Annotated in this window: 102 protein-coding genes, 1 tRNA gene, 8 pseudogenes and 1 riboswitch (1 of these 112 running past the window's edge); of the genes and pseudogenes, 56 read left to right on the top strand and 55 right to left on the bottom strand. The window is 63.4% G+C overall.

Going from position 1 to position 113,474, the window contains the following annotated elements:
• The 5 genes and pseudogenes from RCH10_RS16070 to RCH10_RS16050 form a co-directional block, all read right to left on the bottom strand.
• Nucleotides 1-66 carry the 5' end (the start) of an ABC transporter permease gene (locus RCH10_RS16070; RefSeq protein ID WP_409053153.1) on the bottom strand. It extends 849 nt beyond the left edge of the window, so the window shows 66 of its 915 coding nt (coding positions 1-66); the start codon lies at nt 64-66; the stop codon falls past the left edge of the window.
• Nucleotides 59-1,003, bottom strand: coding sequence for an ABC transporter permease (locus RCH10_RS16065; protein WP_409053152.1), 945 nt, complete (start codon nt 1,001-1,003; stop codon nt 59-61). Before RCH10_RS16065 ends, RCH10_RS16070 begins: the two co-directional genes overlap by 8 nt.
• A gap of 2 nt (nt 1,004-1,005) precedes the next feature.
• Complete coding sequence (locus RCH10_RS16060) at nt 1,006-2,562, bottom strand: ABC transporter substrate-binding protein (RefSeq protein ID WP_323502350.1); 1,557 nt, start codon at nt 2,560-2,562, stop codon at nt 1,006-1,008.
• An 86-nt stretch (nt 2,563-2,648) separates the two neighbouring features.
• Nucleotides 2,649-4,385: a N,N-dimethylformamidase beta subunit family domain-containing protein gene (locus tag RCH10_RS16055; protein ID WP_409053151.1), complete on the bottom strand. Its 1,737-nt coding sequence runs from the start codon at nt 4,383-4,385 to the stop codon at nt 2,649-2,651.
• An 80-nt stretch (nt 4,386-4,465) separates the two neighbouring features.
• A pseudogene (locus RCH10_RS16050) lies at nt 4,466-6,679 on the bottom strand (penicillin acylase family protein); the annotation flags it as partial.
• 117 nt (nt 6,680-6,796) lie between these two features.
• Here RCH10_RS16050 and RCH10_RS16045 point away from each other — a divergent pair.
• Nucleotides 6,797-7,588 carry a GntR family transcriptional regulator gene (locus RCH10_RS16045; RefSeq protein ID WP_409053150.1) on the top strand — a complete coding sequence of 264 codons (792 nt, stop codon included), beginning with the start codon at nt 6,797-6,799 and terminating at the stop codon, nt 7,586-7,588.
• Between the two features lie 18 nt (nt 7,589-7,606).
• Here RCH10_RS16045 and RCH10_RS16040 read toward each other — a convergent pair whose 3' ends face one another.
• Both RCH10_RS16040 and otnK read right to left on the bottom strand, forming a co-directional pair.
• Nucleotides 7,607-8,248, bottom strand: a complete 642-nt coding sequence (locus tag RCH10_RS16040; RefSeq protein WP_409053149.1) for a class II aldolase/adducin family protein — start codon at nt 8,246-8,248, stop codon at nt 7,607-7,609.
• Entirely contained in the window at nt 8,245-9,573 is a 1,329-nt protein-coding gene (otnK, locus tag RCH10_RS16035) for a 3-oxo-tetronate kinase (protein ID WP_409053148.1), read from the bottom strand. The genes RCH10_RS16040 and otnK overlap by 4 nt, the downstream gene beginning before the upstream one ends.
• A gap of 1,617 nt (nt 9,574-11,190) precedes the next feature.
• On the opposite strand from otnK, the gene RCH10_RS16030 reads away from it, so the two are divergent.
• Nucleotides 11,191-11,667: a hypothetical protein gene (locus RCH10_RS16030; protein WP_409053147.1), complete on the top strand. Its 477-nt coding sequence runs from the start codon at nt 11,191-11,193 to the stop codon at nt 11,665-11,667.
• Nucleotides 11,668-11,914: 247 nt separating this feature from the next.
• Nucleotides 11,915-12,583: pseudogene (locus tag RCH10_RS16025) on the top strand (IS3 family transposase); the annotation flags it as partial.
• Between the two features lie 59 nt (nt 12,584-12,642).
• On the opposite strand, the gene RCH10_RS16020 reads toward RCH10_RS16025, so the two are convergent.
• The 4 genes from RCH10_RS16020 to RCH10_RS16005 are packed head-to-tail and all read right to left on the bottom strand — an operon-like array spanning nt 12,643 to nt 15,547.
• A complete protein-coding gene (locus RCH10_RS16020; protein ID WP_409053146.1) occupies nt 12,643-13,884 on the bottom strand; it encodes a hypothetical protein in 1,242 nt (413 codons plus the stop codon).
• Nucleotides 13,885-13,913: 29 nt separating this feature from the next.
• Nucleotides 13,914-14,660 (bottom strand): hypothetical protein, encoded by a 747-nt coding sequence (locus RCH10_RS16015; protein ID WP_409053145.1) that lies wholly within the window; start codon nt 14,658-14,660, stop codon nt 13,914-13,916.
• Between the two features lie 29 nt (nt 14,661-14,689).
• Entirely contained in the window at nt 14,690-15,265 is a 576-nt protein-coding gene (locus tag RCH10_RS16010; protein WP_323501980.1) for a hypothetical protein, read from the bottom strand.
• Between the two features lie 6 nt (nt 15,266-15,271).
• Nucleotides 15,272-15,547: a DnaJ domain-containing protein gene (locus RCH10_RS16005; protein ID WP_409053144.1), complete on the bottom strand. Its 276-nt coding sequence runs from the start codon at nt 15,545-15,547 to the stop codon at nt 15,272-15,274.
• A 267-nt stretch (nt 15,548-15,814) separates the two neighbouring features.
• Between RCH10_RS16005 and RCH10_RS16000 the strand changes: the two genes are divergently transcribed.
• The 3 genes and pseudogenes from RCH10_RS16000 to RCH10_RS15990 all read left to right on the top strand — a co-directional run bounded on the left by RCH10_RS16000 (nt 15,815) and on the right by RCH10_RS15990 (nt 17,159).
• On the top strand, nt 15,815-16,003 hold the full coding sequence (locus RCH10_RS16000; protein WP_409053143.1) for a hypothetical protein: 189 nt from the start codon (nt 15,815-15,817) through the stop codon (nt 16,001-16,003).
• 12 nt (nt 16,004-16,015) lie between these two features.
• Nucleotides 16,016-16,243 (top strand): annotated as a pseudogene (locus RCH10_RS15995) (IS3 family transposase); the annotation flags it as partial.
• 43 nt (nt 16,244-16,286) lie between these two features.
• Entirely contained in the window at nt 16,287-17,159 is an 873-nt protein-coding gene (locus RCH10_RS15990; protein WP_409053142.1) for a hypothetical protein, read from the top strand.
• Between the two features lie 79 nt (nt 17,160-17,238).
• Here RCH10_RS15990 and RCH10_RS15985 read toward each other — a convergent pair.
• The 5 genes and pseudogenes from RCH10_RS15985 to RCH10_RS15965 all read right to left on the bottom strand — a co-directional run bounded on the left by RCH10_RS15985 (nt 17,239) and on the right by RCH10_RS15965 (nt 20,979).
• Nucleotides 17,239-17,314 (bottom strand) — tRNA-Asn (locus tag RCH10_RS15985).
• A gap of 64 nt (nt 17,315-17,378) precedes the next feature.
• Nucleotides 17,379-19,556 carry a TonB-dependent siderophore receptor gene (locus RCH10_RS15980; RefSeq protein ID WP_409053141.1) on the bottom strand — a complete coding sequence of 726 codons (2,178 nt, stop codon included), beginning with the start codon at nt 19,554-19,556 and terminating at the stop codon, nt 17,379-17,381.
• Between the two features lie 63 nt (nt 19,557-19,619).
• Nucleotides 19,620-19,729, bottom strand: a riboswitch (TPP riboswitch).
• Between the two features lie 74 nt (nt 19,730-19,803).
• Entirely contained in the window at nt 19,804-20,166 is a 363-nt protein-coding gene (locus RCH10_RS15975) for a DUF1428 domain-containing protein (protein WP_409053140.1), read from the bottom strand.
• 192 nt (nt 20,167-20,358) lie between these two features.
• Nucleotides 20,359-20,541, bottom strand: a pseudogene (locus tag RCH10_RS15970) (hypothetical protein); the annotation flags it as partial.
• A 3-nt stretch (nt 20,542-20,544) separates the two neighbouring features.
• Nucleotides 20,545-20,979: a VOC family protein gene (locus RCH10_RS15965; protein WP_409053139.1), complete on the bottom strand. Its 435-nt coding sequence runs from the start codon at nt 20,977-20,979 to the stop codon at nt 20,545-20,547.
• A 154-nt stretch (nt 20,980-21,133) separates the two neighbouring features.
• Here RCH10_RS15965 and RCH10_RS15960 point away from each other — a divergent pair, with 154 nt between their 5' ends.
• A complete protein-coding gene (locus RCH10_RS15960; RefSeq protein ID WP_409053138.1) occupies nt 21,134-21,805 on the top strand; it encodes a TetR/AcrR family transcriptional regulator in 672 nt (223 codons plus the stop codon).
• Nucleotides 21,806-21,890: 85 nt separating this feature from the next.
• Here RCH10_RS15960 and RCH10_RS15955 read toward each other — a convergent pair whose 3' ends face one another.
• The 12 genes from RCH10_RS15955 to RCH10_RS15900 form a co-directional block, all read right to left on the bottom strand.
• On the bottom strand, nt 21,891-22,961 hold the full coding sequence (locus RCH10_RS15955) for an NAD(P)/FAD-dependent oxidoreductase (protein WP_409053213.1): 1,071 nt from the start codon (nt 22,959-22,961) through the stop codon (nt 21,891-21,893).
• Nucleotides 22,919-23,248, bottom strand: coding sequence for a ferredoxin FdxA (fdxA, locus tag RCH10_RS15950; protein ID WP_323495865.1), 330 nt, complete (start codon nt 23,246-23,248; stop codon nt 22,919-22,921). Before fdxA ends, RCH10_RS15955 begins: the two co-directional genes overlap by 43 nt.
• 40 nt (nt 23,249-23,288) lie before the next feature.
• Nucleotides 23,289-24,635, bottom strand: coding sequence for a sulfate adenylyltransferase subunit 1 (locus tag RCH10_RS15945; protein ID WP_409053137.1), 1,347 nt, complete (start codon nt 24,633-24,635; stop codon nt 23,289-23,291).
• Complete coding sequence (gene cysD, locus RCH10_RS15940; RefSeq protein WP_187051774.1) at nt 24,635-25,588, bottom strand: sulfate adenylyltransferase subunit CysD; 954 nt, start codon at nt 25,586-25,588, stop codon at nt 24,635-24,637. The genes RCH10_RS15945 and cysD overlap by 1 nt, the downstream gene beginning before the upstream one ends.
• A 27-nt stretch (nt 25,589-25,615) precedes the next feature.
• A complete protein-coding gene (locus RCH10_RS15935; RefSeq protein ID WP_409053136.1) occupies nt 25,616-26,242 on the bottom strand; it encodes a phosphoadenosine phosphosulfate reductase family protein in 627 nt (208 codons plus the stop codon).
• Complete coding sequence (locus tag RCH10_RS15930; protein WP_323495869.1) at nt 26,239-26,646, bottom strand: DUF934 domain-containing protein; 408 nt, start codon at nt 26,644-26,646, stop codon at nt 26,239-26,241. The genes RCH10_RS15935 and RCH10_RS15930 overlap by 4 nt, the downstream gene beginning before the upstream one ends.
• Nucleotides 26,643-28,421 carry a nitrite/sulfite reductase gene (locus RCH10_RS15925; protein ID WP_409053135.1) on the bottom strand — a complete coding sequence of 593 codons (1,779 nt, stop codon included), beginning with the start codon at nt 28,419-28,421 and terminating at the stop codon, nt 26,643-26,645. Before RCH10_RS15925 ends, RCH10_RS15930 begins: the two co-directional genes overlap by 4 nt.
• A gap of 427 nt (nt 28,422-28,848) precedes the next feature.
• Nucleotides 28,849-29,112, bottom strand: coding sequence for a hypothetical protein (locus RCH10_RS15920; RefSeq protein WP_187051778.1), 264 nt, complete (start codon nt 29,110-29,112; stop codon nt 28,849-28,851).
• A 181-nt stretch (nt 29,113-29,293) separates the two neighbouring features.
• Nucleotides 29,294-30,841 carry an alpha/beta hydrolase family protein gene (locus RCH10_RS15915; protein ID WP_409053134.1) on the bottom strand — a complete coding sequence of 516 codons (1,548 nt, stop codon included), beginning with the start codon at nt 30,839-30,841 and terminating at the stop codon, nt 29,294-29,296.
• A gap of 175 nt (nt 30,842-31,016) precedes the next feature.
• Nucleotides 31,017-31,940: a transglutaminase family protein gene (locus RCH10_RS15910; RefSeq protein ID WP_187051780.1), complete on the bottom strand. Its 924-nt coding sequence runs from the start codon at nt 31,938-31,940 to the stop codon at nt 31,017-31,019.
• A gap of 22 nt (nt 31,941-31,962) precedes the next feature.
• Nucleotides 31,963-33,819, bottom strand: a complete 1,857-nt coding sequence (gene mnmC / locus RCH10_RS15905; RefSeq protein WP_409053133.1) for an FAD-dependent 5-carboxymethylaminomethyl-2-thiouridine(34) oxidoreductase MnmC — start codon at nt 33,817-33,819, stop codon at nt 31,963-31,965.
• A 25-nt stretch (nt 33,820-33,844) separates the two neighbouring features.
• Complete coding sequence (locus tag RCH10_RS15900) at nt 33,845-34,117, bottom strand: oxidative damage protection protein (RefSeq protein ID WP_187051782.1); 273 nt, start codon at nt 34,115-34,117, stop codon at nt 33,845-33,847.
• Nucleotides 34,118-34,261: 144 nt separating this feature from the next.
• On the opposite strand from RCH10_RS15900, the gene RCH10_RS15895 reads away from it, so the two are divergent.
• The 7 genes from RCH10_RS15895 to RCH10_RS15865 all read left to right on the top strand — a co-directional run bounded on the left by RCH10_RS15895 (nt 34,262) and on the right by RCH10_RS15865 (nt 40,538).
• Complete coding sequence (locus tag RCH10_RS15895) at nt 34,262-35,308, top strand: sulfate ABC transporter substrate-binding protein (protein ID WP_409053132.1); 1,047 nt, start codon at nt 34,262-34,264, stop codon at nt 35,306-35,308.
• 118 nt (nt 35,309-35,426) lie between these two features.
• Nucleotides 35,427-36,386 (top strand): sulfonate ABC transporter substrate-binding protein, encoded by a 960-nt coding sequence (locus RCH10_RS15890; protein ID WP_409053131.1) that lies wholly within the window; start codon nt 35,427-35,429, stop codon nt 36,384-36,386.
• Nucleotides 36,387-36,405: 19 nt separating this feature from the next.
• Nucleotides 36,406-37,587, top strand: a complete 1,182-nt coding sequence (gene ssuD / locus RCH10_RS15885) for an FMNH2-dependent alkanesulfonate monooxygenase (RefSeq protein WP_323501121.1) — start codon at nt 36,406-36,408, stop codon at nt 37,585-37,587.
• Nucleotides 37,588-37,589: 2 nt separating this feature from the next.
• Entirely contained in the window at nt 37,590-38,474 is an 885-nt protein-coding gene (gene ssuC, locus RCH10_RS15880; protein WP_409053130.1) for an aliphatic sulfonate ABC transporter permease SsuC, read from the top strand.
• Nucleotides 38,475-38,488: 14 nt separating this feature from the next.
• Nucleotides 38,489-39,466, top strand: coding sequence for an aliphatic sulfonate ABC transporter substrate-binding protein (locus tag RCH10_RS15875; protein ID WP_409053129.1), 978 nt, complete (start codon nt 38,489-38,491; stop codon nt 39,464-39,466).
• Nucleotide 39,467: 1 nt separating this feature from the next.
• The gene (locus RCH10_RS15870; protein ID WP_409053128.1) at nt 39,468-40,289 is read left to right on the top strand and encodes an ATP-binding cassette domain-containing protein; all 822 of its coding nucleotides are present in this window, start codon (nt 39,468-39,470) and stop codon (nt 40,287-40,289) included.
• Nucleotides 40,290-40,322: 33 nt separating this feature from the next.
• Complete coding sequence (locus RCH10_RS15865) at nt 40,323-40,538, top strand: molybdopterin-binding protein (RefSeq protein ID WP_187051788.1); 216 nt, start codon at nt 40,323-40,325, stop codon at nt 40,536-40,538.
• A gap of 27 nt (nt 40,539-40,565) precedes the next feature.
• Here the strand turns inward: RCH10_RS15865 and RCH10_RS15860 are convergent, their stop codons facing one another.
• The 9 genes from RCH10_RS15860 to cyoA form a co-directional block, all read right to left on the bottom strand.
• Nucleotides 40,566-41,573, bottom strand: coding sequence for a Bug family tripartite tricarboxylate transporter substrate binding protein (locus tag RCH10_RS15860; RefSeq protein WP_409053127.1), 1,008 nt, complete (start codon nt 41,571-41,573; stop codon nt 40,566-40,568).
• Nucleotides 41,574-41,719: 146 nt separating this feature from the next.
• Nucleotides 41,720-42,988: a rhodanese-like domain-containing protein gene (locus tag RCH10_RS15855; RefSeq protein WP_409053126.1), complete on the bottom strand. Its 1,269-nt coding sequence runs from the start codon at nt 42,986-42,988 to the stop codon at nt 41,720-41,722.
• 40 nt (nt 42,989-43,028) lie between these two features.
• Nucleotides 43,029-43,598: a response regulator transcription factor gene (locus RCH10_RS15850; protein WP_409053125.1), complete on the bottom strand. Its 570-nt coding sequence runs from the start codon at nt 43,596-43,598 to the stop codon at nt 43,029-43,031.
• Entirely contained in the window at nt 43,588-44,928 is a 1,341-nt protein-coding gene (locus RCH10_RS15845) for an ATP-binding protein (RefSeq protein WP_409053124.1), read from the bottom strand. Before RCH10_RS15845 ends, RCH10_RS15850 begins: the two co-directional genes overlap by 11 nt.
• A 4-nt stretch (nt 44,929-44,932) precedes the next feature.
• Complete coding sequence (locus RCH10_RS15840; protein ID WP_409053212.1) at nt 44,933-45,649, bottom strand: SURF1 family protein; 717 nt, start codon at nt 45,647-45,649, stop codon at nt 44,933-44,935.
• Nucleotides 45,646-46,047: a cytochrome o ubiquinol oxidase subunit IV gene (gene cyoD, locus RCH10_RS15835; RefSeq protein WP_187051797.1), complete on the bottom strand. Its 402-nt coding sequence runs from the start codon at nt 46,045-46,047 to the stop codon at nt 45,646-45,648. The genes RCH10_RS15840 and cyoD overlap by 4 nt, the downstream gene beginning before the upstream one ends.
• The gene (gene cyoC, locus RCH10_RS15830) at nt 46,044-46,661 is read right to left on the bottom strand and encodes a cytochrome o ubiquinol oxidase subunit III (protein WP_409053211.1); all 618 of its coding nucleotides are present in this window, start codon (nt 46,659-46,661) and stop codon (nt 46,044-46,046) included. The genes cyoD and cyoC overlap by 4 nt, the downstream gene beginning before the upstream one ends.
• Before the next feature lie 28 nt (nt 46,662-46,689).
• Entirely contained in the window at nt 46,690-48,693 is a 2,004-nt protein-coding gene (gene cyoB, locus RCH10_RS15825; protein ID WP_323501093.1) for a cytochrome o ubiquinol oxidase subunit I, read from the bottom strand.
• Nucleotides 48,694-48,793: 100 nt separating this feature from the next.
• Nucleotides 48,794-49,873, bottom strand: coding sequence for a ubiquinol oxidase subunit II (gene cyoA / locus RCH10_RS15820; RefSeq protein WP_409053123.1), 1,080 nt, complete (start codon nt 49,871-49,873; stop codon nt 48,794-48,796).
• 208 nt (nt 49,874-50,081) lie between these two features.
• Between cyoA and RCH10_RS15815 the strand changes: the two genes are divergently transcribed.
• The 3 genes from RCH10_RS15815 to RCH10_RS15805 all read left to right on the top strand — a co-directional run bounded on the left by RCH10_RS15815 (nt 50,082) and on the right by RCH10_RS15805 (nt 53,054).
• A complete protein-coding gene (locus tag RCH10_RS15815) occupies nt 50,082-51,374 on the top strand; it encodes an MFS transporter (RefSeq protein ID WP_409053210.1) in 1,293 nt (430 codons plus the stop codon).
• A gap of 129 nt (nt 51,375-51,503) precedes the next feature.
• A complete protein-coding gene (epsC, locus tag RCH10_RS15810; protein ID WP_409053122.1) occupies nt 51,504-52,442 on the top strand; it encodes a serine O-acetyltransferase EpsC in 939 nt (312 codons plus the stop codon).
• A 54-nt stretch (nt 52,443-52,496) separates the two neighbouring features.
• Complete coding sequence (locus RCH10_RS15805; protein WP_409053121.1) at nt 52,497-53,054, top strand: DsbA family protein; 558 nt, start codon at nt 52,497-52,499, stop codon at nt 53,052-53,054.
• A gap of 79 nt (nt 53,055-53,133) precedes the next feature.
• Here the strand turns inward: RCH10_RS15805 and RCH10_RS15800 are convergent, their stop codons facing one another.
• A complete protein-coding gene (locus tag RCH10_RS15800; protein ID WP_409053120.1) occupies nt 53,134-54,117 on the bottom strand; it encodes a ketopantoate reductase family protein in 984 nt (327 codons plus the stop codon).
• A gap of 115 nt (nt 54,118-54,232) precedes the next feature.
• On the opposite strand from RCH10_RS15800, the gene RCH10_RS15795 reads away from it, so the two are divergent.
• The gene (locus RCH10_RS15795; RefSeq protein WP_409053119.1) at nt 54,233-54,787 is read left to right on the top strand and encodes an NADPH-dependent FMN reductase; all 555 of its coding nucleotides are present in this window, start codon (nt 54,233-54,235) and stop codon (nt 54,785-54,787) included.
• A gap of 42 nt (nt 54,788-54,829) precedes the next feature.
• Here the strand turns inward: RCH10_RS15795 and RCH10_RS15790 are convergent, their stop codons facing one another.
• Nucleotides 54,830-55,459 carry an FMN-dependent NADH-azoreductase gene (locus RCH10_RS15790; RefSeq protein ID WP_409053118.1) on the bottom strand — a complete coding sequence of 210 codons (630 nt, stop codon included), beginning with the start codon at nt 55,457-55,459 and terminating at the stop codon, nt 54,830-54,832.
• 148 nt (nt 55,460-55,607) lie between these two features.
• Here RCH10_RS15790 and RCH10_RS15785 point away from each other — a divergent pair, with 148 nt between their 5' ends.
• The 8 genes from RCH10_RS15785 to RCH10_RS15750 all read left to right on the top strand — a co-directional run bounded on the left by RCH10_RS15785 (nt 55,608) and on the right by RCH10_RS15750 (nt 62,308).
• Nucleotides 55,608-56,546: a LysR family transcriptional regulator gene (locus RCH10_RS15785; protein WP_409053117.1), complete on the top strand. Its 939-nt coding sequence runs from the start codon at nt 55,608-55,610 to the stop codon at nt 56,544-56,546.
• A gap of 123 nt (nt 56,547-56,669) precedes the next feature.
• Entirely contained in the window at nt 56,670-57,311 is a 642-nt protein-coding gene (locus RCH10_RS15780) for a peroxiredoxin (RefSeq protein WP_409053116.1), read from the top strand.
• A 20-nt stretch (nt 57,312-57,331) separates the two neighbouring features.
• Complete coding sequence (locus RCH10_RS15775) at nt 57,332-57,877, top strand: RBBP9/YdeN family alpha/beta hydrolase (RefSeq protein ID WP_409053115.1); 546 nt, start codon at nt 57,332-57,334, stop codon at nt 57,875-57,877.
• Nucleotides 57,874-58,887: a sulfate ABC transporter substrate-binding protein gene (locus tag RCH10_RS15770; RefSeq protein ID WP_409053114.1), complete on the top strand. Its 1,014-nt coding sequence runs from the start codon at nt 57,874-57,876 to the stop codon at nt 58,885-58,887. Before RCH10_RS15775 ends, RCH10_RS15770 begins: the two co-directional genes overlap by 4 nt.
• Nucleotides 58,888-58,904: 17 nt before the next feature.
• Nucleotides 58,905-59,774: a sulfate ABC transporter permease subunit CysT gene (cysT, locus tag RCH10_RS15765; RefSeq protein ID WP_409053209.1), complete on the top strand. Its 870-nt coding sequence runs from the start codon at nt 58,905-58,907 to the stop codon at nt 59,772-59,774.
• Nucleotides 59,771-60,664: a sulfate ABC transporter permease subunit CysW gene (cysW, locus tag RCH10_RS15760; protein WP_187051809.1), complete on the top strand. Its 894-nt coding sequence runs from the start codon at nt 59,771-59,773 to the stop codon at nt 60,662-60,664. The genes cysT and cysW overlap by 4 nt, the downstream gene beginning before the upstream one ends.
• Before the next feature lie 16 nt (nt 60,665-60,680).
• Entirely contained in the window at nt 60,681-61,778 is a 1,098-nt protein-coding gene (locus RCH10_RS15755; RefSeq protein ID WP_409053113.1) for a sulfate/molybdate ABC transporter ATP-binding protein, read from the top strand.
• Nucleotides 61,775-62,308 (top strand): disulfide bond formation protein B, encoded by a 534-nt coding sequence (locus RCH10_RS15750; RefSeq protein WP_323501081.1) that lies wholly within the window; start codon nt 61,775-61,777, stop codon nt 62,306-62,308. Before RCH10_RS15755 ends, RCH10_RS15750 begins: the two co-directional genes overlap by 4 nt.
• Here the strand turns inward: RCH10_RS15750 and RCH10_RS15745 are convergent.
• Together RCH10_RS15745 and RCH10_RS15740 are read right to left on the bottom strand one after the other, a co-directional pair.
• Complete coding sequence (locus RCH10_RS15745; protein ID WP_409053112.1) at nt 62,278-62,970, bottom strand: mobilization protein; 693 nt, start codon at nt 62,968-62,970, stop codon at nt 62,278-62,280. The two genes, RCH10_RS15750 and RCH10_RS15745, sit on opposite strands and share 31 nt — an antisense overlap.
• Nucleotides 62,971-63,041: 71 nt before the next feature.
• Nucleotides 63,042-63,800, bottom strand: coding sequence for a hypothetical protein (locus tag RCH10_RS15740; protein WP_409053111.1), 759 nt, complete (start codon nt 63,798-63,800; stop codon nt 63,042-63,044).
• A gap of 94 nt (nt 63,801-63,894) precedes the next feature.
• On the opposite strand from RCH10_RS15740, the gene smc reads away from it, so the two are divergent.
• The 6 genes from smc to def all read left to right on the top strand — a co-directional run bounded on the left by smc (nt 63,895) and on the right by def (nt 72,154).
• The gene (gene smc, locus RCH10_RS15735) at nt 63,895-67,410 is read left to right on the top strand and encodes a chromosome segregation protein SMC (protein WP_409053110.1); all 3,516 of its coding nucleotides are present in this window, start codon (nt 63,895-63,897) and stop codon (nt 67,408-67,410) included.
• 13 nt (nt 67,411-67,423) lie between these two features.
• The gene (locus tag RCH10_RS15730; RefSeq protein WP_323495900.1) at nt 67,424-68,521 is read left to right on the top strand and encodes a cell division protein ZipA C-terminal FtsZ-binding domain-containing protein; all 1,098 of its coding nucleotides are present in this window, start codon (nt 67,424-67,426) and stop codon (nt 68,519-68,521) included.
• Nucleotides 68,522-68,559: 38 nt separating this feature from the next.
• A complete protein-coding gene (gene ligA / locus RCH10_RS15725) occupies nt 68,560-70,668 on the top strand; it encodes an NAD-dependent DNA ligase LigA (RefSeq protein ID WP_409053109.1) in 2,109 nt (702 codons plus the stop codon).
• Nucleotides 70,669-70,833: 165 nt separating this feature from the next.
• Nucleotides 70,834-71,097: a hypothetical protein gene (locus tag RCH10_RS15720; protein WP_323501076.1), complete on the top strand. Its 264-nt coding sequence runs from the start codon at nt 70,834-70,836 to the stop codon at nt 71,095-71,097.
• 99 nt (nt 71,098-71,196) lie between these two features.
• Entirely contained in the window at nt 71,197-71,595 is a 399-nt protein-coding gene (locus RCH10_RS15715) for a hypothetical protein (protein WP_409053108.1), read from the top strand.
• Between the two features lie 19 nt (nt 71,596-71,614).
• Nucleotides 71,615-72,154, top strand: coding sequence for a peptide deformylase (gene def / locus RCH10_RS15710; protein ID WP_409053107.1), 540 nt, complete (start codon nt 71,615-71,617; stop codon nt 72,152-72,154).
• 18 nt (nt 72,155-72,172) lie between these two features.
• On the opposite strand, the gene RCH10_RS15705 is transcribed toward def, so the two are convergent.
• Nucleotides 72,173-72,577, bottom strand: coding sequence for a DoxX family protein (locus RCH10_RS15705; protein WP_409053106.1), 405 nt, complete (start codon nt 72,575-72,577; stop codon nt 72,173-72,175).
• 114 nt (nt 72,578-72,691) lie between these two features.
• On the opposite strand from RCH10_RS15705, the gene RCH10_RS15700 reads away from it, so the two are divergent.
• Genes RCH10_RS15700 through RCH10_RS15690 form a run of 3 tightly spaced genes read left to right on the top strand, consistent with a single transcriptional unit; the run spans nt 72,692 to nt 75,770 of the window.
• Entirely contained in the window at nt 72,692-73,735 is a 1,044-nt protein-coding gene (locus RCH10_RS15700) for an amino acid ABC transporter substrate-binding protein (protein ID WP_323501073.1), read from the top strand.
• A complete protein-coding gene (locus RCH10_RS15695; protein ID WP_187051831.1) occupies nt 73,732-74,724 on the top strand; it encodes an amino acid ABC transporter permease in 993 nt (330 codons plus the stop codon). Before RCH10_RS15700 ends, RCH10_RS15695 begins: the two co-directional genes overlap by 4 nt.
• Entirely contained in the window at nt 74,721-75,770 is a 1,050-nt protein-coding gene (locus RCH10_RS15690) for an amino acid ABC transporter permease (RefSeq protein ID WP_409053105.1), read from the top strand. The genes RCH10_RS15695 and RCH10_RS15690 overlap by 4 nt, the downstream gene beginning before the upstream one ends.
• A 42-nt stretch (nt 75,771-75,812) precedes the next feature.
• Here the strand turns inward: RCH10_RS15690 and pgm are convergent, their stop codons facing one another.
• Genes pgm through map form a run of 4 tightly spaced genes read right to left on the bottom strand, consistent with a single transcriptional unit; the run spans nt 75,813 to nt 81,662 of the window.
• Nucleotides 75,813-77,474 (bottom strand): phosphoglucomutase (alpha-D-glucose-1,6-bisphosphate-dependent), encoded by a 1,662-nt coding sequence (gene pgm, locus RCH10_RS15685; RefSeq protein WP_323501071.1) that lies wholly within the window; start codon nt 77,472-77,474, stop codon nt 75,813-75,815.
• 13 nt (nt 77,475-77,487) lie between these two features.
• Nucleotides 77,488-78,174 carry an HAD family hydrolase gene (locus RCH10_RS15680; protein WP_323501070.1) on the bottom strand — a complete coding sequence of 229 codons (687 nt, stop codon included), beginning with the start codon at nt 78,172-78,174 and terminating at the stop codon, nt 77,488-77,490.
• A gap of 30 nt (nt 78,175-78,204) precedes the next feature.
• Complete coding sequence (locus tag RCH10_RS15675; protein ID WP_409053104.1) at nt 78,205-80,808, bottom strand: [protein-PII] uridylyltransferase; 2,604 nt, start codon at nt 80,806-80,808, stop codon at nt 78,205-78,207.
• A gap of 29 nt (nt 80,809-80,837) precedes the next feature.
• Complete coding sequence (gene map / locus RCH10_RS15670; protein WP_409053103.1) at nt 80,838-81,662, bottom strand: type I methionyl aminopeptidase; 825 nt, start codon at nt 81,660-81,662, stop codon at nt 80,838-80,840.
• Between the two features lie 178 nt (nt 81,663-81,840).
• Between map and purL the strand changes: the two genes are divergently transcribed.
• Nucleotides 81,841-85,857: a phosphoribosylformylglycinamidine synthase gene (gene purL / locus RCH10_RS15665; protein ID WP_409053102.1), complete on the top strand. Its 4,017-nt coding sequence runs from the start codon at nt 81,841-81,843 to the stop codon at nt 85,855-85,857.
• A 75-nt stretch (nt 85,858-85,932) separates the two neighbouring features.
• Here the strand turns inward: purL and RCH10_RS15660 are convergent, their stop codons facing one another.
• From RCH10_RS15660 to RCH10_RS15640, 5 genes are read right to left on the bottom strand one after another with little or no spacing between them, the layout of a single operon-like run.
• Entirely contained in the window at nt 85,933-86,718 is a 786-nt protein-coding gene (locus tag RCH10_RS15660) for a peptidylprolyl isomerase (RefSeq protein WP_323495912.1), read from the bottom strand.
• A gap of 25 nt (nt 86,719-86,743) precedes the next feature.
• Nucleotides 86,744-87,013: a BolA family transcriptional regulator gene (locus RCH10_RS15655; RefSeq protein ID WP_187055026.1), complete on the bottom strand. Its 270-nt coding sequence runs from the start codon at nt 87,011-87,013 to the stop codon at nt 86,744-86,746.
• A 14-nt stretch (nt 87,014-87,027) separates the two neighbouring features.
• Nucleotides 87,028-87,567: a septation protein A gene (locus RCH10_RS15650; RefSeq protein WP_409053101.1), complete on the bottom strand. Its 540-nt coding sequence runs from the start codon at nt 87,565-87,567 to the stop codon at nt 87,028-87,030.
• On the bottom strand, nt 87,564-87,980 hold the full coding sequence (msrB, locus tag RCH10_RS15645; protein WP_409053100.1) for a peptide-methionine (R)-S-oxide reductase MsrB: 417 nt from the start codon (nt 87,978-87,980) through the stop codon (nt 87,564-87,566). The genes RCH10_RS15650 and msrB overlap by 4 nt, the downstream gene beginning before the upstream one ends.
• Nucleotides 87,977-89,545 (bottom strand): protein adenylyltransferase SelO, encoded by a 1,569-nt coding sequence (locus RCH10_RS15640; protein WP_409053099.1) that lies wholly within the window; start codon nt 89,543-89,545, stop codon nt 87,977-87,979. The genes msrB and RCH10_RS15640 overlap by 4 nt, the downstream gene beginning before the upstream one ends.
• Before the next feature lie 164 nt (nt 89,546-89,709).
• Between RCH10_RS15640 and RCH10_RS15635 the strand changes: the two genes are divergently transcribed.
• The 20 genes and pseudogenes from RCH10_RS15635 to RCH10_RS15540 all read left to right on the top strand — a co-directional run bounded on the left by RCH10_RS15635 (nt 89,710) and on the right by RCH10_RS15540 (nt 110,479).
• A complete protein-coding gene (locus RCH10_RS15635; protein WP_187051841.1) occupies nt 89,710-91,353 on the top strand; it encodes a 3-(methylthio)propionyl-CoA ligase in 1,644 nt (547 codons plus the stop codon).
• 88 nt (nt 91,354-91,441) lie between these two features.
• A pseudogene (locus RCH10_RS15630) lies at nt 91,442-91,618 on the top strand (branched-chain amino acid ABC transporter substrate-binding protein); the annotation flags it as partial.
• Nucleotides 91,581-91,742: pseudogene (locus tag RCH10_RS15625) on the top strand (branched-chain amino acid ABC transporter substrate-binding protein); the annotation flags it as partial. The pseudogenes RCH10_RS15630 and RCH10_RS15625, both read left to right, overlap by 38 nt.
• A gap of 214 nt (nt 91,743-91,956) precedes the next feature.
• The gene (locus RCH10_RS15620; RefSeq protein ID WP_409053098.1) at nt 91,957-93,186 is read left to right on the top strand and encodes a branched-chain amino acid ABC transporter substrate-binding protein; all 1,230 of its coding nucleotides are present in this window, start codon (nt 91,957-91,959) and stop codon (nt 93,184-93,186) included.
• 93 nt (nt 93,187-93,279) lie between these two features.
• Complete coding sequence (locus tag RCH10_RS15615; RefSeq protein WP_409053097.1) at nt 93,280-94,233, top strand: branched-chain amino acid ABC transporter permease; 954 nt, start codon at nt 93,280-93,282, stop codon at nt 94,231-94,233.
• 3 nt (nt 94,234-94,236) lie between these two features.
• A complete protein-coding gene (locus RCH10_RS15610; protein WP_409053096.1) occupies nt 94,237-95,577 on the top strand; it encodes a branched-chain amino acid ABC transporter permease in 1,341 nt (446 codons plus the stop codon).
• Nucleotides 95,574-96,341 carry an ABC transporter ATP-binding protein gene (locus tag RCH10_RS15605; RefSeq protein ID WP_409053095.1) on the top strand — a complete coding sequence of 256 codons (768 nt, stop codon included), beginning with the start codon at nt 95,574-95,576 and terminating at the stop codon, nt 96,339-96,341. Before RCH10_RS15610 ends, RCH10_RS15605 begins: the two co-directional genes overlap by 4 nt.
• Nucleotides 96,342-96,343: 2 nt before the next feature.
• Nucleotides 96,344-97,039 carry an ABC transporter ATP-binding protein gene (locus RCH10_RS15600; RefSeq protein ID WP_187051846.1) on the top strand — a complete coding sequence of 232 codons (696 nt, stop codon included), beginning with the start codon at nt 96,344-96,346 and terminating at the stop codon, nt 97,037-97,039.
• 127 nt (nt 97,040-97,166) lie between these two features.
• The gene (locus RCH10_RS15595; RefSeq protein ID WP_409053094.1) at nt 97,167-99,272 is read left to right on the top strand and encodes a 3-hydroxyacyl-CoA dehydrogenase NAD-binding domain-containing protein; all 2,106 of its coding nucleotides are present in this window, start codon (nt 97,167-97,169) and stop codon (nt 99,270-99,272) included.
• 49 nt (nt 99,273-99,321) lie between these two features.
• Nucleotides 99,322-100,808: pseudogene (locus RCH10_RS15590) on the top strand (M20 family peptidase).
• A gap of 67 nt (nt 100,809-100,875) precedes the next feature.
• Nucleotides 100,876-102,051, top strand: a complete 1,176-nt coding sequence (locus RCH10_RS15585) for an acetyl-CoA C-acyltransferase (RefSeq protein ID WP_409053093.1) — start codon at nt 100,876-100,878, stop codon at nt 102,049-102,051.
• A gap of 142 nt (nt 102,052-102,193) precedes the next feature.
• On the top strand, nt 102,194-104,059 hold the full coding sequence (locus RCH10_RS15580; protein ID WP_409053092.1) for an acyl-CoA dehydrogenase: 1,866 nt from the start codon (nt 102,194-102,196) through the stop codon (nt 104,057-104,059).
• Nucleotides 104,059-104,250: a hypothetical protein gene (locus tag RCH10_RS15575; RefSeq protein ID WP_409053091.1), complete on the top strand. Its 192-nt coding sequence runs from the start codon at nt 104,059-104,061 to the stop codon at nt 104,248-104,250. The genes RCH10_RS15580 and RCH10_RS15575 overlap by 1 nt, the downstream gene beginning before the upstream one ends.
• 7 nt (nt 104,251-104,257) lie before the next feature.
• Entirely contained in the window at nt 104,258-104,548 is a 291-nt protein-coding gene (locus tag RCH10_RS15570) for a Dabb family protein (protein ID WP_409053090.1), read from the top strand.
• Between the two features lie 40 nt (nt 104,549-104,588).
• Nucleotides 104,589-105,386 (top strand): SDR family oxidoreductase, encoded by a 798-nt coding sequence (locus tag RCH10_RS15565; protein ID WP_409053089.1) that lies wholly within the window; start codon nt 104,589-104,591, stop codon nt 105,384-105,386.
• 13 nt (nt 105,387-105,399) lie between these two features.
• A complete protein-coding gene (locus tag RCH10_RS15560; RefSeq protein ID WP_187051853.1) occupies nt 105,400-105,834 on the top strand; it encodes a PaaI family thioesterase in 435 nt (144 codons plus the stop codon).
• Nucleotides 105,835-105,870: 36 nt separating this feature from the next.
• Nucleotides 105,871-106,887, top strand: a complete 1,017-nt coding sequence (locus tag RCH10_RS15555; RefSeq protein WP_409053088.1) for an NADP-dependent oxidoreductase — start codon at nt 105,871-105,873, stop codon at nt 106,885-106,887.
• A gap of 69 nt (nt 106,888-106,956) precedes the next feature.
• Nucleotides 106,957-108,597 (top strand): isovaleryl-CoA dehydrogenase, encoded by a 1,641-nt coding sequence (locus RCH10_RS15550; RefSeq protein ID WP_409053087.1) that lies wholly within the window; start codon nt 106,957-106,959, stop codon nt 108,595-108,597.
• Nucleotides 108,598-108,635: 38 nt separating this feature from the next.
• Nucleotides 108,636-109,577 carry a glutathione S-transferase family protein gene (locus RCH10_RS15545; protein ID WP_409053086.1) on the top strand — a complete coding sequence of 314 codons (942 nt, stop codon included), beginning with the start codon at nt 108,636-108,638 and terminating at the stop codon, nt 109,575-109,577.
• Nucleotides 109,574-110,479: an SDR family oxidoreductase gene (locus tag RCH10_RS15540; RefSeq protein ID WP_409053085.1), complete on the top strand. Its 906-nt coding sequence runs from the start codon at nt 109,574-109,576 to the stop codon at nt 110,477-110,479. The genes RCH10_RS15545 and RCH10_RS15540 overlap by 4 nt, the downstream gene beginning before the upstream one ends.
• Here RCH10_RS15540 and RCH10_RS15535 read toward each other — a convergent pair.
• The 4 genes and pseudogenes from RCH10_RS15535 to RCH10_RS15520 all read right to left on the bottom strand — a co-directional run.
• Nucleotides 110,403-112,304: a BTAD domain-containing putative transcriptional regulator gene (locus RCH10_RS15535; RefSeq protein WP_409053084.1), complete on the bottom strand. Its 1,902-nt coding sequence runs from the start codon at nt 112,302-112,304 to the stop codon at nt 110,403-110,405. The genes RCH10_RS15540 and RCH10_RS15535 overlap by 77 nt on opposite strands.
• 22 nt (nt 112,305-112,326) lie before the next feature.
• Complete coding sequence (locus tag RCH10_RS15530) at nt 112,327-112,602, bottom strand: DUF4242 domain-containing protein (RefSeq protein ID WP_323502379.1); 276 nt, start codon at nt 112,600-112,602, stop codon at nt 112,327-112,329.
• A 96-nt stretch (nt 112,603-112,698) separates the two neighbouring features.
• Nucleotides 112,699-112,950, bottom strand: a complete 252-nt coding sequence (locus RCH10_RS15525) for a hypothetical protein (RefSeq protein ID WP_409053083.1) — start codon at nt 112,948-112,950, stop codon at nt 112,699-112,701.
• 89 nt (nt 112,951-113,039) lie between these two features.
• Nucleotides 113,040-113,474 (bottom strand): annotated as a pseudogene (locus tag RCH10_RS15520) (hypothetical protein); the annotation flags it as partial.

Genomic DNA, 113,474 nt, shown 5'->3' with positions numbered 1-113,474 from the left:
CAACTGCGCGGCGCTTGCCGGCTGTGCGTTGCCATTTGATTTCGACAGCACCGCCGCCTCAGTCATAGCGCACCCGCGGGTCGACCAGCGTGTAGGCCAGGTCGACACAGACATTGACGAGCACGAAGGCGAAGCCCAGCAACAGCATCGTTCCCTGGATCAGTGGGTAGTCGCGCGCCATGATCCCTTGCACCACCAGCCGCCCGATACCGGGCAGCGCGAACACCTGCTCGATGACGACCGAGCCGCCGATGAGCAGCGACAGGATGATGCCGCTCACCGTGACCACCGACATCAGGGAGTTGCGAAAGGCATGTTTGCCGATAGTCACCCACTCGTTCAGACCCTTGGCGCGCGCGGTGCGGATGTAGTCCTGGTCGAGCACGTCGAGCATGCTGGAGCGCGTCATGCGCGCGAGGTAGCCGATCTGGAATAGCGCGAGGATGGCGGCCGGTTGCACCATCGATCGCAGCCACGGGCCGAAGCCTTGCGACAGCGGCGCATAGCCGGAAGAGGGCAGCCAGCGCAACTCCACCGAAAAGACGATGACCGAGATGATCGCGATCCAGAAGCTGGGGATCGACACGCCGATGAGCGCGACGCCCATCACGGCCGAATCGATCCAGGTGTTGCGGTAGTAGGCCGCGATGATGCCGAGCGCGATGCCGACCGGCACCGTGATGGCAAAGGCCAGCAGCGCGAGCGACAGCGTCACAGGTAGCCGGGCGATCACCGCGCTGAACACGCCCTGGTTCAGCATCAGCGACTGCCCGAAATCGCCGCGTGCCAGATTGCCCAGCCAGGCGATGAGCTGCTCCCAGATCGGACGATCGAGTCCGAGCTGATGACGCAGCTTGTCGATGGCTTCGGGCGATGCGTCCGGGCCGGCCATGACCACCGCTGGGTCGCCCGGCAGCATGTGCATCAAGACGAACGCGAGTATCGCGACCAGGACGATGACCGGAATCGCCTGCAGCAGCCGGAAGATGACGTTGCGCGCCACCGTTACTTCAGGCTGACGTTCCAGAAGCGCGGCAGATAGAAGCTCGCGAAGTTATCGACCTTCTTCTTGTTGAAGGCGTTGATCGTGCCCATGTCGACGATCTTGATCATGTAGGCCTGTTCGAGCACCTGCTTCTCGATGACGTCCCATGCTTCCTTGCGTTTGCCGGCGTCCAGCGAGGTGTAGAACTTTTCGTAAGCGGCGTCGAGGACAGCGTCGTTCTTCACCTGCGGGAAGGTGTAGAACATCGTGCGCCACTGCTGCGGACCGAGCAATGGGTTCGAGCAGAAGCTGGTGGTCGACACGTTCCATGTCCCGGTGCCGCGCTGCATGTTGCTGGCGTTGGTGGTCCAGTCGACCACGTCGACATTGACGTTCATGCCGGCCGCCTTCATCAACTCCGACAACACGAGGATCGAGGTGCGGAAGTTGGGGTAGTTCGACGTCGTTTGCAGCGTGATCGGCTCGTTCTTGTAGCCGGCTTCGGCCAGCAGCTTCTTGGCTTTGTCCGGGCTTTTCTGGTCGTAGTAGACCTTCATCTTGTCGCCCTGGTAGTACGGGCTGAACGGGTACACCAGCGAGTGGTTCATCTTGGCGATCTGGCCGGTAGCGGTCGAGATTTCTTCGACATCGACCACTGCGTTGATGGCCTGGCGGATCTTCGGATTGGCCGTCGGCCCTTGCGAGCTGTTGACGATGAAGACCTGCATGCAATACGGGAACACCGTCTGCGTCTGGATGTCCGGGTCGCTGGCAAATCGCTTGGCGAGTTCGGGCGGGATGCTGGCTGCGACATCGACGTCGCCGGCCTGCAAGGCAGCGACACGGGCGTTGGCTTCTGGGATGAATCGGTAGCGCACCGAGTCCACGTAAGCGATGCGCCTGCCGGCATAGCCGTCGATGCCCTTGTAGCTTTCGTTGGCGGTGTAGCCATCGAAGCGTTCGAGTACCAGGTGGCTGTCCTTGGTCCACTCGCCCAACTTGAACGGGCCGCTGCCGATCACGTCGGCACCCCGCGCCGGCTTGTCTTTTTGCGAGGCCGGCAAGATGACGAACGGATACACCGGGCTCTTCAGGATGTCGACGAAGACCGAGTTGGTCTTGTTGAGTTTGACGATGAACGTTTCGGGGTCGGGCGCTGTCGCGCTGGCCACGTCGCTGAAGATCACTGCGTTGGGGCTGATCTTGCGATAGCGCTCGAAAGAGGCGAGCACATCGGCAGAGGTCAGGACGCTGCCGTCATGAAACTTCACGCCCTTGCGGATCTTGAAGGTGAAGGTCTTGGCGTCGTCTGCAATGGTGTAGCTCGACGCGATCATCGGTCGCGTCTCGTAGTTTTCACCGACGGTGATGAGCGAGTCGTACAGGTGGTGAATCACCTCCAGCTCGACCGCGCTGCTCGACACATAAGGGTCGAGCGTGCCCGGCCCCGACACATAGGCATAGCGCAATTGGCCACCCTTTTTCTGTGCGTGGACCGGCATGTTCGCCGCAGCTGCAAAGAGTGCGGCAATGGCCGCGACAGTCACCAACTTCTTGAAGATCGTGCGAACGGACATGCCTGCTCCTTAGGTGAAGAGAGAGAGTCAATTTATATGATATATCGGCCAAGCGCCATCACCTGCAAGCGACGTGCCAACGCAGTTCAGGTTTTGTCGGTGAAGCGCTTCAGCACGTTGCGGGTGATCTTGCTCGTGAAGAACTCGTTGCGCTTCAGTCCCATGATCCATTCGCAAGTGCCTGCGGTGACGACCTCGCCTTTGCCCCGCGGCATGTGCACCAGCATGCCCGAACCGTATCGGGCCTTGGCCAACGATTCTTCTGATTGATCGCCATAGAGCGACATCGACGCGCCCCGCATGTCGCTTTCGCCGAGGTAATAGCGGTAGCCTTCTTCGGCGAACATCGATTCGACCTTCAGGGCCGGTGACATCGCCAGGATGGAGACACTCGCCGGCGCACCGTCTTCGCCGGTCGGGTAGGGCAGGCCGTAGCGAAAGGTGTAGTCGAGCCCATCGACCTCGTACGAAAAGATGTTGGCAGACGCACCGAAGATGTCGCCGTAACCCAATTGCGTGCCTTCGAAAACCCAGTGGTCTTCCCGGTACACGGTAAAGCCCTTGGAGCCGCGCGGTGCGAAGCCGCCCCACGATGCGTAGATGCCTTGCAGGCCGTTGACGCCAACCGTCGTCGCGCCCGGCCAGTTCACCACCTTGCTCTCCCATGCGCAGGTCAAAAGGTGTTGCTTGTCGGTGCCGTACACAGGGTCTTCGGCGTAGCGGGCCTTGTAGCAAACCTGGCGCGTGCCGTTGTCTTCGAGCCGAACCTGCCACATGAAATTGCCGCCGAAGCGCGCGAGCGAGCCGCCTTCGTCGACGAAGCGGTCGATGCGCGTACGCATGTCATGCGTCCAGTATTCGTCGTGACCGACGATGACCACCGCCTTGTAGCGGTCCAGGATCTCGGGCCGGTAGTGCAGGTCGGTCTGCGTGATCATGTCGAAGGCGATGCCTTCGCGCTCGGCCCAGGTCACGAAGTGGCGGTCGTACTGCGCCCATCCGGACGCTGCAAAGAAGTACCCGTAGCCGTAGCTCCAGGCCCAGTCTTTCGGGTGATAGCGCGGGGCAGTCAGCGGGTCGGGAACCGGCTCGGCGCAGATGCGCGGTGCGCCTTCCGGCAACCACACCATGCCGCGCGTCCAGGGCCGCAGCAGGCTCAATTCCGGTGACGACGAATTCTGGTCGGCGCCGTCGACGCCGATGTAGCTGCTGGCGCCGCCCCAGTCGTTGTAGGCCATCCATGTCGAGGTCGGCAAGATCATCAGCAACTTGGCGGTCTGCGTTTTTTCGGTCGGGCGCACGACAAAGAAATGATGCTGCACGTAGCGTCCGCCGTCGGGCCGGATACAGGTCGAGATGATCTTGTAGAAGCCGGAGCGGGCGTCCGCTGGAATGGTCCAGCGCAGGCTTTCGGGCCACTGGCACCCGGCCTTGTAGGCGTCTTTAGGGGCGGCATGGAATACGCCGGGCAAGTCGTCCTGCTTGAAGACGGTTTGCGGTTCCAGTCCATCGAGCACCACTTCGAGCATCCAGACCGGTGCATAGGTGCTGCTGTGGAACGTGACCGTGTCGCCCGGATCGTACGAAATCGCATCGGTGTACGTGTGCACCTCGGGCCACGACGGATCTTCGCGCGGGCCGTCGTACCAGCGCCGATCGGACCACCCGCTGTCCGCGTACATCGGACCGATGCTCGGCTGCCCCATGTTGATGGCACGGATGCTGCGACGGTCTCCGTTTGCGCGCTGACCGAAGGAGTTGACTCGCTTCGGTGGAGTGGAAGAGTCAGGCGTTGGGGCTGCCGGGTCGGGTGCGTCGCTCAAGGTCATGCTCCTGAAGAGATAGCCCGCAGGTTATATGATATATCCGGTGGAGCGCAAGAGGTTTGAGCCTGAGCTTTGCTTCAGTCTGCCGGAACCATCGCGGTGCGGGTCGAGGCTGCTGCGATCACATCCCAGTCGTAGTGCATCGGCACCATCTTGCATTGCGACCACGCCGCGTGCTGGTCGGTGTAGTGCGGGCTTTCGGGTTGACCTGAGACGCCGCCAAACACGATCCACTTCGAGTTTTCCCAAGCGCCGACGTCGAACACATAGCGTGCGACCGCCCCGTAGAGCGCGTTCAACCCTCCGGTCGACAGGCTGCCGTTGGCCATCACCGTGTCGTTGTCGCCGCCGACTTGCGCGCCGGGCGGATTCAGCTGCGCAGCGGCCTCCGGGAACTGCGCGGCGAGCGGATGAGACAGCGCTGCCGTGTGGTGTTCGCCCCAGGGGCGACCATCGAAAATCCGTGCTGCGCGAGCCAGCGCTTCTGCGAAAGCGTCTGACCACTGCGTGCCACCGAGCAGCGAACGGTCGTCGGTGCGGAGAAGGTTCGGCAGCGTCCACCATAGCTGATTGACCGGCACAACGCCGGGCGGCACTTGGGTGAACGGATCGCTCTTGGTCGCATTCAATCCCGAGCGCTCGAGCAGCACGCCCGCCAGTTGCCAACGCATCGCCGCATACGCCGCGGCCGCGACCGAGTCGGCCGTCATGCGTGCGTCCCAGTCGACGATCAAAGCCTGCATCCGGCCGGCCTCTGCGGGTTGTGGCGGCAAGTCGCGCAGTCGTTGCTGGAACAGCGGCGCGGTCAGGCTGAGCACATCGCCATGCATCGCGGCCATGTCGTCGACCGTTGCTGAAGGCAAAGCGGCGAGTCGTGTCTCTAGCCGACGGGCGCGATAAGAGGGGTGGCAGTCGGTGCAGAAGTAGTGGCGGTCTCCCGGTTGCTCCGCAACGAAGCGGTTGTTTGCGGTGGCGAGGTAGCCGCGCGGCGGGTCGAACGTTTTGGGCATGTCGTCCCAGGGGATCTCGCCTTTCCAATCGTAGTCGCCGGTCCAGCCCGGCACGGGCAGCCAGCCGTTGAGGCGCGGGCGGTGCGGCACCACGGCGCGCACCAGGTGACCGATGCGGCCATCGACATCGGCTGCGACCAGGTTGTGATCGATCAGGCCCCAGCCGCGGGTCGCTTCGAACAGCGCATCGACCGTCTCGGCCTTGAGCATGCGCGGCAGGCAGTCGAAGGATCGGTCGGAGAGGGCGAATTGAACCGACCGCAGTGCGATGGCGCTGCCATTCGCCGGCGAGCCGGCAACGATCGGCCCATGTCGGGTCTCGACGATATCGATGGTCACGGGCTCGGCGCCACGTACCGTGATGACCTCATTGCGCACGGTGCTGTCGAGCCACTCGTCCTTGTACCAATAGCGCGCACCGCCGTCCTTGAACTGCTCGACGAAGAGATCGTGTATGTCGGCGAAGGCGTGGGTCACGCACCAGGCCACGCGGCCGTTGTGAGCAAAGTGCGGGTAGCCCGGCACGCCCGGCACGGTGAGGCCGATGACATCGAACTCACCGCAAGCCAGATGCGTTTGCACGTACATGCCAGGCATCTCGAATTGACGGTGTGGGTCGCCTGCCAGTAGCGGCCGGCCGGAGGCGGTGCGCGATGGCCCGACCACCCAGTTGTTGCTGCCGCCGCCAGTCGCATCCGATGCACCGAGCTGCGCGAGCGCCTCGATAGCGGGTGCGAGGTCTTGCAGGCTGGCGATCCAGCGCGCGGCTTCGGCGCCGGGCGGGATGCAGAGAAGGTCGCCATGGCCATTCTCATCGCCATCGTCGTAGCGCAGCTTGGCGATGTCGTCGGGGCCGATAGCGCCGAGTGCCGCCGCGCGCCACAGCTTGAACCACACCGAGCCCATCAGGAAACCGCGGTAGCGCATCACCGCGATGCTTTGCCACGGTTCCCACTGTTCAGGCGCGGCCCCGAGCAGGCTGTATTCCATCGGCAGCGGATGACCTTCGGCGAGGTATGCGTTCACGCCTTCGGCGTAGGCGTCGAGCATGGCGCGTGCATCGGAGCCGAGTGCGGCGTAGTCGGCTTGCGAGGCTCGGCTGCCGCCGAGTCGTCGCGCCAATGCATCGGCCGCCACGGCAGAAGGGCCGGCCCATTCGGCCCAGCGACCGGCCATCTTCAGACGCGTCGCATCCATTTGCCAAAGGCGGTCTTGCGCGTGCACGTAGCCTTGCACGAAGAACGCATCCCGGCTGCTGCCGGCGCGAATGTGCGGGATAAACCACGCGTCTCGTCAGACCTCGGCCGGTGCTGTCAAACCTTGAATTCGAAGCGTGCTGGGTGCGGCTTGTTGCATGATATATCCCTGTCAAATACTCAAAATAACGGAACGCCTGCCATGGGAAGAGCTTCTGCCGGACTCGCGTCGCCTCAGCCTCACGTCCGCTCGATCGGACGTGAAAGCCTCACGACCCAGGTCTACGACGAACTCCGCGCCGGCCTGATGGAAGGCCGGTTCTGGCCCGGCTATCGCTTCAAGATTCGTGACCTCGCGGTCGCGATGAACGTTTCCGAAACGCCCTGCCGCGAGGCCCTGATGCAGCTGGTGCGAGAGCGCGTGCTCGACATGGACGCGGGCCGATCGATCTGCGCCGCGCCGCTCACGTTGGCGCAATACCTGGAGCTGCGCGCCATCCGCCTCAAGCTCGAAGGCATGGCCGGCGAAGCCGCGGCGCGCAACGTCACGCCCGCGCAACTGCGCGAAATCCAGGACCTGCACAAGGCGTTGATCAAGGCACAGGACGACCACGACTGGCCCGCTGCCGTGCGCGTGAACTGGCAGTTTCATCACGCGGTCTATGCGGCCGCGGCAATGCCTGAACTGCTTGCGCTGATCGAAGGCATCTGGCTGCGCAACGGCCCGATGCTCAACCTGCAGTACCCCGATGCGGCACCCACTTACGACGGCGAGCATCAGCATCTGGCCATCATCGACGGGCTCAAGAAGCGCGACCCGGCCAAGGTGCGCGCGGCCATCAAAGCCGACACGATCGAAGGCGGGAGAAAGTTCGTCGCGCTGCTCGAACGCATCGATCGCGGTGAAGCGCCGTATCCGCAGAACCAGGCCGAGCAGGCATTGCCGACACGGGCGAGCGGGGTGGCACGCAAGGTGGCTGCAGCCAAACGCTGAACGCATTTCAGGCACTTGTCAGCCGGCCATCCGCGAGCGCCCGTAGACCTTGTAGCGCTCGTGCACCTCCTGCATTTCCGCGTCGCTCAACAGCGTGGGCGCGCCGAGTTGCAGCGTCATCCAGTAGTGGCGCGCGAGCGTCTCCAGCTTGATGGCGGTGATGACAGCGGCACGGAGGTTTGCTGCGCGACTGAGCATGCCGTGGTTCGATAACAAGCAGGCGGTGCGACGTTCCAGCGCCAGGACTGCATTGCTTGCGAGCGCGGCCGACCCGAAGGTAGCGTAGGGCGCGCATCGAATGCTGTTGCCGCCGTAACCCGCGACCATGTAATGAAAGGCGGGGATGTCCATGCGCTGGCAGGCGAGTGCGACGCAGGCGTCCGAATGGGTGTGGACGACGGCGTGCGTCTCGGGAAAGTGTCGGTATATCTCAGCATGCATTTGCCATTCGCTCGACGGCACGCCAGCGCTTCGCTCGCGGCCATCGAGCCCGAGTTCGACAAGACTCGCAGCATCGATGCGCGCGGCATCGATGCCTGTTGGTGATATCAACAAGCCTTCGCTGCCGCAGCGCACGCTGACGTTGCCGCTGCTGCCACGGTTGAGGCCTTCTCGGTCGAGTCGAAGATAGGCTTCGACGATTTGCTCGCGTTCGGTCATGCGGGTTGCTCCTCAGCAGTGGCAGCGGACACGACCGAGCCGCCGCTTGCCATGCGGTCGAGCGCCACCTCGAATGCGTCGAGGCCGGCCAGCTTGCCGGACTTCAGGCACACCACGAGCGGGTCAGACGATGAGTTGGTCGAAGTTGAAGTGACATCCAGTGCCAGCGGCAACGATGGCCCGGCGAACGGACCGACCTGCAGCCGATCGATACCGAGATGCGCCAGCACAGCGCCCGAAGTTTCGCCACCCGCAATTAAAAAACGCCGTGCGCCGCGTGCACGCAATCCACTGGCGATGCGACCCAGCAAGTCTTCCGCGGATGCGGCAAGCCGTGCGACGCCAAACTCAGCCTGCAACAGTGCGACATTGGCCGGCGTGTCCGACGTCGACACAGCGATAGGCTCGACCGACAAGCGCGCGTCTGCCCACGCCAGTGCGGCGCCGACCACGTCATCGCCGCGGACGTGCGCCTTCAAGTCGAGTGCAAGAACAGGATGGGAGCGCGCGAAGACGTCGAGCTGGCGCCGCGTTTGTTCGGCGCAACTACCGACCAGCACGACGCCATGGCCGCGCACTGGCGGGAAGTCATCGGGCGCGCGCCGACTGTCGAGCCAGCCGAGCTGGCGCCACAGGGCAGGGTAGTGCGCCGCGAGCGACGAGCCGCCCGTCATCAACGGCCAGTGCACGGTGGCTTCAGCCAAATGCGCAAGGTCTTGATGGTCGGCCGCATCGGCGATGGCGCAGTCGATGCCTTCGCTGCGGAGCATGGCGACGCGCTGCGCGATGGCGGTTGCGCCGGCACGCACGTCGAGATGGCTGATCAACCCGACGCGTTGGGTCGTCTGCCGTTGCAGTACCCGCACCAGGTCGGGATCGGTCATCGGCGTCACCGGGTCGTCCTTCTTAGGCGACTCGCTCACCAGGCGATCACCGACGAAAAGATGGCCCTGGAAAACAGCGCGCTGGTATTCAGGAAAGGTCGGGCAGCACGCAGTGAACTCGCTGCCCGTTTGCGCCATGAGCACCTCGATACACGGCCCGATGTTGCCCGTGTCAGTGGAGTCGAAGGTGGCGCAGTACTTGAAGAAGAGCTGGCGTGCGCCAGCGGCGCGCAAGACCGAGGCGCCGGCTTCGAACAGCGCGCGCGCTTCGGGTGCGGGAGCGATGCGGGTCTTCTGTGCGATGACGACTGCGTCTGCGTTGCCGATGGCTTTGGCGGCGCTGGCCGAGGTTGCAAGCAACGTCGATACACCTTCGGCGACAAGCATCGCAGCAAGTTCGAGGCCGCCGGTGAGGTCGTCTGCCAGTCCACCAAGAATCATTCGGAGCGCTCCTGTTTGGGAACTGCGGATACGGGGTGCTAAGACGGCAAAACGTCGAAGAATGCGTCAATAATATATATCATATATGCCAAATTTTGCCCCACGGCGATCTGCTGCGCCGGCACTGCCGTGTCGAGCGCACGGAAGGCGCACACGTGATCCCCGACGCTGTTCTTGAGCAATCGCGTCTACGGAATGACCTGCGATTGACTGCAGGGTCGATCGATCGTTTAGACAGGCATCTAGATTACGACGTTAGCGCTAATGCCTTACACGCAAACTCGGCACCATCAGCAAGATGTGAAACCTTCACATGACCTCCAGCTGAGCGAACCACCATGCGCCGCGAACCGTTTGTCGAAAACCACGCCGGAGGAGGCGGGCCCCCCGACGCGCCCGCAGATGGAAGCCGGCACTCTTCGGTACAAGCGCAATGGGATTTGGTAGAGCAAGCCTTTCATCGTGATTTCGGTGGTCGTGCTGCCGCAGGCGAGCAGTGGGAAATGATCGATCGCGCATTTCGTCGGGATTTCGGTGAAGTCGCTGCCAGGAAGATCTTGAACGGCGAGGCGCCCCGGCCGGCCCGCACTCCAGCCGGCTCGGAGTGGTGTGCGAACACAGTTGAGTCAAAGGCATCCAACTGCAGCACGAGCGGAGAGATCGCGTCACTGCAGCCAAAGCCTTTGTCCGCTGACGCGCGACGCACGGAGGACGGGTCAGAAGCACCTTTTGCGAGGCGAGTCGCGCTAGGCGGCTTGCTGCCGGGTCGGCAACCCATCTTTCTTGAGCCGTTCGAGCCGCCCAGTGGAGAACTCGATCCAAGTAAAGGACGAATTTGGTTTTCCGCTCCAGCCTTGTTAGCGGCGGGCTTCTTTGCGAGTGCAGTCGTAGCCGCATTTTTTGCGTTTTGGGGCGCGAATCCACGTTCGGACCGAGATCTGTCCCGGGCTATCACAAGCGTCGACGCTACGGCCGTGACCCCAGCCGATCAGAGCTTGCCTGCACCAGCTGGGCTACTGCTGGCACCCTCCCTCGATCCTGTTGGTGAGCCACGCAAGGCTTCACCGGAACAGAGTGAAATTACGCAGAACACAGCGTCACCTCTGGACCTGAAAGCGATTCCTCCAACATCTGATCGCTTGCCCGAGCGTGCCAACGCGCCGCCCTCTGTAAACAGCAAGGGTTCGACCGCTTATGCGCAAGGGGAGGCCCACAGTTCGACAACGTGGGCCGGACAGAGCACGAGCCGGGTGACCGGAAGGAATGATTCCCCTGCCGGCTTCTCCTCGGATGCAACGTCTCGGCGACCGGAACCTCTGCGGAGTAACGACGACCGCATTCCCTCACCTCGGCCGCCCGTCGTCATGCCCAATGTCTCTCCGGCAGTGTTGGCAGTCCGCACGCCCCAGCGCCCCGAGCCTTTTCGGGAACCCTGTGACTTTGTGAGGCGCGTGCTTGGAGACTCGCGCTGCATGGATCACGTTGGCCTACCAGCATCAGGCGGACCTTCCCCCAGCGGCTCTGCAGCTGTTACTGCATCCGGCGGAGGCTCTTCAGGATCGACCGTAGTTTCTGCAGCATCCGCCAGTGGAAGCGGTTCTGCGAGCAGTGCGTCGAGTGCTGGCGCAGCAGGAGCAGGAGCAGGGGGATCTGGCGGGGCTGGACCTGGCGCAGGCGCCGGCGGCAGCGGTGCTGGTGGTGGAGCTGGTGCAGGGGGCGGCGGGTCAGGCGGTGGAGCTGGCGCAGGGGGCGGCGGATCAGGCGGTAGCGGGTCTGGCGGCGGAGCTGGTGGTGGGTCTGGCGCAGGCGGGGGCGGATCTGGCGGCGGTGGCGGGGCAGGGGGTGGCGGATCGGGTGGTGGTGCTGGCGGAGCTGGCGCCGGGGGCGGCGGGTCAGGCGGCGGCGGATCTGGTGGCGGGTCAGGAGGTGGAGCTGGCGCAGGCGGCGGTGGGTCAGGCGGTGGAGCTGGCGCAGGTGGCGGCGGATCTGGCGGTGGAGGAGGTGGCGGTGGCGGGGCAGGAGCCGGGGGTGGTGGCGGTGGCGGCTCCGGTGGAGGTGGTGCTGGCGGGCGCTGAAGTGCCTCTTGGGTCATAGCGGAGGTGCCTCAGATGGGATCCCTCAGCTCTCGACATACCCCGCGGTCGCCGTTCTCCGTTTTGTACGTGCGCGCACTGGCGCGCGTACGCGGCGGAAGACCAAGTTTCCAAGTTGTGGTTTCCGCGTTGGTTTCCATGACCGTTCCCTGCAGGTCGGTTCATGCGGGGGAAGCATCTCAAACGCTAGGCGACCGCCGCCGCAAATGAGTGCATTCGATTGAAGAGAAAAAAGCCTCGGCCTTCTTTGCCCGCGAACTGCGATGAGCTTCCAACTCATCGAGCAGCTGCAACACAAGGACAACGCCGTGCCGGTGGAGCAACTCCGCCGGGTGCTGGAGGTCAGCCGCCCAGGCTACTACGCGGCACGCAAACGCAGGCAGATCCCGCCTCTAGTGTGCCAAGCCAGCGTGCATTTGAAAGCTGCATTCGCCGCCAGTGGTGGTGCTTATGGGTACCGTCGGATGCGGGCGTCACTGAGCAGCCAGTGCACGCACATTTGTGAGAAGGTGGTGCAGCGCTTGATGAATCATGAGCGCCTGGTCGCTGCGACGCCCAAGCGGCGTCGGTATGGTTCCTATGTGGGCGAGATCAGTCCAGCGCCAGACAACCTCGTCAACCGCAACTTCACCGCGGGTGCTCCCAACGAGAAATGGCTCACCGACATCTCGGAGTTCCACATTCCGGCAGGCAAGGTGTACCTGTCGCCCGTGATCGACTGCTTCGATGGCAAGGTGGTCAGTTGGACGATCGGGATGCGCCCGGACGCGCAGCTCGTGAACACGATGCTGGATGCCCCTATCGAGACGATCGACATCGGCAGCAACCGGCCTGTCGTGCATTCGGATCGCGGTGCCCACTATCGATGGCCGGGATGGCTGGCACGTATCGCGGATGCCGAGCTGACGCGTTCGATGTGATTACCGACGAAGCTTGGGACTCATGGCATATCCAGGGGAGCGCCCTCGCTCTATGCCTACTCGGTAATATTGCACTCTTGGCGCAGCAGCGCCAACGCATCCTCGGTGGCTTGCACCCCGTCGCTGCGCAGCACAGGCTCGGCTTCGTCGATGAAGGCGTTCCACAGGTGCAGGTAGTCGCGCCGCAGCGACACCGGGGCGTGCTGCAGCACGAACTGCCGGGGCAGATCGGCATCCAGGCCTGAGGTCCGGATCTTCTTGACCAAGGTTGCTGCGGTCTTTCCGGTCAGCAGCGTGGCGTGTTTGCCGTGCGTGGCGATGCGCAGGAACAGTGTCAGCAGCGAACTGTCGTCGCTGTGGCCCGCGGTGGCCTTCTTCCACAAGAGGCTGTCGCTGCGCTCGAAATGGTCCAGGTCAGCCATGGCGTCCTCAGACCAGAAATAGCGGCCCACGAGGGCCGGCGTTTGGTCGAAGAGCTTGCGCACGCTGAGCGTGGCATCCAGGATCCGGGGCATGTCCTGCACGACAGAAGCCCGCACGGACTGCACCACCGCCAGGTACTTCGCCGGCAGGTCTTTGGGCAAGCCCATGGGGACCGGCGCCGCCGGGTCATCGGCCCGCGACGCGTATTTCGTACGCAGGCCCAGCACCATCTTCTCGAACGCGGTCCAATCCGGCATGGCGCTGCGCCGGCATGCGCGCACCAGCAGCGCTGTGCGCATTACGGCCTCCGCGTCCTTGCCGGCATCCTCCAGGTCATCGGCATCCAGGCCCAGCTGGGCCGCCATCCAGACGGCTGCTTCCACCAAGGTCGTAGCGAGGCTGCGCGCGGCGCGCTCGGCCTGGTACTCGGGCAGGCTGCGCAGGGACCATTTGGCAAGCAAGGGGATGTGCTTGTCCTTGAAGACTCCGTGCTCCTGCATGCCGAAATGGCTGCTCTGGGGCATGGCGATCAGCGCCTTGAGCATGTCTGAGCCGCCCTTGGAGCGCGACAGCAAACTGTGGTCGCGCAGGGACTCGGCGGCCTGATTCAGGTCGCCGCCGGTCGAATGTTCCAGGTACAAGCTCACCAGGTTGATCAGCCGGTCCCTGGCTCTTTCCAGGTCGGGCCGCAGGTACTCGGTGCCGAAATAGCGTGCGATCTGCACCATGCCCTTGGGCGCTTCCTGGCACATGGCGGCCAGCTTGGCGGGTGCGATGATGCCGTGGCGCACGCCGTGCTGCAGGGCCTTCTCGAAGAAGGGCCGCTCGTCGAACAGAGCGACTGGCTGGGGGGCGATATGCGAGGGCGTGGACATCGTGGATTCAGGCGCTGTGGATGGGGCCGTCAGATCGCCGACTCTTCCTCGTCGTCGCGCGCCGCCGGTGTGCCGTGGCCGCGGTCGGTGTCGCGGGTCTCCACGCGCGTGTCTTCTTCATCAGTCTCTTCCTCGTTCCCCACGCCGAGGTTATGGGCGCGCGCCTGTGCACGCAAGACGAGCAAGGTCTCGGTGAACAGGTCGGGGCACTCGTAGCGCATGCGCCAGGCCAGCTCCATCCAGTCCTGGTCGGCGACCTCGTCCAGATGGACCCTGGGGTTGAGGTAGGCCGACGCCAGCAGCTCGGACTCCGACATCATCTCGCCGTCTTCTTCATCGGTGTCAAAGTTCCCGCTGCGGGCGAAGGATTCGATGCGCGCCCACTTCTCGGCGAAGTAGTTGGCCATGGCTTCGCTGCCGCCCTCCAGATCGCCCACGGCGGTCAAGAACGCCACTGGGTCCGCGTCCTCCCGGAAGACGATGGCGTTCACCATGCCGCGCAGGTGCGTGTGGGTGAGATCCTTGTAGCGCTTCTCGATGACGATGGCGTGCGCGAACTGCGCGGGGGTGACCAGCAGGCTCACAACCGACTCGCGGGACGGGTCGTACTCGCGCATCACTGCCAGGATGTCCTTGGGCTCCAACTGGTCCAGCACCACCATCAGCGCGCTGTCGCCCTCGGTGTCGGCCAGTTCGGTGAGGGCGGACTCGGCGCCGGCAATGTCGCCTGCGGCAATCAGGCTCTGGGTCTTCGTGATCAGGGTGAGGTGGTTCATTGCGGTGGGTGCTTTGCGCGCGGGGCAATTCAGTCTTTGCGGTCGAAGCCGTGCTCGGCCATCCAGTCAGCGCGGGCGTCCTCGCGGGTCTGGCCATCGGCGTCGTCCAGGTCGTCGGCCGACAGCGGATGGCGATCGTCCGTGTCGTGCTCGGCATCGGGGTTGTCCGCGTCTTCTTCGCTGTCGTCCTGGTCGCCTGTAAGGACTGGCGCATGCCGAGTGCTGCCCGCCATGTATTCCAAAGCGGCAGCCACGCTCAGGAAGTTGTCACCGGCGGCCTGCTCACGCAGCAATTGCACGGTGGCCTTGGCCCAGGGGGCGATGTCGATGCTTTCCCGCAGGCTCTCCCACGCGGTAAGGTCTCCGGACTCGCAGGTCAGCAACTGGTCCATAGCCGGCGTGGACGTGAAGTGGAAGGCCTTGTGCAGCAAGACCGCCACCATCTCGGGAGCGACTTCCAGCATGTTGACCAGGAACGCCATCTCGCTGCGCCGCTCGGCCAGCCGCCGGTCCAGCACGAACTGCCCATCGGAGTCGTGGCGCATGTCGTCGAGTTCTGCCAGGTAGGAGGAATGCAGATTGCGGAAGAAGGGGGATACGTGCATCGAGGCCTAGATGAGCCGGTGGAAATAGTCTGACCAGATCCCGCGCGCCGTTTCGATCGGATCGTCGAGAAGATTACGCTTGCGGTTGTTGTCGTAGGTCTCACGCTTGGCCTGGTCGCCGAGGATGTCATAGGCCTCCTGTACAACGCGGAAACGCGTGGCGGCATCCGGGGCAGAGCTGCGGTCCGGGTGGTGCCGGGCGGCTTGGCGGCGGTAGGCCTTCTTGATGTCCGCCAGGCTCGCGCTACTACTGACACCCAGGGCGAGATAGTGGTCTTGCATGCGGTGCCTTCGTGCGTTACGGGTGTCACGGCGAACCGCAAAAGGCGACGATTCTGCATGATCTTTGGTCAGAAGCCCGGTGCTGGGTGACACGGCATTGGCTTCGCCTTGATGCCAGGCCTTCTTTCAAGGTCCGATTGATGCCTTAGTCTCGCGGATGCGCTGCCGACGCTCGCTGGTCGTCGGCCTGATAAACCGCGGAGGTATTGCAGGCTGGGTTCGGAGCCCGGTGCAGCCCGTGAACTTAAAAAATCAGCCTCGAGGGCGATGAACGCCCTCTGGACCATCGCCATGGTTCGAATGAGAAGTGATGCCCGCACCCGCGACTACGTCGTCAGGCGCACCGAAGAGGGCTTGTTGAAAAAGGAAATCCATCGCTGCCTCAAGCGCTACATCGTTCGCGAGCTTTACCCGCTGATCCTTGCCGACTTGGCGGACTCCGTGCGCCCCGCTTGACATAGGAGCGTCAACGCCTTGGCCGAGACCATCAACGGACTCTACAAAGCCGAATTGATTCATCGCCGAGCATCGTGGAAGACCAAGGAGGCCGTGGAATTCGCGACGCTCGAATGGGTGTCCTGGTTCAACAATCAGCGGCTGCTCGAACCCATCGGGTACATCCCGCCTGCAGAAGCTGAGGCAAACTACTACCGGCAACTCGCCAGTCAAGCCACCACGGTGGCGGGCCTGACTTAAACCAATCAGCCTCCACGAATCCCGGGGCGATTCAAGGCGCCAAATGAATCTTCTTACTCAGGTCATTGACGCAATAAGCCGGATTCCCATTGCGGTGTGGGCGGCGCTAGGAACAGCGCTTGTCTCGTATGTCACGATGAAGGTCAGCAACGGCCACAGCGCGCGGCAACTCGCCTTGCAACTCAAGCATGACTCCGAAGAGAAGGCGACAGAAAGAAGGGCCGCACTCAGACGTGACGTTTATCTACCAGCTGCAGAGGCGACTGTGCACCTCAACGGCCGGATGGGCGTGCTGCCGCAGTTGGACTTTACAAGGCTCGATGCGCAACTTGAACTGGCCAATTTTTCGGCCGCAATGATCAAGCTGCAGTTGGTCGGTGAACCAGCTACCGCCGAGTTTGCAAGCGGAGTTCTGTCCGAGTACGGCGCGGCCTTCATGCGCTGCGTCCCGAAGGCTGGAAAAATCCAGTTGGAGCGAGCGCATGCGGCCACTCAAGATTCCCTACACAAAGATGCGCACTTGCAGGTAAAGCGAGTGCTCGCCGAGATGACGGCGTACAACGAATCAGGCGAGGTCGATCCGGACAAATTTCAACGATTACAGCGATCGTTCGATTTCTTCTCCAAGCAGGCGCAGAGCCATGCTGAAGCGCGGCAGGGTCATCAGAACACAGGGATCGCACTGCAGATGGCGTACCTACAGCATGTGGTCGCCACTATGAAGAGCTTGAACGACAAATTTCTCCCGCTCTTGGTTGCGGTACGGCACGAGCTGGGGTTCGGCGGAGAGCTAGCGCAGTTTCAGCAGATGCTTGAGCGACAAACCGCGCGGATGGAAGAGGCAGTGGCAAGACTACCCGGCGAAATGAAAGTGCTCAAAGCTGCAGGGCCTGCTGTTGAACGCGCTGCTGAGTAGGTGCTGAGTACCGTACAGCCAAAAAAATAGCCCACCCTATGAGGGGTGGGCTAAGTAGCTGCTAGGTATAGCAAATTCTTGGCTCCTCGACCTGGGCTCGAACCAGGGACCTACGGATTAACAGTCCGGCGCTCTACCAACTGAGCTATCGAGGAATACAGCCTCAGATTATAGCGTGGCTTTTTCGGGCTTCCTGGCTGGGGCTCACGCTTCGTCGCATTACAGCGACGCGGTGAACGCGAGCCTCAGCGTACGGGGTGCGCCGGGGAACAGGTAGACGTGGCCGAACTGGTAGGGGGACTCTTTCCAGTAGCTGCGGTCGGCCAGGTTTTCGACGCCTACGGTCCAGCTCGTGTTCACGTTGTTGAGCTTGGTGTCGTAGCGCAGCGCGGCGTCGAAGCGGGTCCACGACGGCAGCTGGATCGATCCGTCGGGCAGCACGTTGCGTCGGCCTTCGTGCGACATCAGCAGTTGCGTGCTCAGGCCAGGCACGGCGGCGAACTGGTAACCGACCAGCGCGCGCACTACCTGGTTGGGCACGTTGGTCGGATGCTGTCCGTTGGCGGCAGGGTCTAACGTGCTGTCGCGACGCTTGGCGTCGATCAGGGTCACGCCCCCGCCAAAGCGCCACGGTCCTGTTGTCCATTGCGCATTGGCTTCGAGTCCGCGGTGCACGGCGCGGCCGTCGTATTGACCGTTGCACAACGCGCCGCTGGCGTCGCAGCTGTCGAGGTTGGTCATCGGCCGCGAGATGTCGAAGTACGCCACTTGCCAATTGAGGGCACCGTCCGCCACGTTGCCGCCGCCCTTCAGGCCGATCTCCCACTGCTTGGAGGTGAGGGCGGGCAAGGCTTCGCCGGCATTGCTGTACTGCGACGCCCTGTTCGGCACGATCTCCGATTCGACGCCTTTGCCCCAGCTCACATAGCCGAGCAAGCCGGGCTGAAACGCGTAGCTGGCCGCGACCCACGGGGTGGTGATGTTCTGGCTGTACTGCGTCGGGTCGGAGCCGTCGGTGCGCACGCTGCCGCGACTGAGGTGCGTGTAGCGCACGCCGAGCCATGTCGTGAACTTGTCGTTCCAATGGATGGCGTCTTGCACCGTGTACTCGGTCGAGCGCTCGTCGCGATTGGTGTTGGGGATGTCCATCGTCGGGTCGGCCGGCACCACCGCCGTACCGAAGATGTTGCCGGTGCCGACGTAGTTGTAGGCCTGGTCTTCAAACCGGTTGCGCACGCGGCTCTGCAAGATGCCGAAGCCGAGCTCGTGCTTCACGCTGCCGGTCATCACGTTGCCCTTCAGGTTGACTTGGCCGGCGGTCATTCGACGTCGTTCGTTTTCGCTCCTGAAGTCGTAGAAGTCGAAGGTACCGTCGGAGCAGTAGCGGTCGTAGTTGCCTTCGGCGCTGCAGCCGAAAGCGTAGGCCAGGCGGTCGTCGGTCTTGAGGCGCTGCTGGCCGATCTGCGCACTCCAGCGCCAGTCGGCGTTGATGGCCTGCGTGAAGCGAAGGCTGCCGGTCAGCGCATTGAATACCGAGGGTTGGGACCACGGCTGGTTGTTGAGGTTGAGGCGCGGATTCGGCACCGAAGGCAACACGTTGCCGAGCAGGCTGTAGCCGTTCTGGCTCGGCTGCGCCTTGTGGCTGTATTCGATCTCCGCTTCGAACAACGAGTCCGGCGTGATGCGCCAATCCGCCGCGAGCGAAAAGAGGTTGCGGTTGCCGTCCAGGTTGTGCGTGAGCGGCTTCAGGTTTTCGTTGACGGCATTGAGCCGGTAGCCGAACTGCTTGTCGTCGCCAAAGCGGCCGCCGAGGTCGACCGCGCCCAGCACGCTGCCGCGGCTCGTCGTTTCGATGCGCACTTCGCGCAGGTCTTGCGATGTCGGCCGCTTGACGACGTAGTTGACCAGCCCGCCGGGGGCGCTGGTGCCGGCCTGGATGCCGCTGGTGCCGTGCAGGATCTCGACGCGCTCCTTGTTGTCGAGCGGAATCGACGTTTCGGCGCTGATGGGCAAGCCCTCGCGCCGGTAGTTGAAGCGGTTGTCCAGCACAAAGCCGCGCACCGTCAGATAGTCCCAGTAGCCGGCCGCGTTGTAGGCATCTGTCACCGACGAATCGAACTTGGTGAGGTCGGCCAGTCGGCGTGCGCCACTGTCCTGGATCTGCTTGCTGCCGATAACAGTTGCGGTGATGGGCAACTCGCGCAAAGGCACGTCGCCGAATCCGCTGATGTCCGCTTGCACCGGTGCGGTCTGGTCGTTCACGGTGATGGCGGGCAGCGTGGTTTGCGCCTGGCCGCTCGCGGCCGCCATCAGGAACAAAGTGGCCAACGCCTGGGGAACAGGCGCGGTGCGCCATCGGGGGCCAGACTTCTTCTGGGCGGAACTGCGGGGTGCCATGACGTTCTTCCGACGTGATGGCAGGTCGGCTTGCGGAGCTTTCTGCAGACTGAGAGAAGTGCTGCGGCTCTGAACATGCTTCCCTGCGCGAGGATTACCTCAATCAGGTTCAAAGGGACTTTCTCAGTCTCGGCGCAGAAAAGAACTGCGCGTCAACACCCCTAGCGGCCTTGCGCCGGAACGCGAGGTGACCGAATTCTAGCGACAGAAAAGCAAGGGCGAGTCGTGTTGCGACCCGCAACCCCGATCAGAGTTCGACGAGTGTCTTGAAGCCGCCCCAGATCATGCGTTTGCCGTCGAACGGCATCGCCTTCGGGTCCATCATGTCAGCCAGTCTCGGGTCTTTCATGACCTTGGCGTTGACGACGTCGCGCTGCTTGCGCGAGCTGAAAACGATCCACGAGAAGACGACCGTTTCATCGTCTTTCAGCTTCACGCTCTGCGGGAACGACGTGAGCTTGCCGGGCTTCACATCGTCGGCGGCGCACTCGATGTACTCGAGCGCGCCATGCTCTTTCCATATCTTGCCGGCCTTGCGCGCGAGGCGCCGGTAGGCATCCAGTTTGACGGTCGGAACCGGAACGACGAATCCATCGACATAGCGAGCCATGGCAGAACTTTCTGAACGAGGGTTGAGAGGGGAACTTGAAGAGGTAGTGGAGGGGCGCCGTCATGAGGACGGGGTGGTCGACGAGGACGGCGATGCCGCCGCCGACGGCGAGGCCGTGCGCAGCCACGCCGCGCCGATCACACCGGCCGCCGCCGCGAACAACGCGCCGACCGTAAATGCCTGTCGATAGCCCGCATTGACGACCCACACCAACGACGTCTCGGAGAACTTGAGATCGGCGCGGATCGAAGGCAGCGCGACATTAACGATGGTCGTGTCGAGCACGATCATCAGCACGCCGAGGCACAGAACCATCAGCGTGAGCCAGCGCTTGCGCGAGTCGAGCGAACTGCCAAAGCGGGGAATGCCGCTCATGTTTCAGGTCGGCGATGTCGGATTGGACAAGCCGGCGTTGACCATCCACGGCGTTCCGAAGCGATCGACCGTCATGCCGAATGCTTCGGCCCAGAAGGTCTTGCCAAAGGGCATGCGCACCTGTCCGCCCTCTGCCAGCGCATCGAACACGCGCTTTCCTTCGGCGACATCCGGGTAGGTGAGGGTGACGGTAAAGCCCTTCATGCCGTCGTATGGCATGCCGGAACCGTTGTCCGATGCCATCAGCACCTGGCCGTCGACCACGAGTCGCGCATGCATGATTCGCTCGGCAGTACCGGGCGGGAATTTGGTGGCGTCGAAGTCGGGCATTTCGGCGTGCGTCACCATCATTTCGAGCTTGCCGCGAAGCGCCTTCTCGTAGAAGCGCATGGCTTCGGCGCAGTTACTTTCGAAGAAGATGTAGGGCTGGATATTCATGGCGATGCTCCTTGGGTTAAGGAAAAAAGATCCGGGGAAATGTTGACGTTGCAGGTGACGGCGAAGCGTGTTGTGTTTCTTCGAATCTGATTTTGTGTACGCCGTACACAATAGAATAACAAAGAGAATGGACGCTGTCCACATGGAGAAAGCAATGCGTCCCCGCGAACACCTGGTGCCGCCCGACCCGATCGTCGTTTCCGCGCCGGCGCGCAGCACCTATCGGCATGGCGATCTGTACCGTGCCTTGCTCGACGCCGGCATCGAGCTCGCTCGTGCTGGCGGCCCCGACGCTGTGGTCTTGCGTGAAGCGACCCGGCGCGCTGGCGTGGTCCCCAACGCCGCATATCGGCACTTTGCGAGTCGTCAGGAGTTGCTGCAGGCCGTCCGCGCTGCGGCAGTCTCCGCAGTAGCGGTTGCCATGGAGGCTGAACTCGACAAGGTGCCGCGAAGGCTGAAGGGCGCCGCCGCGGCACGCGCCGCCTTGCGGGCAGTGGGCACCGGATACATGCGGTTTGCGCTGGCGGAAACAGGCCTGTTCCGGATGGCTTTCGTTGCGCCGGACAAGATCGACATCACGCATGAAAAGGAAAAGGCCGGCAACACCGGGCTCGATCCTTTTCAGCTGCTTGCCGCAGCGCTTGACCAGATGGTCGAAGCCGGCGTGTTAGCTCCCGAGCGCCGGCCGGGTGCTGAGTTTCTGGCTTGGGGTGCCGTTCACGGGTTGGCGATGCTCACCATCGACGGCCCGCTGCGAGGGATACCGGCGGTGCAGGCAGAAGCCATGGGCCAGCGGCTGCTCGACATGGTGGAAAAGGGAATCTAGCGGTAGTGGCTGACCCTAAGGCCCGCCTTCGCAGTACCCATTTCTCGTAGGGCCCTTTTCGTGGAGACGCACTCCATGCACCGGTTCAGCGCGGGTGATCGACACCCAGCAGGGTGTGCAAACGCGTGCTGGTCGTCGTGTACTGCAGCGGGATCGACTTGCCCGGAAACACGATTTCGGCTGCGCCCCAGGCCGCCAGTGTCGCCTCGTGAAACCCGCAGACGATGAGCTTCTTCTTGCCTGGATAGGTGTTGATGTCGCCGACAGCGAACACGCCGCGTTCGCGGGTTTCGAACTTTGCCGTATCGACCGGCACTTGCTTGCGTTCGAGCGCCAGTCCCCAATCGGCAATGGGCCCGAGGCGCGGCGAAATGCCGAGGCAGGCGATGAGCGCATCGAGTGGCAGATCGACTGTTTGCGCGTCGGGTGTCGTGATCTGCAGACGGCGCTCGTCGAACGCAGTCGGTTGACCGACGCTGAAGCCGAGCTTGCCATCGGCTACCAGCATGCGAAAGCGGGCGACGGTGGCTTCTTCGGCCTGAAACCCGTCGCGGCGATGCAGCAGCATCACGCGCTGTGCGATGTCGATCAGCCGAATGGCGGTGTCGAGCGCAACGTCGTCACCACCGTTCACCACCACCGTCTTGCCGGCAAAGCCAGTCAGTGATTCGGGGTGATAGAAAAGCCGTGTGCCTTCGAATTGCGCGATGCCGTCGATGGCGATGCGCTTCGGCACAAAGGCGCCGACACCGCCTGCAACGAACACGGTTTTCGCCAGAAATGCGGTGCCGTTGGAGGTGCTCAAAAGGAAGCGGTTGTCCGCCTGACGTTCTAGCGTCGCTACCTGCTCGCCGAAGTGAAACTCCGGCTTGAACGGTGCGACCTGCTGCAACATCGACTGCGCAAGTTGACGACCGCTGGTAACTGGCGTGCCCGGAATGTCGTAGAGCGGCTTGTCTGCATACAGGGCCACGCATTGCCCACCCGCAGCAGGCAGCGCATCGACGATGTGGCAGGAGATTTCGAGCAGGCCAAGTTGGAAGGCCTGAAACAGCCCGACCGGGCCGGCGCCGATGATGAGGGCGTCGGTCTCGATCGGCGTGCCGAGAGTGGTCAGCGCACCAGCTCCCCGATCTTGTCGGTCTTGTCTTTCCAGTCGTCGGCGTCGGCCGGCGGCGGCTTGCGCTTGGTGATGCTCTTCCAGCCGTCGGCCAGTGCCAGCTCGGCATTGAGCTTGATGAAAGCCAGCTGGTCTGCCGGCAGGTCTTCTTCAGCGTAGATCGCGTTGACGGGGCACTCGGGAATGCACACCGCGCAATCGATGCACTCGTCCGGATCGATCACCAGCATATTGGGACCCTCACGGAAGCAGTCGACGGGACACACGTCCACGCAGTCGGTGTATTTGCAGCGGATGCACGATTCGGAGACGACGTGTGTCATGTTCTTTTGAGAGGCAAAGCGATCGGGGAAACCCTGAATTTTAACTGGCGGGTTGCACCAGCACTGCAGCCGAGGTCTTGTTGGTGGCGGTGTCGACCAGCACCAGCGAGCCGAGGGCGCGCGATTGCGAAAACGGCAGCACAGCGAGCGGCTGTTGCAACGCCAGCACGATGTCGCCGATGGCGTTGGCTTCCAACTGCGCAGTCGGCTCGGATTCGAGCGTCGTGATGTTCACTCGGTCGATGATGCGAGCGACCTTGGCCTTGACCCAGCGATGCCCTTGCAGCGCCCAGTAGATGCGGCCGGCCACAAGCGGTTCATCGTCGAGCCAGGCGACGGTGGCGGTGATTTCCCGCACCGGCTCGAAGGCGTCGGGCGCCAGCAGCCAGTCGCCGCGCGACACATCGAGTTCGCGATCCAACACGATGCCGGCGCTGTGGCCCGCATGCACGGTCTTCGGCTGACGCGTATGGCTCAGCACCTGCGCAACGGTCGCGGTCTGGTTGCTCGGCAGCAAGGTCACGCGCTGGCCGGGCTCGACGTGGCCGCTGGCGACCCGGCCCCAGAAGATGCGGCGGCCTTGCGAGGTGTCGGCCGATGACGAGAACTTTTCGACCCACTGCACCGGAAAGGCAAACGGCACGGCTTCGTCTTGCGCGGTCACCGGCAGTTGCTCCAGCAGTTCGAGCAGGGTCGGACCGCTGTAGCCGCACCAGTCGGCGCGCTCGGTGCAATGCGTCGCGACGTTCCAGCCCTTCAGCGCGGAGATCGGCACGATGGCCGCGACCGCCACACCGGCCGCTTCGGCAAAGCCGTTGATCGCCGACGAGATACGCTCAAAGGCGAGATCGGCATCGTCCATCGCGTCAAGCTTGTTGACCGCGAAGACGATCGACTGCACGCGCAGCAGGTTGCACAGCAGCGTATGCCGGCGGGTTTGCGGCAGCAGGTCCTGCTGGACCACTTCACCGTCGAGCACTTCGCCGGCCCATCCCAGCTTGGTCGCATCGACCAGCACCACGGCGGCGTCGGCGGCCGAAGCGGCGGTAACCATGTTGCGGGTGTATTGCTCGTGTCCGGGCGCGTCGCCGATGATGAACTTTCGCTTGGCAGTCGAGAAATATCGGTAGGCCACGTCGATCGTGATGCCTTGCTCGCGCTCGGCCGACAAGCCATCGGTCAGCAACGCAAGGTCGGTTTCACCACCGCGCTGCACGCCTGCCAGCTGGTCTTGCAGCACGGTCTTGCTGTCGACCAGCAACCGGCCGATGAGCGTGCTCTTGCCGTCGTCGACGCTGCCGCAGGTAATGAAGCGCAAAGCCGTACCGGTGTCGCCCGCGTGGTTCAGGACTTCGGTCAAGTCAGGTGCGAGGGTCGTTGCGTTCATCAAAAGTACCCATCTTTCTTGCGCTTTTCCATGGAAGCCTCGGACGTCATGTCGTCCATTCGCGTGGCGCCGCGCTCGCTGACATTCACCGTCAGCGTTTCGATGACGACATCACCCGCATCGGCTGCCAGGCTGGCGACCGGGCAGGTGGTCGTGATGTCGCCCACGGTGCGAAAGCGCACGTCGCGGACTTCGACTTGCTCGCCGGCGCGCGGCGGCGTGAGTTCGGTCACCGGCACCAGCAGGCCGCGGCGCTCGACCACTTCACGCTTGTGCGTGTAGTAGATCGAAGGCAACTCGACGTTCTCGCGCTCGATGTATTGCCAGACGTCGAGCTCGGTCCAGTTGGAAATCGGAAAGACTCGAAAGTGTTCGCCGGGTGCGTGCCGCGTGTTGAAAAGCGTCCACAACTCCGGGCGTTGATCCTTCGGCTGCCACTGCCCGAACGAGTCCCGGTGCGAAAAGATGCGCTCCTTGGCGCGCGCCTTTTCTTCGTCGCGCCGGGCACCGCCGATGAGCGCGTCGAAGCGGAACTCTTCGATGGCTTCGAGCAGCGTGACCGACTGGTGCGCGTTGCGCGACTCGCCCGCATGCGCCAGACGCACGGTGCCGCGCGCCATCGAATCTTCGACGCTGCGCACGATCAACTCCGCTCCTAGCTCATTCGCACGGTGATCACGAAAGGCCGTCACTTCAGGGAAGTTGTGGCCGGTGTCGATCATCAGCAGCGGATAAGGAATGCGCCCCGAGCCGAACGCCTTTTCGGCGCACTTCAACAGCACCAGCGAATCCTTGCCGCCTGAAAACAGGAGGGTGGGACGCTCGAAGGCGCCGGCGACTTCACGCAGGATAAAGATCGTCTCTTCTTCGAGCGCATCGAGTTGGGTGTTGGAAAGGCGCGCGGGAGAGTGCATGTCGGGGAGCAGCAGATCGGCTTCGGTACGGGCGTTCATCGGGAGGGGCTGTTCAAGGTTGCGACGTCAATGCGCGAGGTGCAGACCACACTCGCGGTTGTCTTCGCCCTTGGTCGGGTCCACGTAGTCGAAGTTGTTGGGCAGGCCATGCGCCTCGCAGTATTCGTACAGGTCTTTCGACGACCAGTGAAGCAGCGGCGCGAGCTTGATCAAGCCATCCGGATTGAGACTGACCGGGTCCATTTGTGCACGCACGGCGGTGTCGGTGGCACGCAGTGCGGTGAACCAGACCTTCGGTGCGGTCTCGCGCAGCGCACGCGCGAAGGGCTCCAGCTTCACCTCTTGCGTGAACGCGGCATGGCGCGGGTCGTCCAGCGCGGGCATCGGGCCGTCCACTGCTTCGCGATGCGCACGCGAACGGCGCGGCAGGTAGATGTGCAGATTGAGCCCCAGCTGCTTTGTCACTTCATCGGCAAATCGGTAGGTGGCCTCGGTGTTGTAGCCGTTGTCCATCCAGATCACCGGCACGTCGGGCTTCGCGCGCGTGACCATGTGCAGGATCACAGCTTCGAAGGGGCGGAAATTGGTGGTGACGATCGCGGGCTGGCCCAGGCCGATCGCCCAGTCCACGAGGCCCTGGGCATTGCGGCCGAGTTCGGCGTTGACGTGCTGGAGGTCGAGGTCGGTGTTCATGTCGCGAAATGCGGCGCGGTGTGTATTGCGTCGCCCTGATAGAAGCCTGAGAAACGTTCGAACTGGCGTTGCGCCGCCGAGGCGTCCACGCCTTCTTTCAATACCGCGCTGCTGAAGCCGGTGCGCTCCATTTGCACCAGCTGGTCGATCAGCACGTCGCCGGTGGCGCGGATGTCGCCCTTGAAGCCGAGACGGCGGCGCAGCAAAAAGGCCTGGCTATACGCACGTCCGTCGGTGAACTTGGGGAAGTTGAGATCGATGCGCTCGACGTCGGCCAGGCACACCTCGATCGCGAGCGGATCGGCATCGTTGGCGAGTTGCATGACCTTGGGGTCGCCGTCGTCGACATGGTCTTCGTTGGCGACGAGCTGCAATGTGTACTTCGTTTGGCTGGAGGCGGTCATGCCGTGGCCTCCACCCTGAAGCGCGCACCGTTGGCCGACGCCTTGAACGGGTCGTGCCCGACTCGGCGCAGCGTGTCGATGAAAGTCTCGCCCGCATTGCGCGTGTCGCGGTAGGTGCCGAGCACCGCTTCGATCACCTCCGGCACCTCGGCTGCGGAGAAGGAAGGGCCAACCGCCTTGCCGGCCTGCGGCGTGCCGCTCAGCGCGGAGCCGTCGGAGCCGCCGAGCGAGACCTGGTACCACTCCTTGCCATCCTTGTCGACGCCCAGGATGCCGATGTGGCCGCTGTGGTGGTGGCCGCAGGAGTTGATGCAGCCGCTGATGTGCAGATCGATTTCGCCGAGGTCGTCGAGCTCGTCGAGGTCTTGATAACGCTCGGTGATGGCTTCGGCGATCGGGATCGAGCGCGCATTGGCCAGCGCGCAAAAGTCGCCGCCGGGGCAGGCGATCATGTCGGTGAGCAGGCGCACGTTGGCGCTGGCAAAGCCGGCTTCGCGTGCGTTCAGCCACAGCGCGTGCAGGTCTTCTGCATGTACCCAAGGCAGCACGACGTTCTGGTCGTGCGTGACGCGTGCTTCGCCGGCCGAGAAGCGGTCCGACAGCTGCGCGATGGTGTCGAGCTGGTCGGCATCCGCATCGCCCGGCGCCTGGTGCAGGCGCTTGAAAGACAGCGTGACTGCGCGCAGGGCAGGGTTCTTGTGCGGCGCCACGTTACGTGCCAGCCAGCGTGCGAACTGCACGTCGTCGGCCGCGTGCTTTTGCAGGTCGATGGCGGTCTGCTCGGCGCTCTGCAGCACTCGCGTGGCCAACGTCGGCGGGACGAAGGTGGCGGACACGCGGTCGTATTCGGCCTGCGTGATGGTGTGCGGCGCACCGTCATGCTCGACGATTTGCTTGTACTCGGCCTCGACATCGTCGATGTAGCGCTGGCCTTCGGCCTTCACCAGGATCTTGATGCGTGCCTTGTAGATGTTGTCGCGCCGGCCGTAGCGGTTGTAGACCCGAACCACCGCTTCGAGGTAATTCATGATCTGGTCCCACGGCAGGAACTGGCGCAGTACGGTGCCGATGATCGGGGTGCGGCCCATGCCGCCGCCGACCTGAACGCGAAAGCCCAGTTCGTCGGCATCATTCTTCACCAGATGCAGGCCCACGTCGTGCCAGCCGGTGGCGGCGCGGTCTTCGGTGGCACCGGTGATGGCGATCTTGAACTTGCGCGGCAAAAAGGCGAACTCGGGGTGCAGCGTGCTCCACTGCCGCATGATTTCAGCGAAAGGGCGCGGATCGGCGATTTCGTCGATGGCGATGCCGGCGCGCTCGTCGCTGGTGATGTTGCGAATGCAGTTTCCGCTGGTCTGGATGCCGTGCATGTCGACCGACGCCAGGAGGTCCATCACATCGGCGCTCTTGGCCAGAGGAATCCAGTTGTACTGAACGTTCTGGCGCGTCGAAAAGTGCGCATAGTGCGTCGGCAGTTTCAACGTGCCGAGCTTGCCTTGCGTCTTGAGTGCCGTCTTGTAGACCTCGGCCTCCGGCTCGTCGTATTCGCGCGCGATGCGCGCCAGTACGCGAATTTGCCTGCTCGACAGTTCGCCGTAAGGCACGGCTACGCGGAGCATCGGCGCATAGCGTTGCACATACCAGCCGTTTTGCAGGCGCAGCGGCTTGAACTCGTCTTCGGAGAGTTTGCCGCCTTGCCAGCGTTCCAGCTGGTCGCGGAATTGCGCTGCACGCAGGTGCACGAACTGACGGTCGAATTCTGTGTATTGGTACATCGTGATAAACGTTCTGGGGGCGATCGTGGTGCCACGGTCCGCTGTAACCAGGGAGCCCGGACTTTAAAAGCACGCCTTATCTAAGCAAACTATTTTTTGGTTCGCGCCTTATGCGGATAAGCATATTCTTCAACGCCCATGCGGGTTGCCGGGCGATTCGGGGCGCGCTCCGGATAAGAGCGACGTGCTGCGGAGAGACTCGGGTGAGGAATCGCGGCGCGCATTGGCACCGGATATTAGCGAGGGCGCGGCGAGGGTGCGGCGAGGCGGCGTCGAGCGGATGTCGACGGCGATCGCTGACTGTCGTCAGCGTCTGTCGCTGGACATGGATCGGCGATCGATCGGACAGCGCGCAAAAGGGCCTGTCCGGTCGACTGCCCGATCGAGTCCGATCAAGGCAAGGTGCGGTCTGCGGCGCACCGGCAATTCACTGAAGCGAGGTCGGCGCGAAGTCGATGCGGGGCTGTTCGAAGTCGAGCACGGGTGGCAGCGGGCGGCGGTCGAGCACGCGGGAACTCAAGCGGCGCTGCAACGCGGTGGTGCCCGCCATCAGTGCCAGGCCGTGGCTCGGCAGCGGGCCTTCGGCGGCAGCGACCGCACGACAGGCTGCACCGTCCTGGCGCTGCAGGATCCAGTAGTAGTGGCCAGGAATGGGTTCGTCGACGATCAGGGCTACTCGGTCGGTGTTCACGTCTTGGTCCTTTCGGGGGCGTTCAGGAAGAACATCGGTTTTAGTTCTGCCGTCCGAAGGGGACAAGCGCATTAGTTCACATTTAGTAACTATTGCAATATTTGGAGAGGATTGCATGTGTGGCGCTCAATGAAAAAGAGGCCGAAAGGCCTCTTTTTTTCGCTATCGCTTCAAGCGACGTTCATGGGGGGCAAGTGCCGCCGGGCGAAGCCGCAATCGCACCCCGCAGTTGCCCCACGCTCGGGTTGGTGTCGTCGTTCGCGTTCAGCGTATTGCGTGTGTAGGTGCAGCCATACGCCGGTGCGGCGACAGTTGCCGCGGTCACCACATCGTCGCCGCCTGGCTTCACGCCGTCACGTTCCCACTTGATCATTGCGTCGAAGGTTTCGGCCATTTCCGCAGTGGTGAAGTCGCAATGCGAAGCGCCGCGAACCGCGCGCTGTACCAGCCATGTGCTGTTGCCGTTGGCCGCCACGCGCTGCTGGTAGATCTGCTCCATGCTGAAAGGCACGTAGAAATCGCCGAGCGTGTGGAGCGTGACCACTGGAATCTTGAACTGCCCGTTGGTCTTCGGAATCCAGCGCAGGCCGTCGGTGCGAAGCCGGTTGGCGTCGACCGCCGCGGTCAGCTTGAGTGCCGAAGCGTTGAGCGTTGTCGAGCCTGCCGCGTCGCCATCGATCGTGTAGGTCAAACGGTTGGTGTCGATCACGCTCTTGTTCAGGATGCCGTTGATGGTGCCGTCGCCGCCAAAGACGCCGATGACGATCGGGAAGGTACCGCCGTAGGCGAAGCCCACCGCAGCGATCGGACGCTCGCCACCGGTCAGGTTTTTCACCACGCTCTGGTACTTGACGCCGACACCCGCGGTTGCGGTCACCGGAGCGGCTGGGAAGCTGGCAGTGAACAGCGTTCCAACCACCTGCGGAGAAATGTCGGTCCAGTTGAGGAACGGATATTTCGGCAGGCTCGCTTCGACCTGCGCAGTTACCTGCGCGCCGGCAAAGTAGTCGAACAACTCGGTGTCGCCCAGCACGCCGCACATCGGCGCGGCGCCGTTGTACTTGACCTTGTTGTTTTCGGTTGCATAGGCCTCGTCTTCAATGGCTGCCGCAGTGATATGGCCGCCCATCGACACGCCCGTGATGTAGATCTTGCTCGGCGCGGCCAGCGTGCGATTGTTGGCCGCAGCGATCTTGTTGAACCCGAGCGCCAAGGCGTTGGTGTCTTCGATGCCGGCGCGCACGTCGTAGAAGTTCTTGCTGTAGCTCGACGCGGCCCAGGCGTATCCGTTCTGGATCAGGTAGCGCCGGATGCCCGGATTGTCGACAGTCAGTTGATTGCCTTGACCGCGGTAGCCATGCGCATACATGACCAGCTTGCCATTCCAGTTGGCCGGCACTTCGACGCGATAGAGCGCACCGCCGAGCACGCCTTGCCAGCGGCTGGTCGTCGTGTTGACGACCGTATCGGACGGGTCCACCACGAGCGCAGCAAAGGTCGTTGCGGCTGCATCGGCGGGCGAGGGCGCAAACGAAGTGCGGCTATCTTGCAGGCGCTTCTCCTCGGGGGCCGGTGCAGGGGCAGGTGCGGGCGCAGGGGCCGGTGCGGGTGCAGGCGTTGGCGCTGCTGCAATGGGAAGGGGACCGTTGTAACCACCACCGCCGCCGCCGCCGCAAGCGGCAAGGGACAGCGTTGCAATGACGAGAAGCGGGATGCGCTTTTTGCTCATGAATGTCTCCGTACTTTGTGTTGTTGTGCCGTTCGGCGGGGTGAGCGTATGGCGCACCAAAATCAACGGAGCAGGGACTTTCCCTGAGGTGGTATCGCGCGCGCGACAACGCGGCGGAGTCGGCCTTTCGTCCTACGAAACTTTTATCGAACCCTTACGTGGTGTGCCTGAAAAATCAGTGCCGGCGGCGCGTCACGACGACCGTCGCGGTCATGCCTTCGTACGAGTCGGGTGCGCCGAACCAACTGCCGGCAATGGGCGCAGCTTGGGACGGATCGCGCGCCACTCCAACTCGGATCAACTGCGCGCTGCCCATCAGATTGTTGGTCGGGTCGTAGGCGACCCAGCCCGCGCCCGGAAGGTACGCGTGAAGCCATGCGTGTGTAGAGCCGGCTCCGGTGGTGGCGCTGACGCTGCCGGCCGCCGGACCTGCTGCCGCCGCCTCGATGGCGCGCGAATCGAGCGCTGCGTCGTACAGATAGCCCGACACGAAACGCGTCGCCACGCCCAGCCGCCGTGCCGCCTCCATCATCAACAGCGCGTAGTCGCGGCAACTGCCGCTGCCGAGCTGGAGTGTTTCGAGCGGCGTCTGCGTGCCTTCTTCATCGCGCGCTGCATAGGTCAGGCTCTTGCCGATGTGCGCGTTCATGCGCGCCAGCACATCGCGCGTGCTGTTGGGTGCGTCGGTCTGCAAAAACTGGTGCGCCCAGCGAATCAGCTCGCCTTGCGGGTCGTCATGGTGCGGACGCAGGTAATGCTCGAGGTCGAGCCGGTCTTGGACCGAATAGGCAAAGGGCAGGAACTCCGCCGCCGGGTGCAGCACCAGCTGGTCGAGCAGCGACGGCACCTGTTCGATGGTGAACGAGCAGACGATCTTTAGTTCGGTCGCCTCTCCCAGCGGCTGCACCAGCGCAACCGAGTTGGAATGCGGGTCTTGAATCAGCCGGATGTTGGCGCCGAGGCTGACCTTGAGGTCGGTCGCCAACACACGCAGATCGTGGCTGTCGCGGGGGCGGAACATGATCCGGTGCAAGCCGAAGGTGACCGGCTTGTTGTAACGGTAAGTGGTGGTGTGGGTGATGTCGTAGCGAAGGGCCATCCCGCATTCTCACGCCACACCTTCAGTCTTTGACCGGCTTGGCGAGGCGCCGTGTGTCGAGCGCCCTTGCCAGCGTCGCCGGCAAAGGAAGTGGCTCGCCGTGCCAGTGGGCTGCGAGGAGTTCGGCGCAGAGGGCGGAGAAGGTGAGGCCGCGCGAGCCCATCGCGGTGCTGACCCAGACGCCGGGCCAGCCTGCTTCATCGAGCGGGCCGACCAGCGGGCGGCGGTCGGACGAGGCGCAACGGATGCCGACCCATGCGTTGGCTGCGGCGACGTCGAGTAATGCTGCGGCGCCTGGGTGAAGGCGCGTCAGCCGATCGCGGTTGCGTCCGGTGTCCGATGCGTGCGGTTCCAGATCGACACTGTCGCGATCGAAGGTGGCGCCGGCAAGCCAGAGCGAACCGGTTGCTTCGGCATCGGTTGCCGGCACGCGCGCGATCAGATGACCGTCGCCGTTGATTGGCATGTCCGGCAGATCGGCATCGTGTGGCGCGTGGCCCCATGCAACTTGGCCACGCACCGGTTGCAAAGGCAATGCAGGCGCGAGGGTGCGGCTGTCGATGCCGGCCGCGATGACTACGCGATCGGCCTCGACCAATACGTCGCCGCGCGCATCCACGAGGCGCCAGGACGCGGCGTGGCGCACGAGTCGCTCCACGCGCGTTTCATACCTCATGGTGATTGGAGGCTGGTTCAGCCACGCTTCGACCAGGCTCCTCGGGCGCACCCACGCAGCGCGCGCATGCCAGAGTGCCGGCGCATCCGCAGGGATGCCACTCAGCTGCAGGCGTTCGACATCGGCTGGCCATGACTCGTTCGGCCCTGCCGCTTGCCACGCGGCAGGCACCCTCACATCGCCATCCGAGCGTCTCTCGATCACGCCCGTGCCCCGCCAATCGACACCCGCTTCGAGCAAACGTTGCAACTCGATCCAGGTGGCGCGAATGCCCGCTCGGGTGAGGCGGGAAAGCAGCGCATCGTCTGCCGACACGTGGGGTGCGAGCAGCCCGACCGGCAAGCCGGACGCGCCGGCCGCAGAACCACCGCCCGCATCCAGCACGGTGACGCGCCAGCCACGCCGCGCAAGGCTGGCTGCCACAGCGGCACCCGCCAAGCCTGCGCCGATGACCGCGCAATGCCCCGGCAGCTCGACCCGTACCGGCAAGGGATCGCGTCGCCGCACGGTCCACGCTGGCGCGAACGTGCCCGCAAGGCAGTCCCGCTTCGGCGGCAGACCGATGCGTTTGCCGACCGTGAATCCGCACTGCGCCAGCGCATCGCGCACCGCCCGTGCGATCGTCCAGGTCGCGATGCCGGTGTCTTGCCGCGCGAACCGCGCCACCTGCTTGAGCGTGTCGGCCGACCACATCTCGGGATTGCGCTGCGGACTGAAGCCGTCGAGAAAGATGCTGTCGGCCTCGAAGCGCTGCGCCCGCAGCATCGGCTGGGCGTCGCCGACGCAGAGCGTGAGCGTGACCTTGCCGTCGTCGAACGTGAGCCGATGAAAGCCGGGCAGCAGGCCGTGCCACTGCGCTGCGAGCGCTTCGGCCATGCCGGCCAGTTCCGGGTATGCCGCTGCGGCGCGAACCAGATCGGCCGGCGCCACCGGGTGCGCCTCGATCGAGACGAAGTGCAGCAGATTCGGGCGATGCTCGTCTGCGCGCCACGCGTGCCACGTTGTCAGAAAGTTGAGACCCAGGCCAAAGCCGGTTTCGAGAATCAGCCATTGCGGCCGATTTGCCCAGGCTTGTGGCAAGCCGCAGCCGCCTAGAAACACATAGCGCGACTGCGCAAGCGCGCCGGTTTCGGTGTGATAGATGTCGTCGAAGCGCTCGCTGCGCGGAACGCCGTCGGCACGCCAGTCGACCGGTTCGGTCATGCGACGGGCGCGCCGGAGATTGCGGTCAGGCGGTGGGAGGGGTATAGCCCTGAACCACGTCGGCCCCATCGCCAAAGAAGTGCTTTTCCATCTGGCGCTTCAAGTATTCACGGGCACGTTGGTCGGCCAAATTGAGCCGGTTTTCGTTCACCAGCATGGTCTGCTGCTTGAGCCACGCCGCCCATGCCTCTTTGCTGACGCTCGCCCAGAGGCGCTTGCCGAGATCGCCCGGGTAAGGCGGAAAGTCGAGGCCTTCGGCTTCCTTGCCGAGCTTGACGCATTGGACCATTCTTGCCATTTGAGGTGCCTTCGGGGTGGTTGGGTCGCGCGGAGCGCCCTTAGTTGATTTCGTTATTTAGAACTGAGAACTCAGTCGTTCCAGTTTCTATATGCCGGTTCCAGAATCCGCAGCTTCACCGATATGCCTGTGAGCAGCACAACCATGAAATTTCGCCGCGACTTTATCAAGCTTTCCCTCGGCGCTGGCCTGGCCAGCGCGTTCACCCTCGCTGGCTTGACGGCATCGCCCGCCTTCGCGCAGGGCGCGGCACCGGTCACGCTGCTCAACGTGTCTTACGACCCGACCCGCGAGTTGTACGTCGACTACAACAAGGCTTTCGCTGCGTACTGGAAAACCAAGACCGGCCAGGACGTGACCATCAAGCAGTCGCACGGCGGCTCGGGCAAGCAGGCCAGATCGATCATCGACGGCATCGACGCCGACGTGGCTACGCTGGCGCTTGGCGGTGATATCGATGCACTCGTCACGCACGGCGGACTGGTCAAGGCCGACTGGCAAAAACGCCTGCCGCACAACTCGGCACCGTACACATCGACCATCGTGTTCCTCGTCAAGAAGGGCAACCCGAAAGGCCTGAAGGACTGGGACGACCTCACCAAGGCAGGCGTGCAGGTGATCACGCCCAACCCCAAGACATCGGGCGGCGCGCGCTGGAACTACCTCGCGGCATGGGAGTTCGCCAAGCGCAAATACGGCAGCGAGGCCAAGGCGCAAGAGTACGTCGCCAACCTCTACAAAAACGTCCCGGTGCTCGACACCGGCGCACGCGGTTCGACCATCACGTTCGTGCAGCGCGGCGTGGGCGACGTGCTGCTCGCCTGGGAAAACGAAGCCTTCCTCGCGTTGAAGGAATTCGGCCCCGAGAAGTTCGAGATCGTGGTGCCTTCGATCTCCATCCTGGCCGAGCCCAGCGTGACCGTGGTCGACAAGGTCGTCGACAAGAAGGGCACGCGCGCCGTCGCCGAGGAATACCTCAAGTACCTGTACTCCGACGAAGGCCAGGACGTGGCCGGCCGCAACTTCTATCGCCCGACATCGGAGAAGGCCAAGGCCAAGTACGACAAGCAGTTTCCCAAGCTGACTTTGGTGACCATCGACGATGCTTTCGGTGGTTGGGCCAAAGCTGACAAGGCGCACTTTGCCGACGGTGCGTCGTTCGATCAGATCTACACGGCTAAGCAAAAGTAGCCGAGCAGAAGCAAGCAGGCGCGGCAATCCCAGCCGCCTCTGCACCGATCCGTACAGATGTCTCGCAACGCCGCCCAAGCGCGGTGCGGGACTGCCTTTGCCTGAAAGAAACCGACCCATGACAACCACCGTTTCCATTCCGCGTCGCCGCCTGGTGCAGGGCGTGGCAGCCGCCATCGCGTTGCCGTCGTTCGCCGCACTCGCGCAAGCGCCGTCGCGCCAATTTCGCATCGGCAACCAGAAGGGCACGCTCAACATCCTGAAAGGCCGCGGCACGCTCGAAAAGCGGCTTGCGCCCTTGGGTGTTTCGGTCAAGTGGACCGAGTTCAATGCCGGCCCGGTGCAGCTCGAAGCGCTCAACATCGGCTCGATCGACTTCGGCGATGTCGGTGAGGCGCCGCCCATCTTCGCGCAGGCGGCAGGCGTACCGCTGGCCTACGTCGCTGCCACCGTGCCGCGGCCCGGTGCAGAGGCCGTGCTGGTGCCGAAGGGCTCGACCATCCGCACGGCCGCCGATCTCAAGGGCAAGAAGGTCGCGCTCAACAAGGGCTCGAACGTGCACTACTTCATCGTCAAGCTGGCCGAGAAGGCGGGCCTGAGTTACGCCGACCTCAACCTCGTCTTTCTGCCGCCGCCCGATGCGCGTGCCGCCTTCGAAAAAGGCTCTATCGATGCGTGGGTGATCTGGGACCCGTTCCTGGCCGCCGCACAACAGTCGCTCGACGCGCACATCCTGGCCGACGCGAGCGGCGTGGTGGGCAATCGCGGCTATTACTTTTCGTCGCTCGACTACGTCGCCAAGAACGCCGACGTGCTCGCCATTGCGACCGAAGAGCTCAACAAGATCGACGTGTGGGGCGCCGCGAACAAAGGCGAACTTGCCGCTGAACTGTCTGCGCTATGGGGCTTGCCGAAGCCGGTCGTCGATGTGTCGGTGGGCCGCGCGGCCTACGGCATCGGCCCGATCACCAAAGCCATCCTCGGCGAGCAGCAAAAGATCGCCGACACCTTTTTCGAGCTGAAGCTGATCCCCAAGAAGATCAACGTGCTCGAAGCCGCGTCGGCCAACCTCGCGTGAAGATGGAATCGATATGACGATGCAAATTTTCTGGTTCTTGCCGACCCATGGCGACAGCCGCTACCTCGGTACGGCCGAAGGCGCGCGGGCCGTCGACCTGGACTACCTGCAGCAAGTGGCCGGCGCGGCCGACAGCCTTGGCTACGAAGGCGTGTTGATCCCGACTGGCCGCTCGTGCGAAGACCCGTGGGTCATCGCTGCCAGCCTGATCGGCTCGACCAAACGCTTGAAGTTTCTCGTTGCCGTGCGCCCCGGTTTGCATCAGCCCAGCCTGGCCGCGCGCATGGCCGCGACCTTCGACCGGCTCTCCGGCGGGCGGGTGCTGGTCAACCTCGTGACGGGTGGCGACCAGTCCGAGCTCGAAGGCGACGGCGTGTACCTCGACCATGCCGCACGCTACGAACAGTCGGCCGAGTTCATTCGCATCTGGCGCGAGATCATCACCCGCAGCCACGACGGGCAGAGCTTCGACTACGAAGGCAAGCACTTGAGCGTGAAGGGCGCCAAGCTGCTGTTCCCGCCCACGCAGAAGCCGTATCCGCCAGTGTGGTTCGGTGGCTCGTCGGCGGCGGCGCACGAGCTCGCGGCCGAGCAGGTCGATACGTACCTCACATGGGGCGAGCCGCCTGCAGAGGTCGCAAAGAAGATCGCAGACGTTAGGGCCCGTGCGGCGCGCAAGGGTCGCACCGTCAAGTTCGGCATCCGGCTGCATGTAATCGTCCGCGAGACCGACGACGAAGCCTGGCGCGCGGCCGAGTCGCTCATCAGCCGCGTCGACGACGCGACCGTGATCAAGGCGCAAGCGGTGTTCGCCAAGATGGATTCCGAAGGCCAGCGCCGCATGGCCGCGTTGCATGCCGGCGGCGCGAAACGCACGCGTGCCGACCTGGAGATTTCGCCGAACCTGTGGGCCGGCGTCGGACTGGTGCGTGGTGGTGCGGGTACCGCCCTGGTGGGCGATGCGAAGACCGTGGCCGCGCGCATCGAGGAGTACGCGGCGCTCGGGCTCGACAACTTCATCCTGTCGGGCTATCCGCATCTGGAAGAGGCGTATCGCTTCGCGGAACTGGTGTTTCCTTTGTTGTCGCGTCGCGCTCAGACGCAGCTCGGGTCACGCCTTGCCGGTGGCTCGCTGACCGGACCGTTCGGCGAGGTGGTCGCCAATCTCGATGCGCCATCGCGTCTGCAATCGCAAAGCTAAAAATGTCGCACCCCCCAAGTCTTCGTGCACTGCGTGTCGCTTCGCCAACCCCCTTGCAGGGCGCAACACCAGCAGCCCGGGGAAGCCGGTTACGCGGTGTTCCCCGCATCTCCGAATTCGCCGGCGCCGTGGCACAACGACTGATTCCCTGGCTGGTGCCGGTCACTCTCATCGTGGTCTGGCAGATCGCCTCGTCGCTCGGCTGGTTGTCGACGCGCGTGCTGCCCGCGCCACTCGCCGTGCTGCAGGCTGCGTGGACGCTGGCCGCATCGGGCGAGTTGTGGACGCACGTCAAGGTGAGTGCCGGCCGCGCACTCGGTGGGCTCGCCATCGGCGGCAGCCTGGGCCTCGGGCTGGGCCTGCTCACCGGTTCGGTCAAGTTCTTCGAGACACTGCTCGACTCGACCATCCAGATGGTGCGCAACATCCCTGCGCTGGCATTGATCCCGCTCGTCATCCTGTGGTTCGGCATCGACGAGACGGCCAAGCTGTTCTTGATCTCGGTGTCGGTGTTCTTTCCGATCTACCTCAACACTTTTCACGGCATCCGCAACGTCGATCCGCAGTTGATCGAGATGGGCCGCACCTATGGCCTGACCCGCTGGCAGCTGTACCGCGAGGTGATCCTGCCGGGCGCGCTGTCGTCGATCCTGGTCGGCCTGCGCTTCTCGCTCGGCTTGATGTGGGTGATCCTGATCGTGGCCGAAACGATCTCGGCGCAGTCCGGCATCGGCTACCTCACGATGAATGCCCGCGAGTTCTTGCAGACCGACATCGTGCTGGTCGGCATCCTTCTTTATGCGCTGCTGGGCAAGGCTGCCGATTTGTTCGCGCGCGGGCTGGAAAGTTGGTGGCTGAGATGGCATCCGGGTTACCAAGCCAAGTGATCGAGCCACAAACCATGACTGCATCTTTTTCATTTACGCGCAGAAGCGCACTCGGCACGCTGGCAGCACTCGCTGCATCTGCATCTGCATCTGCATCGGCATTTGCGCAAACCACATCCGCCACGGTCCGCATCGGCTATCAAAAGTCGTCGACGTTGATCGTGGTGCTCAAGACCCAGGGCACGCTGGAGCGTCGGCTGGCGCCACTGGGTGTCAGGGTCAGCTGGCACGAGTTCACCAGTGGCTTGCCGCTGCTGGAAGCGCTCAATCTCGACAACCTCGATGTCAGCGCCGACGTAGCCGACACGGTGCCGGTGTTCGCGCAGGCGGCTGGCGCCAAGCTGACTTTCGTAGCGCAGGAGGCGCCGTCGCCGGCGGCGCAAGCCATCGTTGTCCGGGCCAATTCAGCGGTCAAGTCGGTGACCGATCTCAAGGGCAAGAAAGTTGGTTTCGCAAAAGCGGCCGGCGTGCATTACCTGCTGATCGCCGCGCTCGCCAAAGTCGGCCTGTCTTTCAAGGACATAGAGCCCGCCTACCTTACGCCGGCCGATGGCCGCGCCGCCTTCGAGAAGGGCGCGATCGACGCCTGGGTCGTGTGGGACCCGTTCCTCGCCGCCGCGCAGCAGCAGTCGTCCGTGCGGGTGATTGCCGATGGCACCGGCATCGCGTCTTACCAGCGCTACTACCTGGCCGCGACGCGCTTTGCAGACGCGCGGCCCGATGTGCTTGAAGTGCTGTACGTCGAGCTCGAAAAGGCCGGCAAATGGGTCAAGCAAAGCCCGAAAGAAGCGGCGGCCTTGCTGGCGCCCGTGTGGGGCATCGATGCCGCCATCGTCGAACGCGCGAATGGCCGTCGCAGCTATGCCGTGCGCCCCGTCGTGCCCGAGCTGCTGACGGAACAGCAACGCATCGCCGATGCGTTCTTCGCCGAAAAGCTGTTGCCGAAAAAGCTCGATGCACTCGATGTGCCGCTCTTCAAACCAAGGGGTTGAGATGAATGCAGGAACCAGTGCTGGCGGCGTGCGGCTCGAAATCCGTGGCGTGCACAAGCGCTATGGCGCGCGTGAAGTGCTGCGCAATACACAGATCGACATCGCGCCTGGCCAGTTCATCGCCATCGTCGGACGCAGCGGTTGCGGCAAGAGCACGCTGCTGCGGCTGGTCGCTGGACTGGAGCCGGCCTCGGACGGCACGCTCAGCACCAACGGCCGAAAGATCGACGGGCTGCACGACGACACCCGCATCATGTTTCAGGAGGCGCGTCTGTTGCCGTGGCGTCGCGTGCTCGACAACGTCACGCTCGGGCTGCCGGCGGCCTTGCGCTCGCGCGGCCGCGAAGTGCTGGCGCAGGTCGGGCTGGCCGATCGGGAGCGCGAATGGCCGGCGCGCCTTTCAGGCGGGCAGCGGCAGCGCGTCGCGTTGGCGCGCGCGCTGGTGCATCACCCGCGCTTGCTGCTGCTCGACGAGCCGCTGGGCGCGCTGGACGCGCTGACCCGCATCGAAATGCACCGGCTCATCGAGAACCTGTGGCAGCAGCATCGCTTTACCGCGCTGTTGGTCACGCACGATGTGCAGGAGGCGGTGGCGCTGGCTGATCGCGTCATCCTGATCGAAGACGGCCGCATTGCGCTGGACGAGAACATCGCGCTGGCCCGGCCGCGCTCGCAGGGTGACCCGGCGTTTGCAGCCATCGAGAAACGCATCCTCGATCGCGTACTGCAAAAGCCCGATGCAGAGATCGCCGAACCGTCGGATCCGGCCAACGACACGCGCTGGGCCGATGGTCCAGCGCACGCGCTCAGGTGGGCTGTCTAGCCCCGGCGTCATTCAATTTCCAAGGAGTCCTTCATGTCCATTCAAGCTATCAACGTACGCAACCAGTTCAAGGGAAAGATCAAGGAGATCATCCGCGGCGACGTGGTGTCCGAGGTCGATGTCGAAACGGCCTGGGGCATCGTGACCTCGGTCATCACCACGCGTTCGGTCGACGAGCTGCAGCTCAAGCCGGGTTCCGACGTGGTCGCACTGGTGAAGTCGACCGAGGTATCTATCGCCAAGCTCTGATGCGCCAGACGGTCTGTCATTCGCGGGCTACTCCGCTTTGATGCCGACCGCTTTCACGATCTGCGCATAGCGCCCGTATTCCGCGGCGACCTGCTTTTGAAACTCGCGTTGCGATTGACCGGTCGCCTCGATACCCTGTGCCGCCCACTCGGCGCGCACCGCAGGAGACTGCACGATGCGACCGGCGTCGGCAGCAATGGCATCGATCACGACCTGCGGCGTGCGCGCCGGCGCGAACAGGCCGAACCACGTTCCTGCTTTAAAGCCCGCGTAGCGCTCCGCAACGGTCGGCACGTCGGGCAGCAAGGCATGCCGGCGCTCGCCCGTGGTACCCAACGCCACCAGCCGACCGCTGCGAATGTGCGGCAGCGCCGGCCCGACCGCGATGAACATCACGTCGACCTGGCCGCCCAGCACGTCCTGCAAGCCCAGCGGCCCACCGCGGTAAGGAATGTGCGTCGCATAGATGCCGGCGCGCGCCTTCAATATTTCCATGGCCAGCTGCTGCGGACTGCCATTGCCGGCCGAAGCGAAGTTGTAGCGGCCGGGCTGCGCCTTGGCGGCACGCACGAAGTCGGCGAGCGAATAGAAACCGGTCTTCGGATTGGCCACCAGCACGAAGTCGATCTGGCCGAGCGAGACCACCGGCAACAGATCGCGCTGTGCGTCGTAGGGCAGGTCGTGCTGGATGTTCGGCAGGATGGTGATCGGCCCGTCGGCACCGACCAGCAGGCTGTAGCCATCGGCCGGGGACTTGGTCAACGCGTCGGCCGCGAAGATTCCGGCGGCGCCGGCGCGGTTGTCCACGACCACGGGTTGCTTCCACTGCTCGGCGAGTCGCATCGCGAGCGAGCGCGCCAGCACGTCGGGTGAACTGCCGGGCGTGTTGGCGACTGTGATGTGGACGGCCTTGGTCGGGAAGGTCTGCGCCTGGACGGGGAGAGCGAGCGTTGCTGTTGCGAATGCGAGCACAAGTGCGGAGGCGAAGGTTGCGAGCTTCGTGAGGACAGGTTTGAAGACAGGGTGAGCGCGCATCGCGGAGCCTTTGGTCGAAGAGAGCAAAGGGCGCGATTCTCGTGGTGCGAGAGCGATCGGCAAACGACCGTTTCGTCAGATGCATAGTTGCCAGCGGCATAAGCAGAGGCAGAGGCAGAGGCAGCGGCAGCGCCCTTCGATTGCCGTCAGATCACCTTGAAATGGTGCGTGCCATCGCGTGCGAGTTGCGCGACCAGGCCGTACTCCCAATCGAGATATGCCTGCATGGCTTCGGGCGGCGCATCGGTGCCTTCGTAGGGGCGGCGGTAGCGATGCGGGTTGGGCGCAGGGCGTTTGGCGGCTGCATCGAACGGCGGGCCCGCTTCACTGAACGCGTCTGCCGCAGGCGCAGCGACCACGTAGACATCCCAGCCCATTTGCGCGAGCCACGAAGCGGTCATGGGCGCACGCACGCCGTCGTCGTCGGCCAGCACGATGCGGGCGCCGCGCACCGGAACATGGTGATCCGTCTCCTGCACCAGCTGGCCGCCGGGTGCGCTGGCGAAGCCCGGCAGATGGGCTACGGCATATTCCTCGGGCGTGCGCACGTCGAAGCGATAGAGCGTGCGGTCGGGTGCTTCGAGCGAGTCGATGGCACCGAGCGAAATCCGGCGCACGCCAGCGCGATCGGCGACGCGCCTCGCGTCTGCGCGGGCCTGCGCGCGATGCGCATCGCTGACCACGTCTGGCGCTCGTTTCTGCGCGCCCTGGTCCAACACCTGGCCGGCCAGCTTCCAGCCGATCGTCCCGTTGCGCAGCGCGGTCACCGGATTGGGAATGCCCGCATTCACCAGCGACTGCGTGCCGATGATGCTGCGCGTGCGTCCCGCGCAATTCACGATCACTTGCGTGGCCGGGTCGGGCGCCAGTTCGCGCACACGCAGGACCAGCTCGGCACCCGGCACGCTGGTCGCGGTCGGGATGCTCATGGTTTGGTACTCGTCGAAGCGGCGCGCGTCGAGCACGACGACATCAGCTTTTTCGTCGATCAGCGCCTTCACTTCTTCGGCGGAAAGCGAAGGGGTGTGGCGCTCGTGCTCGACCAGTTCGCCGAACGATTTACTTGGCACGTTGACGTCGCGAAAGACTTCGCCGCCCGCTGCGCGCCAACGGTCGAGGCCTCCTTCGAGCCGATGCACCTGCGTATACCCATGTGCAGCGAACCGGCCGGCGGCGTCTGCCACCAGGTCTTCGCCGTCCTGCTCGCCGTAGAGGACGATGACGGTGTCGAGTCGTGGAATACGCCGCTTCGCATCGGCTTCGATGCATGCGAGCGGCAGGTTAGCCGCCCACAGCGGATGTTCCTGCGCGAAAGGATGTTCTTCGCGCAGGTCGAGCAAGGCAATCTCGTCGCGTGCCATCAAGCGGGCGCGCACCTGTTGGAAGGTGAGCGCGTCAGTAGGGGTGTCGGACATGCCCGAAGTATCGCCAGGATTGCATCGTTCCGCGGCGTGCCTATTTGACCTGCTGCTTCTCGAGCTTGCGCGCCAGCGTGCGGCGGTGCATTCCCAGCCGCCGCGCGGTCTCCGAGATGTTGAAACCGGTCTGTGCCAGCGTCTCGTGAATGCGCTCCCATTCGAGCGTCTTGATCGACGATGAGCGGTTGGTCAGTTCGACTTCGGCATTGCCCGCCGCTCGGCCGAAGGCGGCCTCGATGTCATCGGTGTTCGACGGTTTCGCCAGGTAGTAGCAGGCGCCGAGCTTGATGGCCTCGACGGCCGTCGCGATGCTGGCAAAGCCGGTCAGCACCACGATGAGCATGTCGGGGTCGTGCGCATGCAGTGCGCGAACGCAGGCCAGGCCCGATGCTTCGCCGTTCAGCTTGAGGTCGACCACGGCGTAGCCGGGCGTTCGGCCCGACGTTTCTTCGTTGCCCTCGTGACCATCGCCTTCCACCAGCGCAAGCGCCGAATCGAGGCTCGTCGCGAGCATCACAGCGTAGCCGCGCCGCTCGAACGAGCGGCCGAGCGTCCGGGCGAAGGCGGCGTCGTCTTCGATGATGAGCAGCAGGCGTTCAGTTTCCATCTTCATCGTCCTGATCTTCTTCGTCTTCTTCCTCGAGGGTGATCGCTGCCAGGGGCAAGGTGATCGTCACCACGGCACCGCCTTCGGGCCGGTTGCGCGCCACCACGCTGCCACCCAGCGTGCGCGCCACGTTGACGACGAGGAACAGCCCGAGTCCGCCGCCGGTACGTCCCTTGCTCGACTGGTAAGGCTTGCCGAACTGGGCAAGCATTTCTCGCGGGAACCCGGGACCCGCATCGGTGACCGTCAACGTCAACGCTTTGGCGTCGACATCGTGCATCACGTCCAGGCCCACGCCATGCGGCGAAGCCTCGATGGCGTTGTCGAGGACGTTGCACACCATCTGCTTCAGGGCCGAGTCCGACACCATCGGCATGTCGGGCGCAAAGAGATTGCGGTAGACGAAGACGCGGCTGTTGCGCGTGGTGCGCCACTCTTCGGCCAGGTCGTCGAGGAAGGTGCAGATGGTCGTCTTGACGGACGACTCGCCACGCGCTTCGCCGGCCGACAGCAGGATGCCGCTCACGATGGTCTTGCAGCGCTGCACCTGTGCCTGCATTTCGCCGACCTCCTGCAACAGCTCGGCATCGGCGGTGAAAGCCGGCATGCGCCGCCAGTCGCCGAGGATCACGGCCAGCGTGGCGAGCGGCGTCCCGAGTTCGTGCGCCGCACCCGATGCGAGCAGGCCCATGCGCACGATGTGCTCTTCTTCGGTGGCACGCTGGCGCAGGTCTGACAGCCGCGCATCGCGCTCGCGCAAATTGCCGTTGATGCGTGTGATGAAGACCACCAGCAAGCCCGCATTCAGCGCAAAGCAGATCAACATGCCCTGCAGGTACGGACTGGACAGACCGTGGCTCAGGTCCGATGAAAGCGGCAGGGGCCGGCCAAACACCGCAAGGCCGACGAAACATGCAGTGGTGATGCCGACCATCGTGCGGACGGACCACGCATCAAGCAGTACGGCTCCCAGCGTGACCTGCAGCAGGTACAGAAAAACAAAGGGATTGGTGACACCGCCGCTCAGGTAGAGCTGCGCAGTCAGGGCGCCGACGTCGACCAGCAGTGAGACGAAGAGTTCGGTCTTGGTGACCGCTCGCGGCACACGCCAGCGCAACAGGCTCGCAAGGTTGAACGCGGTGAGGCCGGCCAGCACTGCGAGCATGAGGTTAATCGGCAGACTGATGCCGAAGCCGTAGTACACGACTTCGATCGTGACCAGTTGGCCGACCACCGCGATCCAGCGCAACTGGATCAGCTGCTGCATGTTCTTCAAGCCGCTGGCATCGTCGAAACGTCCGGCACCGACAGCGTCCATGGGGCTCGTCATGAGATCAGCCGAGGCGTGGTTTGCGTTCTTCGCGGACGAACCACCAGGCAGCGAGAGCGGTCATCAGCGCCAGCGCAAACCAAGTGAACACGTAGACCAGATGATTGTTATAGAACGCAATCACGGTGAGACCCGCCCGGGGCCATTGAGTGTCAGTCTCTGTCGACGGGGCATCCTCGTCGACAAAAAAGGGTGCTGCATCGGCCACGTTGCGCGCAGTCGCGATGGCTGCCACATCGCGAGAAAACCACCGGTTCGAAGCAGGGTCGTTGTGTCTCAGGAAACCGCCACGGGGTTCGGTCATGCGCAGAAGGCCCGTGACATCGACCTCGCCGACGGGCTCGGTGGTCTTGCGCTTTGCGCGATCGACTTCGTCGGGTGGCACGAACCCGCGATTGACGAGGATCGCACTGCCATCTGCGCGGCGCAAAGGCGTCAGTACCCAAAAACCGCTTCCGAGTTTGGTACTGGCCTGAACCAAAGTCTCACGCTCGTACAGAAACTCCCCTCTGAGCTTCACGTGCCTGTACTCGTCATCGGAATTGTTCACTTCCGCCCACTGCGCCATTGCCGGCGGTGAGGTGGCAGGGAGGTGAACACGCTGGTCGACCCGTGCAATCAGATCGAGCTTCCAGGCCAATCGCTCTATCTGCCAGATGCCAAGCGCAACGAATCCGGAAAACACCAGAAACGCGCAACTGGCCAGTGCAATTCGCTTCAAGGCATGTTCTTCATTTCCTGCATGGACGGCGGCATCATGTTGTAGTTCAGGTGGTACATCACCCAGATCGAGCCGCTCAGCGTGATCACGACCAAAACCAACGTGAAGACCAGCGCCAGCAACGACCACCCGCCTTCTGTCTTGGTGCTCATGTGCAGGAAGTAAATCATGTGAACAACGATCTGAACCGCAGCCAATGCAAGGATGACGAATGCCGTGGTGCTCGACTTGTCGAATACCTTGCCCATGACGATCGCGAACGGGATTGCAGTGAGGATGACCGCCAGCACGAATCCGGTCATGTACCCGTTGAATGTGCTGTGCGGACCACCAGCGTCGTCTTCGTGATGTCCGTCGTGCGGTCCGTGAGGTGAAGTTGCTTCGATGTGTGCGCTCATTGCAGGGATCCCATCAGATAGACAAAGGTGAAGACGCCGATCCAGACGACGTCCAGGAAGTGCCAGAACATCGAAAGGCACATCAGTCGCCGACGGTTCTCCAGGATCAGGCCGCCGCGCGATACCTGGACCATGAGCGTCACGAGCCACACGATACCGAAGGCCACGTGCAAGCCGTGCGTGCCGACCAGCGTGAAGAACGACGACAAGAATGCGCTGCGCTGGGGTCCAGCGCCTTCGTGGATAAGGTGCGCAAATTCATACAGCTCCAGGCCGATGAAGGCGGCGCCCAGCAGACCGGTCACCGCGAGCCATGCCAACACCGGTCGCAGTCGCTTGCGCTGCATCTCGAGCATGGCAAAGCCATAGGTGATGGACGACAGCAGCAGCATCGAAGTGTTCAGCGCCACCAGCGGCAGGTCGAACAGGTCTGCACCCGAGGGGCCGGCGGCGTAGTTGCGGCCCAGCACCGCATAGACCGCGAACAGCACGGCAAAGATGAGGCAGTCGCTCATCAGATAGAGCCAGAACCCGAGCAGCGTGCCGTTTTCCGGGTGTACCTCTTCGGCTACGAAAAATCGCAGATTGGCGCGTGTGCTGACTTTTTCAGCCATGGTGCCGGGCGGTGGGGAAACAGTGAACTCAGACATGGCTGGCCAGCAGTTGCGTACGTTCGCTTTCAATGCGGAAGACTTCGTCCGCACCGATGTAAAACTCGCGTTTGTAGTTGAAGGTATGGCCGATGGCGACGACCACGATGGCAAGGAAGGACAGGGCGGCGAGTGGCCACATGTGCCAGATTGCCGCGAAACCGAATACCGCGCTGAGTCCGGCCAGGATGATGCCGGCGCCGGTGTTCTTGGGCATGTGGATGGGAATGAAACCTTGCAACGGCCTCACGTATCCCCTCTTCTTCATGTCTGTCCAGGCGTCGCCGTCGTGAACTTGTGGCGTGAAGGCAAAGTTGTATGCCGGTGGTGGTGACGAGGTCGACCATTCGAGCGTACGGCCATCCCACGGGTCGCCGGTGGTGTCACGCAGTTTTTCGCGGTCGCGGAAGGTCACGTAGAACTGGATCAACATCGACAGGATGCCGAGGGCGACAAGGAACGCGCCGAAGGCGGCGATCTGGAACCAGATCTGGAGCGACGGGTCGTCGAAGTGACTCATGCGCCGCGTCACGCCCATCAGGCCCAGCACATAGAGCGGCATGAACGCAAACCAGAAGCCGGTGATCCAGAACCAGAACGACACTCGGCCCCAAAACGGATCGAGTTTGTAGCCGGTCGCCTTGGGGAACCAGTAGTTGATGCCGGCAAACGCACCGAACACCACGCCGCCGATGATCACGTTATGGAAGTGGGCCACCAGGAACAGGCTGTTGTGCAACACGAAGTCGGCTGGAGGCACTGCGAGCAGCACCCCCGTCATGCCGCCGATCGTGAAGGTGATCATGAAGCCGATGGTCCACAACATCGGCACCTCGAAGCGGATGCGGCCGCGGTACATGGTGAACAACCAGTTGAATATCTTCGCCCCGGTCGGGATGGAGATGATCATCGTGGTGATGCCGAAGAACGAGTTGACGCTCGCACCCGAACCCATGGTGAAGAAGTGATGCAACCAGACCAGGTAGGAGAGGATCGTGATGACGATCGTCGCGTAGACCATCGAGGCGTAGCCGAACAGGCGCTTGCCCGAGAAGGTCGAGACCACTTCGGAGAACACGCCGAACAACGGCAAGATCAGGATGTAGACCTCCGGGTGACCCCAGATCCAGATCAGGTTGACGTACATCATGGCGTTGCCACCGAAGTCGTTGGAGAAAAACGCAGTGCCCACGTAGCGGTCGAGCGCCAACAGCCCGAGTACCGCGGTCAGCACCGGGAAGGCGGCGACAATCAACACGTTGGTGCAGAGCGCGGTCCAGGTGAAGATGGGCATCTTCATCAGACCCATGCCCGGTGCGCGCATCTTGACGATCGTCGCGATCAGGTTGATGCCCGACAGCAACGTGCCTATGCCCGCGACCTGCAATGACCAGATGTAGTAATCGACCCCTACGTCTGGGCTGTAGGCAATCCCCGAGAGCGGTGGATAGGCCAGCCAGCCGGTGCGCGCGAAGCCGCCGAAAAACAGCGACATCATGACCAGCACGGCGCCACTGGCCGTCATCCAGAAACTCAGGTTATTGAGAAACGGGAATGCAACGTCGCGTGCGCCGATTTGCAGCGGCACTGCGAAATTCATCAGGCCCGCGATCAGCGGCATGGCGACGAAGAAAATCATGATCACGCCGTGCGCGGTGAAGATCTGGTCGTAGTGATGTGGCGGCAGGTAACCCACCGAATCGCCGAAGGAGACGGCCTGTTGCAAGCGCATCATGATCGCGTCGGAGAAGCCGCGCAGCAGCATCACCAGACCCAGAATGATGTACATGATTCCGATTTTCTTGTGGTCGATGCTGGTGAACCATTCGCGCCAGAGGTAGCCCCATACGCGGAAATAGGTCAGGGCGCCAAGCATCGTTGCGCCGCCGAGTCCGATGGCGATGAAGGTCACCAGCAAGATCGGGTCATGAAAAGGGATCGCGTCCCAAGTAAGGCGGCCGAAGACGAGCTTCGTAATATCTAGATGGTCGAACATCGTGGGTCCGGGTGACGAAAATTAGGCTGCGCAATGCGGCGCAGTGAGAGGCAGTCGGGTTGAAGCAGCTTTGAGGACAGTCGCTCGATGCGGATGCTCGTCAGAGCGGACGGTCCGCGGAAGACAGCGCTATGTCTGCCGGATAGTCGCGGGCGGTGCACATCGCACCGACGTACAGCCGTGCGGGCTTCGGGTCGACCCCGGGTGTCGGGCGCACTGCAGAAGCACTCGAGGCCAAGTTGACGGCGCCAGGAACGCCGAGGCCACCCCTTGCGTCGATTGCCATCATGTCTTTCATGCACATCTTGTTGTTCTCGACGCAGCGGTTCAGGATGGCTTCGTAGAGCCCGGTTGCCACGGTGGCATACCGACGTACCGGGTCGCGCTCGCTGGGCTGTTCGAGCTGCTTGTAGCCATCGCGGGTCAATTCCGTTTTGTCGGCCTTGGCGGTTTCGACCCACTTGTCGAACTCGGCCGTGCTCATGCCGTGGAACTTGAAGCGCATGCCGGAAAAGCCGGCGCCGCTGTAGTTGGCTGAAAAACCATCGAAGGCACCTGGCTTGTTGATCACCGCGTGCAGCTTGGTCTCCATGCCGGGCATGGCGTAGATTTGCCCGGCCAGTGCAGGAATGAAGAATGAATTCATGACCGACGATGCAGTGATCTTGAAACTGATGGGCCGGTCAACCGGCGCGGCCATCTCGTTCACCATGGCAATTCCTTGTTCGGGGTAGATGAACAGCCACTTCCAGTCGAGTGCCACCACTTCGACGACGAGCGGCTTGACGTCTGCCGGAATGCTTCGCTCGGCGTCCAGCCGCGCCAGGGGGCGGTAGGGGTCGAGCGTGTGAGTGCTGATCCAGGTCAGCGCGCCCAAGGCAATCACGATCAGCAGCGGCGCTGCCCAGATGACCAGCTCGAGCTGGGTCGAGTGATTCCAGTCAGGGCGGTAATCGGCATGCGCGTTGGCGGCCGATTTTCTGTAGCGCCACGCGAAAACCACCGTAAGCACGATCACCGGAACGATGATGAGCAACATCAGCAGCGTCGACGTGATGATCAGGTTGCGCTGCTGGACGGCGATGTCGCCCGAAGGGTTCATGGACACCATGTTGCAAGCCGACAGGAGTGCAATGGCGGGTAGGAAAAGTAATCCGCGAAGTTTCTTGAGCTGGGTCATACCGGACAATTTAAAGTGGACTCGGTCTTGATAATTCGCAGAATCTACGCCGATCGGGCTATTCTTGGCATTGGACGTTTTGTCCTATGGCAACTTTCCCCAACCAGTGCGAACCTGTCGCATTCAAGCGAACGAAATCCATCCTTAAACACGAGCAAGAACGATGTCCAGCGTCAGTCAGCAACATAACGATCTTTCGCCACAGGGCATGGAGGAAGACACCCGCCGTGTGACGGCCAACCATTCGGGCATCGCGCCGAGCGAGATCGCGGTCGGAGTGATCATTGGTCGTGCTTCGGAATACTTCGACTTCTTTGTATACGGTATTGCTTCGGTTTTGGTTTTCCCGGCGGTCTTCTTTCCTTTTGCCCAGCGCCTCGAAGGCACGCTGTACTCGTTCGTAGTGTTCTCGTTCGCCTTCATTGCGCGGCCGATCGGAACCATGGCGTTCATGGTCATCCAGAAGCGTTATGGAAGGGGCATCAAGCTGACGGCTGCTTTGTTCCTGCTCGGTTTTTCGACGGCGGGGATGGCCTTCTTGCCAGGCTTCGTGAGCCTCGGTTTTACTTCCATCCTGCTGTTGTCGATTCTGCGGTTTTGCCAAGGCATGGCGTTGGGCGGTTCGTGGGACGGCCTGTCGTCCCTGTTGGCGCTTAACGCGCCGCGCAGCCGTCGCGGCTGGTACGCCATGATTCCGCAGCTCGGTGCGCCCATCGGTTTCATCATCGCCAGCGGACTGTTCCTGTTTTTGTATGCCAACCTTTCGGCGATGGACTTTCTGGATTACGGCTGGCGCTACCCGTTCTATGTGGCGTTTGCGATCAACGTCGTGGCACTCTTTGCCCGGCTGCGGCTCGTGGTGACCAACGAGTACGAGCATCTTTTGAAAGAGAACAAACTGGAGCCTGTGCCGGTCGGGGCGTTGTTGAAGGCGCGCGGTCCCAATCTTTTCATCGGCGCCTTCGCCGCGCTGGCGAGCTATGCGCTCTTCCACCTGGTGACCGTGTTTCCGCTTTCTTGGATGACGTTGTACTCGACCCAAACGGTCGAAGACGTGCTCAAGATCCAGATGTACGGCGCGGTGATCTGCGTTGCGGCTGTCGTCGTTTCCGGTTGGATCGCGGACCGTTACGGGCGCAGAAACACGCTCGGTACGCTCGCCATCCTCATCGGCGCACTCAGTCTGTTCGCGCCCTGGCTGCTCGGTGGCGGTCCGATGTTGCAAGACCTCTTCATCCTGATCGGCTTCGGGCTCCTCGGCTTGTCCTACGGCCAGGCGGCGGGCGCGGTCACGGCCAACTTCGAGGCGCAATACCGCTACACCGGCGCCGCGCTCACATCCGATCTCGCATGGCTTATCGGCGCGGCTTTCGCGCCGCTGGTTGCGCTCGGCTTGTCGGCGCGTTTTGGACTGGTCGCCGTCAGCGTGTACCTGCTGTCCGGTGCGATTTGTACGTTGATCGCGCTGCGGGTGAATCGCGCGCTCGAAATTCGGGACTGACAGGGACCTGATCCCGATGGGTCTGCCTCTCGTGGGCTCATTCGGCCCACGGCAGCGGGGGCCGGCCAATAGTGGGATGCTTTGCGCATTCAGAATCAACGTCCATCAAAACAGGTACGGGGGCAGCGTATGGCAGGGTTTCAGGTAGACGAGATCGTGAGCGGCCTGCATCAGGTGCGGCGCAATTGGCGTGAATCTCAAAAGCGATCGCAAGAGGGCGGTGAGCGCGAATTGCCGTCGCGCGACGTCATGGCCGAAGTGGTCGAGGCGCTCACGGGCGCGCTCTTTCCGATGCGGCTCGGCCCCACGGATCTTCGGCAGGAGAGCGAAGACTTCTACGTTGCCCACACGCTCGATGCCGCGTTGCATCAACTTCATGCACAGGCGACTCTCGAGTTGCGGCACACGCGGCGTCATTCAGCAGCCGAGTTGGCTGAATTGAGCGCCGATGCGCAAGAGCGGGTCCGCGCCTTCGCGGCCGAGTTGCCCGGCATTCGCAAGTTGCTCGACACCGACGTGATGGCGGCCTTTCATGGCGACCCGGCTGCGCGCAGCGTCGACGAGGTCCTGCTGTGCTATCCCGGCGTGCTGGCGATGATCCACTACCGCATGGCGCACCCGCTGTACAAGCTGGGCCTGACCTTGCTGGCACGCATCGTCGCCGAACGGGCGCATGCACAGACCGGGATCGACATTCACCCGGGCGCGCAGATCGGCGCCGGGTTTTTCATCGACCATGGGACGGGTGTCGTGATCGGCGAGACGGCCGTCATCGGCGAACGCGTGCGTCTTTATCAGGCGGTCACCTTGGGGGCCAAACGCTTTCCGACCGATGGCGCAGGGCATCTCAAGAAAGGCTTGCCACGGCATCCGGTGCTCGAGGACGAGGTCGTCATCTACGCCGGCGCGACCATCCTCGGGCGCGTGACGATCGGCAAGGGCGCGACCATCGGTGGCAACGTGTGGGTGACGCAAGACGTCCCACCGGGCTGCAGCTTGACGCAGGCGCAATCCCGAGAAGTTACGCGTGAACCGAACGTCGCGCCTCCCGGACTCGTCACGAGCTGAAACGAAATTTTCGGGGAGATGCGGCGTCGCGGGGGGAGGTTCACAATAACTTCCATGAACGCACACACCGCATCCACCAAGGCCAATCCTTTGTTGGCGCCAGACAGCGCCACCGACCACATTCATGGTTCGAAATCGGCTCGCGTCACGCTGGTCGAGTACGGAGATTTCGAGTGCCCTTCGTGCGGTCAGGCGCATGCCGCGCTGAAGATCATGCTGGCGCATTTCGGGCCGAACCTGCGTTTTGTCTACCGTCATTTTCCGCAGCGCGAGGTGCATTCCCATGCGGAGCTGGCGGCCGAAACGGCCGAAGCTGCCGGCGCACAGGGCAAGTTCTGGCAGATGCACGACCTGCTGTTCGCCCACCAGCAGCACCTCGATGAAAAGCACCTGCACCAGTACGCGAAAGAGTTGGAGCTCGACATACCCCGCTTCGAGAACGAGATGCGCGACCACGTCTACCTGCAGCGTGTTCAGGAGCAGGTGGCTGGTGCGGAGCGGCTGAACGTGCGCGCCACGCCGACTTTTTATGTGAACGGCGTTTTTACCGATGTGTCGTTCGGCCTGGAACATTTGCACCGGGCTATCGACAAGGCACTATCGGGGGCCTGAGCTGTGTCGCGTCATCACATTGGCAGGCCGGACCATTTGCCGGAGCTTCCTGGCCCTTGCTTCGACGCTGCTTCGTCGCTTACTTGGCGGCAGTGGCGGACACCGCAAGGCGACCGCGTTGCGCTTCGTAAGTCTTGAGGTGCACATAGGCCGTGCGCAAAGCGGACGGTGCTGAGACATCTGAATCAGGCCCTGTCCGCGCCCCAACCCTGCTCCCCGTGGCAGCGCGCCCAAGCAAGTCCCCCACGATGTGATCGGCCTCGATCGCGGCGCCGCGCACGATGTCCTTGTACATCGACGCGGTGATGGACGACCCGGCCGCCGTGACCATCGTGCGGCCCCGTTCAATGGCGCCGGCGCGTGGCGCGAAGCCGTTGTGCGCCGCGATGGCGCTGCACTCTTCGAACAACGCCAGCGCCACATCCTGGCCGCCCGCACTCACGATGTCGCCAATGGGTGCACGCATCGAACTCGTGAGGCTCGCCACCGTCGCGATAAAGATCCACTTCTCCCACATCTCCTGCAGGATGTCGGGCGTGGCACGGGCATCGAACTTCGCACCGGCAAACTGCGCTGCGATGGCGTCGACCCTTGTCGATGGTGTGCCGTCGCGCTCGCCGAACGCCAGCACTTGCAGGTCGGCAAGATGCAGCACAGCGCCTTCGTCGTCGAGCGTTGCCGAGATCATGCAAAGGCCGCCAAGCACTCTCTCATCGCCGAAGCGCGATGCCAGCGCATCGATGTGGCGCATGCCGTTGAGCAGCGGCAGGATGACCGTGTCGGGGCCGACCGCGGGCGCGAAAGATTCCATCGTCTCGGCCAGGTCGTAAGCCTTGCAGCCGACGATGACGACGTCGTACGGCGCGTTGATCTCGTTGGCGAGAACATGCGGCGGATTCGGCAGAAGCAGGTTGCCCATGCCGCTTCGAATGACCAATCCGGTCTTCTCTATTTGCGTCGCGCGGCGCGGTCGCAGCAAAAAGGTGACGTCGCGACCCGCCTCGAGCAATCGGCCGCCGAAATAACCGCCGAGTGCGCCGGCACCCACTACGAGAAAACGCATTTGCACTGCTCCAGAATCAGACCATGACGCGGCCAGTGAAGTGGCCCTGAAAGCGATCGATGATGCGCGCTTCGGTTAATGTTTGCGACTCGTCCAACCAAACTCTGGAGATCCCATGAGCCAAACCAAAATCGGTGTCGTCATCGGCAGTCTGCGCAAGGATTCGATGAACCGCAAGCTGGCACTGGCGCTTGCGCACCTTGCCCCTTCCGACTTCACGCTGGAGCATTTGCGCATCGACGATCTGCCGCTCTACAACCAGGACGACGACGGCAACCAAGCCGCGTCGGTGAAGCGGTTGAAGACCGAGATTGCGGCCACGCAAGGGCTGCTCTTCATCACGCCCGAGTACAACCGCTCGATCCCCGGTGTCCTGAAGAACGCGCTGGATCACGCATCGCGACCCTATGGCCAGAGTGCGTGGGGGGGCAAACCGGCGGCCGTGATCGGCATTGCCGGCGGCGCCATCGGGACCGCGCTGGCGCAGCAGCATCTGCGCAATGTGCTGGCCTATCTCGACGTGCCGACATTGGGCCAGCCCGAGGCGTTCATCCAGATGAAAGACGGCATGTTCGACGACAAGGGCCACATCGGCATCGAGTCGACCGAGAAGTTCTTGCAGAACTGGATGGACAAGTTCGCGGCTTGGGTCAAGACGCACAACGGTTGAAGCCACGCGCCGGCGAACTGAGACGCCGGCGCGCCGGAGCGCTCAGGCCGCCAGGGCTTCGCCTTGGACAGCTTCTTCGATCTGCTTTTGCGCTGTCGCGATGGCCGCGGCCTTCACCGCATCGCCCATCGCCAGCCCTTCGGCCCGAACGAACTTGACGTCGGTGATGCCGAAGAAACCGAAGATCGCCTTGAGGTAAGACTCCTGGTGCTCCAAGGCTTGACCGCCTTCGGTCGTCGAATACACGCCGCCGCGCGAGATCAGCACGAAGACCTTCTTGCCGCCGGCAAGACCGACAGGGCCTTTTTCGCCGTACTTGAAAGTGCGGCCTGGTTGTGCAAGGCGGTCGATCCACGCCTTGAGCTGGGTCGGCACCGTGAAGTTGTAGAGCGGCACGCCAATGACGATGACATCGGATGCCAGAAACTGGCTCACCAGCTTTTCTGACACTGCGTTTTCGCGTGCCTGCGCTTCGGTCGGCTGCGCTTGCACGCCAATCTTGCTGCCAAGCGCGTCGGCGTTGAAATGATTGGGGGTGTCGACGGCCAGGTCGAGATAGTCGACGGTGGTGTCTGGGTGGGACTTGCGGAATTCAGCGACCGTTTCGGCGCTGAGCTGGCGCGACACGGAGCCGGTGCCCAGGATGCTGGAGTCGATGTGGAGCAGTTTCATGGTCAATCCTTGGTGCGCGATGGTGAGTCGCGTTGTTGTTCAGTCCGCCGACACGGTTTGATCGGCAAGAGCAGAATTCTATTTTTGAGTCGATTGATTGATAAGTAGCCAAAAATGGCTTATATCGTTCTGAAAACAGGACGATGAAATGCAAGACCTCAACGACATGGTGTTCTTTGCCGAAGTGGCCGAGCGCGGTGGTTTCGCAGCGGCCAGCCGGGCGCTCGGCGTGCCCAAGTCGCGCCTCTCGCGACGGGTCGCCGATCTCGAAGCGCAGCTCGGCGTTCAACTGATGCAGCGCAGCACCCGCAGCCTCTCGCTCACGCCCGCGGGAGAGGTGTATTTACGGCACTGTGCTGCCATGCGTGACGCCGCACAGGCCGCAGCCGAAGCGGTTGCGCAGGTGCAAACCGAGCCGCGAGGCACCGTGCGCATCAGCTGTCCGGTGACCATGGCGCACAGCACCGTCGGCCCGTTGTTGCCGGAATTCTTGAAGCGATATCCGGCGGTTCGCATCGAACTTCGCGTGCTGAATCGGCCTGTCGATCTGGTCGAAGAAGGCGTCGACGTTGCTTTGCGCGTGCGACCCACCATCGAAGACAGCACAACGCTGGTCGCCAAATCCTTCGGCGTCAGCCGCGGCTTGCTGGTCGCCACGCCCGCGCTTTTGGCGCAGCAAGGTCCAGTGCGCGTGCCGGCCGACCTGAGCCGCCTCGATACCGTGGCGATGTCGGCGGGCGAAGGTCGGGCGCACTGGCATCTGGAAGGACCGAAGGGTGCGGTGTACGACCACTCGCATTCGCCCCGCTATCTGGCTGACGACCTGGCCACGCTGCAGTTCGCGGTGCTCGACGGTGTCGGCGCGTCCGTGTTGCCCGACTACATGTGCCGCGCGGCTGTGGTATCGGGTCGCCTCATCGAGGTGCTGCCCGGATGGGGCCCAGCGCCTGCGATCTCGCACGCCGTGTTTCCGGCGCGCCGGGCGTTGGTACCGGCGATTCGGGCGCTGATCGACTTTTTGGCCGAAAACATCAATGGTGACGAGCCGCGTGCTCTTTTCGGACATGAACTCATGCGTCTACCTTGACCAGTGCAGCTGCCCTTATGCGAAAAACACCATAAACAAACAAGTAGACAGTCGTTTGTCGAGGGGTCAAAGCTCCGGACAATCGTTGGCTAACCGCTGAATCCAGCACCCCAAGGAGCGACCATGGCAACTTTGCGACTCGGCGACACCGCCCCCAATTTCACGCAAGACTCCAGCGAAGGCCCGATCGATTTCTATGAGTGGGCCGGCAATTCATGGGTCGTGCTGTTCTCGCATCCTGCGGACTTCACGCCGGTGTGCACGACCGAACTTGGCAAGACCGCGGCGCTCGCCACCGAGTTCGCCAAGCGTGGCGTCAAGCCGATCGCCTTGAGTGTCGACCCTGTCGGCAAGCACAAGGAATGGATCGCCGACATCAACGAGACGCAGAACACGACCGTCAACTTTCCGATACTGGCCGACGCCGATCGCAAGGTGTCCGACCTGTACGACATGATCCATCCGAACGCATCGGCCACGGCCACCGTGCGCAGCGTGTTCATCATCGACCCCAAGCACCTGGTGCGCACCACCTTCACTTACCCCGCCAGCACCGGACGCAACTTCGACGAGATCTTGCGCGTCATCGATTCGCTGCAGCTCACCGATGGCTACAAGGTCGCGACGCCGGTGAACTGGAAAGACGGCGACGACGTGGTCATCATCCCGAGCATCCAAGACCCGGCCGAAATCGCAGAGCGCTTTCCGAAGGGTTTCAAGGCGGTCAGGCCTTATCTGCGGCTCACGCCTCAGCCGAACAAATAAACCGCGGCGCACTCTCACGCGTGAAGCAGCCTCGCATCGTTATCGTTCCTGGCTGGCGCGACTCCGGCGCAGGTCATTGGCAGACGCTGTGGCAAGAGCGCATGCCGGGCGCCCAGCGCGTCGTACCGGACGATTGGGTTTCGCCAACGCGCGCAGCCTGGGTCGGTGCTCTGACCAAGCTCGTGCTCGAGGGTGACGAGCCGGTGGTGATTGCAGCGCACAGCCTCGGTTGCATCGCGGTGGCGCACCTGCCGGCTGAAGCCGCCGCGAAGGTGCAGGGCGCTCTGCTGGTGGCGCCGGCCGACCCGGAACGCCGCGCCGTACTGCATGACTTCGCACCGGTGCCGTATGCGACCTTGCCGTATCGCAGCATCGTGGTGGCGAGCAGCAACGATCCTTTTTGTCCGGTGCGACTGGCTGGCGCGTATGCCCGCGCATGGGGTAGCGAATTCGTCCGGATGCAGAATGCGGGCCATATCAACAGCGACTCCGGGCACGGGCCCTGGGCGCTCGGCCTGGCACTCTTCCAGTCGTTGTATTCAGAAGAACTTTTGGCAATCTCATGACTTTCAGATTCAAGACCTTTGTCGCGACTTTCGCGCTCGCTTCTTCGGTGCTGGCCGCACCGGCCTTTGCCCAGAGCACCACCTTGCTCAACGCTTCTTACGACGTGGCGCGCGAGTTCTACAAGGACTACAACGCGGCCTTCGTCGCGCATTACAAAAAGGTCACCGGCAAGGACGTGAAGATCGACCAGTCGCACGGCGGCTCGAGCGCACAGGCCCGCAGCGTGGCCGATGGCCTCGACGCCGATGTGGTCACGATGAACACCAGCACCGACATCGACTTTCTGGCCGGTGTCGGCGTGGTCGCCAAGGACTGGCCGAAGAAGTTTCCGGACAACGCGTCGCCGACCACGTCGACCATGCTGATCCTGGTGCGCAAAGGCAACCCGAAGGGCATCAAGGACTGGGACGACCTGATCAAGCCGGGCATGCAGGTGGTCATCGTCAACCCCAAAACCGGCGGCAACGGGCGCTATGCCTACCTCGCGGCTTGGGGCTATGTGAAGAAGAAGGGCGGCACCGACGCGCAAGCGGCCGAGTTCGTCGGCAAGCTGTTCAAGAACACTCCGGTGCTGGCCCGCGGTGGCCGCGATGCGACCACCGCTTTCCTGCAGCGCAACATCGGCGACGCGCTCATCACCTTCGAATCGGAGGTGATCTCCATCGACCGCGAGTTCGGTGCCGGCAAGGTCGATTCGGTATATCCCTCGATCAGCATCGTGGCCGAGAACCCGGTCGCTATCGTCGAGCGCACGACGGCCAAGAAAGGCACCGGCGAACTTGCCAAGGCCTACCTCGACTGGCTGTACTCCGACGAGGCGCAGGAGATCGCTGCCAAGCATGCGTTGCGCCCGCGCTCGCAAGCCGTGCTGAAGAAGTACGCCGACACCTTCAAGCCGTTGCAGCTGTTCACGGTGCAGGAACTCTTCGGCAGCCTCGGCGACGCACAGAAAGTGCACTTCAACGACGGCGGCCAGTTCGACAAGCTCTACACGCCCGGCAGCAAGTGACCGCCGTGTCTCCAGCGTTGCCATCTGCGGCAACGCCCCTCGCGCCAGTGACGGCTCGGGGCACTTCCAGAAAGGTGCTGCCGGGCTTTAATTTGACGCTCGGCTACACCGTGATGTATCTCAGCATCATCGTGCTGATCCCGCTGTCGGCACTGGTCTTCAAGACCTTCACGCTCACCTGGGACCAGTTCTGGGTGGCGGTCACTGCGCCGCGCGTCATGGCGTCGTATCGCCTGACTTTCGGTGCGTCGCTGATCGCCGCGCTGGTCAATCTTGTGTTCGGCCTGCTCGTGGCGTGGGTGCTGGTGCGCTACAAGTTTCCGGGCAAGCGAATCGTCGATGCGCTGGTCGACTTGCCCTTCGCACTGCCTACCGCGGTGGCTGGTATTTCGCTGACCGCCTTGCTGGCGGGCAACGGATGGGTCGGACAGTTCCTCGAACCGCACGGCATCAAGCTGGCCTTCACGCCCGCGGGCATCGTGATCGCGCTGATCTTCATCGGCTTGCCTTTCGTGGTGCGCACCGTGCAACCGGTGCTCGAAGACACCGAGAAAGAACTCGAAGAAGCCGCGTCATCGCTGGGTGCAACGCGCCTGCAAACCTTCATGCGGGTGATCCTGCCAGCCATCATGCCGGCGCTGCTCACCGGCTTTGCGATGGCGTTCGCCCGCGCCATCGGCGAGTACGGTTCGGTCATCTTCATCGCCGGCAACATGCCGATGATCTCGGAGATCACCCCGCTCATCATCATCGGCAAGCTGGAGCAATACGACTACGCGGGGGCAACCGCGGTCGCGTTGGTAATGCTGGTGTTGTCGTTCTTGTTGTTGCTGGTCATCAATGGCTTGCAGACGTGGCAGCGCAGGCGCGCCGGAGCGCCGTTGTGAGCGCGCCGGCCAAGGTGATTCGCAGGGCGCAGGCCGGCACGACCGAGTCGCCATGGGTCAAGTGGACATTGATCGCCATTGCGCTGGCGTTCATGTTTCTCTTCCTGGTGTTGCCGCTGGCCGCCGTCGCCACCGAAGCGTTGCGCAAAGGCTTCGGCGCGTATCTCGAAGCGTTGAAAGAGCCCGACGCGTGGAGCGCGATCGAGCTGACGCTCATCGTGGCGGCCATCACGGTGCCGCTGAATCTCGTCTTCGGGGTGGCCGCAGCCTGGGCCATCGCCAAGTTCGAGTTCCGCGGCAAGTCGTTGCTGACGACGCTGGTCGACCTGCCGTTCGCGGTGTCACCGGTCGTTGCGGGGCTGATCTACGTGCTGGTGTTCGGAGCGCAGGGCTGGTTCGGGCCATGGCTGCAAGCGCACGACATCAAGATCATCTTCGCGGTGCCTGGCATCGTGCTGGCGACAGTGTTCGTGACCTTCCCGTTCATCGCGCGCGAACTCGTGCCGCTGATGCAGGCTCAAGGCACCGACGAAGAGCAGGCGGCCATCGTGCTCGGCGCGACCGGCTGGCAGACCTTCTGGCGCGTGACGCTGCCCAACATCAAGTGGGGCCTGCTGTACGGCGTGATCCTCTGCAACGCGCGCGCCATGGGCGAATTCGGCGCGGTGTCGGTGGTTTCGGGCCACATCCGCGGGCAGACCAATACGATGCCGCTGCATGTCGAAGTGCTCTACAACGAGTACCAGTCGGTGGCGGCTTTCGCCGTCGCATCGCTGCTGGCCATCCTCGCGCTGGTCACGCTGGTCATCAAGACGGTGATCGAATGGCGGCACGAGCGCGAGATGAAGGCCATTGCCGAGTTGCCGCCCGAGCGGCCCGCAGCAGGCTGACAAAAAAGAGAAACGTATGAGTATTGAAATCCGCGACATCAGCAAGCGATTCGGTGAATTCCAGGCGCTGCGAAACGTCAACCTCGACGTCGAATCGGGGGAGCTGGTCGCGCTGCTCGGCCCGTCGGGCTGCGGCAAGACCACGTTGTTGCGCATCATCGCGGGCCTGGAAACGGCCGACGCCGGCAGCATCCTCTTTTCAGGCGAAGACACCACCGACGTGCATGTGCGCGAGCGGCAGGTCGGCTTCGTGTTCCAGCATTACGCGCTGTTCCGTCACATGACGGTCTTCGAGAACGTGGCCTTCGGATTGCGCGTCAAGCCGCGCAGCACGCGCCCCGCCGAAGCCAAGATCAAGGAGAAGGTGATGGACCTTCTCAAGCTGGTGCAGCTCGATTGGCTGGCCGACCGCTATCCGTCGCAGTTGTCGGGCGGCCAGCGCCAGCGTATCGCGCTGGCCCGTGCGCTCGCGGTCGAACCCAAGGTGCTGCTGCTCGACGAACCCTTCGGCGCGCTCGACGCCAAGGTGCGCAAGGAGTTGCGGCGCTGGCTGCGCCGCCTGCACGACGAGCTGCACGTGACCAGCATTTTCGTGACGCACGATCAGGAGGAAGCGCTCGAAGTGGCCGATCGCGTGGTGGTCATCAACAAAGGGCAGATCGAGCAGGTCGGCTCGCCGCAGGATGTTTGGGACAAGCCCGCGAGCCCGTTCGTCTACGGCTTTCTCGGTGACGTCAATCTGTTCCATGGCCGCGCCGACCACGGCGAAGTTCAGCTCGACGGCATGCGCTTCGATGCGCCCGAACACAGTGGCGCCCGCGATGCCAAGGCCCTGGCGTATGTCCGGCCGCATGACCTGAGCGTCGCGCGCTACACGCCGGGTGCCGCTGGGATCGTCGCGACGTTGACGCGAGCCATCGTCGTCGGACCGACCGCGCGGCTGGAACTTGAACCCGTCGGATCGAATCCAGACAATCCGGGCTCCGGAACCATCATCGAAGCGCAACTTCCTGCGCAGCAGTTCCGGGACTTGGGTTTGCACGAGGGCGACACGGTCGTCGCCACGCCGCGCAAGGCCAAGGTGTTCGTTGAAGAAGAGTGGGTTTCCCCTTGATCGATTGGTACTTCGGCGCACCGCGCCGCGCCTATGCGCTGATTTGCCTGGCCTGCGTTGCGATGCTGGCCTTCGGCCTGTACCTGCAGCACGTGGTCGGCCTCGAGCCGTGCCCGATGTGCATCGTGCAGCGATACGCGCTGGTGCTGGTGGCGTTGTTCTCGGCGCTGGCGGCCGCGACGAACAAGAAGGGCGTGCAGGTCGCCGGCGGCCTGTTGATGCTGCTGTCTGCGCTGGCCGGTGGCTACACCGCGGCGCAACAGAGCTGGTTGCAGTGGTATCCGCCCGAAGTGGTTTCTTGCGGCCGCGACTTCTACGGAATGATCGAGACCTTTCCGCTGAAGCGCGCACTGCCGATGATCTTTCGCGGCGGTGGCGATTGCTCGCAGATCGACTGGACCTTTCTGAAGCTGTCGATCGCCAACTGGTCGTTCATCGCATTCGTGGGCTTCACGGTGCTTGCCCTGATATTGCTGGCCCGCCGCGGCGGGCCGCGTGCTTACAGCGGCAGGGTGTCGAAGGCGGCGTAAGCCGTCGCAAGCCACGCCTTCACGCGCTGGCGTTCCAGCAGGCCCAGCGCGTGCGGGCCTTCGCGGTCGTTGACCGCTTTCCAGAAGCTGCTGTTCTGCGCGTCGATTTTGCGCATGCTCGCATCGTGCAGGCGCGGCATCGCGATGACCAGCGCGTTGTGTCGCTGGGCCTTCGACAGCGACTGCGACGCCAGCAACATCCCGAAGTCGCTGCCGCGGCCGTAGTTCTGCACCACGATGTAGTTGGGGCGGTCGCCGAAGGTGTCGATCAGCGTGCCGAGCAGGTCGGTCGAGTCCTTGCCGTCGTCCAGCACATGCCAAAAGTTGACGGTCACGCCGATGTCCTTGAAGACATCGAAAAGCGCCGATTCCTTGATCCAGCGTGACAGCGGTGCCAGCGTCTGCGCAGCCAGGTCGACGATCACGTTTTGCTGGGGATTGTGCTCAAAGCCGTTGACGACTGTGTCGAGCCCTTCGAAGCTGTCGACCACCACCGGCGACGCAAAGCCTTCGTAGAAACGGGTGAAGGAACTGTGCGAACGGTCGGTGTCGAAGCCGACGAAGGGACGGCTGTGGTCGATGAAGTACTGCGCGAGCACCCGTGCCGTGACCGACTTGCCGACGCCGCCTTTTTCGCCGCCGATGAAATTGATCGAGCTCATGGGTGTGCCTGGAAAAGTTGGGGTTAGGGGGTGGAGCAAGGCTTTATTTTAGAGGCCGAAGCGACATGGCTTCAGGGCTTGGCCATCGCAAAGAATGGCCCGAGGCTGCCGAGAATCCAGTTCTGGCTGAAGTCGAGCGCGGCACGTCGGTACTTCTCGTCGGCCTGCGCCGCCATCAGGTCGAGTCGCGCCGTCACCTTGGAGAGCTCACGGTCGGCCACCAGGTTGCGACCACGCTCGCTGATCTCGGTGGCAAGCAGCAACGGCTGGCCGTCCGGACCGGTCTTCGAGCCGAGTAACCACAGCGAAATTTCGATGTTGCGGGCTGCCCGGTAGGCGTTCTCGGCATTGACGCCATCGATCATCGTTTGTTCCCAGGTGTCGCCGTTGGCCTGCTTCAACATGGAGGCCCAGCCAATCACCAACGCCGCCACCCGGTCGCCCGTGTAAGGCTGCGGCGTGGTCTCGAAGCCGAGCCGGATCGCGTCGATGCCTCTTGCGCCTTTCAACTCAGGCAACGGCTTGTCCTGCATCACCGCGTCCCATGTGCGCTGGATGGCGTCGTCGGCGCTCGGCGCCCATTTGCGCCACTCGCGCGGGTTGCGACGGTACAGGCTGAGTTGCACGCGACGGATCGATTGCAGGTTGTCGCGCAGCGCCAGGTTGGCGACGCGATTGGCGCCGGTCTGCATCCACTCCTGTCCGCCGTACGGCTCGGCGCGCTGGGTCGAATTGAAGCTGCTGCAACCGGCCAGAACCAGCGACAACGCCGTGACGGCCAGCATCGCGGGGCGACGCGCTGAAAGGGGTGTCTTTGGGAGTTCTCTCATGGGTGCGCACGTTATCATCGACCTTCCGGGTAGCAGCGCGCAACCTCGCGTTTTTCCTTACAAATCAACACCTTGGCACCCAGGCCAACACGTCGTGCGTCTCAATTCAATCAAGCTTTCAGGCTTCAAGTCGTTCGCCGAACCCACCAACTTTTTGCTGCCAGGCCAACTCGTGGGCGTCGTCGGCCCCAACGGCTGCGGCAAGTCGAACATCATGGATGCGGTGCGCTGGGTGCTCGGCGAATCGCGTGCGTCGGAGTTGCGCGGCGAATCGATGCAGGACGTGATTTTCAACGGCACCACGACCCGCAAGCAGGCCAGCCGTTCGAGCGTCGAGCTGGTGTTCGACAACGCCGACCATCGCGCCGGCGGCCAGTGGGCACAGTTCACAGAGATCGCGGTCAAGCGCGTGCTCACCCGTGACGGCACCAGCAGCTACTACATCAACAACCAGCCGGTGCGCCGGCGCGACGTGCAGGACGTGTTCCTCGGTACCGGGCTCGGACCGCGTGCCTACGCCATCATCGGCCAGGGCACGATCAGCCGGATCATCGAGTCGAAACCCGAAGAGTTGCGCCTGTTCCTCGAAGAAGCTGCCGGTGTGTCGAAGTACAAGGAGCGCCGCCGCGAGACCGAGAACCGCCTGGGCGACACCCGAGAAAACCTGACTCGCGTCGAAGACATCCTGCGCGAACTCAATGCCAATCTCGAGCGCCTCGAAAAGCAGGCAGAGGTCGCGGCGCGCTACAACCAGCTGCAGGGCGATGCCACCCGAAAGCAACATCAGCTGTGGTTTTTGAAGCGAACCGAAAGCGAAGCGGACCAGGCCAAGGTCAAGGCCGACGCCGCAAAGGCAGTGAACGATCTCGAGTCGCGCATGGCCGACTTGCGGCACATCGAGGCCGAACTCGAAACCGTTCGGCAAGCGCACTATGCGGCCGGCGACCAGGTCAACCAGGCGCAGGGCAAGCTCTACGAAGCAAGCGGCGAAGTCGGCCGGCTCGAAGGGGAAATCCGCTTCGTTGTCGAAGGCCGCCAGCGTGTCGAGCAGCGGCTCGTTCAACTGCGCGAACAGATCGGGCAATGGGGCACGCGCCGCGCCGATGCGGCGGCCGAAATAGAAACGCTGGCCGACCAGGGTGTGGCGGCCGAGGAGCAGGCCATCACGCTGGCGGCGCAACTGGAAGACCACGACACGCGCCTGCCGGAGCTTGAAGAGGCACAGCAGCGTGCACAGGCCGAAGCCAACGCCCAGCGCGCCACGGTCGTGCAGGTGCAGCAGCAGATTCAGGTGCTGGCCGCCGACCAGCGCAACATCGAAGACCAGTCCCGCCAACTGACGCTGCGCAGCGAAAAACTGCGCACCGACAAGAACGCGCTCGCAGCGCCCGATGATGCAAAGCTGGGCGATTTGCAAGCACAACACGAGAGCGCACAAGAAGCCGCGACCGAAGCCGATGCTCGCTTGCAGGATCTGCAGGACAGCGTACCGCAGCTCGACGACGACCGCCGCACGCGGCAGCAAGCCGTCAACACCGAGGGCGCGCGCCAAGCCGATCTTTCGGCGCGCCTTGAAGCGTTGCGCGCACTGCAGGAGAAGGTCAAGACCGATGGCAAGCTCGCGCCGTGGCTCGCCAAGCACGGCCTCGACGGCATGCAGGGCTTGTGGAGTCGCATCCACATCGAACAGGGTTGGGAAAACGCGCTCGAATCCGCGTTGCGCGAGCGCATGGGCGCGCTCGAAGTCAGCCGGCTCGACATGGTTCGCGCGTTCGGTGCCGATGCGCCGCCGGCCAAGCTGGCCTTCTACAGCCCGCCGTCGGCCGGCGTGCCGCAAGGGCAGGGCACGTTGCCCCGATTGTCCGAGCTGCTGCGCCTCAACGATGCAGGATTGCAGGCCTTGCTGGTCGAATGGCTGCACGGTTGCTACACCGCGCAGAGCTTCGAAGAAGCGCTCGCCTTGCGCGAAAAGCTGCAGCCCGGCGACGTGGTCTACGTGAAGAGCGGCCATTCCGTTTCGCTGCACAGCGTCAGCTTTTATGCGCAGGATTCGGAGCAGGCCGGCTTGCTCGCGCGCCAGCAGGAGATCGAGAACCTGGAGCGGCAGTTGCGCGCCCAGACGCTCATCAACGAAGACGCACGCACCGCTTTGGTCCGGGCCGAAGCCGCCTATGCCGACGCCGCTTCCCGACTGGTCACCGCGCGCCGCGAAGCCGCCGAGACGCAATCGCGCGCGCACGAGCTTCAGGTCGAAACGCTGCGCCTGTCGCAACTTGCCGAGCAGACCCGTGCGCGCAGCGAGCAGTTGGCAACCGACCTCGGCGAAGTCGATGCGCAACTCGATGAACTGCAGGAGAAGCGCGTGACGGCCGAGTCGCGCTTCGAGGAACTCGACATGCAGCTGGCCGACAGCCAGGAGCGGCATGCGCAACTCGACGAGTACGTAATAGAGGCGGGCAGGGCGCTCACCGCTGCGCGGGAGCAGCACCGCAGCCTGGAGCGCCAGGCACAAGAAGCCACGTTCTCGCAGCGCACGCTCGAAGCGCGGCGCGGCGAACTCAATCGCGCGATCGAAACGGCTGCGCAGCAGAACGTCGCGCTGGCCGACGAAGAAGAGCGCGCCAGGGCCGAGTTCGGCCGGCTCTCCGATGCGGCGGCGCAGGCCGGCCTGCAGGACGCGCTGTCGCTCAAGCTGGAACGCGAGACATCCCTCGGCGCCACGCGCAGCCAGTACGACGACCTCACGCTCAGGCTGCGCGCCAGCGACGAACGGCGCCTGACGCTCGAACGCGAGCTCGATCCGCTGCGTCAACGCATCACCGAATTCCAGCTGAAGGAACAGGCGGCGCGCCTCGGCTCCGAGCAATATCAGCAGCTGTTGGCCGATGCCGAAGCCGACCTCGATGCCATCGCGCTGTCGATCGAAACCGACAAGGTGCGCATCCCCGGCATGCAGGCCGAAATCGATCGGCTGCATCGCGAAGTCGCTGCCCTCGGCGCGGTCAATCTGGCAGCACTCGACGAGCTGGCGACGGCCAGCGAGCGCAAGATTTTTCTCGATGCGCAATCGGCCGACCTGAACGAAGCCATCGGCACGCTCGAAGATGCGATCCGAAAGATCGATGGCGAGACGCGTGAACTGCTCGGCGGTACGTTCAAGATCGTCAACGAGCACTTCGGCCGCATGTTCCCCGAGCTGTTTGGCGGCGGCAACGCGCGCCTCGTGATGACCGGCGACGAGATTCTGGATGCGGGCGTGCAGGTGCTGGCGCAGCCGCCAGGCAAGAAGAACCAGACCATCCATTTGTTGTCTGGCGGCGAGAAAGCGCTGACAGCGATCGCGCTGGTTTTCGCGATCTTCCAGCTCAACCCGGCGCCGTTCTGCCTTCTGGACGAAGTCGATGCACCGCTCGACGACGCCAACACCGAGCGCTATGCCAAACTCGTTACCGCCATGAGCCGCGAGACCCAGTTCCTTTTCATCAGCCACAACAAGATCGCCATGGAAATGGCCGAGCAACTGATCGGGGTGACCATGCAGGAGCAGGGCGTGTCGCGCATCGTGGCAGTCGATATGGACGCTGCGGTGTCCATGGTCGAAGCGGCTTGAAAGCGAACAGACTATGAGCAGTCTCACGATCGCGCTGGCGATTCTCGGCGGTTTGTTTCTCGCGGCCGTCATCGGCTACGACGCTTGGATGTCGCGCCGCAATTCTCCGAGGCAACCCGACAACGTCGATGGCGAGCCGTACCGCGCGACGATGCCGGCGTCGCTTTCGCCGGAAGACCCGGTGCGCTATGTCGAACCGCATCAGGTGCCGGGCAACGAGCGGCACGAGCCGTTGTTCGACCCCGATCTACCAGCGCCGGCCGCGTTACCGATTCCATCGGCGGACCGCCGCGGAGGGCTCGATCCGCTGATCGACGTCATCGCGCCGGTGTCGCTCGATGGGCTGGCGTCCGGCGATGCCGCTATTGCCGCGATGCCATCGACACGCCGTGCCGGCAGCAAGCCGGTCGCGGTCGAGGGCCTCAACGAACACACCGGCGAATGGGAGCTGCCGGCGCCGGGCCAGCGCTACGGCGCTTTCCAGGTCGGCGTGCAATTGGCCAACCGCACTGGGGCGCTGAACGAGATCGAGTATTCGGAGTTCGTCGTCAAGGCGCAGGCTTTCGCCGACGCGCTCAACGGCGCACCGGAATTTCCGGAAATGCTCGACGAGGTGGCGCGCGCTCGCGAACTCGACCAGTTCGCCAGCGCGCACGACGCCCAACTCGGCTTCGTGCTGCGTGCGCTGCATGCTGCGTGGAGCCCCGGCTACGTGCAGCAGAACGCGGCGCGGCTCGGTTTCGTTGCCGGCATGATTCCAGGGCGCATGGTGTTGCCGACGTCGGAAGTCGGCTTGCCGCCGATCCTCGGCCTGTCTTTCGACACGCAGGCCGCCCTGGCCGACGACCCGGCGCAGTCGGCCATTCGCGAACTGACACTGAGCCTCGACGTGCCCCAGGTCGACCGCGGCGAGCGTCCCTTCGAACGCATGCGGGAAGCTGCAGCGACGCTGGCGCGCGAGATGGACGGTGTGGTCACCGATGGCGATGGCCAGCTGCTGCGCGACGACACGATGGACGTGATCGGCGCCGACCTCGAGCAGCTGTACGACACGCTCGAATCGCGCGACTTGGCGGCCGGCACGCCGTTAGCACGCAGGCTGTTCAGCTAAGCCCACGGACTTTTTCGAACGACTCCCGGAGACATACGATGACGAAGCGCGATCAGGCCGCAAAGGAGGCCGAACGCGACCCCGCAAATCAAGCGGCAGCGCTGACTGAAAAGCTGCGCCATCATGCGCACCTGTACTACGTGCTGGATGCGCCCGAGCTGCCCGACGCCGAGTACGACAAGCTGTTCCAGCGGCTGCAAGCGATCGAAGCCGAACATCCCGAGCTCCGAGCGCCCGATTCGCCAACGCAGCGCGTGGGCGGCAAGGTGCTCGAAGGCTTCGTCAAGGTCCGCCACAGCGTGCCGATGCTGTCGATTCGCACCGAGACCGACATCACCTCGACCGGCGCCAACGCTTTCGACGCGCGCGTGCGGCGCGAACTCGGCCTGGCCGAAGACGCGGCGCAGATCGCTTATGTGTGCGAGCTCAAGTTCGACGGCCTGGCCATCAACCTGCGCTACGAACACGGCGTGCTGGTGCAGGCCGCGACGCGCGGCGACGGCGAAGTGGGCGAAGAGGTCACGCAGAACATCCGCACGGTTCAGCAGATTCCTCTGAGGCTTGCCGGCGAGGCGCCCCCGCCACCGGTGGTCGAAGTGCGCGGCGAGGTCTACATGAAGCGCGCCGATTTCGACGCGCTGAACGAGCGCCAGCGCGGGAAGATCGCGGCCGGTCAGAAGAACGAAAAAGTGTTCGTCAATCCGCGCAACGCCGCGGCCGGGGCGGTGCGGCAACTCGATCCCGCCATCGCAGCCGCCCGGCCGTTGAGCTTCTTCGCGTACGGCCTGGGTGAGGTTTCGCCACCCGAACTAGGCGGCCCCGATTGCCCGACGCAATTCGACTGGCTGCAGCAGTTTCATTCGTGGGGATTTCCGGTCGCGACGCAGACGACGCGTGCCAGCGGTGCCGTCGAACTCATCGCGTTTCACGAGAACATCGGGCGGCAGCGCGATGCCTTGCCATACGACATCGACGGTGTGGTCTACAAGGTCGACAGCGTCGAGCTCCAGCGGCGGCTGGGCTTCGTATCGCGCGAGCCGCGCTGGGCCGTGGCGCATAAGTACCCGGCACAGGAGCAGTTGACGACGGTGCAGGCGATCGAGATCCAGGTCGGGCGCACCGGCAAGCTCACGCCGGTCGCCAAGCTGGCGCCGGTGTTCGTCGGCGGCGTCACGGTAACCAATGCCACGCTGCACAACGAAGACGAAACGCGGCGCAAGGATGTGCGTGTCGGCGACACGGTGATCGTGCGCCGCGCGGGCGATGTGATTCCGGAAGTCGTGGGACTGGCGCCCGACAGCGCTGCTTTGCCGGACGACCAACGCGGCCCTGTCTTCACCATGCCGCACAAGTGCCCGATCTGCGGCTCCGACGCGGTGCGCGAAGAGGACGAAGTGGACTACCGCTGCACCGGCGGCTTGTTCTGCGCAGCCCAGCGCAAGGAAGCGATATTGCACTTCGCGGCCCGCCGCGCGGTCGAGGTCGAAGGCTTGGGCGACAAGCTGGTCGAGCAGTTGGTCGACGCCAACCTCATCCGTACCTTGCCCGATCTGTACAAGCTCGGTTTCACCACGCTGGTCGGGCTCGATCGCATGGCGGAAAAGTCGGCCAGGAACATCGTCGATGCGCTCGAAAAATCGAAAGAGACGACCTTGCCGCGCTTTTTGTTCGGGCTGGGTGTGCGGCACGTCGGCGAGAGCACCGCGAAGGATCTGGCCAAGCACTTCGGCAAGCTCGACTCGATCATGGACGCCACCGAAGCTGAGCTGCTCGAAGTGAACGATGTCGGCCCGGTGGTCGCGAAAAGTTTGCGAACGTTTTTCGACCAACCGCACAACCGCGAAGTGGTCGAGCAGCTTCGCGCTTGTGGCCTGACCTGGAAAGAGGGCGAGCCCGCGCCGCGCATTGCGCTGCCGCTCGCTGGCAAGACTTTTGTCATCACCGGAACACTGCCGACCCTGAGCCGCGACGAGGCCAAGGACCTGCTGGAGACGGCAGGCGCCAAAGTGGCGGGCTCGGTGAGCAAGAAAACCGACTATGTCGTCGCTGGCGAAGAGGCGGGGAGCAAGCTTGAAAAGGCGCATACGCTCGGTGTCGCGGTGATCGACGAAGCGGCGATGCTCGCGCTGTTGACAAGCGCGGCATGACGTTGGCGTTCGAATGACGCGGATGTGAGGGGCGTGGATGTGAGGGCCGCGGATGTGAGAGCGCGGATGTTACGGCTGCTTTACGCAGCGTTACCCAGCTTCACAAAACTCGGGTCAACAACCGCGCAGCGCTCGCGTTGGATGATTCTGAACAGGAGAACCCTCATGAAATATCTGCGTTCGATCGCCATGGCTGCTACAGCCGGCACCATGTTGCTTCTCACCGGCTGCGTGGTCGCGCCTCCGGGCTATCCCGGCTACCAGGGCTACAACGAATACGGGCAGGCGGTTTATGCCCAGCCGGGCCCCGTGGTCGTTCCAGCGCCGGCCATATCTATCGGCATCGGGGGCTACTATCGTGGCGGCGGCTACGACCGTGGTTACTACGGCGGCCGAGGCGGGTACTACGGTCATGGCGGCTGGCGCTGACGTCCCGTTTGGTTGATCGCACATGCGAGCATCCGCTGATAGCGTATGCACAGCCTCACGAAGCACTGTCGCCACCGTCTGGTGCATGAGGAATTCCTGATGAGAACAAGTGTTCGTATTGCAGCTGCCTGGGCTGCGGGTATCGCGGGCGCACTGGCTTTGAGCGGTTGTGCGGTCGCACCGGCCGGCTCCGTGGTGTACACCGACGTGGGCTACCCGGCCTATTCCGCTCCGTACTACGCCGACCCATTTGTCGTCGCGCCGCCGGTGTATCTGGGCCTCTATGGCAACTACGGATATTCCGGCTATTACGGCGGTCGCGGCTACTACGGTGGGCGTCCGGGGTACTGGAACCGTCCCGGCGCGTATGGCCGACCGGGGTATGGTCCAAGGCCAGGCTTCACGCCGCGTCCAGGCTTCGCACCCCGACCCGGTTACGGTGGTGGTGGCCGGCCGGGCTATGGCGGCGGGCGCGGCGGCGGCGGCTTCAGGCGCTGAGCCTCGCGATAATCTCCGCATGGCCACACACGAAATTTTGAAGATGGGCGACCCCCGTTTGCTGCGCATCGCGCTACGGGTGGACGCATTCGATACCGACGAGTTGCACCTGTTGGTGCGCGACATGTTCGAGACCATGCACTCGGTGAGTGGCGCCGGCCTGGCCGCGCCGCAGATTGGCGTCGATCAGCAGCTGGTGATCTTCGGTACCGACGCTGTCAATCCACGCTACCCGGACGCATCGATCGTGCCGCGCACCGTCCTTGTGAACCCCGTCATCACGCCGCTCGGCGATGAAGAAGAAGAGGGTTGGGAGGGCTGCCTTTCGGTGCCGGGCTTGCGCGGCGTGGTGCCGCGCTTCGCCCACATTCGTTACACCGGGTTCGATCCGTACGGCGACCCGATCGACCGCACGGTGAGCGGCTTTCATGCGAGGGTCGTGCAGCACGAGGTCGACCATTTGCTCGGCAAGCTGTACCCGATGCGCGTGCGCGACTTTTCTCGCTTCGGCTTCACCGAGGTTCTGTTTCCAGGCCTCGATGCAAGCGAAGACGACTGACTGTGCCAGCGCAGGAGACTAGTTGAAACGGCCGGTGCGGCCGCCGAGGCTCAAGCCGCCTGCGCCCAGAAAACCGACCGCTACCGCCGCCGCCAGGAACATGCCTTGCAACTCGAGTTGCCAGCCGCCTTGCTTGCTCAGCGCGCTCAGGTCGCCCATGTGCACCAGGTAGATGGCGAACAACATGTTGAGTGCAATGATCCAGGCGGCGGGTCGTGTGAAGAACCCGATGATGATGAGCGCCGGTGCAATGACTTCGCCAATGTAGACGCCATAAGCCAGCAACGGCGGCAAGCCGTGTGACGACAGCTGGCTCGAGACGAAACCGACGCCCCCTTTCAGTTTGGCGATGCCATGCAGCAGGATGAGGATCCCAAGGGCAAGGCGGAGGATCAGTTTGCCGGTGTCATCGCTTCGGGTCATTGGGTTTCTCCGTTATCAGGTTGAGGTGCGAGGATGTTAATGAACTGTGGGGCGCATCCTGCGTACACTGCCAAAAATCGTTCTACGCACTTTTAGGCACTGAATCACAACACCATGAAAAGCATTCGTCCGACGCTCGTACCGGCTGCCGCTGCAGCCCTTTCCATCCTTGCGCTTGGCGCTTCGGTGTCGGCTTTTGCCGGCAAGACGCTCGATGCGGTCAAGCAGCGCGGCACCGTCAAATGCGGCGTCACCAACGGCGTCGCCGGTTTCTCCGCACCGGACACGCAAGGCAACTGGTCGGGCCTCGACGTCGACAGCTGCCGCGCCATTGCGGCGGCGGTGCTGGGTGATCCCAAGAAGGTCGACTTCGTGCCGCTCAATTCGCAGCAGCGCTTTTCCGCCCTGCAGGCCGGCGAGGTCGACATCCTGGCGCGCAATACGACATGGAACCTGACGCGCGATGCCTCGCTCGGCTTCAACTTCACGACGATCAATTACTACGACGGGCAGGGCTTCCTGGTGCCGAAGAAGATCAAGGTGACGAGCGCCAAGCAACTCAAGGGGGCGACCATCTGCACGCAGTCGGGCACCACCAACGAGAAGAACGTGTCGGACTGGTTCAAGGCGCAGAACATCCCGATCAAGACCGTCGTGTTCGAAAGCTTCGAGGCCTCGTTCAAGGCCTTCTTCGCAGGCCGTTGCCAGGCCTTCACGACCGATGCCTCGGCCCTTGCCGGCCTGCGAAACAAGGAGGCGCCCAATGCCGACGACTACCTGATCCTTCCCGAGTTGATCTCCAAGGAACCGCTCGCGCCACTGGTGCGCCGTGGCGACGACGAGTGGTTCGCCATCGCCAAGTGGGTGCCCAACGCGCTCATCGAGGCGGAGGAGGTCGGCATCACGCAGGCCAACATCGACACGCTCAAGACAGACAGCAAAGACCCGGCGCAGCAACGGCTGCTCGGCACCAGCGACGACCTCGGCAAGCTGCTCGGGCTCGACAAGGACTGGTCGTACCGCGCCATCAAGGCGGTCGGCAATTACGGTGAAATCTTCGAACGCAACGTCGGACCCAAGTCGGTGCTGAAGCTGCCGCGCGGCGTCAACAACCTGTGGAGCAAGGGCGGCCTGATGTACGCCCCTCCTGTCCGGTGAAGGGGGCGGCGTCCGGCCGCTGGATCGCCTGGGTCGTTCAGGCCCTGCTGCTCGCCGCCATCGCGGGCGGTGCCGTCTGGCTGGTGTTGCATGCGCTGGGCGTTTTGCGCGCGCGCGGCGTGCAGTCGGGCTTCGATTTTTTGCTTGACCCAGCCGGCTTCGGCATCGGTGAGGGCTGGCTCGATTTCGAGGCGGGGCAACCATACTGGCGCGCTTTTCTGGCGGGACTGATCAACACGCTGCGCGCCGCGGTGCCGGCCTCGATCCTGGCCGTCGTGTTCGGCACGTTGATCGGCATCGGCCGGCTCGCGCCGCACGTGCTGGTGCGCGGCATCTGCGGCGCGTACGTGCAGACGCTGCGCAACATCCCGCTTCTCGTGCAGATGCTGATGCTGTACTTCGCACTCACGCAGCTGCTGCCCGATTCGACCGAAGCCATCGAGCTGGTGCGCGGCGTGTGGCTCAGCAAGGACGGCCTGACGATCCCGTGGCCGGTGCGCGAGGCCGGCGCCTGGTGGCCGTCGCATTTCGACTGGCCCGAGCGCAGCAGTTTCAACGTGACTGGCGGTGCGGCACTTAGCCCGGAATACCTCACGGTGGTGATCGGGCTCGCGGCGTACACGGCCGCGTTCGTCGCGGAGATCGTGCGGGCCGGCATCGGTTCGGTCTCACAAGGTCAGAAGCTCGCTGCGCAGGCGCTCGGCCTCACGCCGCTGCAGCAACTGCGCATCGTCGTACTGCCGCAAGCGCTGCGGGTGATCGTGCCGTCGCTCACAAACCAATTGCTGAGCCTCACGAAGAACTCGTCGCTGGCGGTGGCGGTCGGCTATCCGGAGCTGATGTCGATCGCCAACACATCCTTCAACTCGACCGGCCGCACTTTCGAATGCATCGCCATCATCATGGCGGTCTACCTGGCGTTGTCGTTGTCGATCTCGGGCGCGATGAATTTTTACAATGCGCGGGTTGCGTTGCGGGGGTGGCAATGAACGACCGGATCGCCTGGCGCAGCGAACTGTTCGGCTCGCCGGTGCGAAGCGTGTTCACGGTCGTGCTGCTGGCGTTGTTCGCATGGGTCGGCGTATACGTGTTCGACTGGGCCGTGTTGCACGCGGTGTTCCGACCCGACGCCGAGGCCTGTCGAGCGGCCGGCCATCACGGTGCCTGCTGGGGCGTGATCGCCGAAAAATGGCGCCCCATTCTGTTCGGCCGCTATCCGTACGAAGACCAATGGCGTCCCGCTGTCGCCGTTGCCGTGCTGACCACGACGACGCTGCTGAGTGCCTGGCCGCGCAGCTGGCGCGTCTGGCTGCTGCCGCTGTGGGTCGTCACGCTGGTGGTTTTCGTGGTGCTGATGCGCGGTGGCTGGCTCGGCCTTGTCTACGTGCCGACCAGCCGTTGGGGTGGCCTTCCGCTCACCATCAGCCTGGCGGTGGTCAGTCTGGCGCTGGCCTTTCCGCTGGCGTTGCTGCTGGCTTTGGGGCGCCGCTCCAAATGGCCTGTGGTGCGCACCTTGAGCGCTACCTATATCGAGCTGGTGCGCGGCGTGCCGTTGATCTCGGTGTTGTTCATGGCGTCGTTTTTGCTGCCGCTGCTGTGGCCTTCGGGATGGCAGCCCGACGTGCTGGTGCGCGTGCTGGCTGGCCTGGCGTTGTTCGTCGCCGCCTACCTGGCGGAGATCATCCGTGGCGGACTGCAGGCGGTGCCGCGCGGGCAGACCGACGTGGCGATGGCGCTGGGCTTCGGCCGCTGGCCGGTGCAGCGCGACATCATCCTGCCGCAAGCGCTGCGACTGGTCGTTCCTGCCCTGACCAACAGCGTGGTCGGCACGTTGAAAGACACCTCGCTCGTGACCATCGTCGGCTTGTTCGAACTGACCGGCGCGCTGGGCCTGGCGCTCGGCGGTGATACCACCTGGCGGCCGTTCTACCTCGAAGGCTACCTGTTCCTTGCCGCGGTCTACTGGGTGCTGTGCTTCAGCCTGTCGCGCTACAGCGCGTGGCTGGAACGCCGGCTGTCAACGGGGCGCGACTGACGCGCCAGGCGCAGTGTCTGCGCGGCGTCCGATTCGGTCTGTTCAGTCGCCCAGCGCCTGGTCCACCACCGTCTGCGCCTCACCCAGAATCCGCTGCAAATGCGCTTCACCCAGGAAGCTCTCGCCGTAGATCTTGTAGATGTTCTCGGTGCCCGAAGGCCGTGCCGCGAACCAGCCGTTCTCGGTCATGACCTTGACGCCGCCCAACGCTGCGCCGTTGCCCGGTGCGTTGCTCAAGACGTTCACGACTTTTTCCCCGGCCAGTTGCGTGGAGGTGATCTGCGCTGGCGACAACGTCGACAGGCGCTTCTTTTGCGCCGGCGTGGCGGCCGCATCGACTCGATCAGACACCGGCTTGCCGAGCGCGGCGGTCAACTCGGCATAGCGCTCGCCCGGGTCGCGCCCGGTCTGCGCCTTGATCTCGCCAGAGAGCAGGGCGGCGATGAGTCCGTCCTTGTCGGTCGTCCAGACCGCGCCATCGCGACGCAGAAAGGTCGCGCCGGCGCTCTCCTCGCCGCCGAAGCCGAGCGAACCGTCGACCAGTCCGTCGACGAACCACTTGAAGCCGACCGGCACCTCGTACACCTTGCGGCCCACGCTCGCAGCCACGCGGTCGATCATGCTGCTGCTGACCAGCGTCTTGCCGACGGACGCCGATGCCGACCAATGCGGGCGGTGCGTGAAGAGGTAATCGACCATCACCGCCAGGTAACTGTTCGGCTGCATCAGGCCCGACGTGCGCGTGACGATGCCGTGACGGTCGTGGTCGGTGTCGCAGGCGAAGATGATCGGAAAGCGCTCCTTGTGTTCCACCAGGCTGTGCATCGCGTAGGGCGACGACGGGTCCATGCGGATGCGCCCGTCCCAGTCGAGCGACATGAAGCGAAACCGCGGGTCGACCTCGGGGTTGAGCACTGTCAGCTTGAGCTTGTAGCGCGCGCCGATGGCCGCCCAGTAGTTGACGCCGGCACCGCCGAGCGGGTCGACGCCCATCTCGACTTCGGCACCGCGGATGGCGTCCATGTCGATCACGCTGGCGAGGTCTTCGACGTAATTGTTGAGGAAGTCATGGCGATGCGTGGTCGATGCTTTAAGCGCCTGCGCCAGCGGCATCCGCTTCACGCCGGCAAGTCCGTTGGCCAGCATCGCGTTGGCTGCAGCCTCGACCGCCGACGTGATGTCGGTGCCGGCGGGTCCCCCGTTCGGCGGGTTGTATTTGAAGCCGCCACTCTCGGGCGGATTGTGCGAGGGCGACACCACGATACCGTCGGCCAGCCCGCTGCCCGGGCCGATTTTTCGACCGCGGTTGTACACCAGGATGGCGTGCGACACGGCCGGCGTCGGCGTGTACTCGTCGTCTTTCGACAGCATCAGCTCGACGCCATTCGCGGCCAGCACTTCCACCGCACTGGCGAACGCCGGCGTCGACAGCGCATGCGTGTCGATGCCCAGAAACAAAGGGCCGTCGATGCCCTTTTGCTTCCGAAAGTCGCAGATGGCCTGCGTGATCGCCAGCACATGCCACTCGTTGAACGAGTCGTCGAAAGACGAGCCGCGATGGCCCGAAGTACCGAAGGCCACGCGCTGCGCCGCCACCGACGCATCGGGCCGGCCGCTGTAGTAGGCCGAGACGAGCCGCGGCACATTGACCAGCGAAGCGTACGGTGCCGGCTGGCCGGCGAGGGGGCTGATGTTCTGGCTCATGTCATGTCTCCGGTCATGTCTCCGGCAAAGCCGGCCACTGGTAGTCGACGAGATCGCCGATGCGCTCGACGGTGATGTCGGCAGGCGCATAGGCGGCAAGGGCTTGCGTGTCGAGCGCGTAATGGCCCTGGCGCACGAAAACGGTGGTCAGGCGCGCACCCCAAACGGCCTTCATGGCCGACAGGATGCGCAGCTTGTCGTCGATCATCACGTAGTGCCGGGCAGGGTAGGCCGCGGAGATGGCGTCCAGCATCTGCTCTTTGTGCACGTAGATCAGGACGCGGCCTTCGACGGCGTCCCAGAGCGCAGCCTGTTGCACTTTGCGCGGTTGAAAGACGACATCGCCGTCCGACACGATGGCGACAGGGCCGCGTTGCCGAAGCGCCTTCAGCGCATCCAGTGCGCCCGGATACACACGGTCGGCGAACGGATAGTCGATCAGGTAGCCGGACATCAGCAGCAAGCGCGAGTCCTTCATGCCACGCAGGCTCTCGTCGTTGCGATAGTGCTGCAGCGCGCCGAGGTAATCGACGTAGCCAAGCTCGGTCCGCAGCGTTTCCAGCGTTTCCCAGTAACGATCGGCGCTGGCCATGCCGAACGCCTCTTCGAGATGTTGCCGCAGGTCGGCAATGATCCGGTCATTGTCGAGCAGCGTGTTGTCGACATCGATGAGGTAGACGGTGTCGGTGGGCTCGGTCATCGAAATAACTCCGGAATGTTCGGTGGCTGATCAGGGCGCGAGCGCTTCGAGCAACTCGGTCTGGATGGCCAGCTGGGCGCGCTGGCCCTGCAGCTCGGGGCCGCTGATCAAAAAGCTGTCTTCCACCCGCTCGCCCAGGGTCGTAACCTTGGCGAGTTGCAGATTCAGGTGATGGTGCGCCAGCACCCGTGCCACCGAATACAACAGGCCTGCACGGTCACTCGCCGAGATGTTGAGAACCCAGCGCTGCGCCTTGTCGTCCGGCACCAGGCTGATGCGCGGGTTGATTGGAAAGCTGCGCACGCGGCGCGACACGCGCCCCTTGCTCGGCGCGGGCAGGGGTCCGGTTTCTTCGAGCGCCTTGGCGAGGCCCGTCTCGACCATGCTCATCAGGTCGCGGTAGTGCTCCGGCGCGAAGGCGGTCACGATCTGGAAGGTATCGAGCGCGTAGCCGTTGCTCGTGGTGTGGACCTTGGCGTCGATGATGCTGAACGACGACTGGTCGAAGTAGCCGCAGATGCGCACGAACAGATCGGGCTGGTCGGGCGTGTACACGACCACCTGCAGTCCCTCGCCGATGGGCGACAGCCGAGCCCGCACGATGGGCTGCGTCGACGGATCGATCGGCACCCCGCGCATCGGCACGTGACGCGACAGCTGCTTGGCATGCCAGGCAATTTCCGACGCGTCGTGCCGCATGAAGTAGCCGACGTCGAGCGTCTCCCACAGTGCCTTGTGCGACTCGAAACGCTCCGCATACAAAGCCAGTTGCACCAGGGCGTCGTGCTTGCGCGCTTCGATCTCGGCACCCGCATCCGGCATGTGGCCGCCGAGCGTACGCAGCGTGGCGCGGTACAGGTCTTCGAGCAGCTTGCCTTTCCACGCGTTCCAGACACGCGGCGAGGTGCCGCGGATGTCGGCGATGGTCAGCAGGTAGAGGCCGGTCAGGTAACGCTCGCTGCCGACACGCTTGGCGAAAGCGCCGATCACTTCCGCGTCGCTCAGGTCCTGCTTTTGCGCGACCGTGCTCATGGTCAGGTGCTCGGTCACCAGAAATTCGATGAGCTTCGTGTCTTCGCGGCCGATGTCGTGCTGCTGGCAAAAACGCCGCACGTCGCGCGCACCGAGCGTGGAGTGATCGCCGCCGCGGCCCTTGGCGATGTCGTGGTACACGGCCGCCACATAGAGCACCCACGGCTTGTCCCAGCCGGCCGCGAGCTGCGAACAAAACGGGTACTCGTGCGCGTGCTCGGCCACGAAAAAGCGCCTTACGTTTCGCAGCACCATGAGGATGTGCTGGTCGACCGTGTAGACGTGGAACAGGTCGTGCTGCATCTGCCCGACGATGCTCCGGAACACGCGCAGGTAGCGGCCCAGCACCGACGTCTGGTTCATCAGCCGCATCGCGTGCGTGATGCCGCGCGGCTCCAGCAGCATGCGCATGAAGGTGATGTGATTCACCCTGTCGTTGCGAAACTTGCTGTCCATGACGCGGCGCGCGTTGTACAGCGCCCGCAGCGTGCGCGGCGAAAGGCCATTCACTCCGATGGTCTTCTGATACAGCAGGAACGTTTCGAGAATCGCGTGCGGATCGCGCTGGTACAGGTCGTCGCTGGCGATCTCGATCAACCCGCCTTTCTCGAAGAAGCGGTCGTTGATACGGGTTGGCTGATCGGCCTGCGGCTGCAGTCGCTCGGCGATGTTGAGCAGCATGATCTGGTTCAGCTGCGTCACCGCCTTGGCCGCCCAGTAATAGCGCCGCATCAGCGCCTCGCTGGCCTTGCGCTGCGAAATGCCCTCGTAGCCGAAGGTGGCTGCCACGGCCGTCTGCAAGTCGAACACCAGCCGGTCTTCGCGCCGGTTGGCGATCACGTGAAGGCGCGCGCGAATCAGGCTGAGCAGCGCCTCGTTGCGCTTGATCTGCTGAACTTCGAAAACGGTCGCCAAGCCGCTTTTGGCGAGGTCGTCCCAGCGACTGCCGAAGCCGGCCGCCTTGGTCATCCACAGAATGGTCTGCAGGTCGCGCAGCCCTCCCGGCGATTCCTTGCAGTTGGGTTCCAGCGCGTAGGGCGTGTTGTCGTACTTTTGATGCCGATGCCGCATTTCTTGCGACTTGGCAGCGAAGAAAGCCTGCGGGTCGATGGCCGCCGTGAAGCGTTTGCGAAAGCTGGTGTAGAGCTTCTTGTCGCCGGCAATCAGCCGCGATTCGAGCAGCGACGTCTGCACCGTGACGTCTTTTTCGGCCTCACCCAAGCATTCGTCGATGGTGCGAACGCTCGACCCGATCTCGAGACCGGCATCCCAGCAGCGGCCGATAAAAGCCTCGATGCGGCCGGGGTCGATGGAGTCGGCATGGCTGGCCGGCAGCAACAACAGCACATCGACATCGGAATACGGAAAGAGCTCGCCGCGACCGAAACCGCCGACGGCTGCCAGCACCAGCTCATTGCCGAAATCAGCGTCTTGCCAGAGCATGCGCAGCGTCTCGTCGGCCAATGCCGACAGCTGGCGCAACACACCGTGCACGCTGCGGGTCGGTGCGCGGGCAAAGCGCAGCGTGTCGAACAGGGCGAGCTTGTCTGCGCGATACGACTCGCGCAGCATCCCCACGTCGATGTTCGGAGCTTCGATCACACCATGTCGGTCGAACGGGCTGTCATCGATCAGGTTTTGGTGGCGGTGACGAACGAAGGCGGCGGCGGGCTGCCGGCCGACAGGGTCAGCACCTCGTAGCCGGTTTCGGTCACCAGCACCGAATGCTCCCACTGCGCCGACAACGAATGATCGCGCGTGACGATGGTCCAGCCGTCGTACTGGCCGGCCTTGGCGTCTTCCTTGATGTCACGCCTGCCGGCGTTGATCATCGGCTCGATGGTGAAGATCATGCCGGGCTTGAGTTCTTCCATGGTGCCGGGGCGGCCATAGTGCAGCACCTGCGGTTCTTCATGAAAGTGCCGGCCGACACCGTGTCCGCAAAACTCGCGGACGATCGAGAAACCATGCCCTTCAGCGAACTTTTGAATGGCGTGCCCGACGTCTCCCAAATGCGCGCCGGGACGCACCTGCAGGATGCCGTGCCACATCGCGTCGTAGGTGATGGCGCACAGGCGCTTGGCCGCGATCGACGCGTCGCCAATCACGAACATCCGGCTGTTGTCACCGAACCAACCGTCCTTGACGACGGTGACGTCGATGTTCATGACGTCGCCCTTCTTGAGGGGCTTGTCGTTCGGGATGCCGTGGCAGACCACGTGATTGACCGAGGTACACAGCGATTTAGGGAAGGGCACGCTGCTGGCGCCCATGTAGCCGACTGTCGCGGAGGTGGTGCCTTGCTTGACCATGTACTCGGCCGCCAGGCGGTCGATTTCGTTGGTCGTGATGCCGGGCTGAATGAAGGGCGTGAGGTAGTCCAGCACCTCGGAGCCCAGCCTGCCGGCCACGCGCATCGCGGCAATGCCTTCGGCGTTGTTGTAGGTAATGCTCATGTCCGAATTATCCCATCGGCCCCCCGTTAAACTTGAAGGCTCATGCGGATGGCCCCAGTCAGCGGCCATCCGGTCTGAAGTTCTTCTTTGTTCTTCCTTTTCTCCGGTCGGTCTCCCGGCCCAGGCCATCATCGTGACGCAGTCCGTTCCCACCGCCACTTCTTTAGTGACTCCTGTCGTGACCTTGTTCGAGGGCGGGACCGCACTCAGTGACTTTCGAGCGCGCCAGTTGCTGCCCCGGCTGCAGGCCATCGAGCCGAAGATCGACGGGTTTGCCGCGCGATTCGTGCACCTGGTCGTCACCGACACCACGCCGACGGCCGCGGAGCGCGAGCATCTGGCGGCATTGCTGACCTACGGCGAGCCCTTCCTGGCGCCGAAAAGTTCCACCACGCTGGTCGTCACCCCGCGGCTCGGTACGGTCTCGCCGTGGGCTTCGAAAGCGACCGACATCGCGCATAACTGCGGGCTCGCGCTACGCCGCGTCGAGCGCGTCACGCAATACCACTTGAGTTTGAAATCACCCCTCATCGGCAAGGCGCCGGTGCTCGGCGACGAAAAGCTGGTGGCGGTCGCCGCGCTGCTGCACGACCGCATGACCGAGTCGGTGCTGCCCGGCGTCGAAGGTGCTGCCGCACTGTTCGCGGAACTGCCAGCGCAGCCAATGGTTCAGGTCGACGTGCTGGTCGGGGGCAGGGCCGCACTGGCCGCAGCCAACACGACCTTCGGCCTGGCCCTGGCCGACGACGAAATCGACTACCTGGTCGACGCCTTCACCAAGCTCGGGCGCAACCCGAGCGACGTCGAGCTGATGATGTTCGCGCAGGCCAACAGCGAGCACTGCCGCCACAAGATCTTCAATGCCGACTTCACCATCGACGGCAAGGCGCAGCCTCAAAGCCTGTTCTCGATGATTCGCCACACGGAGAAGCAGAACCCTCAGCACACGGTGGTGGCGTATTCAGACAACGCCTCGGTGATGGAAGGCTCGCACATCGAGCGCTTCATGGCCGACGCTTCCGGTAGCTACCAGAAGGACGACGCATTGCACCACGTGCTGATGAAGGTCGAGACCCACAACCATCCGACCGCCATTTCTCCATTTCCGGGCGCATCGACAGGTGCGGGCGGTGAAATCCGCGACGAGGGCGCGACCGGCCGGGGCTCCAAGCCCAAGGCCGGCCTGACCGGCTTTACCGTGTCGACGCTGTGGCCCGAGGCCGCCGCCCAGTATGGCAAGCCGGAGCACATCGCGAGCCCGCTGCAGATCATGACGGAGGGTCCGCTGGGCGGCGCCGCGTTCAATAACGAATTCGGCCGGCCCAATCTGCTCGGCTACTTCCGTGAGTACGAGCAGGCGATCGCCAGCGACGTCGACACGGTGCAACGGGGTTATCACAAGCCGATCATGATCGCCGGCGGCCTCGGCAGCATCGACGCCATCCAGACCAAGAAGATCCTGTTTCCGGCTGGCTCGCTGCTGATCCAGCTCGGCGGCCCCGGCATGCGCATCGGCATGGGCGGCAGCGCCGCGAGCTCGATGGCGACTGGCGCCAACGCGGCGCAACTCGACTTCGACTCTGTGCAGCGCGGCAATCCGGAGATCGAGCGGCGCGCGCAGGAGGTCATCAACCATTGCTGGCAGCAGGGCGCGGCCAACCCGATCCTTGCGATCCACGATGTGGGCGCCGGCGGCCTGAGCAATGCATTCCCCGAACTGAGTAACGATGCCGGCCGCGGCGCTCGCTTCGACCTGCGTGCGGTACCGCTCGAAGAGTCCGGCATGGCGCCTAAAGAAATCTGGTGCAACGAAAGCCAGGAGCGCTACGTGCTGGCGATTGCGCCGGAATCGCTCGAAGTCTTCAAGGCGTTTTGTGAACGGGAGAGGTGTCCGTTTTCGGTCGTGGGCGTGGCGACCGAGTCGCGGCAGCTGATCGTGGCCGATGAAAGCGCAGCAACCGAGCCGGTCGACATGCCTATGGACGTCCTCCTTGGCAAGCCCCCCAAAATGCACCGCGACGTCAAGTCCGTCGCCCGCCGATTCAAGCCGCTCGAACTTACCGGCGTCGACCTGCAAAAGGCCGCGATCGACGTGCTCTCGCACCCGACCGTAGCCTCGAAGCGCTTCCTCATCACCATCGGCGATCGCACCGTAGGTGGCCTCACGCACCGCGACCAGATGGTCGGTCCGTGGCAGGTGCCGGTGGCGGACTGCGCCGTCACGCTGGCCGACTACAAGGGCTTCGCGGGCGAGGCGATGAGCATGGGCGAGCGCACGCCGCTGGCCGTATACGACGCGCCGGCTTCTGGCCGCATGGCAGTCGGCGAGGCGATAACGAATCTGCTGGCGGCGCCGATCGAGTTGTCGCGCGTCAAGCTGTCTGCCAACTGGATGGCGGCGTGCGGTGAGCCTGGCGAAGACGCGGCGCTGTACGAAACCGTGAAAGCGGTGGGTCTGGAGCTGTGCCCGGCGCTCGGCGTGTCGATTCCGGTAGGCAAGGATTCGCTGTCGATGCGCACGCAGTGGACCGAACCACAAGGCCCCTCCGGTGACGGCGGCGCGAAGAAAAAGGTCACCTCGCCGGTGAGCCTGATCGTCACCGCCTTCGCCACGCTGACCGACGTGCGCGGCACGCTGACGCCGCAGCTCGATGCCATCGAACTCGACACGACGCTGGTGCTGATCGACCTCGGGCGCGGCCAACACCGCATGGCCGGCAGCATCCTTTCGCAAACGCTCGGCCAGAGCGGCGACGTGGTGCCCGACCTGGACGATCCCGCGCAGCTGGTCGCACTGGTCAACGCGGTGAACGCCTTGCGTGCCGACGGCAAGATCCTGGCGATGCACGATCGCAGCGATGGCGGGCTGTTCGCTGCCGCCTGCGAGATGGCGTTCGCAGGGCACGTGGGCGTGTCGCTCAACGTCGACATGCTGGTCACCGAAGGCGATGGCATTTCGGACAGCCGCATGGAGACGGGTGACGCGAAGAACTGGGCGACGCAAGTGAGCGCACGGCGCGAGGAGCTGACGCTCAAGGCGCTCTTCAACGAAGAGCTCGGCATGTTGCTGCAAGTGCGCACCGCCGATCGCAACGACGTCATGCAGTTGTTGCGCACGCACGGGCTCAGTGCCCACAGCCACTTCGTCGGCAAGACGCGGCCAGCCGCTGCGCCGATGGACAGCGGCAAAGGCAAGGTCGAAGTCTGGCGCGATGCCAAGTCGGTCTTCAGCGCCAGCCTGCACGACTTGCACCAGGTCTGGGATGCCGTCAGCTGGAAGATCGCCCGCGAGCGCGACAACCCCGCCTGCGCCGACGCAGAACACGCGTCAGCCGGTGATCCCCAAGACCCCGGCCTGCACCTCGAGTTACCCGCTCCCCCGGCGGGAGAGGGTTGGGGCGGGGGCGACAGCTCCGCGGCCTATTTGAAGACTCGCCCCAAAGTCGCCATCCTCCGCGAGCAAGGCGTCAACTCGCACGTCGAAATGGCCTACGCTTTCACCGAAGCCGGCTTCGAGGCGTTCGACATCCACATGACCGACCTGCAGACCGGCCGTGCCGACCTGGCGGACTTCAAGGGTGTGGTCGCGTGTGGTGGATTCAGCTACGGCGACACGCTGGGTGCAGGCATCGGCTGGGCGCGCAGCATTACCTTCAACCCGAAGCTCTCGGCGCAGTTCCAGTCGTTCTTCAGCCGTACCGACATTTTCGGACTCGGTGTGTGCAATGGCTGCCAGATGTTCGCCGAGCTGGCCGACATCATTCCCGGTGCCGAAGCCTGGCCGCGCTTCACGACGAACCAGAGCGAACGCTTTGAAGCGCGCCTGTCGATGGTCGAAGTGCTCGAATCGCCGAGCCTGTTTTTTGCCGGCATGGCGGGGGCCAAGCTGCCGATCGTGGTTTCGCATGGCGAGGGCTATGCCAACTTCAAGCACCGCGGCGACGCAGTAAAGGCCATCGCATCGATGCGCTTTGTCGACAACCACGGCCAGCCGACCGAGCAGTACCCGTCCAACCCGAACGGCAGCGCCGGTGGGTTGACGGCGGTGACGACGGCCGACGGCCGGTTCACGGCAGTGATGCCGCACCCGGAGCGGGTGTCACGCAACGTGCAAATGAGCTGGACATCGGGCGACCGAAGTGCGCTGAGCCCGTGGTCGCAACTTTGGCGCAACGCGCGCAAGTGGGTTGGGTGAACGGCCCATGAAAAAAGCGGCCCGCGGGCCGCTTTTTCTTTGTGCCGCAGTGTTCCGCGGCGCTGTTTTCGACGCTTACTCGATCTTGGCCGCGGCGCGGAGATCTTCCTGGTACTTCTGCAGGCGCTGCTGCTGCAACTGTTGCGTGATCTGCGGCTTGACTTCGTCGACCTTCGGCAACTGCGCCTGGCGCACGTCGTCGAGCCGGATGATGTGATAGCCGAACTGCGACTTGATCGGTTCCGATGTGGTCTCGCCCTTCTTGAGCTTGATCAGCGCTTCCGAGAATTCAGGAACGAAACTTCCCGGATTGGCCCAGTCGAGGTCACCGCCCTTCGCGCCCGAACCTGGGTCCTTGCTCTGCTTTTTGGCAATGTCTTCGAACTTGCCGCCCTTTTTGAGGTCCGCCATGATCTTGTCGGCCTGGTCTTTCGTTTCAACCAGGATATGCCGTGACTTGTATTCCTTGCCGCCGTTGGCCGCGACGAACTTGTCGTACTCGGCCTGCACTTCGGCATCGGTCACCGGATGTGTCTTCTTGAAGTTTTCGAACAGCTGGCGAATCATGATGGCCTGGCGCGCCAGTTCGAGCTGCGCCTTGTAGTCGTCATTGGCATCGAGCGCCTGCTTTTGCGCCTCTTGCATGAACACTTCGCGGGTGATGACTTCCTCGCGAAGTTGCGGCTGCATTTCGGGGGTGACCGGGCGGCCCGCGGCGGCAAGTTGCTGGGCAAGCATGTCCATGCGGGTTTTGGGGACTGCCTTGCCGTTGACGATGGCGGCGTTTTGCGCCAGTGCTGCAAAAGAAAACGTGCCGATCAGCACCGTGGCCGTGACGGCCTTCAGGATTTGTTTTTTCATTGGAGAAGGTGGGAAAGTGAGGACCCTAAAGGGTCTCGATGGCAATGGCGTGAAGGCCCTGTGCGATGAAATTCTCCAAGGAATGATACACAAGGCGATGGCGCGCCAAACGGGACTTTCCGTCGAACAACGGCGAAGCGATGCGCACCCTGAAATGGGTGCCGTAGCCCTCGGCGTTGGCGCCCGAGTGACCAGCATGCGAGGCGCTTTCATCGAGGACTTCGAGCGATGTGGGCTGCAAGGCTTCACGCAATGCTGCCTCCAGCGAAGCAGTGGTCGGAAGCGCAATGGTCATGGTCGTCTCGGTGTTCACGATGACTGCTCGTCCGATTTCAGATGCGGCGAAATGTAGAGGCCTTGCACGACCAAAAACGCGATCGGGAACACGTAGCCCCAAAGCTTGAAATTGACCCAAGCCTCTGTCGTGAAGTACGCCGCCACATAACCATTGATCGCCGCCATGAAGAGGCAATAGCAAATCCACGCGATGTTCAGGTGAGTCCAGATGCGGTCGGGCAATTGCAGTTGCTGGCCCAGCATCATCTGCAGAAAGTTCTTCTTTGCGACCCAGTAGGCAATGGCGAGCGCAACCGCCATGGCCGAATACAAGACCGTCGGCTTCCATTTGATAAAGCGGTCGTCGTGCAACACCAGCGTCAGCGTGCCGAACAGCAGGATCAACACCAGCGTCGCCTTCTGCATCGTCTGTAGCTTGCCCTCCCTGAAGTAGGTGATGAGCATTTGCAGCACGGTCGCGCCCATCAGCACGGCGGTCGCAGTGTAGATGTCGGCGAGCTTGTACGCGCCGAAAAACAGCAGGATAGGAAAGAAGTCGAGGACAAGCTTCATTCAGGCTTTTTCTGGAAATCCAGCGAGGCGGAATTCATGCAGTAGCGCAGGCCGGTGTCGGTCGGGCCGTCTGGAAACACGTGACCGAGATGCGCGCCGCAGTTCGCGCACACGTTTTCGGTGCGCGTCATGCCGTGCGAACGGTCGACGATGTCCTTGATCGCGCCCGGCACGGCTTCTTCGGAAAAGCTGGGCCAGCCGCAGCCGGCGTCGAACTTCTTGCCGGCTTCGAACAGCTTGGCGCCGCAACAGATGCAGTGATACGTGCCGTCGGCCCATTCGGCTTCGTACTTGCCGGTGTAGGGGCGCTCGGTGGCCGCATGGCGCGTAACCTCGAAGGCGACGGGTTCAGCGCCTTTTTCGGACAGGATGGCCTTCCATTCGGCGTCGGTTTTCTGGACGGGTGTGGTCATGAGGAGCAGCTGATTTCGATGGAGGAAGCCCAGTCGGGCGGGAAACCGGCATATTGGTCGAAGCCGGGATGTTCTTCAAATGGGGTTTCAAGCAGTCTGAGCAAGCGCTCGACGCCGCTGAAGTCTTTGCCGGCACCGGGCGAAGTGCCTTGCGCCAGTTCGATCGCCTGCTGCCCGAGGTGGTTCCGCAGCACGAACTTCGGGTTGGTCGCGAGCATCAATCGGACTGCCGCGTCGGACGCAACGCCGGTGTGGCGCTTTGAAAATGATAGCAGCCAGGCGTCGAAGCCCTCGCGATCGATGAAAAGGTCGCGCACGGGTTCAGCATTGGCCGCGGCGGCGCCTTCTACACTGGCCGCGCCGACATGGTGCGACAGGCGACGCCAGAAGATCGTCCAGTCGACTTTCTCTGCGGCCAGCAGTTTCAGCACTCCCTCGATCAGCGCGCGGTCGCCTTCAGCCGGCTCCGACAGGCCTTCGAGCCCGAGCTTGGCCCGCATCCGCGCTTCGAACGCGCTCGGAAACACCGCTTTGTACGACTCCAGTGCGGCCACCGCGACCTCCTGCTCGCCGATCAGCGGCAGAAGCGCTTGCGCCAGGCAAAACAAATTCCAGTAAGCGACGTTCGGCTGTTGGTTGAAGGCATAGCGGCCGCTGCTGTCGCTGTGGTTGCAGATGTGCTGCGGATCGAAGCCGTCGAGAAACTGAAACGGGCCGTAGTCGATCGTGAGCCCGAGGATGCTCATGTTGTCTGTGTTCATCACGCCGTGGCAAAAGCCGACCGCTTGCCATTGCGCCATCAACGCGGCTGTGCGCTCACTGACGGCCTCGAGAAAGGCGGCGTAGGCGTTGCCGCCGAATCGGTCCGTCGTCCGGCAGGCCGGATAGAAGTTGTCGATCACGAAGTCGGCCAGTGTCCGCAACTCGCCTTCTTTCTGGTTGGCAGCGAAGTGCTCGAAGTGACCGAACCGGATGAAGCTCGGCGCGACACGCGCGACCACCGCGGCAGTTTCGATTTCTTCGCGCCGCACACGGGCATCGGAGCCGGTCACGCTCAGCGCGCGCGTGGTCGCAATGCCCAGGCCATGCATCGCCTCGCTGCAGAGGAACTCGCGGATGCTCGACCGCAGCACCGCCCGACCGTCGCCCATGCGAGAGTAGGGCGTGAGGCCGGCGCCCTTCAATTGCAATTCGAATCCCGACGTTTCGGGTTTCGCAGCGGTTTCGCCGAGCAGGATCGCGCGCCCGTCCCCGAGCTGGCCAGCCCACACGCCAAACTGATGGCCGCTGTAGACGCTCGAGAGCGGCGCCATCCCGGCAAGCAGGGCGTTGCCGGTGAGCACGCCGAGGGCCGAGTCGGAGGCGAACCAGTCGGCGTCGAGCCCGAGCAACCGCGCGGTCGCGTCGCTGCGGCCAACCCAGTAAGGATCGGGCAGGGGCGTCGGCTGCAGCCGGGTGAAGAAAGCCGAGCTGAGCGCGGCGAATCGATTGTCGAAGTTCAACCCGCTGTCTGAATCGGCCAGCGGGGCAACGACAGCAAGCTCGGCAATAGAAGAAAAAGTCATTCCCCATTGTCCGGCAGTTGAAAAGGCCGCACGCGCCGCACGGACCCGAGCGTCGACATGGGGCATTCCCCCATCGGCGCGCTGCTGCACTGCGCAATACTCCCGCAACGATTTCTTTTGCTATTTTTTCGTTTTCGCTTTTCGATCTTTTAAGGAATTTCCCCATGCTGGGTTTGATGCAAGACCAACCACTTTCGATCTCGTCGCTGATCGAATTTGCCGAGCGCCACCACGGCGACGCCGAAATCGTTTCTCGTCGGGTCGAAGGCGACATTCACCGCAGCACCTGGAGCCAGATCGCATCCCGATCCCGCCAGGTCGCCAACGCGCTGGATGAAGAGCAACTGATCTTCAGCGACCGCGTCGCCACGCTGGCCTGGAACGGGTATCGCCATCTGGAGCTCTACTACGGCGTCAGCGGTACCGGCCGCGTGCTGCACACCATCAACCCGCGACTGCATCCCGACCAGATCGCCTGGATCGCCAACCACGCTGAAGACCAGATCCTGTGCTTCGACATGACCTTTCTGCCGCTGGTGCAGGCGGTGCACGCACGTTGCCCATCGATCAAGAAATACGTCGCGCTGTGCGATGCCGACAAGCTGCCCGCCGATACCGGTATCCCGAACCTGGTGAGCTATGAAGCGTGGATGGGTACCCATTCGACCGTCTACGATTGGCCGACCTTCGACGAAAACTCGGCATCGAGCATGTGCTACACGAGCGGCACCACCGGCAACCCGAAGGCAGCGCTTTACAGCCACCGCTCGACCATCCTTCACGCCTACGCTGCGGCGTTGCCCGACGTGATGTGCATCTCGGCACGCGACTCGGTATTGCCGGTAGTGCCGATGTTTCACGTCAATGCCTGGGGCATTCCGTACTCGGCGGCGCTGGTGGGTGCCAAGCTGGTGTTTCCGGGGCCGGCGATGGACGGCAAGTCGATCTTCGAACTCATCGAATCCGAAGGCGTGACCTTCGCGGCAGGCGTGCCGACGGTCTGGCAAATGATGCTCGGCCACATGCAGACCAACGAGCTGAAGTTCTCCAAACTGAACCGCACGGTGATCGGTGGTTCGGCCTGTCCGCCGGCCATGATCAAGGCCTTTCAGGACCAGTACAACGTCGAGGTGCTGCACGCCTGGGGCATGACGGAGATGAGCCCGCTCGGAACGCTGTGCACTTTGAAGAACAAGCATTTGTCGCTGCCACCCGAGGCGCAGACCCTCATCCGCATGAAGCAGGGCCGCGCGATATTCGGCGTCGACATGAAGATCGTCGACGGCGCAGGCGAGGAGCTGCCGTGGGACGGCAAGGCGTATGGCGATTTGCTGGTCAAGGGCCCGTGGATCGTCAAGGAATACTTCAAGGGCGAGGGCGGCGACCCGCTCATTCCCGACGCGCAGCACCGCGGCTGGTTCCCGACAGGCGACGTCGCGACCATCGACGCCGACGGCTACTTGCAGATCACCGACCGCAGCAAGGATGTCATCAAGTCCGGCGGCGAATGGATCAGCTCGATCGACATCGAGAACATCGCCGTCGCGCATCCAGCCATCGCGATGGCGGCCTGCGTGGGCGTGGCGCATCCGAAGTGGGACGAGCGGCCGATCGTTGTCGTGGTCAAGAAGCCTGGGGGCGAGGTCACACGCGAAGAGTTGCTGAAGTTCTATGAAGGCAAGACTGCCAAGTGGCAAATTCCCGATGACGTGGTGTTCATCGAAGCGATCCCGATCGGTGCCACCGGCAAGATCCTCAAAACAAAACTGCGTGAGCAACTCAGGGACTACAAGTTGCCATCAGCGTGATGTGACGTGATTCAAAAGGACGCTTGGGCGTCCTATTTTTCATGGCGCGTGGCTACCGGCACCTGTGGCATTTTTTCTAAGACCGTCAAAGTTCGAGGTCATCGGCATCGACAACAAGCTGAGCGCGCAAGAAACCACGAGCGCGCTGCGGTCGGCGCGAGACCAGGGTGCGCGTTACACCATGCAGGGCAACGGTTCAGGCCTGGCGCCAGAAGGACATCGTCGGCTACAAAAAGAAGATGAACGACGACATGGTGCAGACATCGATCCATCACGTCTTCGCGCTGCTCGACAACGTCTTCGCCAAGACCAGATCGACCGACCCGGTCAAGGTGGCGGCGGCGTTGGAAGGCATGAAGATCAAGAGCTTCAGCGGCGATGTCGAGATCGTCCCGGCGCTTTGTAAAGGCCTGGTGATCGGCATGCAAATGAATGTGTCGATCGGCGTTCTACCGCCCGGTAGAAATTGCTGTCGCCTGCGCGATAGAAACCGGCGGAAAACGGCCCTCGGGCAGGTGCGCTTACGGGCATTCCCTGAGCATCGAGGCAGGAAAGGCTTGTAACCTCGATTCGACTCGACAGCCAAGTAACAGGAGACACAGAATGAAGTTCGCCCTTAAATTCCTCACCGCCACCATCCTCGTGGCAAGTGCCACCGGCGCGTTCGCCCAAAAAGGCGAAACCGTCAAGATCGGCTGGCTCGATCCACTGTCAGGCTTGATGGCCGCGGTCGGCACCAACCAGCTCAAGACCTTCCAGTTCTTCGCTGAAGAGTTCAACAAGAAAAACGCAGCCGGCGTCAAGTTCGAAATCATCGGCATCGACAACAAGTTGAGCCCGCAAGAGACTACGAGCGCGTTGCGTTCGGCCATGGACCAGGGCGCGCGCTACATCGTTCAAGGCAATGGCTCCGGCCCCGCGCTGGCCATCATCGATGCACTCGAGAAGAACAACGCGCGCAACCCTGGCAAAGAGGCGCTTTACCTGAACTACGCGGCGGTCGACCCCGACCTGACCAACAGCAAGTGCAGCTATTGGCAGTATCGCTTCGACGCCGACACCTCGATGAAGATGGAGGCGCTGACCACCTACATGAAGGACCAGCCGGAAATCAAGAAGGTCTACATCATTGGCCAGAACTATTCGCACGGCCAGCAGGTCTCGAAGTTCGCCAAGGCCAACCTGAAAGACAAGCGCCCCGACATCCAGATCGTCGGCGACGACCTGCATCCACTGGCGCAGGTTCGCGACTTCGCGCCCTACATCGCCAAGATCAAGGCGTCGGGCGCTGACACGGTCATCACCGGCAACTGGGGCTCCGATCTGGCGCTGCTGATCAAAGCAGCCAACGACTCGGGCCTCAACGTCAAGTTCTACACCTACTACGCCGTGACCACCGGCACGCCGACCGCGATGGGCGCGGCATCCGACGGCAAGGTGTACCAGGTCGGCTACGCCCACTACAACATGGGCGGCGACATGCAGCGGTATGCCGCCGAATTCAAGGCGAAGTTCAACGACGACCTGTACACGTCCGATATTTACACCGTATTCGAGGCCCTGACCCAGGCCTTCGTCAAGGCCAAGTCGACCGACCCCGTCAAGGTGGCGGCTGCCATGGAAGGCATGAAGTTCAAGAGCTTCAACGGTGAAGTGGAACTGCGCAAGGCCGACCACCAGATCCAGCAGGGTCTGTACATCGCAAAATGGGAAAAGGCCAGCGCCAAGTATCCGTACAGCCCGGAAAACACGGGCTACACGCTGGCGCCGGTCAAGTACTACGAGCCCTATGTGGCCAGCACGCCGACGTCGTGCCAGATGAAGCGGCCCTGATCGCTGTCTGCTTTTAAAGTGTGTCGAGGCCCGACCTAAACCATCGGGCCTTTTTCTTTTTTCCATTTCATCCGCATGTAATTCGAGAGAACGATGAACGTCGAATTTTTCGCTATCTCGCTGCTCAATGGCGTCAGCTACGGGCTGCTGCTGTTCATGCTGAGTTCGGGCCTGACCCTGATCTTCAGCATGATGGGCGTCCTCAATTTCGCGCACACCAGCTTCTACATGCTGGGTGCGTACCTGGCCTATACCGTCTCGGGCGTGGTCGGCTTCTGGCCGGCGCTGTTTTTAGCGCCGCTGCTGGTCGGTCTGCTGGGCGCGGCTTTCGAGCGCTACAGCCTGCGGCGTGTACACAAGTTCGGCCATGTGCCCGAACTGCTCGTCACCTTCGGCCTGTCGTACCTCATCCTCGAACTGGTGCAACTCATCTGGGGCCGCTCGACGGTGCCTTACGGCCTGCCGACCCAATTGCAGGGTCCGCTTTTTTCGTTGTACGGCACGCAGTTTCCCAAGTCGCGCTCCTTCATCATGCTGGTCGCGATGCTGATGCTGGTGTCGGTCTGGCTGCTGCTCACGCGCACTCGCATCGGGCTGGTGATCCAGGCGGCACTCAAGCACCCTGAAATGGTCGAGGCGCTAGGTCACAACGTGCCGCGCATCTTCATGATGGTGTTCGGCGGCGGTGCGGCACTGGCCGGTCTCGCCGGGGTCATCGGAGGCAATACCTACGTCACTGAACCCGCAATGGCCGCATCGGTCGGATCGATCATCTTCGTGGTTGTCGTGGTCGGCGGCATGGGTTCGCTGGCGGGCGCCTTCCTGGCGTCGCTGTTGATCGGTATCGTGCAGACCTTTGCGGTGGCGATGGACGAGTCGCTCGCGACAGCGCTGCAAGCGGTTGGCGTTGCCGTGACCGAACAGACCTTCGGCTACGAACTGCTCAAGCTCACGATCTCGCAGGTGGCGCCCATCCTGCCGTACCTGTTCCTCGTGCTGATCCTGATTTTCCGGCCCAAGGGCCTTCTCGGCACCCGGGAGGATTAGCCAATGAGCACTATCGCAACCAAGCCGACGGTGAATGAGCCGGCGGCACACGAGCCCGCAATACAGCAACGGAGGCCGCTGAACGTCGGACGCATCGTCGTCTGGTCTGTCTTCGCCGTCGCGCTCATCGTCGCGCCGATGATATTCACCAGCAGCCTGGCGCTCACCATGCTGTCGCAGATCGGCTACCTCATCATCATCTGCCTGAGCTACAACATGTTGCTGGGGCAGGGCGGCATGCTGAGTTTCGGCCATGCCGTGTACGTCGGGCTCGGCTCGTTCATCGCCATCCACACGATGAATCTCGCGGCCAAGGGCTCGCTGCCGGTGCCGCTGGTGCTCATTCCCCTGGTCGGTGGCCTGGGCGGCATGTTCTTCGCCGTCTTGTTCGGCTATGTCAGCACCAAGAAGTCGGGCACCACCTTCGCGATGATCACGCTCGGCCTGGGCGAACTGGTCGCGGCCATGGCGCTGATGTTCCCGACTTTCTTCGGCGGCGAGGGCGGTATCACCACCAACCGGGTCTACGGCATGCCGCTTTTCGGCATCACCTTCGAGCGGCAGAACCAGGTGTACTACCTGATCGCGGTCTATTGCTTCATCTGCACCGGGCTGATGTTCGCCTTCACTGGCACACCGCTCGGACGCATGTTGAACGCGGTGCGCGACAACCCGGAGCGGGTCGAGTTCATCGGCTACAGCACGCAGCGGGTGCGCTACTTCTCGTTCATCATCGCGGGCTTCTTCGCCGGTATCGGCGGCGGACTGGCGGCTATCAACTTCGAGATCGTGAATGCGGCCGACAGCCTGAACGGGCTTCGTTCAGGCGGCTATCTGCTCTTCACCTTTCTGGGTGGCGCGACCTTCTTCTTCGGCCCGATGATCGGCGCCGTGCTGCTGGTGTTCGCATCTGTGCTGTTGTCCGAACTCAGCAAGGCCTGGCTTTTGTACCTGGGCCTTGTCTTTTTGCTGATGGTGATGTTCGCGCCCGGCGGCGTCGCCAGCCTGATCATGATGAACGTGCGCGTCGCGTTGTTCGGCAAGTTTCATCGCTTCTACGCGTTGTACGCCGGGCTCATCGTGACCGCGGCCGTCATGGTTGCGGGTGCGGCTGCCATTGTCGAAATGATCTATCACATGCAGTTGAACGCGGCCCTCGGCCCGACTGTTCGACTTGCGACCTTCGAGCTCGACACTTCATCGCCTAAGAGCTGGCTCATTGCTGTCGCGTTGCTGGTCGTCGGCCTGGCACTCTTCGAGGTGGTGCGGCGCCGCTACGTCAAGGTGTGGGGCAAGGCGCAGGAAGAAATCGAATTCGAAATCAAGCGTCGGGAGACGGCATGACGCACGCACTGGAACTCAAGTCGCTGACAAAGACTTTCGGCAAGACCGAAATCATTCGCGGCATTGACCTGGCCATCGACGCGGGCGACCGCATCGCCATCATCGGACCCAATGGCGCCGGCAAGTCGACGCTGTTCAACCTCATCAGCGGGCGGCTTGCGCCGACCACCGGCGAGGTGCTCCTGCACGGGCAGCGCATCGACGGCAAACAGCCTTACGAGATCAACCGTCTGGGGTTGTCGCGCAGCTTCCAGATCACCAACATATTCCCGAAACTGAGCGTGTTCGAGAACCTGCGGTGCGGCATGTTGTGGAGCCTGGGTGCCGGCTACACGTTCCTGCGCTTCCTGTCGAAAATGCACGATGCCAACGAGCGCACCGAAGAGCTGGTGCGCCAAGTGGGCCTGGAGAAAAAGCGCAATGTGCTGGCGGTGAACCTCACATACGCAGAACAGCGTGCGCTAGAGATCGGCGTGACCATCGCGGGTGGCGCCAGCGTCATCCTGCTGGACGAGCCGACCGCCGGCATGAGCAAGACCGAGACGTCTCACTTCATCGCGCTCATCAAGCAGGTGACGATTGGCAAAACCTTGCTGACGGTAGAGCACGACATGGGCGTGGTGTTCGGCCTGGCCGACAAAATTGCTGTCGTCGTGTATGGCGAGATCATCGCCTTCGACACTCCCGCCGCTGTGCGCGCCAATGCGCGTGTGCAGGAGGCGTATCTGGGCTCGTCGGTGGCCGATGCACAAGGGGGCCACTGACCATGCTGAAACTTCAAGACATCAACGCTTACTACGGCAAGAGCCACGTGCTGCACGGCGTTTCTTTCGACGTCAACGCCGGCGAAATCGTCGCGCTCCTGGGTCGCAACGGGTCGGGCCGCTCGACCACCGCCAAGGCGATCATGGGCCTGGTGCATGCCGAGGGCGGCCTGCACTGGAAAGGTCAGGACATGCTGCGCAAAAAGGCCTACGAGATTGCGCACATGGGCATCGGCTACGTGCCGGAGAACCGCGACATTTTCTCGAACCTCACGGTGCATCAAAACCTGTTGCTCGGCCAGAAGGGTTCGGGCAAGGGCAGCCGCTGGAGCTTCAACGACATGTACGAAATGTTCCCGCGCCTGAAAGAGCGGGAGCACACCGAGGCGGGCGTACTGTCGGGTGGCGAGCAGCAGATGCTTACGCTCTGCCGCACGCTGATGGGCGACCCCGATCTCATCATCATCGACGAGCCGACCGAAGGTCTGGCGCCCAAAATTGTCGAGCTCGTGGGGCAGTATCTGAAGACGCTCAAGGACAAGGGCATCTCGGTTTTGCTGATCGAACAGAAGTTGACCATCGCCATGCGCATCTCCGATCGGGTGCTGGTCATGGGCCATGGCAGCATCGTTTTCGACGGTACGCCCGACAGCCTGCGCGCAGATTCGGGCACTCGAAAAGAATGGCTCGAGGTTTAGCCTCTCGTTGATTTGTCCCCGCAGCGACTGAAGCCGATTGCCGGGCGTTCGTAAACGCCTAAAATTTCAAGGAAAAGAACACTCGTGCTTTTTTCTCCAGTTTTTATTCCCACCTAAGGAACGCGCCATGACGGCTGAATACAAAGTGATCGGCGATGTCGCCGTGATCACCCTGACCAACCCTCCGGTCAACGGTCTCGGCTTCGCAACGCGCATAGGCATCACCGATGGCCTCGCCAAGGCAAACGGCGACCCGGCCGTCAAGTCGATCGTGCTCACCGGCGCCGGCAAGGCGTTCTCCGGCGGTGCCGACATCAAGGAGTTCGGCACGCCCAAGGCGCTGCAAGAACCCAATCTGCTGAGCGTGATCCTCTCGCTCGAAGCCTCGGCCAAACCCATCGTCGCGGCGATTCACTCGGTCTGCATGGGCGGCGGGCTCGAACTGGCACTCGGTTGCCACTACCGCATTGCGGCGCCCGGCACCAGCGTGGCGCTGCCTGAAGTCAAGCTCGGCCTGATTCCCGGCGCTGGCGGCACGCAGCGCCTGCCGCGCGTGCTCGGCGTCGAGACCGCACTCAACATGATCGTCAGCGGTGAAGCCGTCAAGAGCGAAGTGCTGGCGAGCCTGCCGGGCCAGAAACTGTTCGACAAGCTCGCGTCGTCGCCTGAATCGCTGATGGACGAGGCCGTCGAGTTAGCCAAGTCGGTCGCCGGCAAGACCGGTGACGCGCTGCCGCTGGTACGGAATCTGCCATGCAAGCATCCGCAAGGCGACGCCTACTTCCAGTTCGCGAAAAATATGGTCGCCGGCATGTCGAAGAACTACCCGGCGCCGCTCAAGTGCGTCGAGGCCGTGCAGGCCGCGACGACCATGAAGTTCGACGCGGGAATGCTTGAAGAGCGCCGCGTGTTCACCGCGCTGATGTTCACTCCCGAGTCGCTGGCATTGCGCCACCTCTTCGTGGCCGAGCGTGCCGCCAGCAAGATCCCTGATGTGGCTGACGACACGCCTCAGCGCGCGGTCAAGTCGGTCGGCGTCATCGGTGCCGGCACCATGGGCGGCGGCATCTCGATGAACTTCTTGAACGCGGGCGTGCCGGTCAAGATCCTCGAAATGAAGCAGGACGCACTCGACCGCGGTATCGCCACCATCAAGAAGAACTACGAATCGCAGGTCAAGAAGGGCAAGCTCAAGCAAGACAAGTACGACCAGCGCATGGCGATGCTCAGCACCACCTTGAGCTACGACGACCTGAAAGACTGCGACCTCATCATCGAAGCCGTGTTTGAAGAACTCGGCGTGAAAGAAGCGGTGTTCAAAGAACTCGATCGCGTCGCCAAGCCTGGCGCCATTCTCGCGTCGAACACTTCCACGCTCGACGTCGACAAGATCGCAGCCTTCACCAAGCGCCCGCAGGACGTGGTCGGCATGCACTTCTTCAGCCCGGCCAACGTGATGAAGCTGCTCGAGGTCGTTCGCGGCAAGGACACCGCCAAAGACGTACTCGCTACGGTGATGGGCGTCGCGAAGAAGATCAAGAAGACCGCAGTGGTGTCCGGCGTCTGCGACGGCTTCATCGGCAACCGCATGATCGAGCAGTACAGCCGCCAGGCCGGTTTCCTGATCGACGAAGGCGCGACGCCGCAACAGGTCGACAAGGCGGTCGAGAAGTTCGGCTTTGCCATGGGCCCGTTCCGCATGGGCGACCTGGCCGGCAACGACATCGGCTGGGCGATTCGCAAGCGCCGCGCCACCGAGCGCGCCGACATGAAGTACAGCCGCACCGCAGACAAGCTGTGCGAGCTCGGTCGCTTCGGCCAGAAGACCGGGGCAGGGTGGTACGACTACCAGGCCGGCAAGCGCGATGCCATTCCGAGCAAGCTCGTGCTGGACATGATCGAGCAACACCGCAAGGACGAAGGCATCACACCTCGCAAGATCTCGGACGACGAGATCGTGCAGCGTCTGGTGTATGCGCTGGTCAACGAAGGTGCGCACATTCTCGAGGACGGCATCGCCAGCAAGTCCGGCGACATCGACATGGTCTACCTCACCGGCTATGGCTTCCCGATCTTCCGAGGTGGCCCGATGCACTACGCCAGCCAGGTCGGCCTGTTCAACGTGTCGGAATCGATGAAGCGTTTTGCCAAGAACCCGCTCGACGACGCGAGCTTTTGGCAGCCGGCGCCGTTGATCCAGAAGCTAGTGGCTGAAGGCAAGAGCTTCAGTTGAGCGTGCCCGAGCCGGACTGCCGACGTCACCGTCACCCCGACAGCGCACGATGATCAAACGCATTCTTCTGGCGCTGTTGCTGGTGGTGGGCGTTCTCGTCGTCGCTGTCGCAGGCAAGACGTGGCTGACGCCGTCGCGGCAGATCGCGGTGGCACCGGTCGCCAAGCTGGCGATCGACGCCGAAGCGGCCGCCAAGCGGCTGTCGAGCGCGATCGTGCTGCACACCGTGGCGAGTGCCGACGACCCGACGCTGAACGCTGCCGAGTTCGACAAGCTGCATTTGTTGCTTGCGCAGCAATACCCCAAGTTGCACGCCACGCTGAAGAAGGAAGTGATCGGGCAGCATGCGTTGCTGTACACCTGGGCTGGCACCGACGCCAAGGCACCACCGATCGCGCTGATGGCGCATCAGGACGTGGTGCCCATTGCATCCGGTACAGAGAAGAGTTGGTCGCAGGACCCGTTCAGCGGCCTGGTGCATGACGGCTACATCTGGGGTCGCGGCACCATGGACAACAAGGGCAACCTGTTGTCTCAGATGGAAGCCATCGAGATGCTCATCGGCAGCGGATTTCAGCCGAAGCAGACCGTTTATCTCATTGCCGGCGACGACGAAGAAGTGAATGGCTTGCGCGGCGCCAAGCCGATTGCCGAGTTGCTTAAATCCCGGGCCGTGCGGCTGTCTTGGGTGCTGGACGAAGGGCTGGCGGTCATCGACGGCGTGATCGGCGGACTCGACAGGCCGGCTGCACTGGTCGGCCTGGCGGAGAAGGGTTACGGCACCTTCTTCCTGTCGCTCGACGCGGCCCCCGGCCACTCGTCGATGCCACCGCCGCACAGTGCGATCGGCACCATGGGCGCCGCACTCGCGCGTCTTGAGAACGACCAGATGCCGGCCTCGATCGGTGGTGTGGCGGCGAGATGTTCGCCACGCTGGCGCCCGAAATGAAGGGCATCAACCGGGTCATGCTGTCCAACCTCTGGCTCACGACGCCGCTCGTCAAGAGCCAGCTTGAAAAGAACCCGAGCACCAATGCCACTCTGCGCACGACCACCGCGCTGACCATCCTGCAAGCGGGCAACAAGGACAACGTGCTGCCCGGTCATGTCGACGCGGCGGTCAACTTCCGGCTGTTGCCGGGCGATACGCTGGCCAGCGTCGAAGCGCACATGCGCAAGGCGCTGGGCAACGACACCATCCAGGTGAAGTCGTATGCCGGCAACGCCGAGCCATCGCCCATCTCGCCGACCGACAACGCCGGCTACCGAGCCATCCAGCAGACGCTGCGGCAAGAGTTTCCTGAAGCGGTGGTTGCTCCCGGGCTCATGACGGCGGCCACCGACTCGCGCCACATGAGTATCGTGAGCGACGCCATCTATCGCTTTTCGCCATTGCGGCTCGGCCCTCAAGACCTGAGCAGGTTTCACGGCACCAACGAGCGCATCTCGGTTTCGAACTACGCCGAGATGATCAAGTTCTATCGTCAGCTTCTCATCAATGCGTCGGGCCCGATCGGTCTTACGCCGGCTCTATGAGCTCTCGCTCTTTTTCGTCCCTCCTTCGTTCCATTTTCCGTTTCATTCTTCTAGCAAGGACATCCCCATGACCAGCGCCGTGATCGTTTCCACCGCCCGTACTCCGCTTGCCAAGAGCTGGAAAGGTGCCTTCAACATGACGCACGGCGCCACCCTCGGCGGCCACGCGGTGCAGCACGCCGTGCAGCGCGCGGGCATCGACCCGGCCTCGGTGGACGACGTCATCATGGGTTGCGCCACGCCTGAAGGCGCTACCGGTTCGAACATCGCGCGACAGATCGCCCTGCGCGCCGGCCTGCCGGTCACCACGTCGGGCATGACCATCAACCGCTTTTGCTCGTCGGGTCTGCAGACCATCGCGACTGCGGCTCAACGCATCATTGCGGGCGAGGGCGACGTCTATGTGGCCGGTGGCGTCGAGAGCATTTCCTGCGTGCAGAACGAAGCCAATCGTCACATGATCACCGACCCTGCGCTCATGAAGATGAAGCCGGAGATCTACTGGAACATGCTGCAAACGGCCGAGCAGGTCGCCAAACGCTACAACATCGGCCGCGAGGCGATGGACGAGTACGGCGCCGCCAGCCAGCAGAAGGCTACCGCCGCGCTCGAAGCCGGTCGCTTCAAGGATGAAATCGCGCCGATCACCGTGCTGGCCGGTGTGGCCGACGCCGTCCTCGGTCTGCGCACCAAAGAAGTCACCATCGAGAACGACGAAGGCATTCGCGCCGGCACCACCAGGGAAGGCATCAGCGGCATTCGCCCGGCCATGCCCGGCGGTGTGATTTCAGCCGGCAATGCCAGCCAGTTTTCGGATGGCGGCGGCGCCTGCGTGCTGGTCCACGAAAAGTACGCAGAGCAAAAGGGCCTGAAGCCGATCGGTCGATTCCTCGGCTTCGCGGTTGCAGGTTGCGAGCCCGACGAGATGGGCATCGGCCCGGTCTTCGCCATTCCCAAGGTGTTGAAACGTCTCGGCCTGACGGTTGCCGACATCGACCTGTGGGAACTGAACGAAGCCTTTGCGGTGCAGGTCATCTACTGCCGCGACAAGCTCGGCATCCCGGCGGAACTGCTGAACGTCGATGGCGGCGCGATCGCCGTCGGCCATCCCTACGGCGTGAGCGGCCAGCGCCTGACCGGCCACGCGCTCATCGAAGGCAAGCGCCGCGGTGCCAAAAAAGTGCTGGTCACAATGTGCATCGGCGGCGGCATGGGCGCTGCGGGCGTGTTCGAGGTCATTTGACTCGCCCCCCAGAGGCTCGCGCACTTCGTGTCGCTCGCCTTCCCCCCTGCCGGGGGGCAACACCGGCGGACTGGCGGAGCCAGTTCCGCGGTGTTTCACGAATATGGCCGAGTCGTAGTCGGCGTTCTATCTCGAGATTGCCATGAGCCTCCGTCCCACCCTCGACTTTCTCCTTTACGACTGGCTCGATGCCGAGTCGCTCAACCAGCGCGAACGTTTCAGTGATCACTCGCGCGAAACCTTCGATGCGGTGCTAGACACCTGCGAGCGCATCGCGCGCGAAAAGTACGCGCCGTTCAATCGCACGGTCGACACGCAGGAGCCGCACTTCGACGGCGAAAAGGTCATCCTGCCGCAGGCCACGCACGACGCGCACAAGGCCTTTGTCGACTCCGGGATGATGAGCGCGGCGCAGGACTACGACATCGGCGGCATGCAGTTGCCGTACACCCTGAGCGCGGCTGCCAACTGTTTTTTTGCGATGGCGTCGGTCAGCATCGGCTCCAACATGCTGACCAGCGGCAATGCCAATCTGTTGATGGTGCACGGCACCGAGATGCAGAAAGGGGTATTCGCCAAGAACGAATTTTCCGGCCGCTGGGCCGGCACCATGTGCCTGTCGGAGCCGCAGGCCGGATCGTCGCTGAGCGACGTCGTGACGCGTGCGGTGCCCGATGGCGCCGACTTCCAGAACGACCCGCTCGGGCCGCGCTACCGGCTCACCGGCAACAAGATGTGGATTTCGTCGGGCGACCACGAGCTGACCGAGAACATCGTTCATATCGTGCTGGCCAAGATCCCGGACGAAAACGGCAAGCTGGTGCCGGGCACGCGCGGCATCTCGCTCTTTATCGTGCCGAAGAAGATGGTCGACACCGCCGGCAACCTGACCGGTGAGCGCAACGATGTGGCGTTGGCCGGCCTCAACCACAAGCTCGGTTGGCGCGGCACCACCAATACCCTGCTGAATTTCGGCGAGGGCAAGTACCCGGTCGACCAGCGCGCGGGTGCCGTGGGCTATCTCGTCGGCTCGGCCGGCAAAGGCCTGCACTGCATGTTCCACATGATGAACGAGGCTCGCATCGGCGTCGGCACCGCCGCGACAATGCTCGGCATGGCCGGCTACTACGCTTCGCTCGACTACGCCAAGGCGCGGCCGCAGGGACGGCTCATGAAGAAGCCGACCGATGGAGCGACAGCCGGGCCGGGCGCAGCCGTCAAAGACTCGGCGAGTCCACAAGTGCGCATCATCGAACACGCCGACGTGCGCCGCATGCTGCTTGCGCAAAAGGCGTACTGCGAAGGCGCGCTGGCGCTGGAGCTGTACTGTGCCAAGCTGGTCGACGAACAAAAAACCGGTGGCGCGCAGGGCGCCGACGATGCGCGGCTGCTGCTCGAAGTGCTGACGCCCATTGCCAAGAGCTGGCCGAGCGAGTGGTGCCTCGAAGCCAATTCGCTGGCCATCCAGGTCCACGGTGGCTATGGCTACACACGCGACTTCCCGGTCGAGCAGTATTGGCGCGACAACCGCCTGAACATGATTCACGAAGGCACGCACGGCATCCAGGCAGCCGATCTTCTGGGCCGCAAGGTGCTCATGGAAGGCGGGCGTGGCCTGAAGTTGCTGGCCGGCCGCATGACCGACACGGCGCGTCGCGCATCCGAAGTGCCTTCGCTCGCCGACCACGCCAAGGCCTTGCTCACGGCGTTGCAACGCATCGGCACCGCCACCGAAGCCGCCTGGTCGACCGGCAACCCGAACGACGCGCTCGCCAACGCGGTGCCTTACATGCAGGCGTTCGGTCACACGGTGCTGGCCTGGATATGGCTCGACGTGGCACATCGGACGCTCGAAGTCGATGCGACGCAGTCGAACGCCGCAACGGCCGGACGCGTCGGCGCCGCCGCTTACTTCTTCCATTACGAACTGCCCAAGATCGGCGCCTGGCTCAACGTGGTGGAAAGCCGTGACCCTACCTGCACCGCACTACCTGAAGACGCGTTTTGATGACGGAAAAATCACACGCCACCCTCGAAAAGTGGACATGGGTGCTGATCTACGTCGGCTTGTTCGTCCTGGCCCTCAGCATAGCGACCGGTCGCACGAATCCTGTGCTCGGATGGTCGATGGCGGTGCTTGGCGGCGTGGTCGCGCTGGTCGGATTCGTGCTCATCTACGTTCGCTCGCGACTCGACTGAGAACGACATGGCAATGATCAAACATATCGTGATGTGGAAGCTGCTCGATGCGGCCAAGGCACAGGACTTCAAGCAGTTGCTCGACACCTGCAAAGGCATCGTGCCCGGCATGCGCGAGTTTGAAGTGGCGACGCGCGCAGAGGGCTTGGAGGCCAACCATGACGTGGTGCTTTATTCGGTGTTCGACGACGCCGCGGCGCTGCAGGCTTATCTGGTCCACCCGACGCACAAAGAGGTGAGCGCTACGCTCGGAACGCTGCGCGAATCGCGCGCCGTGCTCGACTTCCGGGCCCACTAGAACCATCGAGACTTATTAAAACCATCGGAGAACCTCGCCCATGACCGCACGCACCACCCAACAACTGTTCGACCTCACCGGCAAGACCGCACTCATCACCGGTGGCTCGCGCGGCCTCGGCTTGCAGATGGCGCATGCCCTCGGCGAGGCTGGCGCGCGCGTCATGTTGAGTTCACGCAAGGCCGAAGACCTGGAACAGGCCGCAGCGGAGCTGCAAGCCGCGGGCATCGACGCACGCTGGATCGCCGCAGATTGCTCGAAGGAAGAAGACACGCGACGCCTGGCCGACGAAACGCTGGAGCGCATGGGCGCCATCGACATCCTCGTCAATAACGCCGGCGCAAGTTGGGGCGCTGCAGCCGAAGACCATCCGGTGGCAGCCTGGGACAAGGTCATGAACCTCAACGTGCGCGGCTACTTCATCCTTGCGCAGCAGGTCGCCAAGAGCTACATGATCCCCAAGAAGGCCGGCCGCATCATCAACATCGCGTCGATTGCCGGGCTGAACGGCAACGGGCCGGACATGAAGACGCTGGCCTACAACACGTCCAAGACTGCGGTGATCGGCTTTACGCAAACGCTGGCCGCCGAATGGGGCCGCTACAACATCAACGTGAACGCGATCTGCCCCGGTTTCTTCATGACCAAACTGGCGGCCGGGCTGATCAAGCAATTGGGCGAAGAGAAGATGGCCGCCGCGGCGCCGCTCAACCGTCTGGGCGATGAAGAAGACCTGAAGGGCATCACGCTGCTGTACGCTAGCGATGCCGGCAAGCACATCACCGGCCAGTGGCTGGCGGTCGATGGCGGCGTGAGCGTGGTGCTCGGCGCATCCTGAGCGAGGCAGCGGCATGAGTCTTTCTTTCGGCGTCGTCATTCCGTTCGTCGATCACCTCGGCTTCACGCTCGAGCGCTTCGAGGGCGGTGAATCGGAGCTGCACTACACGGCGCAGCCGGAACACCTGAACAGCTTCTTCGTGACCCACGGCGGCGCGTGCATGACGTTGATGGACGTCACGATGGCAGCTGCCGCGCGCAGCATGCAGCCCGAGATGGGTGTCGTCACCATCGAGATGAAAACCAGCTTCATGCAACCGGCCCGCGGGCCATTGGTCGGCAAAGGCCGGTTGATGCATCGCACCGCGACGATGGCTTTCACCGAAGCCACCATCTTCGACGAGCAGGGTCGCGCCTGCTCGCACGCCACCGGCACCTTCAAGTATGTGAAGCGTCTGCCGGTCGATTCCAAAACCGTCAACAGCATGCAACCGCTGTCGACGGACTGAACTTCAACGACCAATCATTCGAAGCGAGAGATTTCCATGCCGACCAATAAACAGATCCACCTCGACAACCGCCCTGAGGGCGAAGCGACCGCCAGCAATTTCAAGCTGGTGACCGCAGAGACGCCGCCGCTCGCCGACAACCAGGTGCTGGTGCGTCATCACTTCATGAGCCTCGACCCGTACATGCGTGGTCGCATGAACGACTCGAAAAGCTACACGGCCAACCAGCCGACCGGCGCCGTATTTCAAGGCGGTACCGCGGGCGAAGTGGTCGAGAGCAAGCACCCTAAATTTCAGGTCGGCGACAAGGTGGTCGGCTTCGGCGGCTGGCAGCAATACAGCGTGGTCGACGGCTCTGTACCCGGCTCGCTGAAGAAGGTCGACACCTCGCACGTTGCGCTGTCTCACTACCTCGGCGCGGTCGGCATGCCGGGCGTCACGGCTTGGTACGGACTGGTGAAAATCATCGCGCCGAAGGAGGGTGAAACGGTTGTCATCACCGCAGCCTCGGGCGCGGTCGGTAGCGCTTTCGGCGCGCTCGCCAAGGCACGCGGCTGCCGGGTGGTCGGCATCGCTGGCGGCCCGGACAAATGCAAGTACGTGGTCGAAGAGTTGGGCTTCGATGCCTGCATCGACTACAAGCAGCATCCCGACGTCAAGAGCCTGAGTGCTGCACTCAAGGAAGCCTGCCCCGACGGTATCGACGGTTACTTCGAGAATGTCGGCGGCTACATCTTCGATGCGGTCATGCTGCGTCTCAACGCCTTCGCGCGCATCGCGATGTGCGGAATGATCGCCGGCTACGACGGCGCGCCGTTGCCGCTCGCCAACCCCGCGCTATTCCTCATCAATCGGGTCAAGCTCGAAGGCTTTATCGTCAGCGAACACATGGAAATCTGGCCGGAAGCGCTGGCCGAACTGGGCGGGTTGGTCGGCACCGGCAAGCTCAAGCCGCGCGAGTCGATTGCCGAAGGCATCGAGGCCGCGCCGGAAGCTTTTCTGGGTTTGCTGAAGGGCAAGAACTTCGGCAAGCAACTGGTCAAGCTGATTTGATCTGTTGTCTGAGCCGATTGAGCTGATTCTGCCCAGCCCACCACCAGCACAACGAAGAGGAGGCCGGCCATGGACACGACACACGACGTCTTCAACCAGCCCTCTCCGCTGGTGGGCTACAACCTGTTCGAAACCAATCGACCGCTTCGCGATGCGTTGAAGTTCAACGCGCCCGAGCTGCAGACGGCCGGCTTGCACGAGCTGGGCGAGACGATCGGCAGCGCGGAGATGCAGACGCATGCGCGGCTTGCCAATGTCAACGGGCCGCAGCTGCATACGCATGATCACTTTGGGCGGCGCATCGACGAGGTGGAGTTTCATCCGAGTTACCACGCGTTAATGAAGGCCGCTGTGGGGGCCGGGTTGCATGGGACGCCTTGGGGGGGAACAAATCCGGCAGCGCACGTCAAGCGCGCCGCCGGTTTCATGCTCTTCACCGAGCTGGAGCCCTCGATCCTTTGCCCTATCTCGATGACTTACGCGGCCACGCCTGCACTGCGCAGCAATGCGGCTGTCTACGCGGACTGGGGCGCCAAGCTCGGCAGCCTCTGGTACGACCCTGCGCTCAAGTCGTTCAAGGACAAGCCGGGCGTGACCATGGGCATGGGCATGACCGAAAAGCAGGGCGGCTCCGATGTGCGCGCGAACACGACGCGTGCCGTACGCGTCGGAGGCGATGGCTGGGGCGAGCGCTACGAAATCACCGGCCACAAGTGGTTTTTCTCGGCACCGATGTGCGACGCCTTTCTGGTGTTGGCGCAAGCGCCGGCCGGACTCACCTGCTTTTTCCTGCCGCGCGTGCTGCCGGAGGGTGAGCACAACGCCATTCACATCCAGCGCCTGAAAGACAAGCTCGGCAACAAGGCCAATGCCAGCTCCGAAGTCGAGTTCCGGGGTGCCAGCGCCTGGCTCGTTGGCGAAGAAGGGCGTGGCATCCCGCAGATCCTCGAGATGGGCACGATGACGCGGCTCGACTGCGCACTCGGCACCAGCGGACTGATGCGGCAGGCGCTTTCACTGGCGCTGAATCACACGGCGCAACGCCAGGCTTTCGGCAAGTCGTTGATCGAGCAGCCGCTGATGAAGAACGTGCTGGCCGATCTCGCGCTCGAAAGCGAAGCGGCGACCGCATTGGCCATTCGCCTGGCGCGCGCCTTCGATCATCCGCAGGACGAACACGAGCGCCTGATGGCGCGCATCCTCACGCCGGTCGCCAAGTTCTGGATCTGCAAGCGCGGCAGCCATTTCGCGCAGGAAGCGATGGAGTGTCTCGGCGGCAACGGCTACGTGGAGGAGGGCGGCGAAGGCGTCATGGCTCGTGTGTATCGCGAGATGCCGCTCAATTCCATCTGGGAGGGCGCAGGCAACATCATGGCTCTCGATCTGCTGCGCGGCCTGCGCAAAGGCGATGCCGCGGCGGCACTCGCGCAAGAGCTTGCGCCGGCGCGAGGCGCGCATGCATCGCTCGATCGCTTGATCGATGCGCTGCCTTCGCGGATCGAGGTGCTGGCATCGGAAAACGAAGCGCGCCGCCTCGCGCAAGACGTCGCGTTGGCAGTGCAGGGCGCCTTGCTGGCCCAGACCGCGCCGCCCGCCGTCGTCGGTGCCTTTTGCGCATCGCGTCTCGGCGGCGATTGGGGCCAGGCCTTCGGCACGCTCGGCGCGGGTGTCGATTTCGATTCGATCCTGCAGCGCGCGATGCCGCACTGATCGCAAAACGCACAGAACAAAACCGACACAAGGAACACATGTCCGATCTCATCCTGCACCACTACCCGGCCTCGCCCTTCTCCGAGAAGCTGCGACTCATCCTCGGCCACAAGAAGCTGCCCTGGAAGTCGGTTTTCATTCCGCCCATCATGCCCAAGCCCGATGTGCTGCCGCTGACCGGCGGCTACCGTCGTACGCCGGTGCTGCAGATCGGTGCCGACGTCTACTGCGACACGGCCCTGATCGCCGACGTGCTCGAACATCTCGCACCCGAGCCGACGCTGTATCCCGAGCCAGAAAAAGGCATGTCGCGCATCCTCGCGCAATGGGCCGACAGCACCGTGTTCTGGGCCGCGATGGCCTGGAACCTGCAGCCCAAAGGCGCAGCAGAAGTGTTTGCCAAAGCGCCACCCGAAGCCGTCAAGGCCTTCGGCGAAGACCGAGGCAAGATGAGCGTCGGCAACATGACGCGACTGCGCCCGGCCGATGCTGCGGGGGCCTACAAGTCGTATCTGCGCCGCATCTCCGACATGCTGGACGACAAGCCCTTTTTGCTCGGCGAAATGCCGTGCATCGCCGACTTTTCTGCCTACCACCCGCTCTGGTACACGCGTCGCATCGAGGCGGTCAAAGGCATCCTCGACCTGACGCCCGCGGTGGTCGACTGGATGGACCGCATCGCGGCGATCGGCCCTGGCAAGTCGACCCAATTCAGCGCCGACGAAGCCATCGCAGTCGGCAAAGCATCAATGCCGGGTTCACTGTTGACGGACAGCACCTTCCAGGACGACCACGGCATCCCGCTCGGCACGCAGGTCACCATTCGCGCAGAAAGCTTCGGCCTCGAGGAGACCGTGGGCAAGCTCGTTGCCGCTTCGCGCATGCATTACACGCTGGAGCGTACCGACGACCGCGCCGGCACGTTGCACGTTCATTTCCCCCGCATTGGTTACGTACTCAAGAAAGCAGACAACGCATGATTCAGGACTTCATTGGAAAGACCGCCGTACTCACTGGCGCAGGCTCGGGCTTCGGCCTCGAATGCGCGCGCATCGGCGCCGCACGTGGCATGAACCTCGTGCTGGTCGACGTGCAGCAGGACGCGCTCGACAAGGCGCAGGCCGAGATGGAAGCCGCTGGCGTCCAGGTGCTGGCGCGCAAGGTCGACGTGGCCAACGCGGCGCAAATGGAGCAGCTCGCGGTCGACGTCAAGGCGCGCTTCGGTGCGCCGCATTTCGTCTTCAACAACGCGGGCGTCGGTGCAGGCGGGCTGGTGTGGGAGAACACCGTGGCCGACTGGGAATGGGTGCTCGGCGTCGACGTCTGGGGCGTGGTGCACGGCGTGCGCCTCTTCACGCCGATGATGTTGGAGGCGGCCGCCGCCGACCCGAGCTGGCGCGGCCACATCACCAACACGGCCAGCATGGCCGGCCTGCTGACGCCCCCGAACATGGGCATCTACAACGCTGCCAAGGCCGCGGTCGTGAGCCTGACAGAGACGCTATACCAAGACCTGAACCTCGTCACCGACCAGATCGGCGCCAGCCTCCTGTGCCCGTACTTCGTTCCGACCGGCATCACCAGCAGCGAGCGCAATCGCCCGAACGCGCCGAAGAACGAAGAGCTCACCAAGAGCCAGCTGATCGGTCAGGCCATGAGCAACAAGGCGGTGAGCAGCGGCAAGATCACCGCGGCCGAAGTGGCGCACAAGGTGTTTGCCGCGATCAGCGACAACCAGTTCTACGTCTTCAGCCACCCCAAGGCACTGGGCAACGTGAAGAGCCGCATGGAGAACATCGTGTCGATCACGAACCCGGCCGATCCGTTTCTCGAGCGGCCGGAGATCGGCGAGAAGCTGCGGGCACAATTGCGCGCGCCTTGATGCGGACACCGCTCTCGACCTGGACGGCGCGATCGACATCGCCCGACAGCGTCGGGTTGTCGATCTCGTCGGCCAGCATGCGCGCAGCGCTGCCGCTGGCCATGTCGCCGAGCGCCGTGCGATGCAGGTACGACCGCACCGTGAGTTCCCGCATGCCGCTGCGCGCGGCGAGGCAGTGCAATTCGTCGACCCATGCAGGCGCTTGCGGCAAGCGTTCGGCCACGGCCAATCCGCACAGGACATCGAGCGCGTAGCCCTTGCCCCAGAGATAGGCATCGGGTAACCGCACGCAGCGCGTGATGGTCTCGCTCAGGATCTCGACGGCGCGCGCTGTCTCGCCGCGCGCGATGGCGACGCGCCCGAGCCCGCGGCCGGCGATGCCTTCCCAGCACGGGTCGCCGAACTGGCATCCCAGGGCGAACGCATGCTCGAAGCGGTCGGCGGCAGCGTCGACGTTGCCTTGCAGCAGATCGATTTCGGCGCGGAGCGACTGTGGCCAGGGTACGAAGGCAGTCCAGCTTTTTTTTGCCGCTTCGACCGATCGATCGAGCACCTCGGTCGCGGCCGGCAAGTCACCGCACAGGAGCAGCGCGCGACCGAGCATCGATTGCGCGTAAGCCAGCTGCTTCGCATCGCCGATGGCGTCGGCCAGTGCGACGGCGTTGTGAAGCAGGCCGAGGGCGACGGCATAGTGCGCGGTGTCGCTCAATACCGAGCCGTGGACGATTGCGATGCGGGCCTGCTCGGCACGGTCGGTTCCCGCCAGCGTCGCGGCCCGTCGCAGCCACGCCAGCGCGCGGTCGTATCGGCCGCGCAGGAACTCGACATACCCAAGCTCCCGACAGGCCGCTGCCGCGTGTGCCGGTGAAGCCTGTTGGCCGAAGGTGAGCGCCTCATGCAACGCGGTCGCGCCTTCTTCGTCGCGGCCGCGGGCCGCATGCACCAGCGCGCCGCCGAGCGCTACGCGTGCGCGGGCACGCAACGCCGCATCGCCGGTGGCGTCGGCTTCGACGATGGCGCGGCGCAGGCACTGCAGGCCGGCATCGAGGACACCGGCGCCGATGGCCGCTTCACCGGCTTCCATTTGCGCGATGGCGGCGGCCCGGCCGGTCGCCGGTCGTGCGGTCGGCGCGGCGGTGTCGGTGCGCATCGCTGCGTCGAGCGTGGCGCCGGGCACCACGCCGAGTTCGCGTCGGAACAGCTCGCGACATGCGGCGACCTGCCGTGACGCGCCGACACCGTCCCCGGCGGCGGCGAGGCTGCGCACCAGCAACGCCTGGTAGTTTTCGTCCAGCGGGTTCTGGCGAACCAGCCGGCCAGCCAGATCGGCCGCTTCGCCAGCGGCACCCGCCGAGAGCCGCGCCAGTGCGGCCTCGCGCAGCACCGCCTCGGTGGTCGCCTGAAGATGGCGGCGCTCGGTTGCCAGCCAGACCTCGAAAGACGGGCTGCTGGCGAAGTTCATGCCTTCGAGCAGTTCGTGGCCGAGCCCCGGCGCACTGAGCGCCTCGACCCAGGTGCCCGAAGCGACGACGTCGACATCGACGTACGACCGAGGTTCGATCGACAGCGCCAGCAACTCGCCGCGCAGACCGGCGTCACCGAGCAGTCGTCGCAGCTGGCTCAGGTTCCAGCGCAGGGCCGCCGATGGGTCGTCGGCGTCTTCGAAGAGCAGTGCGGCCAGCTGTCTTCGACTGGGGCGTGTCGCGCGCGCGCTGCGAACCAGATAGGCGAGCAGCCCCCAGACCTTGAGGCCGCGCGGCTGTGGCACGACTTTGCCGTCGCGCTCGACCCGCGGTACGCCGAGGAGGTGGATGGCGAGGCCCATGGGGGTTGCCGTTTTGATGGACTCATGCTTCGGCAGTGGTCGGATCGATGACCGTCACGACGCGCGCCACGCTGTCCGCCGGAAAGCCGCCGCGACGCGCGTGCTCGCGCACCAGGGCCTCGTCGTCCGCGTTGTAGATGCAATAGATCTTGTCGCCGGTGACATAGCTCTGGACCCATTGCACGCCGGTCCCGAGTTCCTGCAGTACGCCGCACGATTTTTGCGAGATGGCTTGCAATTCAGCGGGCTTCGACGCTCCGACGCCGGCGATTGCACGTTCGATCACGAATTTGGGCATGGCTCGCTCCTGGTGAAAAAAGTTGATGGAGCCTCGAAGGTATGCAACGGCCGTGTGAGCGAACGTGTGACGTGATCGTCTCCCAAACAGGAGCGCTCAACCGTCCGGATGTTCCCTGGCAAACCGCTTTTCAACGCTGATCAGACGCGACACCATCACGTGCGAGATGATGTTGACACCGATCCCGCCGAACATCAACGGAAAGAGATAGAGCGCGAACGAGATTTCCGAACCGAAGACGATGTCCTGGGCGGGCGGGAGCGCGGCACGCGCTGCGACGGCCGTGTGGTGCAGGAAGACGACGTCGAATCCAGCGATGGCCACCAGCGTGATGCCCAGAAGCAGCACGGTCCAACGCGAGATGGTTCATTGTTTTCGTCGGGTGAAGCCCGGCCCTCCCGACATCGTCTGCGATCAGACTTCGACTCCGGGCAGGCTCAAAAGTGCGTGCCGACAATGAACTTCAGAGTCCATTTGTCGGCCTCTTTGGTGATGCCTTTGCCGATGCCCAGGTTCACGTCGAAGCCGGTGAATTCATGATCGACAACAGCAAACAAGGTCTTGCTGTTTTTACTCAAGGAATCGAGGTGTCGAAGCGGCCCCAGTTCGTTGTAGGTTTCAAAACCGATCTGCGTTTTTGCATCGATCGCGTAGGCCACTTTGGCATCCACGTCGAACGTGACTGGGCCACCGCCTCGCGAAATGCTCCAGTCGAAGTTGGGATTGACGGCAAGTGTCCAAGGGCCGGTGCGATAGCCGAAGATGCCCTTGAGTTCTGCATTCCACGGCGTAGGCGACACCCGCAGGTCAGTTCGCCCGACTTCCAGATTCGCACCCCAGAAAAAGCCCTGCTCCTTGTCGTGTGGGGCGAT

Origin of the sequence: Variovorax sp. GrIS 2.14 (assembly GCF_046115955.1) — a bacterium.
Classification (GTDB): Bacteria; Pseudomonadota; Gammaproteobacteria; order Burkholderiales; family Burkholderiaceae_C; genus Variovorax.
Note: the sequence above shows the minus strand (reverse complement) of the source record. Positions and strands in the feature narration are given on the sequence as shown.

What these genes read in the sequence shown, in the direction of transcription:
- RCH10_RS15935 (WP_409053136.1), bottom strand. Translation starts at nt 26,242, where the DNA reads ATGAACACCGACCTCGACCTCCAGCACGTCAACGCCGAACTCGGCCGC.
- RCH10_RS15635 (WP_187051841.1), top strand. Translation starts at nt 89,710, where the DNA reads ATGCTGGGTTTGATGCAAGACCAACCACTTTCGATCTCGTCGCTGATC.
- map (WP_409053103.1), bottom strand. Translation starts at nt 81,662, where the DNA reads ATGAGCATTACCTACAACAACGCCGAAGGCATTGCCGCGATGCGCGTG.
- cyoB (WP_323501093.1), bottom strand. Translation starts at nt 48,693, where the DNA reads ATGTTCGACCATCTAGATATTACGAAGCTCGTCTTCGGCCGCCTTACT.
- RCH10_RS15530 (WP_323502379.1), bottom strand. Translation starts at nt 112,602, where the DNA reads ATGCCCAAATTCGTGATCGAACGTGCAATCGCCGGCGTCGGAGCGTCG.
- RCH10_RS15755 (WP_409053113.1), top strand. Translation starts at nt 60,681, where the DNA reads ATGAGTATTGAAATCCGCGACATCAGCAAGCGATTCGGTGAATTCCAG.
- RCH10_RS16000 (WP_409053143.1), top strand. Translation starts at nt 15,815, where the DNA reads ATGAACGCCCTCTGGACCATCGCCATGGTTCGAATGAGAAGTGATGCC.
- RCH10_RS15890 (WP_409053131.1), top strand. Translation starts at nt 35,427, where the DNA reads ATGACAACCACCGTTTCCATTCCGCGTCGCCGCCTGGTGCAGGGCGTG.
- RCH10_RS15610 (WP_409053096.1), top strand. Translation starts at nt 94,237, where the DNA reads ATGAGCACTATCGCAACCAAGCCGACGGTGAATGAGCCGGCGGCACAC.
- RCH10_RS15740 (WP_409053111.1), bottom strand. Translation starts at nt 63,800, where the DNA reads ATGAGAGAACTCCCAAAGACACCCCTTTCAGCGCGTCGCCCCGCGATG.
- RCH10_RS15795 (WP_409053119.1), top strand. Translation starts at nt 54,233, where the DNA reads ATGAGCCAAACCAAAATCGGTGTCGTCATCGGCAGTCTGCGCAAGGAT.
- RCH10_RS15545 (WP_409053086.1), top strand. Translation starts at nt 108,636, where the DNA reads ATGTCCGATCTCATCCTGCACCACTACCCGGCCTCGCCCTTCTCCGAG.
- RCH10_RS16045 (WP_409053150.1), top strand. Translation starts at nt 6,797, where the DNA reads ATGGGAAGAGCTTCTGCCGGACTCGCGTCGCCTCAGCCTCACGTCCGC.
- RCH10_RS15845 (WP_409053124.1), bottom strand. Translation starts at nt 44,928, where the DNA reads ATGACGAGCCCCATGGACGCTGTCGGTGCCGGACGTTTCGACGATGCC.
- ssuC (WP_409053130.1), top strand. Translation starts at nt 37,590, where the DNA reads ATGTCGCACCCCCCAAGTCTTCGTGCACTGCGTGTCGCTTCGCCAACC.
- RCH10_RS16060 (WP_323502350.1), bottom strand. Translation starts at nt 2,562, where the DNA reads ATGTCCGTTCGCACGATCTTCAAGAAGTTGGTGACTGTCGCGGCCATT.
- RCH10_RS15850 (WP_409053125.1), bottom strand. Translation starts at nt 43,598, where the DNA reads ATGGAAACTGAACGCCTGCTGCTCATCATCGAAGACGACGCCGCCTTC.
- pgm (WP_323501071.1), bottom strand. Translation starts at nt 77,474, where the DNA reads ATGAGCCAGAACATCAGCCCCCTCGCCGGCCAGCCGGCACCGTACGCT.
- RCH10_RS15790 (WP_409053118.1), bottom strand. Translation starts at nt 55,459, where the DNA reads ATGAAACTGCTCCACATCGACTCCAGCATCCTGGGCACCGGCTCCGTG.
- RCH10_RS15605 (WP_409053095.1), top strand. Translation starts at nt 95,574, where the DNA reads ATGACGCACGCACTGGAACTCAAGTCGCTGACAAAGACTTTCGGCAAG.
- RCH10_RS16020 (WP_409053146.1), bottom strand. Translation starts at nt 13,884, where the DNA reads ATGTCCACGCCCTCGCATATCGCCCCCCAGCCAGTCGCTCTGTTCGAC.
- def (WP_409053107.1), top strand. Translation starts at nt 71,615, where the DNA reads ATGGCCACACACGAAATTTTGAAGATGGGCGACCCCCGTTTGCTGCGC.
- otnK (WP_409053148.1), bottom strand. Translation starts at nt 9,573, where the DNA reads ATGATTCTTGGTGGACTGGCAGACGACCTCACCGGCGGCCTCGAACTT.
- RCH10_RS15900 (WP_187051782.1), bottom strand. Translation starts at nt 34,117, where the DNA reads ATGGCAAGAATGGTCCAATGCGTCAAGCTCGGCAAGGAAGCCGAAGGC.
- RCH10_RS15600 (WP_187051846.1), top strand. Translation starts at nt 96,344, where the DNA reads ATGCTGAAACTTCAAGACATCAACGCTTACTACGGCAAGAGCCACGTG.
- RCH10_RS16010 (WP_323501980.1), bottom strand. Translation starts at nt 15,265, where the DNA reads ATGCACGTATCCCCCTTCTTCCGCAATCTGCATTCCTCCTACCTGGCA.
- fdxA (WP_323495865.1), bottom strand. Translation starts at nt 23,248, where the DNA reads ATGACACACGTCGTCTCCGAATCGTGCATCCGCTGCAAATACACCGAC.
- RCH10_RS15550 (WP_409053087.1), top strand. Translation starts at nt 106,957, where the DNA reads ATGGACACGACACACGACGTCTTCAACCAGCCCTCTCCGCTGGTGGGC.
- RCH10_RS15660 (WP_323495912.1), bottom strand. Translation starts at nt 86,718, where the DNA reads ATGAAAAAACAAATCCTGAAGGCCGTCACGGCCACGGTGCTGATCGGC.
- RCH10_RS15945 (WP_409053137.1), bottom strand. Translation starts at nt 24,635, where the DNA reads ATGAACGCAACGACCCTCGCACCTGACTTGACCGAAGTCCTGAACCAC.
- RCH10_RS15875 (WP_409053129.1), top strand. Translation starts at nt 38,489, where the DNA reads ATGACTGCATCTTTTTCATTTACGCGCAGAAGCGCACTCGGCACGCTG.
- RCH10_RS15980 (WP_409053141.1), bottom strand. Translation starts at nt 19,556, where the DNA reads ATGGCACCCCGCAGTTCCGCCCAGAAGAAGTCTGGCCCCCGATGGCGC.
- mnmC (WP_409053133.1), bottom strand. Translation starts at nt 33,819, where the DNA reads ATGACCGAACCGGTCGACTGGCGTGCCGACGGCGTTCCGCGCAGCGAG.
- RCH10_RS15585 (WP_409053093.1), top strand. Translation starts at nt 100,876, where the DNA reads ATGACCAGCGCCGTGATCGTTTCCACCGCCCGTACTCCGCTTGCCAAG.
- RCH10_RS15855 (WP_409053126.1), bottom strand. Translation starts at nt 42,988, where the DNA reads ATGTCCGACACCCCTACTGACGCGCTCACCTTCCAACAGGTGCGCGCC.
- RCH10_RS15965 (WP_409053139.1), bottom strand. Translation starts at nt 20,979, where the DNA reads ATGAATATCCAGCCCTACATCTTCTTCGAAAGTAACTGCGCCGAAGCC.
- RCH10_RS15925 (WP_409053135.1), bottom strand. Translation starts at nt 28,421, where the DNA reads ATGTACCAATACACAGAATTCGACCGTCAGTTCGTGCACCTGCGTGCA.
- RCH10_RS15770 (WP_409053114.1), top strand. Translation starts at nt 57,874, where the DNA reads ATGACTTTCAGATTCAAGACCTTTGTCGCGACTTTCGCGCTCGCTTCT.
- RCH10_RS15650 (WP_409053101.1), bottom strand. Translation starts at nt 87,567, where the DNA reads ATGAAGCTTGTCCTCGACTTCTTTCCTATCCTGCTGTTTTTCGGCGCG.
- RCH10_RS15715 (WP_409053108.1), top strand. Translation starts at nt 71,197, where the DNA reads ATGAGAACAAGTGTTCGTATTGCAGCTGCCTGGGCTGCGGGTATCGCG.
- cyoC (WP_409053211.1), bottom strand. Translation starts at nt 46,661, where the DNA reads ATGGCTGAAAAAGTCAGCACACGCGCCAATCTGCGATTTTTCGTAGCC.
- RCH10_RS15990 (WP_409053142.1), top strand. Translation starts at nt 16,287, where the DNA reads ATGAATCTTCTTACTCAGGTCATTGACGCAATAAGCCGGATTCCCATT.
- RCH10_RS15730 (WP_323495900.1), top strand. Translation starts at nt 67,424, where the DNA reads ATGAGCAGTCTCACGATCGCGCTGGCGATTCTCGGCGGTTTGTTTCTC.
- RCH10_RS15655 (WP_187055026.1), bottom strand. Translation starts at nt 87,013, where the DNA reads ATGACCATTGCGCTTCCGACCACTGCTTCGCTGGAGGCAGCATTGCGT.
- cyoA (WP_409053123.1), bottom strand. Translation starts at nt 49,873, where the DNA reads ATGACCCAGCTCAAGAAACTTCGCGGATTACTTTTCCTACCCGCCATT.
- RCH10_RS15540 (WP_409053085.1), top strand. Translation starts at nt 109,574, where the DNA reads ATGATTCAGGACTTCATTGGAAAGACCGCCGTACTCACTGGCGCAGGC.
- RCH10_RS15745 (WP_409053112.1), bottom strand. Translation starts at nt 62,970, where the DNA reads ATGAGCTCGATCAATTTCATCGGCGGCGAAAAAGGCGGCGTCGGCAAG.
- ligA (WP_409053109.1), top strand. Translation starts at nt 68,560, where the DNA reads ATGACGAAGCGCGATCAGGCCGCAAAGGAGGCCGAACGCGACCCCGCA.
- RCH10_RS15575 (WP_409053091.1), top strand. Translation starts at nt 104,059, where the DNA reads ATGACGGAAAAATCACACGCCACCCTCGAAAAGTGGACATGGGTGCTG.
- RCH10_RS15910 (WP_187051780.1), bottom strand. Translation starts at nt 31,940, where the DNA reads ATGGCCCTTCGCTACGACATCACCCACACCACCACTTACCGTTACAAC.
- RCH10_RS15800 (WP_409053120.1), bottom strand. Translation starts at nt 54,117, where the DNA reads ATGCGTTTTCTCGTAGTGGGTGCCGGCGCACTCGGCGGTTATTTCGGC.
- RCH10_RS15915 (WP_409053134.1), bottom strand. Translation starts at nt 30,841, where the DNA reads ATGAGCAAAAAGCGCATCCCGCTTCTCGTCATTGCAACGCTGTCCCTT.
- RCH10_RS15895 (WP_409053132.1), top strand. Translation starts at nt 34,262, where the DNA reads ATGAAATTTCGCCGCGACTTTATCAAGCTTTCCCTCGGCGCTGGCCTG.
- RCH10_RS15690 (WP_409053105.1), top strand. Translation starts at nt 74,721, where the DNA reads ATGAACGACCGGATCGCCTGGCGCAGCGAACTGTTCGGCTCGCCGGTG.
- RCH10_RS16015 (WP_409053145.1), bottom strand. Translation starts at nt 14,660, where the DNA reads ATGAACCACCTCACCCTGATCACGAAGACCCAGAGCCTGATTGCCGCA.
- RCH10_RS15535 (WP_409053084.1), bottom strand. Translation starts at nt 112,304, where the DNA reads ATGGGCCTCGCCATCCACCTCCTCGGCGTACCGCGGGTCGAGCGCGAC.
- RCH10_RS15615 (WP_409053097.1), top strand. Translation starts at nt 93,280, where the DNA reads ATGAACGTCGAATTTTTCGCTATCTCGCTGCTCAATGGCGTCAGCTAC.
- RCH10_RS16005 (WP_409053144.1), bottom strand. Translation starts at nt 15,547, where the DNA reads ATGCAAGACCACTATCTCGCCCTGGGTGTCAGTAGTAGCGCGAGCCTG.
- RCH10_RS15555 (WP_409053088.1), top strand. Translation starts at nt 105,871, where the DNA reads ATGCCGACCAATAAACAGATCCACCTCGACAACCGCCCTGAGGGCGAA.
- RCH10_RS16040 (WP_409053149.1), bottom strand. Translation starts at nt 8,248, where the DNA reads ATGACCGAACGCGAGCAAATCGTCGAAGCCTATCTTCGACTCGACCGA.
- RCH10_RS15560 (WP_187051853.1), top strand. Translation starts at nt 105,400, where the DNA reads ATGAGTCTTTCTTTCGGCGTCGTCATTCCGTTCGTCGATCACCTCGGC.
- RCH10_RS15680 (WP_323501070.1), bottom strand. Translation starts at nt 78,174, where the DNA reads ATGACCGAGCCCACCGACACCGTCTACCTCATCGATGTCGACAACACG.
- epsC (WP_409053122.1), top strand. Translation starts at nt 51,504, where the DNA reads ATGGCAGGGTTTCAGGTAGACGAGATCGTGAGCGGCCTGCATCAGGTG.
- cysD (WP_187051774.1), bottom strand. Translation starts at nt 25,588, where the DNA reads ATGAACGCCCGTACCGAAGCCGATCTGCTGCTCCCCGACATGCACTCT.
- RCH10_RS15640 (WP_409053099.1), bottom strand. Translation starts at nt 89,545, where the DNA reads ATGACTTTTTCTTCTATTGCCGAGCTTGCTGTCGTTGCCCCGCTGGCC.
- RCH10_RS15620 (WP_409053098.1), top strand. Translation starts at nt 91,957, where the DNA reads ATGAAGTTCGCCCTTAAATTCCTCACCGCCACCATCCTCGTGGCAAGT.
- RCH10_RS15785 (WP_409053117.1), top strand. Translation starts at nt 55,608, where the DNA reads ATGCAAGACCTCAACGACATGGTGTTCTTTGCCGAAGTGGCCGAGCGC.
- RCH10_RS15580 (WP_409053092.1), top strand. Translation starts at nt 102,194, where the DNA reads ATGAGCCTCCGTCCCACCCTCGACTTTCTCCTTTACGACTGGCTCGAT.
- RCH10_RS15570 (WP_409053090.1), top strand. Translation starts at nt 104,258, where the DNA reads ATGGCAATGATCAAACATATCGTGATGTGGAAGCTGCTCGATGCGGCC.
- RCH10_RS15780 (WP_409053116.1), top strand. Translation starts at nt 56,670, where the DNA reads ATGGCAACTTTGCGACTCGGCGACACCGCCCCCAATTTCACGCAAGAC.
- RCH10_RS15705 (WP_409053106.1), bottom strand. Translation starts at nt 72,577, where the DNA reads ATGACCCGAAGCGATGACACCGGCAAACTGATCCTCCGCCTTGCCCTT.
- RCH10_RS15960 (WP_409053138.1), top strand. Translation starts at nt 21,134, where the DNA reads ATGCGTCCCCGCGAACACCTGGTGCCGCCCGACCCGATCGTCGTTTCC.
- RCH10_RS15865 (WP_187051788.1), top strand. Translation starts at nt 40,323, where the DNA reads ATGTCCATTCAAGCTATCAACGTACGCAACCAGTTCAAGGGAAAGATC.
- RCH10_RS15870 (WP_409053128.1), top strand. Translation starts at nt 39,468, where the DNA reads ATGAATGCAGGAACCAGTGCTGGCGGCGTGCGGCTCGAAATCCGTGGC.
- RCH10_RS15975 (WP_409053140.1), bottom strand. Translation starts at nt 20,166, where the DNA reads ATGGCTCGCTATGTCGATGGATTCGTCGTTCCGGTTCCGACCGTCAAA.
- RCH10_RS15815 (WP_409053210.1), top strand. Translation starts at nt 50,082, where the DNA reads ATGGAGGAAGACACCCGCCGTGTGACGGCCAACCATTCGGGCATCGCG.
- RCH10_RS15700 (WP_323501073.1), top strand. Translation starts at nt 72,692, where the DNA reads ATGAAAAGCATTCGTCCGACGCTCGTACCGGCTGCCGCTGCAGCCCTT.
- RCH10_RS15595 (WP_409053094.1), top strand. Translation starts at nt 97,167, where the DNA reads ATGACGGCTGAATACAAAGTGATCGGCGATGTCGCCGTGATCACCCTG.
- cyoD (WP_187051797.1), bottom strand. Translation starts at nt 46,047, where the DNA reads ATGAGCGCACACATCGAAGCAACTTCACCTCACGGACCGCACGACGGA.
- RCH10_RS15720 (WP_323501076.1), top strand. Translation starts at nt 70,834, where the DNA reads ATGAAATATCTGCGTTCGATCGCCATGGCTGCTACAGCCGGCACCATG.
- RCH10_RS15860 (WP_409053127.1), bottom strand. Translation starts at nt 41,573, where the DNA reads ATGCGCGCTCACCCTGTCTTCAAACCTGTCCTCACGAAGCTCGCAACC.
- msrB (WP_409053100.1), bottom strand. Translation starts at nt 87,980, where the DNA reads ATGACCACACCCGTCCAGAAAACCGACGCCGAATGGAAGGCCATCCTG.
- RCH10_RS15565 (WP_409053089.1), top strand. Translation starts at nt 104,589, where the DNA reads ATGACCGCACGCACCACCCAACAACTGTTCGACCTCACCGGCAAGACC.
- RCH10_RS15805 (WP_409053121.1), top strand. Translation starts at nt 52,497, where the DNA reads ATGAACGCACACACCGCATCCACCAAGGCCAATCCTTTGTTGGCGCCA.
- ssuD (WP_323501121.1), top strand. Translation starts at nt 36,406, where the DNA reads ATGCAAATTTTCTGGTTCTTGCCGACCCATGGCGACAGCCGCTACCTC.
- RCH10_RS15930 (WP_323495869.1), bottom strand. Translation starts at nt 26,646, where the DNA reads ATGACCGCCTCCAGCCAAACGAAGTACACATTGCAGCTCGTCGCCAAC.